This window comes from Stenotrophomonas sp. YJH_SMC_110, from assembly GCF_059369255.1.
In genome coordinates this window covers 227,463-337,303 of sequence record NZ_JCAFSM010000002.1, presented here as the reverse complement: position 1 = coordinate 337,303, position 109,841 = coordinate 227,463, and the positions used below count along the sequence as shown (strand labels likewise).

The following is a 109,841-nucleotide window of genomic DNA, read 5'->3' as shown; positions in this document are numbered from 1 at the left end:
AACGATGATGCCGGCCTGGCCGGCAGTGACACCCCCGATTCCGCCGACGCAGCCCCTGCGTCGGCCACCGATGAGCAAGCACCTTCGCCCCTCGATGATGGGCACCCCGATTCCGCGCCGGGCGAGCGCGCGGTGCCCCTGAACGAACGCGAAGACAACGCCGTCGCGATGACGACCGTGGCTGTTGACCAAGCCGATTCCGAACCAGAGGCCGACCTCGAAACCGTCGGCCGGAGCAAAACTGATGAGTGACACCCCCCGTAACAAGCTCTCGCTGAAGCGCGAAGCCACCTCCGAACAGTTCAAGCTGGAAGAACGCCTGCACAAGGTGCTCGCCCAGGCCGGCCTCGGCTCGCGCCGCGCGCTGGAACAGCGCATCGCCGAAGGCCTGGTCAAGGTCAACGGCGAAGTCGCGCAGACCGGCATGTCGGTCAAGAGCGGCGACAAGATCGAACTGGATGGCCGCGGCTTCGTCGCCACCGCCCTGGCCGAGCCGTCGCGCGTGCTGGTCTACAACAAGCCGGAAGGCGAAGTGACCACCCGCGATGATCCGGAAGGCCGCCCGACCGTGTTCGAGTCGCTGCCGCCGCTGAAGGGCGCGCGCTGGATCGCCATCGGCCGCCTGGACATCAACACCACCGGCCTGCTGCTGGCCACCACCGACGGTGAGCTGGCCAACGCCATGATGCACCCGTCGTTCGAGGTCGAGCGCGAGTACGTGGTGCGCGTGCGTGCGCCGGAAGGCGAGGAAAAGGTCTCTGACGCCATCGTCGACCGCCTCACCCGTGGCGTCGCGCTGGAAGACGGCCCGGCCAAGTTCGATGAGATCGAACGCATCGGCGGCACCGATTCGCACGACTGGTTCCGCGTCGTGGTAAAGGAAGGCCGCAACCGCGAAGTGCGCCGGCTGTGGGAGTCGCAGGGCTGCCAGGTCAGCCGCCTGAAGCGCACCCGCTATGGCAAGGTGAGCCTGCCGCGCGAACTGGCCCGTGGCCATTCGGTGGAACTGGGCACCACGCAGGTTGAAGCCCTGCGCGCCCAGCTGAAGCTGGAAGAAGGCGCACCGTCGGCACTGACGCTGCAGCCGGTGATCGGCCAGCGCCGCGCGGCCAAGACCACCGTGCGCGTGCGCGAAGGTGGCCGTGGCAACGCCTACGTCAACGGCCACAACACCGCCGACGAAGGCCGCGAGCTGCGTCGTTTCGACAACGTCCGCGAAGACCGCGGCCGTGGTCGCGGCGGCAAGGGTGGCGGCTTCAAGGGCGGCCTGACGGTCAGCGGTGAAGCGGCAGCCAAGCAGTCGCAGAAGCCGTTCAAGCAGCGCGCCCAGAAGAATGATCGTTCGCTGCCGGAAGGCAATCCGGCCGCGTTCCGCACCTGGTACGTGCCGGATGGCGTGAGCACCGGCCCGAGCGGCCATCGCAACGCCGGCCCGGGCGCACGCGGCCCCGGTGCCCGTGGTCCGGGTGCAGGCGGCCAGGGCCGTCCGTACGGCAAGCCGAAGGGCCCGGGCGCAGGCGCCGGTGGCGGCCAGGGCCGTGGCGGTTTCGGCGGCGAAGGCCGTGGCGGCGCAGGCGGCCAGGGGCGTCCGGCCGGTGGCGGCAACCGCTCGCAGGGCCAGGGCAACAAGCACCCGTACGGCCATCCGGGCAACGCCCCGAGCTTCCCGTCCGACCACGCCACGCCGGGCTTCAACCCGTATGGCAGCCCGAAGCCTGCACAGGGCGCCCGTCCGGGCGGTCGCGGTCCGGGCGGTGGCAACAACCGTGGCCCGGGTGGTAACCGTGGTCCCGGTGGTCCGGGTGGCAACCGAGGCCCGGGCGGCCCCGGTGGCAACCGCGGTCCCGGCGGCCCGCGCCGCAGCGGCCCGCGCGGCGGCTGATCGGCAGCCACGTTGAAATGCAGAACCCCGGCTCCGGCCGGGGTTTTTCTTTGAAAAGGGGACGGAGGGGATTAAGTCGTTTTCGCCACGCTGTGCGTCGAAGGGCGAAAGCGACTTAATCCCCTCCGTCCCCTTTTGCGTGGCGCTGGAACGCGGCGGGCGTGGTGCCGGTCATGCTGCGGAAAAAGGCGATGAACGGACTCTCGGCGGAAAAACCAGTGTCCTGCGCAACGTGCCCGATGCGATGGCCAAGCAGCAGCAGCTCCATGGCGCGCATCAGGCGCCATTGCTGGCGCCAGGCCTGGTAGCCCATGCCGGTGTCGCGTTGCATCAACCGGCCGACCGTGCGCATGCTCAGGCCCGCACGCGCAGCGAGCTCACCCAGTTCAGGCGGCAGCTGCTCGGCCGGCGGCAGGCAGCGCGCGATGCGTGGATCGCGTGGCAGCGGCAGGTCCATCGGCGCCACCGGTGCGGCGGCGATCTCCAGCACGCACAACGCCAATTGATGGTGCGCGCGCGGCGCCCGCCAGTCATGGTCGAACGGCGCCTGCGCGATCGGTTCCAGCAATGCCTGCAGCAGGGGGCCGACGCCGATGATCGCCGGCTGCTGCGGCAGCCGTGCCGACAACGTGGCATCGAAATACAGCGAGCGGTAGTCCACGGCCTGGCGCATCTGTGCGCGATGGCGCAGGCCGCCGGGAATCCATGCCGCGCGCGAGGGCGGCAGCAGGCTGATGCGGTCGCCGAAGGTCAGCCGCGTGCAGCCCCGCCGGGTGTACAGCAACTGCGCGCGCGCGTGCTGGTGCCAACCCGAATCATGATCGGCCAGCGACGACGCGATGCCCAGCACCGGTGCGCTCCAGGCATCCGCATCGAAGTGCGCATCCGGTTGCAGCCACGCCATGTCCGATTTCATCCATTTCCTGGCCGGACCGACAGAGTGCGCCACTACGCCGGCCACCACAATACGCGGCCCTGTTTGCGGAGCACCCGCATGTCGCGTCGCCTGTTGTTGCTCACCATCGCGCTGCTGATGTTCCCCCAGTTGGCGCAGACCCTGTACAGCCCGGCCCTGGCCGACCTCGCCGGGCGCTTCGCACTGCCCCCCGGCGCCGCCAGCCAGGCCATGAGCCTGTACCTGTTCGGTTTTGCCGCCGGTGTCCTGCTATGGGGGCGGCTGGCCGACCATGTCGGTCGTCGCCCTGCCCTGCTCTGCGGCCTGGCCGTGTTCGTACTGGCTGCCTGCGGCGGCCTGCTGGCCAGCACGTTCGGCCAGGTCCTGCTGGCCCAGGCACTGGCCGCACTGGGTGCGGCGGCGGCCTCGGTGGTAACCCAGACCGTACTGCGCGATCACCTGAAGGGTCCGGCGTTGGCGCAGGCGTTCTCGTGGATCGCCATGGCGCTGGCCTTGAGCCCGGCGATCGGGCTGGCACTGGGTGTGCTGCTGGTGGACAGCCATGGCTATGCCGGCGTGCAGGCCGGCCTGCTGCTGATGGTCAGCCTGCTGATGCTCGGATGCGCAACGGGCCTGCGCGAGAGCCGCCCTGCGGAAGTCGCGCACACCCCCATGCTGCCACTGTTGTGGCAACTGCTGCGTGATCGCTGGATGTGGTCACAGGCGCTGCTGGTGATGGCGTTCAACGTGGCGATGTACAGCTGGTACGCGCTGGGCCCGTTCGTATTCGAACGCCTGCACTGGCCGCTGGCCTGGTTCGGTGCCAGCGGCGCGCTGCTGGCGCTCGGCTCGGCGCTGGGTGCATGGGGCAATGCTCGCCTGCTGCGCGCAGGCGTTACCTCCGCCACGCGCATCCGGCTCGCCGCAGGGCTGGTGCTGGCCGGTGGCCTGTTGGCTGCCTTGCTGCACAATCAGCCGGCACTGGTCGCGGCGATGGTACCGGTGGTGGCCGGGTTCGGCCTGGCCATTCCCAATGTGCTGGGCCAGGCCCTGCGCGGATACCCGCACTGCCTGGGCAGCGCCGGCGCCCTGTTCGGCCTGCTCTACTACCTGTTGATCGGCGTGGCGATGGCCGTGGTCGGCGCACTGCAACTGCTGGCGCCGACACTCATCGTGTGCGGCGTGCTTGCCCTGTGGCTGCAGCGGCCGGCACGGCTCAGCGCCGGCTGATGGTGAAGGCGGCGCCGTCCACGCCCAGATCCCAGCCCTTGCCGGTGCCGGACAGGGCCAGCGAGATGTCGCCCTTGGTCATCACCTGCGCGTTGCTGGACTTCACGGCACCCGCATGCGCGCCAACCGAGGCGTAGGTGCCCAGCAGCTCGTCGACGCTGACGGCGCCGGTGAAGCTGCCACGGCCATTGGTGATCTTCGACTTGCCCACGGTCAGGCCGCCGCCCTTCACTTCGATACGCACCGGCAGGCTGGTGCCGTTGCTGCAGCTGACCGTGCCGTTGCCGGAAGCGGTCTTGTAGATCAGTGACCAGCCGGACAGGTTGTAGCGCAGCTGGCAATCGAGGTTGCCGGCGGCGTGCGCGGCCGGGGCCAGCGTGGCAGCGGACAGGGCCAGCAGCAGGGCGAAGGGCTTGTTCATGGCAGGACTTCCAGTTCGGTCGGACTGCCGGCGAATCTAGCAGCGCGCGCGTGCACGTTGGATGCAGGCGCGCGCGCTGCGTGGCAGGCATTCAGCCGCCGTCGTGCTGTTTCAGGCCTGCTCGTCCAGATGGAAGGCATCAGCATCGAGCATCGCCGGGAAACGCGCGCGATGTGCAGCCAGTGCTTCGGCCGAAATGGTGGTGGTCACCACCTGTTCGCGTTCGCGGATCTCCACCTGCGGCTGGCCGAGGAAGTCGATCACCGCGCTGTCGCCGGCGTAGTGCAGCTGGTTGCCGTCCACGCCGACGCGGTTCACCGCCGCCACGAAGCACAGGTTCTCGATCGCCCGCGCACGCAGCAGGGTCTTCCATGCATAGGCGCGCGCCGACGGCCAGTTGGCGACGAAGATCTGCAGGTCGAAATCCAGCTGCTGCGGGCGTTCGACGTTGTAGCGGTTGCGGCAGAACACCGGGAAGCGCAGGTCGTAGCAGACCTGCGGATTGATCCGCCAGCCCTTCCATTCCACGCTCAGGCGCTCACGGCCGGCGGCATAGCGCTCGTGCTCACCGCCGTAACGGAACAGGTGGCGCTTGTCGTAGTACTGCAGGCCGCCCTCTGGCGTTGCGAACAGCAGGCGGTTGTAGACGCCGTTGCCCTCGCGCAGCTGCACGCTGCCGATCACCGCCGCGTTCAGGGCCTGGGCCTGTTCGCGCACCCAGGCCACGGTCGGGCCGTCCATGCCTTCGGCCTGGGCAATGGCCTCGTTGGAGAAGCCACTGGTGAAGGTCTCCGGCAGGATCACCAGGTCGGTGGTGCCGGCCAGCGGTGCCAGCAGCGCGCCGTAGTAGGCGCGGTTGCCGGCCGGGTCATGCCAGCGGGTGTCGCCCTGGACGAGGGAAATGCGCAGGTCCTGCATGTCCGTGTCTCCGCTCACAGCAGGCGCAGGCGTTCGATCGCCGCGTCCATGGTCGCTTCGTTCTTGGCAAAGCACAGGCGCACCAGGCGCTGGCCGGCCGGCGGAGTCTCATAGAACGGCGACAGCGGAATGGCGGTGACGCCCTTCTCGATGGTCAGCCACTTCACGAACTCATGGTCCGGCAGGTCGCTGATCGCCGAATAGTCGACCAGCTGGAAGTAGCCACCCGGGACCGGCAGCGCTTTCAGGCGGGTGCCGGCCAGCTGCTCACGGAAGCGGTCGCGCTTGGCCTGGTAGAACGCGCCCAGTTCCAGGTGGTGTTCGGGTTCGTCGCGGATCATCGCGGCGAAGCCATGCTGCGCCGGGCCGAAGCTGGTGAAGGTGTTGTACTGGTGCACCTTGCGGAACTCGGCGGTCAGCGCCGGCGGGGCGATCGCATAGCCGATCTTCCAGCCGGTGCAGTGGTAGGTCTTGCCGAAGCTGGAGATGACGAACGCGCGCTCGCGCAGTTCCGGGTAGCGCAGCGCCGATTCATGGCGGCGGCCGTCGTAGATGATGTGTTCGTACACCTCATCGGAGATCAGGTAGATCTGCGTGCCGCGCAGCAGTTCGGCCAGCGCCTGCATGTCCTGCGCCGACAGCATCGCACCGGACGGATTGTGCGGGGTGTTGACGATCAGCATGCGGGTGCGCGGGGTGATCGCTGCGCGCACGCGGTCCCAATCGACCGCGAACGTCTGCGGATCGAGCGACACATGTACGGCCCTGGCTCCGGCCAGGTCGATCGCCGGTTCGTAGCAGTCATACGCCGGGTCCAGCACGATCACTTCCTCGCCGGCACGCACCACGGCGTGGATGGCGTTGAAGATGGCCTCGGTGCCACCGCTGGTGACGGTGATCTCGCTGTCCGCATCGACCTGCGCGCCGTAGCAGTCCAGCACCTTCTGTGCGATGGCCTGGCGCAGCGGCGCCACGCCGGTCATCGGCGGGTACTGGTTCAGCCCGGCGGCCATCGCCCTGGCGGTCTCGTCGATCAGGCGCTGCGGCGCCGAAAAGTCCGGGAAACCCTGGCCCAGGTTGACCGCGCCGTGTTCGGCGGCGAGCTGGGACATCACGGTGAAGATCGTGGTACCGACCTTGGGCAGCTTGGTGGTGGGTTGCATCGGCCTGGGCTGTGGGGGAACAGACCTGCGAGTTTACGCAATCCGCGCGTCGGTAGTGCCGGCCGCCGGCCGGCAACCTCGGCTGGCAGATGGCGAAATTGCCGGCCAGCGGCCGGCACTGCCATCGGCATTCACCGCTACAATTGCCGCCGCACTCCGGCATGAAGACCTTTGCCCCTTGAACACCCCTGCATTGCTGGCTGCCAGCGGCCTGAGCTTCTCCCGCAATGACGAGCCGGTGTTCGGCCCGCTGGACTTCCATGTGGACGCCGGCGAAGCCCTGCTGGTGCAGGGCGGCAATGGCGCCGGCAAGACCACCCTGCTGCGCGTGCTGGCCGGCCTGGCCCGGCCCGGTGCCGGCCAGGTGCGGATCGACGGCAAGCCGGCCAGCAATGCCGAGCGCGCGCGCTATGTCGCCTACCTCAGCCACCTGCCAGCGCTGAAACCGGACCTCGGCACGCTGGAAAACCTGCATTTCCTGTGCGGCCTGCACGGACGGCGTGCGCGGCAGATGCCTGGCAACGCGCTGGCCATCGTCGGCCTGGCCGGTTATGAGGACACCCTGGTACGGCATCTGTCGGCCGGACAGAAGCGGCGGCTGGCACTGGCGCGCATCTGGCTGTCGCCGGCACCGTTGTGGCTGCTGGACGAACCCTATGCCAACCTCGACCTGGAGGGCATCACCCTGGTCAACCGGATGATTTCGGCGCACCTGCGCGCCGGTGGCGCTGCGCTGGTCACCACCCACGGTGCCTATGCCGCACCGCCGGTGCGCACCCGCCAGCTCGACCTCGGCGGTGCCGCGTGATCGCGCCGGGCACCGAACCGGGCCTGTGGCAGACCGCAGGCGCCCTGCTCAGGCGCGACCTGCGCCTGCTCTGGCGCCGCCGCGGCGATGCGCTGCAACCGCTGCTGTTCGCGGTGCTGGTGGTGGTGCTGTTCGCCCTGGCCCAGGGCCGCGAACCACAGCTGTTGGCCGCCACCGCCGGTGCAGTGCTGTGGCTGGCCGTGCTGCTGGCCGGACAGCTGTCGCTGGATTCGCTGTTCCGCTCCGACGCCGAGGATGGCTCGCTGGAACAATGGCTGCTGGCGCCGGTGCCGCTGGCCTGGCTGGTGCTGGTGCGCGTGCTGCTGCATTGGGCCACCACTGCGCTGCCGCTGATCGTGGTCAGCCCGCTGCTGGCCGAAATGCTGCATCTGCCGCATGACCAGCTGCCGATGTTGCTGGCATCGTTGCTGCTGGGCACGCCGTTGCTGAGCCTGATCGGTGGCGTGGTCGCCGCGCTGACCGTAGGCATCCGACGCTCTGGTATTCTCGTGGCGCTGCTGTCGTTGCCGCTGTACGTGCCGGTGCTGGTGTTCGGCGCAGGCAGCCTGGCGGCAGCCGGACGCGGACAGGATCCGGTCGGTGCGCTGCTGATGCTGGGCGCCGGCCTGCTGGTCGCGCTGGTGCTGGCGCCGCTGGCCACTGCCGCTGCAATACGTATTTCTCTGAGTTGACCGAGCTGAGAGCCAATCCACCCCTGCTGGATAGCCGCCACGCATGAATCCGATTGTCCGCTGGTTCCACCAACTCGGTTCGCCCCCCACGTTCGACCGTTTCGCTGCCCGCTGGTCGCGGGTGTTCTACCTCGCGGCGGTGCCGGTGCTGCTGGTCGGCATGTGGCAGGCGCTGCTGGTGGTGCCACCGGAAGCCAAGCAGCTGGACAGCTTCCGCATCCTCTACATCCACGTGCCCAGTGCCTGGATGAGCCTGTTCGTCTTCGCGCTGATGGCGCTGTATGCGGCCATCGCACTGGTCTGGCGGATCAAGGTCTGCGAGATCCTGGCCATGGCCTGCGCGCCGATGGGCGCCGGCTTCACCCTGATCACCCTGTTGACCGGCAGCATCTGGGGCAAGGGCACCTGGGGCACCTGGTGGGACTGGGACCCGCGCATGACCAGCGAACTGGTACTGCTGTTCCTGTACCTGGGCGTGATCGGCCTGTACCACGCCATCGAGGACCGCCGCAGCGCCGCACGTGCGGCCGGCCTGCTGGCCATCGTCGGTGTCAGCCTGCTGCCGGTGATCCGCTACTCGGTGGACTGGTGGGGCGGCCTGCACCAGCGCCAGTCGATCAACGTATTCGGTGAATCGGCGATCAGCAGCGCGATGATCGCGCCGCTGTGGTGGATGGTGATCGGCACCAAGTTCTGGTTCGCCGGTTCGGTGCTGGCCAAGGCCCGCGCCGACAATCTCGACCGCGAGGCCGGCAAGGCCTGGGTCGGCGGCCGCGTCGATGCCGGACGCCCGGCCCGGGAGGCCCAGCCATGACCCACCTGCCCTATGTGATCGGTGCCTACGCGGTGTTCGTGCTGGTGCTCGGCGCCGATGCCATCGGTTCGTGGCTGCGCCTGCGCGTGGCGCGCCGGCTGGCACTGGCCCGCCAGCAGCGCCAGCAGACCCGCGCCGGCAGGCAAGACGCAGCGGCGCCGTTGTCGACGGAGCTGGAACGATGACCCCGGTACAGCGCCGCCGCCTGGTGTGGGTGCTGCTGGCCCTGCTCGCCTCCGGCCTGGCCACCGCACTGGTGGCGATGGCACTGGAGCGCAACATCGCCTACCTGTACACGCCCTCGGAAGTGCTGCGCGGCGATGTCGATGCACAGTCGCGCTTCCGCCTCGGTGGCATGGTGGTGAAAGGTTCCTTCAACCGACCGGTCGGCTCGCTGGAGGCGCGCTTCGAGGTGACCGACGGCGACGCGCAGCTGGCGGTGACCACGTCGCGGATCCTGCCGGACATGTTCGCCGAAGGCACGGCGGTGGTCGCCAGCGGCCGCCTGCAGGACGGCACCTTCGTCGCCGACGAGGTGCTGGCCAAGCACGATGAGAAGTACGTGCCGAAGGAAGTGGCCGACAAGATGGGCGACGCCCATCGCAAGCACGACGTGCCGATGACGGCACCCGAGGTGCGCTGAGTGCTGCCCGAACTGGGTCAGATCCTGCTGCTGTGCGCGTTGCTGGCCTCGCTGCTGCAGGCCGGCCTGCCGCTGGTCGGTGCGCAGCGCAACAATACGGCGTGGATGGCGGTGGCACGACCTGCCGCGTTCGCGCAGCTGCTGCTGGTCGCCGGCGCGTTCGCGGTACTGACCGCCGCGTTCGTGCAGCAGGACTTCTCGGTGCGCTACGTGGCCGAGAACTCCAATACGCTGCTGCCGATGGTCTACCGCTACTCGGCGGTCTGGGGCGCGCACGAGGGCTCGCTGCTGATGTGGGCGCTGGTGCTGGCGCTGTGGACCGGCGCGGTGGCGCTGTTCTCGCGGCACTTGCCGGCACCGGTGCAGGCGCGCGTGCTGGCGGTGATGGGCGTGGTCAGCGTCGGCTTCCTCGCCTTCCTGATCTTCACCTCCAACCCGTTCCTGCGCTTGAACCCGGCACCGCTGGAAGGCCGCGACCTCAATCCGCTGCTGCAGGACCCGGGGCTGATCATCCATCCGCCCATGCTGTACCTGGGCTATGTCGGCTTCGCGGTGCCGTTCGCCTTCGCGGTTGCCGCACTGCTGGAAGGCCGCGTGGACGCACGCTGGCTGCGCTGGACGCGGCCATGGACCAACGTCGCCTGGGGCTTTTTGACCCTGGGCATCGCGCTGGGCAGCTGGTGGGCCTATTACGAGCTGGGCTGGGGCGGCTGGTGGTTCTGGGACCCGGTGGAGAACGCCAGCTTCATGCCGTGGCTGGTCGGTGCGGCATTGATCCATTCGCAGGCCGTCACTGAAAAGCGCGGCACCTTCGGCAGCTGGACCCTGCTGCTGGCGATCGCCGCCTTCGCGCTGTCGCTGCTGGGCACGTTCCTGGTGCGCTCCGGCGTGCTGACCAGCGTGCATTCGTTCGCCGCCGATCCCTCGCGCGGCTTGTTCATCCTGGTGTTCCTGTCGGTGCTGGTCGGTGGCAGCCTGCTGCTGTACGCGCTGCGTGCCAGCCAGCTGAGCGTGGACGCCGAGGACCCACGCCGTGGCTTCACCGCCACCTCGCGCGAGACCCTGCTGCTGGCCAACAACCTGCTGCTGGCCACCGCCTGCGCGATGGTACTGCTCGGCACGCTGTACCCACTGCTGGCCGATGCGCTGTCGCTGGGCAAGATCTCGGTCGGCCCGCCCTACTTCGGCAGCCTGTTCCTGCTGCTGATGGCGCCGATGATCCTGTTGCTGCCGTTCGGCCCGCTGGTGAAATGGCAGCGTGACCAGCCCTCGCGCGCCTTCGCGCTGCTGGCACCGTGGCTGGGCCTGGCGCTGCTGCTGGGCGCGCTGGCCTGGTGGCAGGCGCCGCAGAACGGCTGGAAGGCCGGCATCGGCGTGGCCGCTGCGGCCTGGGTCGCGCTCGGCACCGCACGCTTCGTCTGGCAGCGCCTGCGCGGCAATGGTCGCTTCACCGCCGAAATGCTCGGCATGATCGTCGCCCACGCCGGCATTGCCGTGTTCGTGGCCGGCGCGCTGCTGGTGGAGGCGCTGAACGTGCAGCGCGAAGTGGCGCTGGCACCGGGCCAGCAGCTGGTGGTCGGTCGCCACGAAGTGCGCTTCGAAGGCGTGGACCATCGCGAAGGCCCCAACTTCATCGCCGACCGCGGCCACCTGCGCGTGTTCCGCAACGGCCGCGAGCTGGCCCTGCTGCACCCGGAGAAGCGCCAGTACGCCAGCGGCGGCCAGGTGATGACCGAGGCCGGCATCGATGCACGCTTCAATGGTGACGTCTACGTGGCATTGGGCGAGCCGCTGGGCAACAATGCATGGGCGGTCCGGGTGCACATCAAGCCTTACGTGCGCTGGATCTGGCTGGGCGCGCTGTTGATGGCCCTGGGCGGATTCATCACCGCCGCCGATCGCCGTTTCCGTCGTCCGTAGGAGTTCCCATGTCCGAGTCCCCCACCCCGCGTCCCTCCCGCCCGCTGCCGCCGGTAGCCATCGTGATCGGCGTGCTGTTCTTCTTCGGCCTGCTCGGGCTGATGATCTACGGGGTGATGAAATCAGGCGATCCGCAGCGCGACGTACTGCCGTCGGCACTTATCGACAAACCGGCGCCGGCATTCACGCTGCCGGTGCTGCACGACCCGGAAATGATCGTGCACAGCGACGACCTGCGCGGCGCGCCCTACCTGCTGAACGTGTGGGGCAGCTGGTGCGCGGCCTGCCGCGAAGAACACCCGGTGCTGACCCGGTTCGCGGAAAGCAAGCGTGTGCGCGTGATCGGCTACAACTGGAAGGACGACCCGACCGACGCGCTGCACTGGCTGGAACAGCTGGGCAACCCGTTCATGGTCGTGCTCAGCGATGTCGAGGGCCGCACCGCGATCGACTGGGGCGTGACCGCCGCACCGGAAACCTTCCTGGTCGATGGCAGCGGCATCGTGCGCTGGAAGTACAGCGGTGCGATGACCCAGCGCGTGGTCGACGAGAAGCTGATCCCGGCGCTGCAGAAGATCGAGAAGGCCCAAGGCAGTGCCGGCAACACCCTGCATACGGCGCCCTGAACCCATGCGCTGGCTGCTGGCGTTGCTGCTTCTGACGCTGCCGCTGGCCGCGCTGGCCCAGCAGCCGCTGCACGACCCGCAGCCGCTGCAGTTCCGCGATGACGCCGAGGAACGCCGCTTCCATGACCTGGCCGCGCAGCTGCGCTGCGTGCAGTGCCAGAACCAGTCGCTGGCCGATTCGAACGCGCAGATCGCCCAGGACCTGCGCCGCGAGGTGCTGCAGCTGATGCAGCAGGGGCACGACGACGCACAGATCAAGCAGTTCCTGGTCGCGCGCTACGGTGAGTTCGTGCTCTATCAACCACCGTTGCAGCCGGGCACCTGGCTGCTGTGGGGTGGCCCCCTGCTGGTGCTCGGCGCCGGTGCACTGGTGGTGCTGGGCATCGTCCGCCGACGTGGACGCACCGTCGGCGCGGCGCCGGCCGGCAAGGCCGATGAAGGAGACGAATGGTGAACCATTGGCTGCCGATGCTGGCCGGGCTGGTCGCCGCACTGATGGCAGCGCTGGTGCTGTGGCCACTGCGCCAGCGCGGTCGGCGCGGTTTCGTGGTCGGCGTGCTCGCGCTGGGCGTGGCCGGTGCCTGCCTGTATCTGCTGGTCGGTGATCCGCGTGCAGCACAGGTACAGCCGACGCCGTCGGCAGCCACCCTGCGCGATGGCGTGCAGGCACTGCAGGACGCACTGGAGCGCGACCCGCAGCGTGCCGACGGCTGGGCATTGCTCGGCCGTTCGCAGGCCGAACTGGGCAACGCCGCAGCCGCGGCGGATGCCTTCGCGAGGGCCGCCGCATTGGCACCGGATGATCCGGGCGTGCTGGTGGAAGCCGCGCAGGCGCGCGCGCAGGCTGATGCCGGCAAGCAGTTCGATGACACCGCAATGGCCTGGTTGCAGCAGGCGCGCGCACAGGCTCCCGATGCCGAGCGCGCCAGCTGGCTGCTGGGCATCGCCCTGCGCCAGCGCGGAAGGAACGCCGAGGCCGCGGATGTGTGGAGCGGCCTGCTGCCACGACTGGAGCCGGGTGCCGCGCAGGCGCTGCAGGCACAGATCGCCCTCGCGCGCGAGGCCGCTGGCCAGGCGCCCGATGCTGGCGCTGCGGCGCCACCGGCGCTGCTGCAGGTGCGCGTGCAGCTGCCGGCACTGAAGAACGCCGAGTGGCCAGCCAGCACCCAGGTGTTCGTGCTGGCCCGTGCCGTCGGCGGCCCGCCGATGCCGGTGGCGGCGCGCAAGCTGCCGCTGAGCGGATTCCCGGACACGGTCGGGCTGGGCGACGGTGACAGCCCGATGCCGACCGCACCGCTGTCGGCCCATCGCGAAGTGGAAGTGGTGGCACGCATCTCGCGCAGCGGCAGCGCCAACCGCAGCGAGGACGACCTGCAGAGCGTTCCGGTGAAGGTAAGCCTGCCCCACGACGGTGTTGTGGAGCTGCGCTTCCCTTGACCTGTAGAGCCGAGCCGATGCTCGGCTGCCCGGCGCCGGCAACTCAACCGCAGCCGAGCATGGGCTCGGCTCTACAGTAGATCCACGCCATGCGTGGATGCGACGGTCCGGTCCGCGTCCATCCATCCATGGAAACCAGCGTGTCGCCAGCTCCACATGCGGCCCCGCTAGAATGCGTGCATGACCGAATTCATCCCGCCCGGCACCCGCTTCCACGCCCTGCCCTCGCCGTTCCCGTTCAAGCGCGGTGGCGCCCTGCATGGCGCACGCGTGGCCTACGAGACCTGGGGAACGCTGGCCGCCGACGCCGGCAATGCGATCCTGATCGTGACCGGCCTGTCGCCGGATGCGCATGCGGCGGCCAACGAGGCCAATCCGGCGCCGGGCTGGTGGGAGGCGATGGTTGGCCCCGGCAAACCCATCGATACCCGCCGCTGGTTCGTGGTCTGCGTGAATTCGCTGGGCAGCTGCAAGGGATCGACCGGCCCCGCCTCGATCAACCCGGCCAGCGGTGAGCCCTACCGCCTGGACTTCCCCGAGCTGTCGATCGAAGACGGCGCTCGCGCCGCGATCGAAGTCGTGCGTGCGCTGGGCATCGCGCAGCTGGCCTGCGTGGTCGGCAATTCCATGGGCGGGATGACCGCGCTGGCCGTGCTGATGCTGCACCCAGGCATCGCGCGCAGCCACGTCAACATTTCCGGCAGTGCGCAGGCGCTGCCGTTCTCGATCGCGATCCGCTCGCTGCAGCGCGAGGCGATCCGTCTCGACCCGCGCTGGAATGGCGGCCACTACGACGATGCCGAGTACCCCGAGTCCGGCATGCGCATGGCGCGCAAGCTGGGCGTGATCACCTACCGCTCGGCACTGGAATGGGATGGCCGCTTCGGCCGCGTGCGGCTGGATTCGGACCAGGCCGACGACGATCCGTTCGGCCTGGAATTCCAGGTGGAAAGCTATCTGGAAGGCCACGCACGGCGCTTCGTGCGTTTCTTCGATCCCAACTGCTATCTGTACCTGAGCCGCTCGATGGACTGGTTCGACCTGGCCGAGTACGCCGACGGCGACGTGCTGGCCGGGCTGGCGAAGATCCGGGTGGAGAAGGCACTGGCCATCGGCGCCAACACCGACATCCTGTTCCCGGTGCAGCAGCAGCAACAGGTCGCCGACGGCCTGCGTGCCGGCGGTGCCGATGCGCGCTTCATCGGCCTGGAATCGCCACAGGGCCATGATGCCTTCCTCGTCGATTTCGAGCGTTTCGGCCCGGCCGTGCGCGGCTTCCTCGACGCGCTGTAAGTGGCGTGGCGGCGTAACCTCGCGCTGGCCGCCTTCGGCGCGCTGACCGCCTTGATGATCAGCGGTGTGCTGCCGTTGTGGCTGGGTGGCTGGTGCCTGCTGGCCAGTGCGGTGTCGTTCGGCCTCTATGGCCATGACAAGCGCGCGGCGCAGCGAAAGCGATGGCGCATTCCCGAGCGCACCCTGCAGCTGCTGGCCTTCGCCGGAGGCTGGCCCGGCGCGCTGCTGGGCCAGGCGCTGTTCCGCCACAAGCATCGCAAAGCCGCATTCCAGTGGGTGTTCTGGCTGTGCGTGCTGGCCAACGTGGCCTCGATCGCGGTGATGCTGCGCGAGTTCTCCCATTGACCGGCCTGTAGAGCCGAGCCCATGCTCGGCTGGCTTGCTTCCGGAGCCGAGCATGGGCTCGGCTCTACAGTAGATCCACGCCATGCGTGGATGTGCCGACCAAGGTCGGCATCTACCGAAGCACTTCGCGCTCCAACACCCCATCGCGCAACCGGTACTGCGCATCGACCACGCCTTCGGGCAGGTCGTCGTGGGTGATCATCAGCAGGCTGCGCCCGTCCAGCAACCCGGAAAGGTCCTGCAACAGCGCACGTGCGGTATCCACGTCCAGGCCTTCGGTGGGTTCGTCCAGCAGCAGGATCGGCGCATTGCGCAGCAGCGCGCGCGCCAGTGCCAACCGCCGCGCCTGGCCGGCCGACATCGTCGCGCCGTTCTCGCCCACCCAGGCCTGCAGGCCACCGTTGCGCTCGGCCCAGTCCCCCAGGCGCACGCGACGCAGGACCGCCCACAACGCGGCATCACGGGCGTCGGGATCCCCCAGCCGCAGGTTCTCGGCCACGGTACCGGCAAACACCGGTGCGTTCTGCGGAAGCCAGGCCAGCTGGCGGTGCCACTCGGCCTGGGCGACGTCGCGCAGGTCGCGTCCGCCATAGGTGATTCGCCCCTGTTGCGGATCCCACAACCGCAGCAGCAGGCTGGACAGCGTGGTCTTGCCACTGCCGCTGTCGCCACGGATCGCGATGCGTTCTCCCGGCGCCAGGGTCAGCTGCAGGCCGGACAACACCGGCCGTGCGGCACCTGGCCACTGGAAGTGCACGTCATCCCAATGCACGTGCGCCGCCTGGGGTACCGGCTGCGGCGTCTGCGGATCCTCCACCGTCGGCGGTTGTTCGACGATGGCCTGCAGGCGGTCAGCAGCAACGCGCCCGGACTGCAGCGACTGCCAGGCCAGGCCCATGCCGGCCCAAAGTTCGATCAGCGCCACGGTCAGGAAGACGAGGCCCGCGGCCATTTCCGGCGCGATGTGCTGCTGTTCGGTGGCGTGCAGAGCCAACGCCAGCATCGCCACCAGGCCCAGCCCCGCCACCAGGCCGTGCAGGGTCGAGGCCGCGATCAGGCGCCAACGCCGACGACGATCACGCGAGGCCAGCTGCTTGGCGGCCACGCGTACCTTCAGCTGCCAAGCCGCATCGGCATGCAGCGCAGCCAGGTCACCGGCCCCCTCCAGCCCTTCGAATGCAGCGGTGCGCAACGCCGCGCGGTGCGCGGCACGATCGGCCTCTTCGTCGTCATGGCCACGCACGCCCAGCCACGGCACGCCGAAGGCGACCAGCAGCGCCAGCACCGCCAGCAGTACCGCCGCCGAGGGCAGGATCAGCGCTGCCGAGGCAACCGCCACCAGCGACAGCGCGCCCAGCGCCACCAGCGGCCCGATCGCACGCACCAGCAGCCCATCCACTTCGCCGATGTCCCCCAGCAGCCGCGCCAGCAGCTCGCCGGTGCGCGTGGCGCCCAATCGTGCCGGCGCCAGTGGCAGCGCGCGGCGGAAGAACCACACGCGCAGGTCGCGGGCGATGCGCAGCGTGGCATCGTGGCCGACCAGCTTTTCGAAGTAGCGCGACACGATGCGCGCCATGGTCAGGCCACGGATGCCGGCCGAGGGTGAGAAGAAGTTGAAGCCCTGGCCGAGGCCGGCCGCACCGGCCAGCGCGGCCGCCGTGAGGAAACCACCGGACAGGCCCAGCAGCGCCGTGCCGGCCAGCATCGTGGTCCACAGCAGCAGCAGGGTCAGCAACAGGCGCGGCCGGTGCCGCAGGAATATCGCGCGCAGCGAATCAGGCGAACGGCTCATGCGCGCACCGCCTGTGCCGGCTCGACCAGGCGGCCTTCCGGCAACAGCAGGCAACGATCGGCCCAGGCGATCACCGCCGGGCTGTGGGTGGCGACCACTACGCTGCGCCCGCGTGCATACGCGGCCAGACTGCGCAGCAGCGCCGCCTCGGTATCGGCATCGAGGAACGCGGTGGGTTCGTCCAGCAGCAGCACCTGCGGGTCGCGCAGCAGCAGGCGGGCCAAGCCGATGCGGCGCGCTTCGCCACCGGACAGGCCGAAACCACGCTCGCCGATCACCGTATCCAGCCCCTGCGGCAGGCGCTGTGCGAACTGCAGTACCTGCGAGGCCTCGGCCACCGCGCGCAGGCGCGCATCGCTGGCGCCGGGATCGGCCAGGCGCAGGTTGTCGGCGATGCTGCCGTGGAACAGGTACGGTCGCTGGCTGGCATAGGCCACCTGCACGCCGGGGCGCAGCTGCAGCTTGCCGGCACGCGGCGGCAACCAACCGGCCAGCGCCTCCAGCAGCGTGCTTTTGCCGGACCCGCTGGGACCGACCAGGGCCAGGCGCTGGCCCGGCTCCAGCAGCAGGTCCAGATCCCGCAGCACATCCTGCGGCGCCCCCAACGGGCGCAGTACCAGTCCTTGCGCCTGCAGTGGCGGCAAGGCGGCCTCGGCCGGCTCCACCGCCAGCGGCGCAACCTCGTTCTCGATCAGGCCCTGCTCGTCCGGCAGCGACTGCAGCAGGCGTTCCACTTCGGCGGCGGCGGCCAGTGCATTGGCGCGATCGTGGTAGTGCGCAGCCAGCCGTCGCAGCGGCGCATAGAACTCCGGCGCCAGCAGCAGGCAGAACAGGCCCGCACCCAGCGTCGGCACCGCTGCATGCAGCGACATCATGCCCAGATAGCTCAGGCCCAGGTACAGCGCCACCATCGCCACGCTCACCGAGGCGAAGAATTCCAGCACGGTGGACGACAGGAAGGCGATGCGCAGCACCTTCAGGGTGCGCACGCGCACGCCTTCGGCGGCGGCCTCGATGCCGGCCAGTTCGGCTTCGCCGCGGCCATACAGGCGCAGCAGGCCCAGGCCCTTGATGCGGTCGGCGAAGTGGCCGCTCATGCGCGCCAGCTCGCCCAGCTGCGCGCGCCCAGCGGCTTCAGCACCCCAGCCCACCAGCATCATGAAGAACGGCACCAGCGGCGCGGTGAACAGCAGGATCAGCGCCACCACCCAGTCCACCCAGGCGACAGCGGCCAGGATCAGCAGCGGCACCACCACCACTTCGGTGCGCACCGGCAGGAAGCCGCTGTAATAGCTCTCGATCGCATCACCGTGATGCAGCATCAGTTCGCCCAGTTCACCGGTGCGGCGCTGCCGCAGCCAGAGCGGGCCCTGGCCCAGCAGGCGCGCGAACACGCGTTCGCGCAATGCCAGCCGGGCGGCGTCGGCCACGTCACCGGCGGCGGCCTGGGTGGCGCTGCCCAGCAGGGTGCGCAGCACCAGGATCACCGCCAATCCCGCCAGCACCGGCAGGCCAGAGGCCAGCGGCGCGCGCTCCACCAGCACCTGCTGCACCAGCCAGGCGATGGCGGCAGCCTGGCCGATCAACAGCGCGCCGGACAGGCTGATGCACAGCGCGGCCAAGCGCTGGCGGCCCCGGGCGGAGCGTGCCAGGTCGGCCAGCCAGGCCGTGCGCACACGCCGCTGGCGGGCGGTTTCAGCTTCCGGGGACAGGCCGTCAGGGGTCGTTTCGGCAGCGCTCAAGAGGTCTTCACGGGCAGCGGGGGAGACACGGCATTGTAGGCGCAGGCAATAGCCCGCCCCTGCGGCCGGCGGTCGCAGTCTTCATCAGGTTGGCATACGATCAACCGGGGCACCTGTTCATACATTGATCTGGATCAAGGCTGTTTGAAGTAGTCGGTCACATCATTCACGTCGTAGACCACCCTTCCCGCCACCTGCAACGGCACTATCCAACGAGGTAGCCAGGCCATGATTGATCAGACAGTCGTAGAACTGTCGCGGCTGCAATTCGCGCTGACCGCGATGTACCACTTCCTATTCGTACCGCTCACCCTCGGCCTGTCCTTCATGGTGGCCATCATGGAGAGCGTGTACGTGATGACCGGCAAGGAGATCTGGCGCAGGATGACCCTGTTCTGGGGCGTCCTGTTCGGCATCAACTTCGCCATGGGCGTTGCCACCGGCATCGTCATGGAATTCCAGTTCGGCATGAACTGGTCCTACTACAGCCACTACGTGGGTGACATCTTCGGTGCGCCACTGGCGATCGAAGGCCTGATGGCGTTCTTCCTGGAAGCGACCTTCGTCGGCCTGTTCTTCTTCGGCTGGAACCGCCTGAGCAAGGTCAAGCACCTGATGGTGACCTGGCTGATGGCGCTGGGGACCAACCTGTCGGCGATCTGGATCCTGGTAGCCAATGGCTGGATGCAGAACCCGACCGGTGCGGTGTTCAACCCGGAAACCATGCGTATGGAAGTGGTCGACTTCATGGCGGTGGTGTTCAACCCGGTGGCGCAGGCCAAGTTCGTGCACACCGTCAGCGCCGGCTACGTGACCGGTGCGGTGTTCGTGATGGCGATCAGCGCCCTGTTCCTGCTGCGCAACAAGCACAAGGACCTGGCCCGTCGTTCGTTTGCGGTGGCCGCGGCGTTCGGCCTGCTGTCATCGCTGTCGGTGGTCGTGCTGGGTGACGAGAGCGGTTACGCCGCCAGCGAACACCAGAAGATGAAGCTGGCCGCGATCGAGGCGATGTGGGAGACCGAGCGTGCGCCGGCCGACTTCACCGCCTTCGGCATCCCCAACCAGGAGACTCACCAGAACGACTACGCGGTGAAGATCCCCTACCTGATGGGCCTGATCGCCACCCGCTCGTTGAACCAGCCGATTCCCGGCATCCTGGAACTGGTCGAGCGCGCCGAACACCGCGTGCGTGGCGGCCAGCTGGCCTACGGTGCATTGGAACGCCTGCGCGCCAACAAGAACGACGTTGAAGCGCGCGAGATGTTCGACCGCCACTGGCAGGACCTGGGCCACGGCCTGCTGCTCAAGCGCTATCGCGATGACATCCTCAACGCCACCCCGCAGGAGATCTCGCAGGCGGCGATGGACACGGTGCCGCGCGTGATGCCGTTGTTCTGGACCTTCCGCGTGATGGCCGGCCTGGGCTTCTACCTGATCGCCTTCTTCGCACTGGCCTTCTACTACTCGTGCCGCAACAACTTCCAGGACAAGCGCTGGTTCCTCAAGCTGGCCCTGTGGACGCTGCCGGCACCGTGGATCGCGATCGAGTGCGGCTGGTTCGTGGCCGAGTATGGTCGCCAGCCGTGGGCGGTCGATGGCGTGCTGCCGACCTTCTATGCGGCGTCGGGCCTGGCCCTGCATGAAATCGTGCTGACCCTGGCCGGCTTCACTGCCATCTACACCGCGCTGATCGTGGTCGAGATCAAGCTGATGCTCAAGGCGATCCGCAAGGGTCCGGACGAGGTGCTGCCGTCGCTGCAGTCGCCCCAGCCGCATGCTTCCCACAATGCCTCGGCGCCGGCCGCCGGCCAGGCCTGAGGCAGGAGAACCAAGATGGATTTCATTCTTCTGGACTACACCACGCTGCGCGTGATCTGGTGGCTGCTGCTCGGCATCCTGCTGATCGGTTTCGCCGTGATGGATGGTTTCGACCTGGGCGTGGGCACCCTGCTGCCCTTCGTCGCCCGCAACGACGCTGAGCGCCGGCTGGTGATCAATACCATTGGTCCGGTCTGGGAAGGCAACCAGGTGTGGCTGATCCTGGGCGGCGGCGCGATCTTCGCCGCCTGGCCGCCGCTCTACGCGGTCAGCTTCTCCGGGTTCTACCTGGCGATGTTCGTGATCCTGTTCGCCCTGATCCTGCGTCCGGTCGGCTTCAAGTTCCGCGGCAAGATGCCCAGCGAGCGCTGGCGCAACACCTGGGACTGGGCGCTGTTCATCGGTGGCTTCATACCGGCGCTGATCATGGGCGTGGCGGTGGGCAACGTGGTGCTGGGCGTGCCGTTCCACTTCGATGACAGCATGCGCATCTTCTACACCGGCTCGTTCTTCGGCCTGCTGATGCCCTTCGCACTGCTGGCCGGCCTGCTCAGCGTGTCGATGCTGGTCGCCCACGGTGCCGCCATGCTGGTGCTGAAGACCGACGGCCCGGTGGCCGAGCGTGCGGCCCGCTTCGGCAGCATCGCCGCGATCATCGCTTTCGTGCTCTTTGCGGTCGGCGGCGCCTGGGTGGCCTTCGGCCTGCCGGGTTACCAGATCACCTCGCAGGTGGTCACCGACGGCGCCACCAATCCGCTGCTGAAGACCGCCGAACTCGGCGCCGCCGGTGGCTGGATGCGCAACTACAGCACGATGCCGGCCACGATCCTGGCCCCGCTGCTCGGCCTGGCCGGCCTGCTCGCCAGTGCGGTGCTGCTGCGTGCCCGCCGCGGCGGCCTGGCCTTCATTGCCTCCGGTGCGGCCATCGCCGGCATCATCCTGACCGTCGGCTTCGCCATCTTCCCGTTCCTGCTGCCGTCCTCGAGCCAGCCCACCTCCAGCCTGACCGTGTGGGATGCCTCGTCCAGCCACCTGACCCTGTGGATCATGCTGCTGGCCACGGCGGTGTTCCTGCCGATCATCCTCGCCTACACCACCTGGGTGTACCGCGTGCTGAAGGGCAAGACCACCACCGAAGAGATGGGCAACAACCCGAACGCGTATTGATTGCTTGCACGTGTGCCGACCAACGGTCGGCACCTACCCGGAATGAAGGAGACTGATCATGTGGTATTTCGCCTGGATTCTCGGTGCCGGCCTCGCCTCGACGGTGGCCATCCTCAACGGCATGTGGTTCGAAGCCCGCGAGCAGAACCGCATCGAGAAAGAAAATCGTCGCTGAGCTGTAAAAAAACCTTGCCGCCTTGGCCTTCACACGGTATCTTAGGCGGCTCCTTCGGGGTGTAGCTCAGTCTGGTAGAGCGCTACGTTCGGGACGTAGAGGTCGCAGGTTCGAATCCTGTCTCCCCGACCACTTCGGTGGTCGCATTGAAGCCTGGTGAAGTCGTCCAGGCTTTTTTGTTCCCTGAAGTGGCACTGCTTCGGCAGTGTGAAGAAAACAGCATTCACCCCTTGCCGCCATCGGGGTGAATCGCTAGAATAGGCGGCTCCCTTCGGGGTGTAGCTCAGTCTGGTAGAGCGCTACGTTCGGGACGTAGAGGTCGCAGGTTCGAATCCTGTCTCCCCGACCACTTCGGTGGTCACCAAGAAGCCTGGAAGACATCACTGTCCTCCGGGTTTTTTTGTATCAGGCACCTGCCCGCCCGCATGACGGGACCTTGCCGGAGCCCGCACGTACAATGGCCGCGCTGCCGGCCCGCCAGCAGCCCCTCCCCCACCTGCCGCTTCGGCGTAGACCGATGCCGGCGCTGCATGCCATTGCCCCGGCGTGCGACACCTGCAAGGACCACCGATGAGTTCCTCCCCTTCCGATTCGCCGTCGCTGCTGCACGGCCGCGTCCTCGCATTCGCCGCGATCCTGCTGGCAGCGATCAACCTGCGCACCGCGGTCACCTCGATCACTCCGCTGCTGGACGTGCTCGGCCAGCAGTTCGGTTTCGGTACCACCATGACCGGCGTGCTGGGCATGCTGCCGACCGCGTCGTTCGCACTGTTCGGCGTGGCCACGCCGGCACTGGCGCGGCGCCTCGGGCTGGAGCGCACCACGCTGCTGGCGATGGTGATGGCGATGGCCGGCCTGCTGCTGCGTTCCAGCGCCGGCAACGTCGGCACGCTGCTGTTGGGTTCGGTGGTGGCACTGGCCGGCATGGGCATCGGCAACGTGGTGGTGCCGCCGCTGGTGAAGCGCTATTTCGCCAACAAGGTCGGCACCATGAGCACGCTCTACATCAGCGTGCTGCAGCTGGGCACGATGCTGCCGGCGCTGCTGGCGGTGCCGGTGGCCAACGCCGCAGGCTGGCGCGTGTCGCTGGGCATGTGGGCGCTGCTGGCGCTGGCTGCCGCACTGCCGTGGCTGGTGCTGGCCACGCGCGCGCCGAAGCCGCAGTCCAACGTGTCCGATCCGACCGCGCAGCCGCATGGCAAGGTCTGGCGCACGTCACTGGGCTGGAGCATGACGCTGATGTTCGGCATGACCTCGCTGATGACCTACTCGATGTTCACCTGGCTGCCGCGCATCGTGGTCGAGGCCGGTGGCACGCCCGCGTTCGGCGGCGTGATGGTCGCCGTGTTCTCGGCGCTGGGCCTGCTGCCATCGCTGGTCATTCCGTCGATGGCGGTGCGCATGCAGAACCCGTTCCCGCTGGTGCTGATTGGCTTCTTCTCGTTCGTGATCGCCTTCACCGGCCTGCTGCTGGCACCGATGAAGGCCCCCCTGCTGTGGGCCTGCCTGCTCGGCGTCGGCCCATCCACCTTCCCGCTGGCACTGACCCTGATCAACCTGCGCACCCGCACCCCGACCGGCTCGGCGGCGCTGTCCGGCTTCATGCAGGGCGTGGGCTACAGCTTCAGCTGCCTGGGCCCGTTCCTGGTCGGCTGGCTGCACACGGTCAGCGATGGCTGGACCCTCCCGTTCAGCTTCCTGTTCGGCTGCGCCGCCCTGATGCTGTGCGCCTCGTGGGTGGCCTGCAAGCCGCGCAAGCTGGAAGATCTCTGGTAAGCCACGTGGGGCCCGCAACCGGGCCCACCTACCATTCGTCAGCCCGTCTGCGCATTTTGACGCCGGGCTGACAATTCCGGGCGGATAGTGCCCACGAATGCCCATCCTTGCCGCGTGCCGGCATCGGGCATGGGGGCGGCAGCGCCGCCCGGGCCACCACTCGGTGTGCGGGGGACTTCGTTTCAGACAAGACATCGCAGGTCGCTGTCCGGGTTGTATCCGTCTTCGCTGGGCGGGAATGCACGAAGGGAGTGACGCGGGCCACGGCCACGCCAAAAGCTGGCATGTGATGTGCGTCACATTTTTCAGGTTGTCTGGTTCGGAAGCCAAGGGGGTCCCCAATGGTTGTCCACCGCCGGCTGGCGCTCTGCGTCGGCCTTGCCTGCACCGCCCTGGCCTGGGCCAGCGGCGCTGCCCCGCCCGACCGCGAAGCAGCGTTGGCCGAGATCGGCCGCTATCGAGACCAGGCGCGTTGGCTGGACGCCCTGGGCGCGATCGAGCGCGCCAGCCAGCAGCAACCCAACGACGACCTGCTGTTCAAGCTGCGCGTATTGACGCTGGGCGACATCGGCAACGCCTGGCGTGCGTGGGAGCTGTACCAGCAGCGCCCGCAACTGTTCGACGCTGCGCAGAAACAGCGCCTGGAAGGCGACTACCTGGCCAAGCTGGTGGTCTGGAGCCTGGCCTACAGCAGCAGCGAGGACAGCCGCCTGGAAGAAGCCGAATCGACCCTGGCCCGCATGCAGCGCTACCTCGGCGGCGAAGGCACCCCGCCCTCGCAGGCACCACTGCGGATCCGCATGGACCGTCTGATCCTGCTCAACCGGCTGGGCCGCCATGCACAGGTCCGCGAGGAAGCGCGGGCACTGCAGGCCGAAGGCCACACCCTGCCCGACTACGTGCTGCCCGCAGTGGGCGATTCGTTGATGGGCACCCTGCACCCTGAAGAAGCCATCCCGGTGCTGCAGGCGGCCGTCGCTGGCGACCCGACGCGCGACGCCTCGCATTCGGAACTGGCTTACGCCTACCTGGAAAGCGAGCAGCAGGAAAAAGCCATCGACCTGCTGCAGGCATGGCGCGACAAGGAGCCGGCGTGGCGCTGGAGCAACGGCAAGTCGCCGTACGCGAACTGGTCGCGCTACGAGGCCGATCTCAACCTGGCGATGGTGCGCGCCTACAGCGGCGACCTGCACACCGCGCAGCACGACCTGGAGTCGATGGTCGAGATCGCACCCGGCAACGGCGGGCTGCAGAGTGCGCTGGGCAGCGTCTACATGATGCGCGGCTGGCCACGCCGGGCGCTGCAGCGCCAGCAGATGGCACACGCGCTCGATCCGCGGGACATCGAACCGCGGCTGGGCATGGAAGAGGCCTATGTCGCCCTGCAGCGCGACGACCTGGCGCGGCCGCTGCACGATGACCTGGTCGCACGCTACCCCACCCAGCCGGCAGTCGAACGCATGGACCAGGCCTGGCGCGCGCATCGCGGCTGGCAGCTGAAGGCATGGACCGACATCGGCCGCAGCTCCGGGGGCGGTGGTACTTCGCCCCTGGGCAACAACGACCGCCACTACGGCGTGGACGTGGAGACGCCGGTCCTTGATGACCGCTGGCGGTTGTTCGCCCTCGCCGACCGTCGCGTGACCGACTTCCAGGACCAGCGCATCGATCCCCTGTGGCTGGGTGCGGGCGTGCGTTACCGCTTCGGGCAGCTGGATGCGGAAGCGGCGGTCCTGCGCGCCAACGATCACATCGGCGACACCGGCCTGCGCGTCGGCGTCGGCTGGCAGTTCAACGATTCCTGGCACGCCGGCGTGGTGGTCGCACGCAATGACCCGGAGGCCTCGATGCAGGCGCGCGCGGCCGGCATCACCGCCGACAGCGTGAGCGCACAGGTGGACTACCGGCGCAGCGAGCTCACCCACTGGACGTTCGGCGCGAGCCGCTTCCGCTATGACGACGGCAACCACCGCGAGCTTTTCGGCACCAGCGTCCAACAGCGCCTGCTGACCCGCCCACGCTGGCTGGTCGATGGCCTGGCCAGTGCCTACACCAGTCGCGGCAGCCGCGATGATGCGCCCTACTTCAACCCGAAGCGCGACCGCATGGTCGAGATCGGCCTGCGCATCGACCAGCAGCTGTGGCGGCACTACGAGCGCCACTTCCGGCACCGGCTGACCGTCTCGCTGGGCGACTACTGGCAGGACGGCTTCGGCAGCGCGTTGGTGCCGTCGGTGTCCTACATGCACGAGTGGCAGCTGGGCCCTGGCCGCGTGTTCGAGTATGGCGTGCGGTGGTCACGACCGGTCTACGACGGCCATCGCGAGCGCCATATCGGCTTCGAAGCCGCATTGCGCTGGGGAGACTGACATGGCCCGCTTCCTGCGACTGATCGTGCTCCTGCTGCTGGCCTGCGTGCCACCGGCGTTCGCGCAGCAGCCCCTGCATCTTGATGCGATCGACAACGGCCTGCTGATCCTCAGCTACCACGACATCCGCGACAAGGTGGCCGCCAAGGGTGATGCCGATTCCTATGCGGTGAGCACGCAGAACTTCGCCGCGCACCTTGACTGGCTGGGCGCGCACGGCTACCACCCGGTTTCGCTGTCGCAGCTGATCGAGGCCTCGCAGGGCCGCGCCACGCTGCCTCCCAAGCCGGTGCTGCTGACCTTCGACGATGGCCTGCGCAGCGTCTACGACAAGGCGTTCCCGCTGCTGCAGGCCTACCACTACCCGGCCCTGGTGGCGGTGATCACCGATTACGTGGACATGGCACCGGGCCGCACCATCGACTATGGCTACCGCCCGTTCGGCCACGATGACTTCGTGACCTGGGCGCAGCTGAAGCAGATGCACGACAGTGGCCTGATCGAAGTGGCCAGCCATACCGACGACCTGCACCACGGCGTGCTTGCCAATCCGCAGGGAAACTCCACGCCCGCCGTGGTCACCCGCATCTACACCCCGGCCACGCGCAGCTACGAGAGCGGGACACAGTATGAGCAGCGCCTGCGCACTGATCTTTCGCGCAGCGTGCAGCGCATCCAGCAGCACATGGGCGTGCGCCCGCGCGCCATCGTCTGGCCATATGCCGCGTACAACCAGTTGAGCAACGACATCGCCGAGCAGCTGGGCATGCCGGTTTCGTTCGACCTGGAAGGCCGTAGCACGCCAGTGGCCAGCGACCTGCACGGGCTGGCACGATTGCTGGTGAGCAACAACCCGACCGTGGAAGGCCTGGCCTACGAACTGCGCCGAGACGTGGCGCTTGATGGCATCCGCGCCCTGCAGATCGATCTGGATGACATGTATGACCCGGATCCAGCGCAGCAGGCACGCAATCTCGATGCATTGATCGAGCGGGTCAAGCGCATCGCGCCGACCCATGTCTATCTGCAGGCCTTTGCCGACCCGGACGGCAACAACACCGCCGATGCGCTGTATTTCCCGAACCGGCACATGCCGATGCGGGCGGACCTGTTCAGCCGCGTCGCCTGGCAGCTGAAATCCCGCGCGGGCGTGAAGGTCTACGCGTGGTTGCCAGTGCTCGGCTTCGAACTGCCCGACCCGGAGCAGCGCAAGGTGCTGGCGATCCGCAATGGGGATGCCGACGGCATGTACCGGTTGGATTTCACCAACCCGAAGGCCAGGCAGATCATGCTCGACATCTACGAGGACCTGGCGGTCAATTCCTACTTTGAAGGCCTGCTGTTCCATGACGACGGCTACCTGCGCGACACCGAGCTGCCCGCCCTGGCGGCCGGCGAAGATGGCAGCGCACGTACCCAGGCACTGATCGACTTCACCCTGGCCCTGCGCAACAGCGCGCAGCGCTGGCGGCCGAAACTGGCAACGGTGCGCAACCTGTATGCCGAGCCGGTACTCCGCCCGCAGAGCGAAGCCTGGTTCGCGCAGCGCCTGGACCTGTTCAACAAGGCCTACGACCAGACGGCGCTGATGGCGATGCCGTGGATGGAAGGCAGCAGGCACCCCGAGCGCTGGCTCGACCAGTTGCTGGCCGCGGTACGCGCGCACGACCCGCAGCTTCAGCACACGCTGTTCGAGCTGCAGACCGTCGATTGGCGCAGCGGGCAGCCGATTCCCGCCGGGCGCCTGCGTGCGCAGATCCGCCAGTTGCAGGCGCAGGGCGTGCACCACTTCGCCTGGTACCCCGATGACTTCATCGCCGACCAGCCCTCCACCCGCGATGCCCGCGCGGCAATGTCCGCCGGCAACTTCCCGTACCCGGAGAAGTGACGTGGACATGCATCCGCTGCTGCAGGTCCTGTTCCAGTTCGCCTTCTACTACCCGATGGTGATGGCGTTCTTCTGGATGTCCGGTGGCCTGTACTACTACTTCCGGCGCGAGCGTCACTCACGTCCGCGCAACGATCCGCCCTTGATGATCGCCCCTCCCTTCGCGACCTTGCTGGTGCCCTGCCACAACGAAGCAGAAAACCTGGACGACACGCTCACTGCGGCGCTGGCCCAGCGCTACCCCGCCGATTACGAAGTGATCGCCATCGACGATGGCAGCAGCGATGACACCGGCGCACGGCTGGATGCGCTGGCGGCAAGGCATCCACGGCTTCGCGTGCTGCACCTGGACCGCAACCTGGGCAAGGCCAATGCGCTGCGCATGGGCGCACTGGCCGCACGCTCGGAGTACCTGGTGTGCATCGATGGCGATGCGATGCTGGAAGAGCATGCACTGCACTGGATGGTCTGGCACCTGGTCAGTGGCAACCGGGTCGGTGCGGTCACCGGCAACCCGCGCATCCGCAACCGCTCCACCCTGCTCGGACGCCTGCAGGTGGCGGAATTCTCCTCGATCATCGGCATGATCAAGCGGGCACAGCGCGTGTATGGCCGCATCTTCACCATCTCCGGCGTGATCGCCGGCTTCCGCCGCACTGCCCTGCACCAGGTCGGCTGGTGGTCGGATGACATGGTGACCGAGGACATCGACATCAGCTGGCGCCTGCAGCGCGCGCACTGGGACATCCGCTACGAACCCAATGCGCTGTGCTTCATCCTGATGCCGGAGACGCTCAAGGGCCTCTGGCGGCAGCGCCTGCGCTGGGCCCAGGGCGGCGTGGAAGTGATGCTGCGCCACGCGCGCTCGCTGCTGCACTGGAAAGAGCGGCGCATGTGGGGCGTGCTGCTGGAGTACGTGTTGAGCGTGGTCTGGGCCTACACGATGCTGTTCATCGTGCTGCTGTGGGCACTGGGCAAGTTCATCGAGCTGCCGCCGCAGCTGCATATCGCCAGCCTGCTGCCGGAGTGGCATGGCGTGATCCTGGCGCTGGTCTGCCTGCTGCAGTTCGCCAGCAGCCTGATCATCGACCGGCGTTACGAAACACAGATTGGACGCAATTACTTCTGGGTCATCTGGTACCCGATGGCGTACTGGCTGATCAGCCTTTCCACCACCCTGGTGGCGCTGCCCAAGACGCTGCTGCGCCGTCGCAGCAAGCGCGCCACCTGGACCAGCCCTGACCGGGGGATCCGATGAACGCGCAACGCCCGTCCAACCGCTTCGACTCGCGGATGATCCGCAAGCCGCATCGCCAGCCACACTTCCAGCGCACGGCCTGGGGCTTCGTCACCCTGGCGTTCTGGGGCTTCTACTTCTATCTGTGGGCCCCCCTGGTGACCCTGCTCTCGTGGCTGATCGGTGGCCAGCTGGCCTGGCGGCAGCTCTACGAACGGCAGAACCAGTTCGACCCGTACGTGCTGGTCGCGCTGCCATTGATGCTGCTGTGCGCCAGCGTGCTGCTGATCGCCTGGGCCGAGTACAACCGCGCCCGCTTCCGTGGCCGCGAACGCCGCCTGCCGCGGCCCCTGGCCAGCCTCAACGAAGTGGCCGCCGATCTGGGCGCCAGCACCGGGCTGGCCGAACGCCTGATGGGCTGCAAGGCCGCCACGCTGCACATGGATGATCACGCACGGCCGGTCGGCATCCGCCGCGAGGTGGTGTAACCCGACGACCTGGTAGCTGCCGACCTTGGTCGGCACCGGGGTTTGCCGCGAAGAGCATCCACGCGAGGCGTGGATCCACTTATGTACGCGTCTGCCCTTCGCCGCGCACGACAAATCGTTCAACGGTGAGGGCTTCCAAGCCCATCGGGCCGTAGGCGTGCAGGCGCGTGGTGGAAATACCGATCTCACTGCCCAGGCCCAGCTGGCCACCATCGGAGAAGCGCGACGAAGCGTTGACCATCACCACCGCCGAGCGCAGCGCGTTGACGAAGCGCTCGGCGTGGCCGGTGTCCTCTGTGGCGATCACTTCGGTGTGGTCGGAGGTATAGGTGCGGATGTGCGCGATGGCTGCATCAAGATCATCGACCACGCGCACCGCCAGCACCAGATCGAGGAACTCGGCGGCGTAATCCTCCTCGGTCGCCGCCGTGCTGCCCGGCAGCAACGGCTGCGCCTGCGCATCGGCGCGCAGCTGCACCCCACGCTCACCCAGCGCCTGCGCCACGCGCGGCAGGAACGCGTCAGCCACGGCGCGGTGCACCAGCAGCGTCTCCAGCGAATTGCACGCCGCCGGCCGGCTGCACTTGCCGTCCACCAGCAGGTCGATGGCCTTGCCGAGGTCGGCGCTGGCGTCCACGAACAGGTGGCACACCCCCTTGTAATGCTTGATCACCGGCACGCGCGCGTGCTCGGCCACGAAACGGATCAGGCCTTCGCCGCCACGCGGAATGGCCAGGTCGATCAGCTCATGCAGCTGCAGCAGTTCCAGCATCGCCTCGCGGCGCAGGTCGGTGAGCACGGTCACCGCCGCCGGCGGTACGCCGTTGGCCTTCAATGCACCGGCCAGCGCCTGGGCGATGGCGGTATTGGAGTGGATCGCTTCGGAACCACCGCGCAGGATCACGCCATTGCCGGCCTTCAGGCACAGCGCGGCGGCTTCGGCCGTCACGTTCGGGCGCGCCTCGTAGATCATCGCGATCACGCCCAGCGGCACGCGCACCTTCTGCACGCGGATGCCGTTGGGACGTACGTCGTCGCGCGTCACCTGGCCGACCGGGTCAGGCAGCGCGGCCACCTCGCGCACCGCCTCGGCCATCGCGAACAGCCGCGGCGGGTCCAGTGCGAGGCGGTCGAGCATGGCACTGCCAACGCCCTTGTCGCGCGCGGCGGCGAGGTCGCGTGCGTTGCCGGCCAGGATCAGTCCGGCATTTACTTCCAGGGCCTGCGCCATCGCCAGCAGCAGCGTGCGTCGCGCCGCACTGTCCAGGCCGGCAACGATCTGCGCTGCATCACGGCAGGCGCGCGCCTGGGCTTCGATTTCGCTCATCGGGGTGTCCTTCAAACCGGTCATGGCAGCACCAGGTCGTCACGATGGACGACGCTGCCGCCGTAGTTGTAGCCCAGCACGGCCTGGATGTCGCGCGAATGATGGCCGGCGATCCGGCGCACGTCGTCGGCCGCGTACTGGCTGACGCCGCGGGCGACACAGACACGCCCCTGCGGTGCGATCCAGCACACCTGCACCATGTCGCCGCGCCGGAATGCCCCCTCGGCAGCGGTGATGCCGCCGGGCAGCAGCGAGGCGCCCTTCTCCCGCATCGCCTGTGCCGCACCGGCATCGACGACGATCGCGCCCTCGGCCAGCGGCGCGTGCCGCAGCCAGTGCTTGCGGGCAGCCTCGCGGCTGCGTGCGGCGTGGATGCGGGTGCCGAACAGGCGGTCCTGCGCCAGCGCGCGCACCACATCGCTGCTGCGGCCGTTGAACAGGTAGGTCTCGATGCCGAGGCGGCCCGCCTTGGCCGCCGCCTCCAGCTTGGTACGCATGCCGCCGGTGCCGGCGCGCGAGCCGGCGCCGCCGGCCATCGCCAGCACATCGTCACTCAGTTCCGGCACGTCGTGCAGTGGCCGCGCGTCGGCCACGGTGCGCGGATCTGCGCTGTACAGGCCGTCGATGTCGGTGGCGATGAACAGTGCATCGGCATCGACCAGCGCGGCCACGGTCGCGGCCAGGTTGTCGTTGTCACCGAGCTTGAGCTCGTCCACCGATACGGTGTCGTTCTCGTTGACCACCGGCAGCGCACCCAGCCGCAGCAGTTCGCTCAGCGTGGCGCGTGCATTGAGGTAGCGGCGGCGGTTGCGCAGGTCGTCGTGGGTCAGCAGCACCTGCGCCACCGGGCACTCGAAGAAGCGTTGCCAGAGCCCGATCAGCTGCGCCTGGCCGAGCGCGGCCAGGGCCTGGCGCGCCGCCATCGCCGCACCGGGTTCATCGGCCCGCGGCAGGATCGCGCGCCCCGCCGCAACCGCGCCGGAGGAGACGATCACCACCTCGCGCCCAGCCAGTACGTTGGCGGATACAAACTGGGCCAGGCCCAGCGCGTGGCGTGGCGACAGGCCGCCACCATCGGCCGCCAGCAGGCTGCTGCCAACCTTCAGCACCGCACGCCGCCATGGCGGCAGCGCCTGTTGCGGGAACGGCGAAGCGACGGTGGCGGCGTGCAGGGTCATCGGTCAGGGCCTCAGCGGGTATTCCATTCGTGCACGGTCAGCTCGGAAGCGTGCATCGTCACCAGCGGATCGGTGGCAACGATGGCCCGCGCCTGTTCCAGGCTCTCGACATTGCACAGCACATAGGCGCCACCGCTGCCATCGGCGAAACCACCGGTCAGCTGCAGCTTTCCCTGTGCCTGCAACGCCTCGAGGAAATCGCGGTGCGGCTGCACCGCCGCATCGTTGAAGTCCGGCCGGCGCATCGCCATCACCAGATAGACAGTGCCCGCCATCAGGACAGCGCCTGCCAGCGTGCGCGCAGTTCGTCCAGGCGCAGATCGGCAGCCGAGCCCGGCGATACACGCGCAGCCAGGCTGCCTTCCGGGGTACGTCCCTGCCCTGCGCTGTCGGCACCGGCTGCAGCGGCCTTGTAGGCCTCGCGGAACGGCACACCGGCCACCGCCGCTTCCACGGCGACGTCGGTGGCATACATGCCCGAATCGATCGCTGCGCGCAGCCTGTCGTCACGCCACTCCAGATTGGCCAGCAGCGCCGGCAGCAGTTCCAGCGCGGCCAGGCCACGGCCGAAGCCGTGGAAGATGGCGCCCTTGGACGACTGCAGGTCACGGTGATAACCCGAAGGCAGCGACAGCAGCTGCTCGATCTCGGTGCGCGCGGCGGCGACGCTGGCGTGGGTCGCACGCATCAGCTCGATCACGTCCGGGTTGCGCTTGTTGGGCATGATCGAACTGCCGGTGGTGTACTGCGCCGGCAGCGCGACGAAGCCGAACTCGGCGCTGGTGAACAGCGACAGGTCCCAGGCGATGCGGCGCAGGTCCAGCGTAGCGCCACCGAGTGCTTCCAGCGCGGCCAGCTCGAACTTGCCGCGCGACAGCTGTGCGTAGATCGGCGAGATCTGCATGCGCGCGAAACCGAGCGCGGCCGTGGTGTGCTCGCGGTCCAGCGGCAGGTTCACCCCGTAGCCGGCGGCGGTGCCGAGCGGATTGGCGTCGACCAGCGCATGGGTGTCACGGGCGCGGATGGCGTTGTCGATGAAGGCCTCGGCCCATCCGGCCCACCACATGCCGGCCGAAGAGACCACGGCGCGCTGGATATGGGTATAGCCGGGAATCGGCAGGTCCTTCTCGGCCTGCGCACGGTCCAGCGCGATCTTGGCCACGTCGGTGCTGAGCCCGGCCACGCGCAGCAGCTTCTCCTTCAGCCACAGGCGGGTGGCGACCAGGATCTGGTCATTGCGGCTGCGGCCGGTGTGGATCTTGCGGCCAGCGTCGCCGAGGCGTTCGGTCAAACGCGCTTCGATTGCTGAGTGACCGTCTTCGTACTGCGTATCCAGCACGAAGCGGCCTTCACGGAAATCCTGCGCCAGCACGTCGAGCTCGCGCAGCAGGCCTGCCAGCTCGTCGGCGCTGAGGATGCCGATGTGCTGCAGGCCCTGCGCATGCGCGGCGCTGGCAGCGATGTCATGCAGGAAGAACTCGCGGTCGAGGATCACGTCGTCGCCGGCGAGGAAGGTCTGGATCTGGGCGTCGACAGCGACGCCGGGCTTCTGCCAAAGAAGGTCTGCCATGGGGGCTCCGGAAGGCGTGTTCAGTGCGGGATCGACGTCAGTTCGTCGATGCCCAGCGCAAGGTTGAGGTTCTGCATGGCCTGGGTGGCCGCGCCCTTGAGCAGGTTGTCCAGGGTCGCCACCACCACCACCCGCTTGCCGCCAGGGGCCAGGGTGAAGCCACCGACCTGGGCACCGTGGCGGCCGGCGATGCGGCTGACCCACGGCGCTTCATCCACCACTTCGATCAGGGGTTCGCCGGCATAGGCCTGCTGGAAGCGCTCGACGATCTGTTCGCGGGTCTGCACGCGGTTCAGCCACAGGTTGGCGGTCAGCGTGATGCCGCGGAAATGCGGCGCGACGTGCGGCATGAACTCGACGGCCACGCCCAGCTGCACCGACACCTCGCGCTCGTGCACGTGGTTGGTCAGCGCATACGGCATCAGGTTGTCGGCCAGCAGTTCGACGTTGTTCTTGTCCGACGGCGTGGTACCGGCACCGGAGTAGCCGGAGACACCGAAGCACTGCGGCGGGCCGGCCAGCAGGTCCAGCAGCGGATGCACCGCCAGCTGCATCGCCGTGGCATAGCAGCCCGGGTTGCTGATGTGCTTCTGGCCGTTGTAGCGGCCGCGGGTCAGCTCCGGCAGGCCGTAATACCAGCTGTTGTCGAAGCGGTAGTCGGCCGAGAGATCGACGATGACGGTGTCCGGCTTGGCGGCTTCAAGCGCGGCCACGAACGGTGCGGCCAGGCCGTTGGGCAGGGCCAGGATCACCGCGTCCACGCCTTTGGCGGCCACCGCGTCGGCATCCAGGTTCTCGTACTGCAGCTCGCCCTGGAACTCCGGGTGGTGGTCGGACAGGCGCTGCCCGGCGCGCTCGCGCGAGGAGACGAAGGCCAGTTCCAGGCGCGGATGGGCGGCCACCAGCTTGATCAGCTCGGCGCCGGTATGGCCGCGGGCCCCGACGATGCCCAGGGTGAAAGTCGAATCGTTCATGCGTGGCTGTCCAGGCGGTACTGCAGGTGGCGCTTCACGCCCTGCCATTCCGCATCGATGATGGAGAAGATGACGGTGTCGCGCGGCGTGCCGTCGGCGTGCCGCTTGTGGTTGCGCAGCACGCCATCCTGCTTGGCGCCGAGGCGTGCGATGGCGGTGCGCGAGGTGAAGTTGAACCAGCTGGTCTCGAACACGACGCTCAGGCACTGCAACCGCTCGAACGCGTGGCTGAGCAGCATCAGCTTGGTCTCGGTGTTGACCCCGGTGCGTTGCGCAGACTCGCCATACCAGGTGTAACCGATACTCAGGCGCGGCACGTCCGCTTGCAGATCGTAGTAGCGGGTGGTGCCGACAATCTGGTCGTTGGCATCGAACACCACGAACGGCAGCACCCTGCCTTCGGCCTGCGCCTGCAGCGCTGCCTGCACGTAGCCGGCCATGGTCTTCGCATCGGGCACCTGGGTGTACCAGAGCCTGGACAACGCGCCATCGCCAAGCGCGCCGCGCAGGCCATCGATATGCCCCATCTGCAGCGGCTCCAGCCGCGCATGGGTGCCCGCCAGCGTAGGGACCTTGGTCCAGTCGGCATGGTTCATGTGTTCAGCCCTGCAGGCTCGGCGCGCGCCGGGCGCAATGGTCGACATAGGTCTTGATCCGGTCGATGCCGTCGGCGCCGAACCAGAACACCTTCCAGTGGTCCTGCTTGTAGCAGCCGTCGGATTCAGCGTAATAGAAGTGGTTGATCGGATTGCCATGGCGCGAACGCCAGAACAGCTGCGGGGTTTCCTCCAGCATCACGTTCCAGACCGCGCGGCCCAGGCCCTCGCCCTGCGCATCGTCGAGCACGGCGAACTTGTCCAGGTACACGCCCTCGGCCTCGTCGGTGAGGATCACCGCGGTGCGGTAGTTCTCGCTGACGTAGGCGCGCAGCAGCTTCGTCTTTTCGAAGTACTCCGGCACCAGGGTGCGGCCGAAGCTGGATTCGATCAGGCCCTTCAGGCGCGGCAGGTCCAGCGCGTTCCAGGCGGTGGCGCGCAGCACCTTCTCGCCCTTGCGCACCAGCGTGCCCGAACCCTTGTGGGTGAACAGTTCCTTGGCCAGGTCGGCCGGGCGCGTGATCGACACCGACGATTCCAGCGGCAGGCGATCGAGCAGATCCTTGATCTGTTCGATCTTCACCTTCATGCCGCCGTGGATCCACGGCTGCGCGATCAGGTGGTCGTACTCGGTGGACAGGTTGATCGAATCGATCACGTTGCCCTGCTCGTCCAGCAGGCCGCCAGTGCCGGTCAGGAAGATGATCTTGTATGGCTGCAGTTCCTGCACCAGCTCGTTGGCGGCGAAGTCGGCGTTGACGTTGAGGATCTGGCCGCCAGCGGTCTCGCCCAGGCTGGTGATGACCGGGATCGACCCGGCACGCAGGCTGGCCTCGATCGGTGCCAGGTTGACCTTCTTCACCTCGCCGACCAGGCCGTAGGTGTCCACGTCCAGGTACTGGGCCTCGAACACGCCGCCGGTGATCGAGGTGGCGCGCGCGCCGTTCTGCTGCAGCGCCTCGACCAGGCGCAGGTTGGACTGCTGGAACACCCGGCGCACGATCGCCAGCGCTTCCGGCGACGTCACGCGCAGGCCGTTGACGGTCTGCTTCTCGATGCCGGCGGCCGACAGTTCGGCATCCAGCTGCGGGCCGGCACCGTGCAGTACGATCGGGGTCAGCCCGACTTCCTGCAGGAACGACAGCGAAGAGGTCAGCGCGTCGAGGTCGTCGCGCAGCACCGCGCCGCCGACCTTGACCACGGCGAAGCGCTTGGCGTCCAGCTGCGAGAAGCGCTTGAGGTACTGGCTGATCTCCTTCGCGCTGGCCATGCTGGAAAGCAGGCGCACGATGGTCTGGCGGGTCTGGCGGTGGGGCTGGAGGGCAGGAGACATTTCGGTTTCGTCACAGGCGGCGGTCGCCGCGTTGCAGTTCCACCCGGCCAGGGCCGGGCGGCGTTGTAGGGTCGATCAGGCGCCGGCGGCGATGATGCGATGCACGGCGTCGGTGTAGCGCTGCAGCTGCTCCAGCGTCACGAACTCATCGGCGGTGTGGGCCTGGGCGATGTCGCCCGGGCCGAACACCAGCGTGGTGTAGCCACCGGCGGAGAACAGCGAGGCCTCGGTCCAGAAGTCCACCGCGTTGCCGATCGGCAGCTCCAGCGCATCGGCCACATCGCGCGCCAGCAGGCGGCGGTTCTCGGCCTCGGCGATGTCACCGGCCGGCAGGCTGGGGCCACGGAACGTTTCGGTGAAAACGGCGGCTTCCGGTTCGGCGAAACCGGCGAAGGTCGCCAGCAGGCCATCGATGTCCATCGACGGCAGCGGGCGGAACCCGAAGCGCACCTCAGCAGCCGGTGCGATCATGTTGGCCTTGATCCCGCCTTCGACGCGACCGATGTTGAAGCGCAGCCCGGTCAGCCCGCCGAAGCGGGCCGAGGCCAGCGATTCCACATGGTCCAGTGCACGGTTGCCCCAGCGCATGGCCTGGTGCAGCGCGCTGGCGGCCGCGTCCTGCTTGCCGGACGCATGGCCGGCGCGGCCGGCGAACTGCATCAGCACCGAGCTGATGCCACGATGCGCCAGCACCGCTTCACTCATGGTCGGCTCGGCCACCAGCACCGCTTCATACGGCAGGCCACGGGCCAGGAACGCGGCGATACAGCGCGGATCGTTGGCTTCCTCGTCGCTGGAGAACAGGAAGGCGGCATCGCCATCGCTGGCATTGGCCGCCGCCACCAGCGCAGCGGCGGCGCCCTTGATGTCACACACGCCCAGGCCGACCACGCGGTCGTCCAGGCGGCGCATCACATGCGGGTCGGCACTCCAGTGCGGCGAGTCCGGCACGGTGTCCAGGTGCACGTTGAACAGGTACTTCGGCGTCCCGCGCACGGCGTACAGGCTGACTGCGCCCGCGCCATGGTCGATCACCTCGACGTTGAAGCCGGGCAGGTTGTCGCGCAGGTAATCGAAGATGCCACCGGTGGTGATCGCACGCGGCGGGTTGCGGGTGTCGAAGGACACCAGGGCCTGCAGGTGATCGAGCGTCTGTTCAAGCATGTGTCTGAATATCCGTAGGGTTCGAAATCGGTAGTGCCGGCCGCTGGCCGGCTCCGCAATGATCCAGCCGTGCCACGAGCCGGCCAGCGGCCGGCACTACCCTCCATCGACGTTGCGAGGCGCCGGCCAGCGGCCGGCACCCCGTCACAGGTCAACCGCGATTGACCTGCGCATAGACAGTGGAGCTCATCCCGAACAGCTTGATGAAGCCTTCAGCCTCCTCCACGCCCCAGTCGGCCGACTGCGCGTAGGTGGCGCCCTTGGTGTTGAGCAGGTGCGGCGACTTCACGGCCACCGCATCGACGCGGCCACCACGGGTTTCCAGCACCACTTCGCCGTTGACCTTGGCCTGCGAGGACTTCAGGAAGGCTTCGATGTCGGTCTTCAGCGGGTCGTGGTAGAAGCCTTCGTACACCAGCTCCACCCACTTGCGCGCCACGTCCGGCTTGAAGCGGTTCTGCTGCTTGGTCAGCACCGCATCTTCCAGCGCACGGTGTGCGGCCAGCAGCGAAACCAGGCCCGGGGCCTCGAACACGATGCGGCCCTTCAGGCCGATCACGGTGTCGCCGGTGTAGACGCCGCGGCCCACGCCGTACGGGGCGAACAGCTTGTTGAGCTGGGCCAGGATCTGGTCGCCCGGCAGCGCCTTGCCGTCCAGTTCGACGGCTTCGCCTTCAACGAACTTCAGGGTCACGGTCAGGGCCTGCTCCGGCCACTCGCTGCGCGGTGCGCACCAGCCACGCGCGCCCTCGCCCGGAGCTTCCCACCGGTCGATCTCGCCGCCGGACATGGTCAGGCCCAGCAGGTTCTCGTTGATGGTGTAGGCCTGCTGCTTGGCGCGCACGCCGAAGCCACGCTCTTCCAGGTACTTCTGCTCGTAGGCGCGGGTCTGGGTGTGTTCCTTCTGGATCTCGCGGATCGGCGCGATGATCTGGTAGTCGCCCAGCGCCTTCACGGCCAGGTCGAAGCGGACCTGGTCGTTGCCCATGCCGGTGCAACCGTGGGCGATGATGTTGGTGCCCAGCTCGGCAGCACGCTTCAGCGCGGCATCGACGATCAGGTAGCGGTCCGAGACCAGCAGCGGGTACTGGCCCTGGTAGCCTTCGCCGGCCCACACGAACGGCTTGACGAAGCCTTCCCAGATGGCCGGGCCACCGTTGACGGTGAGGTGGCTCGCCACGCCCAGTTCGGCGGCGCGCTTCTCGATGAAGTCACGCTCTTCATCATCGACGCCGCCGGTGTCGGCGAACACGGTGTGCACGTTGTAGCCGCGCTCCTGCAGGTACGGCACGCAGAAGCTGGTATCCAGGCCGCCGGAGAAGGCGAGAACGACGTCTTTGTTGCTCATGGGGGTCAGGTCCACTTGGGGGATGGGAATTCGGTAGAGCCGACCGTTGGTCGGCTGGAATATTGGATGCGCCGCTACGGGAGCAGCCGACCAACGGTCGGCTCTACCCCTTGTTCGATCTAGCGCCCGGCAACCGCCGCCATGATCGCCTTCTGCACGTGCAGGCGGTTCTCGGCTTCGTTGATGGCGATGCACTGCGGCGAATCCATCACCGCGTCGGTGGCCTTCACGTTGCGGCGCAGCGGCAGGCAGTGGCTGAACACACCATTGTTGGTCAGCGCCATCTTCCGCTCGTCCACGATGAAGTGCTTGAACTGGTCGCGGATCGGCTTCTCCGGTTCCCAGTTGCCGAAGAACGGCAGCGCGCCCCAGCTCTTGGCGTAGACCACGTCGGCGCCGGCGTAGGCGCTGTCGATGTCATGGCTGATCTTCAGCGAGCCGCCGCTCTCGGCCACGTTCTGCTCGGCCCAGCCCATGTAACGCTCGTCGAGGATGTAGTCGGCGGTCGGGCACAGCAGGGTCACGTCCATGCCCATGCGGGTGGCGATGGTCAGCGCCGAATTGGCAACGGCGGTGTTCAGCGGCTTGGGGTGGTAGGTCCAGGTCAGCACGTACTTCTTGCCACGCAGGTCCTGGGTGCCGAAGTGCTCCTGCAGGGCCATGATGTGGGCCAGCTCCTGGCACGGGTGGGTGATGGTCTCCATGTTGATGACCGGCACCGGCGAGTACCTGGCGAAGCTGTTGAGGACGATGTCCTGGCGGTCGTAGGCCCAGTCGATGAACTTGGGGAACGCACGCACGGCGATGATGTCGCAGTAACGACCCAGCACCTTGGCCACTTCAGCGATGTGCTCTTCGGTATCGCCGTCCATCACCGTGCCGAGGTTGAACTCGATCGGCCACGCATCCTTGCCCGGCTGCAGCACCACCGCGTGGGCACCGAGCTGGAACGCGCCCAGTTCGAAGCTGGTGCGGGTGCGCATGGACGGGTTGAAGAACACCAGCGCGATCGACTTGCCCTTGAGCTGGTCGCCGAGCTTGTTGCGCTTGAACAGCGCCGCCTGGGTCAACAGCGCGTCGAGATCGCTGCGGCTCCAGTCCTGGGTGTTCAGGAAGTGCTTGGGGGACATCATCTTTCCTTGCGTAGCGGCGCCGGTTTCGACGCGGTGGAAGGGAAAACAGGAATCAAAGGTGGAGCGGGAAGGTTGCAGTTGCAGCTTTCAGAAGATGCATATTTGAAGCGCGGAAACGAAAAAACCCAGCCGGCGGGCTGGGTTTTTTCGGACGAACAGCAAAAAGCTCCGGTTACCCAGCGAGGATGTGGGGTTCCGGTCGACGCGCACGCGAGGTCATGCCCGACGCCTGTCGGGCTGCGCTGCTGTCGTGCTGGAAGTCGGTGAGCTTCATGGTCAACCATCTTTGCATGCGGCCGAGGCCGGCGCAAGGGCCGGGGTCCCAGAATCAGGGATTGCTGGCCGTGCCCTGCTCCGGGCCGACCCAGGGCGTGATCGACACCCGGATCTTGAGCCGGTTGCCGGGGTCTTCCGGCAGCCGCGAACGGTACTTGGTGCCCTTGTAGACGTAATCCACGTCGTAGGCGATGGGCCGGCGGAATTCACGCCCCACCGGCACGATGCGGCAGTCGCGGGTCAGCATCGGGCCAGTGTTGGCCGGTGCCGGGGCCGGCGTCTCGGCTCCGGGCTCCTCAACGGCCTCTTCGTCGCTGCGCTTGAACATCGAGCGCACCGAGTCCCAGAAGCGGCTGATCCGGCCCTTGTCCTCGACCGGCTCCTCGCCGGTCACGTTCACCGGGGCCAGGGTCCGGGTCGACACCGGCTCGCAGTGCTCCTCGGTGCGGGTCGCGCGCAGGGTCTGGAACACCGGCTCCACGTTCAGCACCTGGGCGTAGTCGAACTTCACGTTCTCAACGATCACCACCCGGTTGCGGGGCTCGGCCTCCTGCGCCAGCACCACGGCGGGCAGCGCCGACAGGCAGGCCAGGGTCAGCAACGCGGTGGATTTCATTGGCGACGGGAGCAAGGACACGGCAATAGTGTAGGCAGTGGCGAGCGCAAGGGGCTGAACATTACCCGTCCACGCCGCTCCTGCCCACCCCACCCCGGGTGGCCCCGGCGTCCACCGGTGGCAACGGGTGCCCCCAAAGGGGGCCGACACGTTCTAAAATCACAGGCTTGTCCCCCAGCCACAGCCCCATGACCCTGCGCCTGCACAACAACCTGACTCGCCAGCTCGAACCGTTCACCCCGCTCGATCCGGCCTGTCCGACCCTGTATGTGTGCGGCCCGACGGTCTACAACTACGTGCACATCGGCAACGCCCGTGGCCCGGTGGTGTTCGGGGTGCTGGCCGACCTGCTGCGGCGCCGTTTCGGTGGCCTGCGCTACGCGCGCAACATCACCGACGTGGACGACAAGATCAACACCGCCGCGCGCGAGCAGGGCGTACCGATCAGCACCATCACCGACAGGTTCGCCGCCGCCTACCGTGAGGACATGGCCGCGCTGGGCGTGGTGCCGCCGGACATCGAGCCGGAGGTGACCGCGCACATTCCGCAGATCATCACCATGATCGAGCAGCTGATCGCCAACGGGCATGCCTACGCTGCCGAAGGCCACGTGCTGTTCGCGGTGGCCAGCTTCGATGGCTACGGCAAGCTCTCGCGCCGCGATCCGGACGAAATGCTGGCCGGCGCCCGTGTCGACGTGGCCCCGTACAAGCGTGATCCGGGTGATTTCGTGCTGTGGAAGCCGTCCAGCGACGACCTGCCCGGCTGGGCGTCGCCCTGGGGCCGTGGCCGCCCGGGCTGGCACATCGAGTGCTCGGCAATGGCCGCCGCCCACCTGGGCGAGACCATCGACATCCATGCCGGCGGCGTCGACCTGCAGTTCCCGCACCACGAGAACGAGCTTGCGCAGAGCGAGTGCGCCCACGGCGGCAAGATCTTCGCCCGCTTCTGGCTGCACAACGGCATGCTCAACTTCGGCGGCGCCAAGATGAGCAAGTCGCTGGGTAACATCGAGCGCGTGCACGACCTGGTGCGCCAGCACCCGCCGGAAGCACTGCGCCTGGCCCTGCTGTCGGCCCACTACCGGCAACCGCTGGACTGGTCCGATGGCCTGATCGAACAGTCGGTGCGCACCCTGGACCGCCTGTACGGCACCTTGCGCGAACTGGCTCCAGTCGAGGCGGTCGTTGCGATCCCGGCCACGGTCGAAGCGACCCTGGATGACGATCTGAACACCCCGCAGGCACTGGCCGAAGTGGCCCGCATCGCCGCCGATGCGCGTCGTGCCACCGATCCGGCCGAGCAGGCGCGCCTGAAGGGTGAACTGCTCGGCGCCGGACTGGCACTGGGCCTGCTGCAGGCCGATCCAGCGCAGTGGTTCGGCACTGCGGCCAGCGACGGCGGCGACGATGCCCGCATCCAGGGCCTGATCGATGAGCGTGCCGCTGCCAAGAAGGCGCGCGACTTCGCCCGTTCCGACGCCATCCGCGACCAGCTGGCCGCCGAAGGCATCGTGCTGGAAGACACCCCGCAGGGCGTGCGCTGGTCGCGCAAGCGCGGCTGACCCGCCCTGCCCCGTGGCCGGTACGCCGGCCACGCCCCCACCGTAGAGACTGTTGTGATCGACTCCCCGTTCCCGCTTGAACCCACCGCCGCCGAGGCACAGGCCGCCATCGCCGAGGAATTCGGCTTCTTCGGCGACTGGTCCGAGCGTTACCAGTACCTGATCGACCTCGGCCGCAAGCTGCCGGCCTTCCCGGAAGAATGGAAGACCGAAGAGCATCGCCTGCTCGGCTGCCAGTCGATGGTCTGGATCGTGCCCGAAGGCAACGCGCAGTCGCTGCGCTTCCATGCCATCAGTGATTCGGCGATTGTCTCCGGCCTGATCTTCCTGGCCCTGCGTGTGTACTCCGGGCGCTCGGCGCAGGAGATCCTGGCTACCGAGCCGAGCTACATCCAGGACATCGGCCTGGCCCGCCACCTCTCGCCGACCCGCAGCAACGGCGTGGCGGCGATGCTGGCCTTCATCCGCGAGACCGCGCAGGCCCAGCTGCAGCGCGACCCGTCGTGAGCGAGCCTGCCACAGCCGAAGACAGCGCGCTGGGCCTGCTGTCCCGGCCCGGTTTCGCCAGGCTGCTGGCGTACCGCATCTTCGCGATGCTGTCCTACCAGGTGGTCGCGGTCACCGTCGGCTGGCACATCTACGAAGTCACCCGCAATCCGTTCTCGCTGGGCCTGATCGGCCTGGCCGAGGTGCTGCCGTTCTTCTGCGTGGCGCCGTTCGCCGGTTACCTGGTGGATCACCTGCCGCGCCGCCGCCTGGGCATGGTCGCCTGTTGCGGACTGATCGCCACCGCACTGGTATTGACCAGCGTGGCCATGGGCTGGCTGCCGATCGGCGTGTGGCCGATCTACGCAGCCATTGCGCTGACCGGCATGGTCCGCGCCTTCCTGTCGCCGATCTACAACGCCCTGTTCGCCCGCGTACTGGCCCGTGACCAGTTCGCGCGTGGCGCCGGCCTGGGCGCGGTGGTATTCCAAGCCGGCATGATCGCCGGCCCGGCACTGGGCGGCGTGCTGGTCGGCTTCGGTGGCAAGGGCCTGTCCTACGCGGTGGCCACCGCCTTCGCGCTGGTGGCGATGGCCTGTCTGGCCACGCTGAAAGTGGAGGAGCCGGTGCACACCGGCCCTGCCGCGCCGATCTTCAAGAGCATCGCCGAAGGCGCGCGCTTCGTGGTCGGCAACCGGATCATGGTCGGCGCGATGGCGCTGGACATGTTCTCGGTGCTGCTGGGCGGCGTGGTGGCGATGCTGCCGGCGTTCCTGCACGAAATCCTGCACCACGGCCCGGAAGGCCTGGGCATCCTGCGCGCGATGCCGGCGCTGGGCTCGGTGTGCGTGGGCCTGTGGCTGGCCCGCCACCCGCTGCACCGCAATGCCGGCCGCGTGCTGCTGTTCGCGGTGGCCGGCTTCGGCCTGTGCGTGATCAGCTTCGGGCTGTCGCAGCACTTCTGGCTGTCGGCGCTGATCCTGCTGTTCTACGGCGCGTTCGATGGCGTCTCGGTGGTGATCCGCTCGACCATCCTGCAGCTGGCCACGCCGGAAGAAATGCGCGGTCGCGTATCGTCGATCAACGGCATCTTCATCAGTTCGTCCAACGAGCTGGGCGCGTTCTATGCCGGCACGATGGCGAAGCTGCTCGGCCTGGTACCGGCCGTGGTGCTGGGCGGGTTCGCGGTGCTGAGCGTGGCCGGGATCACCGCGTGGAAGAACCCGACGCTGCGGAAGTTGAATCTTCGCGACCTGCAGTGAGCCTGTAGAGCCGAGCCCATGCTCGGCTGCGTATTTCCGTGCGCCCACGCGCCGGGCCATGCCCGGCGGGCTCTTTCCGCGACCGCGGTGGGGTGTCACGTTTCTTTTCGCGCGAAAAGAAAAGTAACCAAAGAAACACGCCGCCATCCGCGAGCCGGCGCTGCGCGCCGGTGCCCTGTGCTCCTCGGTGAATCAGGGGACGACGCAGAGAGCCAGCCGACCAGCAGTCGGCTCTACAGGATAGAGCCGCCTCTTCGCCCCTGATTCCCCTGCGGTGCTCGGCTCGCTACAAGGCGGACTCAACAGCCGCGAGCGCACGCATGACCGCTCCTGATAGAGCCAAGCCATGCTTGGCTGCCTTTGCTTTTGCTTTTGCTCTTCCTTGCCCTCCGGCTTCGGCCTGAGCCGAGCGTGGGCTCGGCTCTACATCGGACCCACCCGCAGGCTCCACCCGATACCCGGAAGGCGCTCTACACAGCCAACTCGAACCCAACAAAAAACCCGGCCGAAGCCGGGTTTTCTGCATGACCAGACAACGATCAGGAATCAGTCGCCCTGCTGCTTCTGCAGATGCTCCCAACGCTCCTGGGCATCGATGGTGCGCTCGGCGGTCAGGCGCGCCTCCAGGCGCTCCAGGCCGATTTCTTCGCCGGTGTCGACGCAGTAACCGTAGTCGCCCGCTTCCAGGCGCTTCAGGGTGCTGTCGATCTTGCCGATCAGCTTGCGGTAGCGGTCGCGGGTACGCAGTTCCAGCGAGTTCTCGGTTTCGCGGGTCGCGCGCTCGGCTTCGTCGCCGATGTCACGCACTTCCTCGCGCAGGTTCTCGATGGTCTGCTTGGACTCTTCCACCAGGTCCGCGCGCCAGTTCTGCAGGCGCTGGCGGAAATACTCCTGCTGCAGCGGGCTCATGTATTCCTCTTCCGAGGACGGCTTGTAGCCAGCCGGCAGGATCGGGCGGCCGGTGGCCTCGTCGGTCTTGTATTCGACCACCTTGTACTTGCTGCGCGGGGCCGGTGCTGCCGAGCGGGCGGCGACGGCCACGGCAACCTTGCCGACAGGGCGCGACACGGTCTTCGGGGCGGAATCGGATTTCACGGCGGTTTTGGCAGGCGATTTCGAAACGGGCACGGGATTCTTGGATTGCGGGGCCTTCGAAGCGGCAGGAGCGGCGGCCGGGGCCGGCTTGGGGGCCGGTTGGGCTGCTGCCACTGCCACGGTCTTGGCCGGGACAGGCTTGGCCGGAGCCGGCTTGGCAGCAGGCTTCGGTGCGGACTTCACTACTGGGGCCGGGGCCGGCTTTACGGCCGGTGCGGCAACATTCTTGGCAACCTTCTTTGCAGCGGCAGGCGTGGCGACCGGCTTGGCCGCAGCGACCTTCTTTGCCGCCGGCTTGGCGACCGGCTTGGCTGCAGCCTTCTTCACCACCGCCTTCGGCGCCGGCTTGGCTGCTGCCTTCTTGACCACCGGCTTGGCGACGGTCTTCTTCACCGGCGCAGCCTTGCTGACGGCCTTTTTCACCGGCGCCTTCTTGCTGGCAGCGGCTGGCTTGGCCTTGGCGGGCGCAGCGGCTTTCTTCGCCACCGGCTTGGTTGCCTTGACCGGCGTTTTCTTTGCGGTGGCCTTCCTGACCGCCGGTTGCGAGGACGCTGCCTTGGTCGCCGGCTTGCTCGCCGGCTTCTTGGCAACGGGCTTTGCCGCCAACTTCTTCACAACAGGCTTGGCGGTTTTCTTGGCGGCCGTTGCGGCCTTCTTTGCAGTTTTTTTAGCAGCCACGAAACGCTCTTCCTTGGATTCCCCGGGGCCCGGGAAAGCGGGCCTTTATAGCCTACCCGACCCGCAGCAGCAACCTCGGCACCCTGCTCCATTCAGTCCTGGAGCCAAGGCGCCCAATGGGCAGTCCGACGAACACGGACCGCCTTGCGCGGTACGGAACCTGGCCAGCACCCGACGGTGCTGGTACCGGTCGCAGGCCATCGGCGACATGCGACCAACGGCCCATCCTGCACAAATGCGGCCTTCATGCCAACTGGCATAAGATGACTGGGTGATCTCGCGCCTGCTCATCGCCCTGCTGCGCTTCTACAAGCGCTTCATCAGCCCCTTGCTGGGGCCCCGCTGCCGTTTCGTGCCGAGCTGTTCTGAATACGCGATGGACGCGATCTCGCGGCACGGCCCGCTGCGCGGCAGCTGGCTGGCTGCGCGCAGGCTGGGCCGCTGCCACCCGTTCCATCCCGGCGGCTTCGACCCCGTGCCCGAGTCCCCCAACGCCCCCTCTTGCCGTTGCACAGGAAAACATTGACATGTCCTCCACCCTCATCACCAATGCCCGCATGGTCAACGAAGGCCGCACCTTCGACGGCGACCTGCGCATCGAGAACGGCCGCATCGCGCAGATCGGCAACGGGCTGGCGCCGCGCGACGGCGAGCAGGTGGTGGACGCGGCCGGGCGCTGGCTGCTCCCGGGCATGATCGATGACCAGGTGCACTTCCGCGAACCGGGCCTGACCCACAAGGGCGACATCGCCAGCGAATCGGCGGCGGCCGTGGCCGGTGGCCTGACCAGCTTCATGGACATGCCCAACACCAACCCGCCGACGCTGGATTCGACCATCCTGGAAGCCAAGTACGAACTCGCGCGCGGCCGCGCCTGGGCCAACTACGGCTTCTACCACGGCGCCAGCAATGACAACCTGGACGCCATCCGTGCGCTGGACCCGAAGAAGGCGCCGGGCGTGAAGGTGTTCATGGGTGCTTCGACCGGCAACATGCTGGTCGACAACCCCGAAACGCTGGACGCGATCTTCCGCGAATGCCCGACCCCGATCATCACGCACTGCGAAGACACGCCGATGATCGATGCCAACCTGAAGGCCTTCCAGGAAAAGTACGGCGATGCGCTGACCCCGGACATGCACCCGGACATCCGCTCGCGCGAAGCCTGCATCAAGTCGACCCGCCTGGCGATGTCGCTGGCGCGCAAACACGGCACCCGCCTGCACGTGCTGCACATCTCCACCGCCGATGAACTGGCGCTGTTCGAGAAGGGCCCGCTGATCCGCGCCGATGGCAGCCGCAAGCAGATCACCGCTGAAACCTGCGTGCACTTCCTGCACTTCGCGCGCCCGGACTATGCGACCAAGGGCAACCTGATCAAGTGCAACCCGGCCATCAAGGAAGTGTCCGACCGCGAGGCGATCACCGCTGCGCTGGCCGACGACGTGCTGGACGTGCTGGCTACCGACCACGCGCCGCACACCTGGGAAGAGAAGCAGAAGCCCTACGCGCAGGCCCCCTCCGGCCTGCCACTGGTGCAGTACGCGCTGGTGGCCGCGCTGGAGCGCGTGCACGAAGGCAAGCTGACCCGCGAGCAGGTGGTGCAGAAGTTCGCCCACGCCCCGGCGCAGCTGTTCGACGTGGAAGAACGTGGTTTCCTGCGCGAAGGCTACTTCGCCGATCTGGTCCTGGTCGAAGACGTGCCGTTCACGGTCAAGCGCGAGGACGTGCTGTCCAAGTGCGGCTGGTCGCCGTTTGAGGGCACCACCTTCCGTTCGCGCGTCGCCTCCACCTGGGTCAACGGCCAGCTGGTGTGGGACGGCAGCAACCTGGTGGGCGAACCCGCCGGCCAGCGCATGACCTACGACCGCTGATGCGCTCGGCACTTCTGATCGGGTCGCTGCTGGCCGCGCCCCTGTTTTCCGTACCCGCGGCGCAGGCGCAGGATGGCATTGGCAGCCTGATCGACAGCCGCGTGGTGTTCCCGACCAGTGCATCGCAGGGCGCACTGGTGATCGGCAAGGTTCCCGCCGGCAGCCGCGTGCAGTACGCCGGTCGCCAGCTGCGGGTGAGCGGCTACGGCAGCGTGGTGTTCGGCATCGGCCGTGACGAGAAGGGCCCGCTGCGCGTGCAGGTGCAGCGCCCCGATGGTGGCAGCGAGACCGCGACCATTGCGGTGACGCCGCGCGACTGGCCCACAGAGCGGGTCAATGGTGTGCCGCCGAAGACGGTCAACCCGCCGCCGGCAATTGCCGAGCGGATCAAGCGCGAGCAGGCGCAGGTGACTGCCGCGCGTGCCCGCGATGACGACCGTACCGACTTCACCCAGACCTTCATCTGGCCGGTGCAGGGCCGCATCAGCGGCCGCTTCGGCAATGCGCGCGTGTACAACGGCCAGCCCGGTGCCGGTCATTCCGGCATGGACATCGCGGTGCCGACCGGCACGCCGGTGAAAGCACCGGCCGCCGGCATCGTCACCTTCGCCGGCCCGGACCTGTACCTGACCGGCGGCACGTTGCTGCTCGACCACGGCTTCGGGGTCAGCTCCAACTTCCTGCACCTCTCGCGCATCGACGTAAAGGTCGGCGACCGGGTTGAACAGGGCCAGGTGATCGCTGCGGTCGGCGCCACCGGCCGTGCCACCGGCCCGCACCTGCACTGGGGCATGAACTGGTTCGAGACCCGTATCGACCCGCTGCTGGTGCTGGAGCGCAAGTAACGGTAGTGCCGGCCGCTGGCCGGCAACCTCATCCTCTTCCGCGCCCTGCTGGATGCCGGCCAGCGGCCGGCACTACCAGGTACGTTGGATCAACCGCGCGCGGCCCACCACACGCGCAGCAGGGTGCGCACCGGGGTGGCCTCGATCGGCTTGCCTGCGGCCTGTGCCGCCACCCGCGCACGCGCCAGGCTGGACCACACACGGCGCGGGCGCGGGCCGGGCACGCGGGTGCCCCACCCCTTCAACAGATGCTGCGCCCAGCGCTGTGCGGCATTGCTGGCGTCCTCGTCCAGCAGGCTGCGCGGCACACCCGCCACGCCAGCGTCCTGCAGGCGCTGCGCCAGGGTCTGCAGCTGCACCGCACGACCGGCGCCGGTGCGCGGCTTGTCAGCGAACAAGGCCGCCTCCACCGCGGCTACGGCCTCGGCGTAGTTCGCCAGCGCGCGCCCGGCGCCGGCCGCATCCAGCGCGACCGTGCGCGCTTCAACCAGATCTGGAAGTGCTTCGGCCAACTGGGCCCACGGTGCACGCACCGGCTCCAGCAGCCTGCCCAGCGGATGGCGCGAGCGATGTCCCGCCCAGCTGCGCAGCTCCTCGCCCCACCACGCCAGCTTGGCGTCGGCCGGCAGCGGATCGCCGCTGGTGTTGAGCATGTCGTCGAACTCCTGCAGCAGCGCGAACCACGCCACTGCAAGCTCGCGTTGCGATTCGGCCACGAACGGGGCGGCCACTGACCATTCCGGCCAACGGCTGCGCCACTTGTCGAGGAAACTGTCCAGCGCGGTACTGCTCACTACACCATTCCTTACGGCTGGGCCGGGGCTGCCGGCCGGGTCGGCCAGAGACTGGCCAGTTGCAGAAGTTCAGCGTTCTCGACCAGCACGTCGGCCTGCCAGGCCAGCGGATCGTCGTTGTGCAGGCGGTAGCCCCACAGGGCTGCCACCGACGGCATGGCCGCGGCCCGCGCGGCGATGATGTCGCGCTCGTCGTCACCCAGGTACACACAGTCTTCGGCGGCAACGCCAATGGCCTGCGCAGCGTGCAGCAGCGGCAGCGGGTGAGGTTTGCGCTCGGCCAGGCTGTCACCGCCGACCAGCACTGCACAGCGCTGCTGCCAGCCGTGCTGCGGCAGGATCAGCCGCGCCAGGTACTCGGGCTTGTTGGTGACGATGCCCCACACGGTGCCGGCGTCATCCAGCGCGGCAAGCATGCCGGCCACGCCATCGAACAGCACCGCGTGCTGGCCGATCAGCGCTTCGTAGCGCTGCAGGAATTCCGGAATCAGTGCATCTCGCGCAGCGGCATCCAGGTCCGGGAAAGCGGCCCCGACCATCGCGCGCGAGCCCTTGGAGACCACCGGGCGCAGCACCGCCGGATCGATGGGCGCACGACCACGCTCGGCCAGCATCGCGTTGCAGGTGGCGACGAAGTCCGGCGCGCTGTCCAGCAGGGTGCCGTCCAGGTCGAACAGCACCGCACGCGGGAAGCGGGCGGCGGTCATGCCGGCTTGACCGCGTAGGCCAGGTAGTTGATGTCGGTGCGGCTGCTCAGGCGGGCATGGTTGCGCCACGGCTCGTAGGCCATGCCGCTGACATCCACCAGCTGCAGGTCGGCCTCGCGCAGCCAGCGCGCCAGCTCGGCCGGCTTGATGAATTCCTGGTAGTGGTGCGTGCCCTTGGGCAGCAGGCGCGCCACGTACTCGGCGCCGACGATCGCCACCGCGAACGCGGCGGCGGTGCGGTTGATGGTCGACAGGAACAGGTGGCCGCCCGGCTTCAGCAGGCGCTTGCAGGCCTCGATGATCGCGCCCGGGTCCGGCACGTGCTCCAGCATTTCCATGCAGGTGACCACGTCGAAGCTGCCCGGCTGCTCGGCGGCCAGATCCTCGGCCGCCTGCACCCGGTAATCGACCTGGGCGCCGCTTTCCAGCGCATGCAGGCGCGCGACCTTGACCAGCTCCGGGGCCAGGTCGATGGCGGTGACGTCAGCACCGGCCTGGGCCAGCGCTTCGCTCAACAGGCCGCCACCGCAGCCGATGTCGAGCACGCGGGCGCCGCGCAGCGGCACGCGGTCAGCCACGTACTGCAGGCGCACCGGATTCAGCGCATGCAGCGGCTTCTGCGGGCCGTCAGCGTCCCACCAGCGGTTGGCCAGCGCAGCGAACTTGTCCAGCTCGGCCTGATCGAAATTTGAGGAAGCGTGGGGGGCAGTCATGGGGGATGTCCTTGCGGCGCCAGGGTTCAGGCGCGGATATGGCGGATGCGCTCGCGCCACTGGCGCGCGTTGGCGATGATGCCCGGCAGGTCCATGCCGACCAGCTCGCGCTGCACCAGCTTCGGCTTGCCGGCGATCCAGACATCGCTGACCTGCTGGCGGCCGGTGGCGTACACCAGCTGCGACAGCACGTTGTGCAGCGGCTGTGTTTCCAGCGCGGACAGATCAACGCAGACCAGGTCGGCCTGCTTGCCGACTTCGATCGAGCCGATGCGGTCGCCGAAGCCCAGCGCGCGTGCGCCACCCAGCGTGGACGCGCGCAGCGTGGTTGCCGCGTCCAGTGCAGTGGCGTCGTCGGCCACGGCCTTGGCCAGGATCGCCGCGGTGCGGTTCTCGCTGAACATGTCCAGGTCGTTGTTGCTGGCGCAGCCATCGGTACCGATTGCCAGGTTCACGCCTGCGCGCTGCAGGGCGCAGGCCGGGCAGAAACCGGAGGCCAGCTTCAGGTTGGATTCCGGGCAATGCACCACGCTGACGCCACGTTCGGCGCACAGGTGGATTTCCGCATCGGTCAGCTGGGTCATGTGCACCGCGATCAGGCGGTCGTTGACCAGGCCGAGCCGATCCAGCCGCGCCAGCGGGCGCTGGCCGTGCAGCCTGATCGAATCGTTGATTTCCTGCGCGGTCTCGTGGGTGTGCAGGTGCACCTGCATGTCGAGCTGGTCGGACAGCATCCGTACCCGCTCGAAGTTGGCATCATTGACCGTGTAAGGCGCATGCGGCGCGAACGCGGTGCCGATCAGCGGATCGGTGCGCCACTGGTCGTGCAGTTCGCCGGCCTTGGCGAAGTACTCGTCGTCGGTCTTGGCCCAGGCGGTGGGGAAATCGATGATGACCGCGCCCACCAGCGCGCGGAAACCGTGTTTCTTGTAGACCGCGGCCTGCACGTCGCCGAAGAAGTAGTTCTCGTTGGCGCAGGTGGTGCCGCCGCGCAGCATCTCGGCGATGGCCAGGGTGGTACCGTCGGCAACGAATTCGGGGCCGATCACCGCCGCTTCCACCGGCCAGATGTGCTGCTGCAGCCAGGTCATCAGCGGCAGGTCGTCGGCAACGCCGCGCAGCAGGGTCATCGGGTTGTGCGTGTGCGCGTTGACCAGGCCCGGCATCAGCGCAGCCTCGGGTCGGCTCACCACCTGGGTGGCGCGGAAGCGTGCGCGCGCCTCGGCACGCGGCAGGATGGCCACGATCTCGCTGCCACGCACGGCAACGGCATGGTCTTCCAGCACCACCGCATGCGGCTCGATCGGAACGACGTAACCGGCTTCGATGAGCAGGTCGCAGGCTTCGGGGAGGTGCGGGCTATCGCTCATGCGGGCTCACTGGCTGTGGGGGCGGCGAGATACTTCTGGGGACACGCCCCTGAGTCAGGGGCTGCCGCGAAGCGGCGGGGTCTGGAGACCCGTGAAGCGGGGCCCATGATCTGCCGAAGCAGATCATGGGAGCGCCAGCGCGAATGTGCTGGCGCGTACCCGGCCAGCGGCCGGCACTACCGCAAGGTCGGCCTATGGCCGGAACCTTACTTGACGCGTGCGGAGTATTCGCCCGAACGGGTGTCGACGCGGATCACTTCGTCCTGGTTGACGAACAGCGGCACGCGGACCACGGCGCCGGTTTCCAGGGTGGCCGGCTTGCCGCCGCCGCCCGAGGTGTCGCCACGGACGCCCGGATCGGTTTCGGTGATCTTCAGTTCGACGAAGTTCGGCGGCTGCACGAAGATCGGCTCACCGTTCCACAGGGTGACCACGCAGGACTCTTCGCCCTTCAGCCACTTTTCGGCGCCGCCCATGCCGGCCTTGGTGGCCTGGACCTGCTCGAAGGATTCCGGGTCCATGAAGTGCCAGTACTCACCGTCGCTGTACATGAAGTTCATGTCGGTATCGACGACGTCGGCTGCATCCAGCGAGTCGGTCGACTTCATGGTCACTTCCTGGGTACGGCCGTCCTTGATCAGGCGGTACTTCACGCGGGTGAAGGCCTGGCCCTTGCCCGGCTTGACGTATTCGGTGTCGATGATGACGGCCGGTTGGTTGTTGACCAGGATCTTCATCCCGTTCTTGACGTCGTTCATGCCGTAGCTGGCCATGCGTAAACTCCTGAGTGGCAAAAACGCCGCGGGTGCGGCGAGCCGTTAGAATGGAAAGCCCACCGGGTGCCGGTGGGCGACTGTTTTTCTGCCCCCATGATAACCGCAGGCCCCCTCTCCATGCAGCTTTCCGCCTTCCCCCGGCCCCAGTCGCCAGGCGCGCCCGCGCGCTGGCAGCAGCTCTGGCGCCAGGCGCTGCGCGACCCGCACGCCCTGCTGGCCCGGCTGCAGCTGGACCCGGCCGCGCTGGGTGTCTCGGAGGCGGCCATTGCCCAGTTCGCGCTGCGCGTGCCGGAGGGCTTCGTGGCGCGCATGCGCGTGGGCGACGCGGCCGACCCGCTGCTGCGCCAGGTGCTGCCCGTCGACGAGGAAATGCGCCCGGCACCCGGGTTCAGTTTCGATGCGGTGGGTGATGGTGCCGCCAGGAAGGCCACCGGCGTCATCCAGAAGTACCGTGGACGCGCCCTGCTGGTCGCCACCGGCAGTTGCGCGATCAACTGCCGCTACTGCTTCCGCCGCCACTTCGACTATGCCGCGGAAAACGCCGCCAAGGGCGGCTGGCAGGAGGCCGTAGCGGCCATCGCGGCCGACCCGGACATCGACGAGGTCATCCTGTCCGGCGGCGACCCGCTGTCACTGGCCACGCACAAGCTGGCCGAGCTGACCGATGCGCTGCGCGCGATCCCGCACATCCGCCGCCTGCGCATCCATACCCGGCTGCCGATCGTGCTGCCGGAGCGCGTGGACGAGGAGCTGCTGGCCTGGCTGGGCAGCCTGCCGTGGCCGCTGGCGATCGTGGTCCACGCCAACCATGCCAATGAGTTCGACGCCAGCGTGGACGCTGCGATGAGCCGCCTGCGCGGCGTCGGCGCCCAGCTGCTGAACCAGGCCGTCCTGCTGCGCGGGGTCAACGACAGCGTGCAGGCCCTGCAGGACCTGAGCGAGCGCAGCTTCGCCGCCGGCGTGCTGCCCTATTACCTGCACCAACTGGACCGGGTCGAGGGCGTGGCCCACTTCGAAGTGGACGACAGCCAGGCCAAGGCGCTGATTGCCGGCCTGACCGCACGCCTGTCCGGCTACCTGATCCCCAAGCTGGTGCGCGAACTGCCCGGCGACCCGAGCAAGCGCCCGCTGTAATTCCGCAGGGGGTCAGATCCCTTTTTCCTGCGGAAAAGGGATCTGACCCCGACACAACAACCGTCGGTCAGAGACCCGATTCGATCATCCGCACCACTTCGGTGGCGGTCACCGGGTGGCTCAGCCAGTAGCCCTGGCCAAGATCGCAGCCGCGCTGCACCAGCAGTTCGAACTGCGCCTGCTGCTCGATGCCTTCGGCCACCACCGTGATGCCCAGCGCGTGGGCCATGGCGATGATGGCCGTGGTCAGTGCCAGATCGTCGGGATCGCGCTGCATGTCGGCCACGAAACTCTTGTCGATCTTCACGCCGTCCACCGGCACCTGGCGCAGGTGGCTGAGACCGGAGAAGCCCGTTCCGAAATCATCCAGCCAGACCTTCACGCCGGTGCGGTGCAGCTTGTCCAGCAGCTGCGCGGCAACCATCTCGTCGCCGATCACTGCGGTTTCGGTCAGCTCCAGGTGCAGGCGCGAGGCCGGTAGCCCGGACTCATGCAGGCACTGTGCAACCAGCGCCGGCAGCTCGCCGCCGCGCAGCTGCCGCGGTGATACGTTCACCGACACGAACAGATCGTCGCCGCCCGCACCCCGTGGCCACTGCGAGGCTTCCATGCAGGCCGCACGCAGCACCTTCGGGCCGATGATCTCGATCAGCCCGCTCTGCTCGGCCACTTCGATGAACACCGACGGCGGAATCGTACCCAGGGTCGGATGCTGCCAGCGCAGCAGCACTTCGACGCCGACCATGCGGCGGTCGCGCATGCGGAAGATCGGCTGGTAGGCCAGGCGCAGCTCGCCGCGCTCCCAGGCCCCGCGCAGTTCCTGCTCCATGTGCACGCGGCGCTCGACCGCATGGTCCATCGCCCGGCTGTAATGGCGGTAGCAGTTCTTGCCGGCCATCTTCGCCTGGTACATGGCGATGTCGCCGTTCTTCAGCAGCGTGGTCGCATCGGCGGCATCGTCCGGGAACAGGGTCACGCCGATCGAGGTCCCCAGGAACAGCTCCCTGCCCTGTACCACCAGCGGCTTGCCCAGTTCGCGCACCAGCACCTCGGCCAGCAGCCGGGCGTTCGCGGCCACGTCGCCATCGCCGACCAGGATCACGAACTCGTCGCCGCCGAAGCGGGCCAGCAGCGCCTCATCGCCTCCCGCTTCGGCAACCGCGCGCCCGATGCGCTGTGCGAACTGCAACAGCGCTTCGTCACCGGCCTCATGGCCAAGGGTATCGTTGACGCGCTTGAAGTCGTCGATATCGGCGAACAGCAGGCCCAGCCGATGATTGGATGCGCGCGCCGCCATCAGGCGATGGTCCAGTGCTTCCCGGAACGCCAGCCGGTTGGTCAACCCGGTCAGCGCATCGGTATAGGCCATGCGCCGCACCTCGCGGTCATGGCGGGCGATGGAATCGCGCATCCGGGCAAAGCCGCGCACCAGCTCGCCGACCTCGTCATTGCGGGTGTTCTCGGCCAGCGGCGCCTGGTAGTCGCCAGCCTCGATGCGGCGTGCCGCAGCGGCCAGGTCCCGGATCGGCGCCACCAGGGTGCGCTGCACGTACAGGATCACCACCACGCCGATCACCACCAGCAGGCCCAGCATCAGCAGCAGCCAGCCCAGGTGGCGGCTGCCGACCTGCTGCAGGCGCTCGCCGAGCGTGGCATTGGCTGCCTGTTCGCGCTGCTGCACCTCGTCCAGCGCCATGCCGACGCGGACGCCGCCGATGCGCTGGTTGCCGACCATGATCGGCATGGTGTTGTCGAGCACCTTGGGCGATTCCTGCACCACCAGCGCCTGCGCCACCGCGGCCTTGGGAGCGAGCGGGTCGGCCATCGGCTGGCCGAAGCCGGACACCTCGATCGAGCCGTCATGCACCAGCCGGCCACGGTCGTCGAACACCAGCACATAGCGCACGACCGGCTGCCGTGCGGTGCTGCGCACCAGCGCACCGACCTGGTCCAGGTCGCGGTAGTACAACGGGTTGGCCAGCGCGTCGGACAGCTCGCGCGCCATCGCTTCGCCGCGGCTGCGCACGCTGCGGTCGAACAGTTCATGGATGACGCCACCACTGAGGTTGCGCACCTCGCCCTGCATCGCCGCCTGCCGCCCCAGCAACACTGCCAGGATCGCCACCACCACGACCATCGCCCCGCCCATCGCGAGCAGGAACCGGGCCTGCATTCCCGAGCCGAGCCACTTCATTCCACTTCCATCCGCACGCGCGTCAATCCTTGTTTCAATTCATCCAGCCGCTGCTGCGCATGCGCATCGACGCGGTGGAAACCGGAAGTACCGAAAAACCGATGCAACGCCCCCTGCGCCTGCGGGTCACTGGCCGCCTGCAGCAGGACGTCCTGCAGCCGGTCACGCACCCGCGGGTCGAGGTCGGCGCGCACCATCTCCACCGCCCGCGGGTAGGGCCTGGTGCGCAGCAGCTCGCGGAAGTCGCGCCGGAATGCCGCCGGCATCCGTCGCTCGTCGTTCCAGTCCACGCTGCTCACCGCCCCCACGTCAACCACGCCCTTGTGCACGAACGTAGCGATGTTCAACTCGCTGCGCGCGAACACATACCCCACACTGTCCCGGCCCGGCATGTCCCATACGCCGGCCAGGATCTGCGGCGCCAGCCCCTCCTGCAGCAGCGTCATCACCGGCACCAGGTAGGCACTGGTGGACGACGTGTTCTGCAACGCCAGGCGATGCCCACGCATATCCTGGATGCGCTGGACCGGACTGTCGCGGCGCACGAAGAACACGGTCTGGTACTCACGCACACCATTGCGCTCGGTCAGCAACAACGGCCGCGCGCCACTGCGCTGGCCGAGTGCCATTGCCGTACCCGACGTTTCCGTGACCCAGTCGACCCGCCCCCGCCGCAGATAGCTGGCCATCTGCTGCGGGTCGCGCGCCATCAGGATCCGCCCCTCCTTGATGCCGACGTCATGCATGCGTGCCACCACATAGTCCAGCAACGGCTGCAGCTGCTCGTAATGGGCCTTGGGATCATCGCTGATCCGGCCCAGCACCAGCACCGGGTCCGGTGCTGCATGCACCGTCCCGGCCAGCAGGATCATGACCAGGCTCAGCAGTCCCCTCTGCACTGCCCTTCGCAGACCCGACACAGGCTTCATCCCCCCTGGGTATCCGGACAGACTACCCGAAAAAATGAGAACGTCGTCAGCTGTCCTTGTTGCCCGCTTGTGCCAGTCGCGCCATGCGCTGGGTGTCGGCCAGGATGCCGCGCAACAGGCGCACTTCCTGCTCGCTCGGCTCGCTGCGCAGGAACAGGCGGCGCAGCTTGCGCATCGCTGATTCCGGTGCGCGGCCCTTGTGGAAATCGATCTCGTCCAAGGTGTCGCCGAGCTGGGCGAAGAAGCTCTCCATCTGCTCATGGCTGGCGGCCTGTTCGCGGAAACCCGGCTCGGCGTCGGCGGCCGGCTGCGCGCCCAGCAGCTGCATGCGCGTTTCATAGGCCAGCACCTGCACCGCAGCTGCCAGGTTGAGCGAGCTGAACGCCGGGTCGGATGGAATATGCACCGCCGCATGGCAGAGCTGCAGTTCCTCGTTGGTCAGCCCGGTGCGCTCGCGACCGAACACCAGCGCCACCTCGGCGCCCTCGCCCGCCTTGGCCACCGCACGGGCGGCGGCATCGGCCGGCAGGTACTCCTCCAGCTGGACGCGGCGGGCACGGGCGGTGCAGCCCAGCACCAGTCGGCAATCGGCCACGGCCTCGGCCAGGGTGGCCACCACCGGGGCGTCCCCCAGCACGTCTTCGGCACCGGCCGAGCGGCGGAAAGCCTCCTCGTCCAGCGGTTTTTCGGGGGCGACCAGCACCAGGCGGGCCAGGCCCATGGTCTTCAGGGCACGGGCGGCAGCGCCCATGTTGCCGGGGTGCTGGGTACCGACCAGGACGAATCGGAGGCGGGTGGCGGCGGGAAACTGGGACATGAACAGGGAAAAGGTCGAGCTGGACGATGACCAATGGTAAACTGTGCGGCCGGCCACTGCGCCGGACCCGCTCTTTTCCCCCGCCAGTCCATCTCTTCTGCCTTTCCGGGAGCCCACGCCATGCAGAAACCCGCCGTCACCGTCATGGTCAAGGCCGCCCGCCTCGCCGGCAACGTCCTGTTGCGCAACATCAACAAGCTCGAGGCACTGAACGTGGTGCAGAAGGGCCGGATGGACTACGCCAGCGAAGTGGATGCGGACGCGGAAAAGGTCATCGTCAAGGAACTCAAGCGCGCTTACCCGGACTACGGCATCTTCGGCGAAGAAGGTGGCGTGCAGGGCGAGCGCCGCCAGATGTGGGTCATCGACCCGCTGGACGGCACCAGCAATTACCTGCGCGGCGTGCCGCACTACTGCGTGTCGATCGCCCTGGTCGAGAATGGCGAACCGACCGATGCGGTCATCTTCGACCCGCTGCGCAATGAACTGTTCACCGCAAGCCGTGGCGCTGGCGCCGTGCTGAACGACCGCCGCATCCGCGTGGCCGATCGCAAGGACCTGGAAGGCACGATGATCCACACCGGCTTCGCACCGCGCGAGCGCAGCCGTGCCAGCGCCCAGCTGAAGGCGGTTGACGCCCTGCTGGTGCACGGCGAGGACATCCGCCGCACCGGTTCGGCCGCACTGGACCTGGCCTACGTGGCCTGCGGCCGCGCCGACGCCTACTTCGAAGCCGGCGTGAAGGCGTGGGACATCGCCGCCGGCCTGCTGCTGGTCCGCGAGGCGGGTGGCAAGGTCTGCGACTTCAAGGGCGCGACCCTGGGCCGCATGGACAACCGTGGCCCGGAGACCCACCAGATCGTGGCCGGCAACCTGAAGGTGGCCGAGTCGCTGCAGAAGGTGCTGGTCAACACCGGCTATGCGGCGGAGTTCGACGCGAAGTTCTGAGGTTTCGCGTAATGCGGTTCATGGAGACGGCACCTGCGAGGGTGCCGTTTTCGTTTGCGCGCACGGAGAGTCGTTTCCGCGACCGCGGAGGGGTATCACTTTCTTTGCGCGCAAAGAAAGTAACCAAAGAAACGCTCCGCCGGCCGCGAGCCGTCGCTACGCGAAGGTTCCCTGCGCTTCTCGGAGAATCAGGGGACGGCGCCGAACTCGCTGCGCTCAGACACCGGCGCCTCTTCGCCCCTGATTCCCCTGCGATGCTCGGCTCGCTCAAGGCGGGCTGGAAGGTCAAGATCAAGAACAACAGCATCCACGCGTCGCGAAGATGTACTGGGTGCAGCTGTGGCATTTGACCTTGGGTCCGCCTTGAGCGAGCCGAGCACCGCAGGTCCGGCGAGGGCGAAGAGGTGCGGGTGTCTGAGCGCAGCGAGTTCCCGCACCGTCCCTCGACGGGCCGAGGAGCGCAGGGTACCGGCGTGCGCAGCACGTCGGCTCGCGCCCCGGCGGCGTGTTTCTTTGGTTACTTTCTTTGCACGAGCAAAGAAAGTGGCACCTCCCCGCAGGCGCGGAAACGATCCGCCGGGCACGATCCGGCATCAGCAATGCATCGCGCAAACAAAAACGCCCGGCGCGGGGCCAGGCGTTCCTGCACTACCGTGGAGCGGTGGCTTACGCCGCCGTCGACGCCCGCAGCGCGGCGATGCGCTCTTCCAGCGGCGGGTGGCTCATGAACAGCTTCTTGGCCGTCGAACCGGAAATGCCGAAGGCGGCAATCTGGGTCGGCAGCGTGCTCTGGCCGTGGTTGAGCTGCAGGCGCTCCAGCGCGGCGATCATCTTCTGGCGGCCCGCCAGCGAGGCACCACCCGCATCGGCACGGAACTCGCGATGGCGCGAGAACCACATCGAGATCATCGTGGCGAACAGGCCGAACACCATCTCCAGCACGAACACGATGATGTAGTAGGCGAAGCCGCGGCCGCCGCCTTCGCGGTTGCCCGACAGCGCGCTGTCGATGATGCCGCCGACCACGCGGGCCAGCACGATCACGAAGGTGTTCAACACGCCCTGCAGCAGTGCCATGGTGATCATGTCACCGTTGGCGACGTGGGCGATCTCGTGGCCCAGCACCGCTTCGGCCTCGTCTTCACTCATGTTGTGCAGCAGGCCGGTGGACACCGCCACCAGCGCGTTGTTGCGGTTGGCACCGGTGGCGAAGGCATTGATCTCCGGGCCGTCATAGACCGCCACCTCGGGCATGCCGATGCCGGCCGCCTTGGCCTGCCGCTCGACGGTGGCCAGCAGCCAGCGCTCGGTCTGGTTGCGCGGCTCGGTGATCACCACCGCACCGGTGGAGCGCTTGGCCATCCACTTGGACAGCAGCAGCGAGATGAAGGAGCCACCGAAGCCGAAGATCGCGGCCATGACCAGCAGGCCACTCATCTGGCTCGGATTGACCCCCAGCAACGACATCACGATGCTGGCGAGGATCAGGACCGCGAAGTTGGTCGCCAGGAACAGGGCAATGCGGGTAAACATGGGAAAATCCGGCTCGGAAGGGGTCGATACCAGTCAATTTGCGGTGTGGTCAGCTTGAATTCAAGCGCCAACCTGACCGACGATTCAGCCAGCATGACCTCCCCCATTTCCTGCGGCCGCTTCGCGCCCTCGCCGACCGGCCTGCTCCACCCCGGATCCCTGCTTGCCGCCTTCGGCAGCTGGCTGCTCGCCCGCCATCACGGCGGCCTGTGGCGGCTGCGCATTGAAGACGTCGATCCGCCGCGCACGGTGCCTGGCGCCGCGGAGGCACAACTGCAGGCGCTGGCCGCCTTCGGCCTCACCCATGACGGCCCGGTCCTGTGGCAGAGCGCGCGCGGCGAGGCCTACCAGGCCGCGCTCGACGTGCTGCTGGCCAGCGATCTGGCCTTTGTCTGCCACTGCAGCCGCAGCGAACTGGCCGCCAGCGGCGGCATCCACCACCGCTGCGTTGCGCGACAGCCACGACCGGACCCTGCCGTCCGCTTCCGCGTGCCACGCGGCAGCATCGTGCACTTCAATGATGGCCTGCGCGGGCCGCAGCACCAGGACGTGCATGCCGAGGTTGGCGACTTCGTGCTGCGCCGTGCAGATGGCTGCTGGGCCTACCAGTTGGCCGTGGTGGTCGATGACGCCGAACAGGGCGTGACCGAAGTGGTGCGCGGCGCCGACCTGCTCGATTCCACCGCGCGGCAGATCCTGCTGCAGCAGGCGCTGGGCCTGGCCGTGCCACGCTACTGGCACCTGCCGCTGCTGCTCGATGCACCGGGGCACAAACTGTCCAAGTCGCTGGCGTCGCTGCCGGTGGACAGCACGCGGCCGGTGCCGGTATTGCGCGCGCTCTGGCAGCTGCTGGGCCAGGCGCCTGCCGCACTGGACGGCGCCGATGAGCGGGATGCGCTGCTGGAGGCTGCGCAACGGGCGTTCGACCCGGCGCGGCTGCCGCGGACCGACATCCTGTTGCCGGCCGGCGCACTTTCCGCGCCGATGTTGCAGAATCCCCCTTCCCCCACCTGATACCCGGACAGCACTCCATGACATCTCGCGTCGCACTGGTCACCGGCGGAACCGGCGGCATCGGTACCGCCATCTGCCAACGCCTGGCCGACCAGGGCCACCGGGTCGCCACCAACTACCGCGACGAGGCCAAGGCCCGCGCCTGGCAGCAGGCGATGACCGAGCGCGGCTACCACGTGGCGATCTTCCCGGGCGATGTCTCCGATCCGGACAGCGCCGAAGCACTCGTGCGCGCCGTCGAGGCCGAGCTGGGCCCGGTCGAGATCCTGGTCAACAACGCCGGCATCACCCGTGACACCACCTTCCACCGCATGCGCGCGGACCAGTGGCACGATGTGATCAACACCAATCTCAACTCGGTGTTCAACGTCACCCGGCCGGTCATCGAGGGCATGCGCCGCCGCGGCTGGGGCCGGGTCATCCAGATCAGCTCGATCAACGGCCTGAAGGGCCAGTACGGCCAGGCCAACTACGCTGCGGCCAAGGCCGGCATGCACGGCTTCACCATCTCGCTGGCCCGCGAGAACGCCGGCTTCGGCATCACTGTCAACACCATTTCGCCCGGCTACGTCGCCACCGACATGGTGATGGCGGTTCCGGAGGACGTGCGCGCCAAGATCATCGCCGACATCCCGACCGGACGCCTCGGCAAGCCGGAAGAAATCGCCTATGGCGTGTCCTTCCTGGTGGCCGAGGAAGCCTCGTGGATCACCGGCAGCAACCTGGACATCAACGGCGGACACCACATGGGCTGGTGAGCCGCGCAGGGCGCGCCGCGGCATGCACCGGCGGCCCCTGCCGATGGTCATGCTGCGCAGCACGCAAACCCTTGTTGCGCAACATGATCGCCCCTGAAAGCCAAGCCTGGCGGGGGCTGGGGCGGTTGCAACCGCTGCTGCACTGCGCCATGCTGCGCGTCTACTGTGACGAGTACCGCTTCATGGCTGCGACCCGCATCATCAAGAAGTATCCGAACCGCCGTCTCTACGACACCGAGATCTCCAGCTACATCACCATCGAGGACGTGCGCCAGCTGATCCTGGACGGTGAAGACTTCGAAGTCCGCGACGCCAAGAGCGGCGACGACCTCACTCGATCGGTCCTGCTGCAGATCATCGCCGACCAGGAACAGGACGGCGAGCCGATGCTGTCCACCCAGCTGCTGAGCCAGCTGATCCGCTTCTACGGCGATTCCCTGCAGGGCTTCATGGGCAACTATCTGGAGCGCAGCATGCAGGTCTTCCTCGACCAGCAGCAGCAGTTCCGCCAGCAGATGGGCAACCTGCTGGGCCAGACCCCGTGGGCGATGATGAACCAGCTGACCGAGCGCAACCTGGAGTTGTGGCAGGAATTCCAGCGCAGCATGGGCAGCGGTTTCGGTGGCCCGCGCCCCGGCGGTACCGGAACGGGAACCGGCACCGGCAACAAGCCCGGCGAACCGGGCACCGGCACCGGCGGCAAGACCCGCCGCTGAACGGCAGCTACGGCTGATACGAAAACGGCGCGCCCCTGGCGCGCCGTTCTGTTTGGCATCGCGCCAACGATGCGTCAGCGTTTCGCCTTGCACCCCGTGCACACGCGCTCGACCTTGTAGCCCTTGGCCTTCAGCTTCTCGACCACGCCATCACTGCCCAGCAGGTGCAGCGTGCCGACCACCACCAGCGTACCGCCCTGCCCGGCCTGCAGGTACGGCTGCAGCTTCGGCACCCAGGCATCGTTGCGCCCGGTGTTGATGCGCTGGTACAGCTGCGGATACTGCTGGCGCATCTCCGCCGCCATCTTGGTCCACAGCAGGCGCTCGTCGCCGCGACGCCATGCATCATGCAGCAGCCGCGCCTGCTCATCGGCCTTGCCGGCCTGGTCCAGCGCTTCGGCCAGCATCTGCCGCTGCTCCTGCACCGTCATCCCGTCAAGCATGCCGATCTGGGTATCGATGTCCTCCAGGCCCGCCGTCTTGCGGCCGGTCTTCTGCGCACGCTCCATGAAGTGGCGGTCCAGGCCCAGCGCCGGGTCCAGGCCCAGTTTCTGCATCTGCCCGACCGAAATGCTCAGGCCGACAAACCAGGCCTTCATGCCCTGCATCTGCGCCAGCGGCAGCTGGTTCTGGGCAGCAAAGGCCTGCAGCTTCTGCCAGGTCGGCGCATCCAGATCACGCTTCAGCTCGCTGCCATCGGTGCGGGTCGCGGCCTGCACCATGCGGCTGGCCAGCTGCGGCGACTGCATGTCTTCCGGCGACAGCTCGAACACCACCCGCTGCGAGGCCTCGAACGCCTGCTCGACATCGGGCGACAGCGGGTAGTCCTGCGGCTTCAGCAGGTGGAACGACCCCAGCAGGTACACGCGTGCATCGCCCGGGCCGGTGACTTTCCACAACAGCGGTACGGGCGGCTTGGCCGCCGCCGCGGTCGCGGCCGCAGCCGTGGTGCCCGGCGCATCGCGGGCAGTGGCCAGGGGTGCCATCGCGCACGCCGCCATCAGCAGCGCGGCACGGAACAGGTGTTTGATCGGCATGGTCAGCCTTCTCCTTCAGGCAGGTGGTACGCCTTCTCGCCCGCTTCCACGTGCAGGTCCAGCCGGTTTTCCGGTGGCGCCAGCGGACAGGTGGCGTAGGCGGTGAACGCGCACGGCGGGTTGTAGGCATGGTTGAAATCGATGCGCACGGTGCCGTCTGCGGCGGGCGCATCGGTATCCAGGTAGCGACCGGCCGGATAGCTGCCGCGGCCGCTGGTGCGGTCGGCGAAGATCAGGAACAGCGGCTGCCCGGGCGCACCGATCGCTTCCAGCCGCCAGCTGCGACCATCGCGTTCGAACTCGACCGCGCCGGCATTGGGCATCTCGGTGGTCAGGCCGGTGATGTCGACGATCGGCAGGGTCTTGCCCGGCGGGTGCGCGATGAAGCGCGCCTGCACCTGCCAGTCCACGCCGCCCGGCCAGTACTGCAGGCCGGCAAACTCACGCCGCGCAGGCGCATCGGCATGCTTGACCCGCAGCGCGTCCCGCGGCCCCCGGCGGATGATGCTGAGCTGGCCCTTGCCGCCATCGAAGGCCAGCAGCGTCGGTTGCGCGTCCTTGTCGGTGTCAACGCGGATGCGGCCGCGCACCGGCAGGCCATCATGACTGACATCGACACCGGCTTCAGGCGTGAACCACCACTGCGTCCCTTCGCGACGCAGCAGGCCCAGCTTGTCCGGGCCAACCGTCAGGCGGATGCCGTTGGTAGCGCCGCTGCCAACGAAATGCGATTTGTTCTGCAGCCAGTGCAGGCCCACCAGCGCCGTCCAGCCATCGGGCCGGGTCAGGTCCTGGTAGCGCGCTACACGCCATTGTTGCTGCGCGGCCGCGTAGGCCGGATCTTCAGCGGCCGTCGGCACCGGCGGTGTTGCCGGGCTGCAGGCGGCCAACACCACGGCGGCCAGCAGGCCCGCCATTCCCCGATAACGCATCGATGCTCCCCTCAACGTCCGCGCAGGAACCAGCGGTCGATCTCCGCCAGCGAAAAACGGGCCCAGGTCGGTCGGCCGTGGTTGCACTGGCCGGACCGTTCGGTGATTTCCATGTCGCGCAGCAGCGCGTTCATTTCCGGCAGGGTCAAGCGCCGGTTGGCACGCACCGCGCCGTGGCAGGCCATGGTCGAAAGCAGTTCGTCGCGTGCACTGGCCACGCGGCGGCTCTGGCCATGCTCGCGCAGGTCGGTCAGCACGTCGCGCAGCAGCCCTTCCGGTTCGGCATGCGCCAACAATGCCGGAATACTGCGCACGTGCAGCGAACCGGGGCCGGCACGGGTCACCTCGAAGCCGAGCGCCGCCAGGGTTTCAGCTTCGCTCTCGGCGGTGTCGGCCTCGCGCTCGCCCACTGCCAGCGTGATCGGCACCAGCAACGGCTGCGACTGCAGGCCGATGCCATCGTGCGCGTTCTTCAGGCGCTCGTAGCCGATGCGTTCGTGGGCCGCATGCATGTCGACCACGATCAGGCCTTCGGCGTTCTCGGCCAGGATGTAGATGCCATGCAGCTGCGCGATCGCATAGCCCAGCGGCGGCACGCCTGCGTCGGCACTGGTGACCGGCAGTCCGTTCTCGGTCGGCATCGGCGGCAGCGCAGCACCGCGCTCGGCGCCGGCCGGTGCGGCATACAGCGCGGCATAGGCAGCCGGTGCATCGGCCACCTGCAGGCCCAGCGGCTGCTGCGGGCGCCATCCGGAGAATCCGCCACCACCACCTCCCGAGCCGGCACCCGGCGCGGGCCCACGCACCAGCCCGAATCCCGACGCGCCTGCGCTCGATGCCATCGGCATGGCCGTGGCATCCACCGGCTGCGCAGCACCGGCACCGATCTCCTGCGCCGACATGCCGGCGCGGGTATCGGCCAGCGCATCCTTCAGCGTGCGGTAGACGAAATCATGGACCAGCCGCGAATCACGGAAGCGCACTTCGTGCTTGGCAGGGTGCACGTTGACGTCGACGCGGGTCGGATCCAGTTCCAGGAACAGCACATAGGCCGGCTGGCGGCCGTGGTACAGCACATCGCCGTAGGCCATCTTCACTGCGTGGGCGACGCTGCGGTCACGCACCGAGCGACCGTTGACGTACAGGTACTGCTGGTCGGCGCTCGCGCGCGAATAATGCGGCTGCGCGATCCAGCCATGCAGGCGCAGTCCGGCACCGCTGTGGTCCACGCGCACGGCCTGGTTGGCGAAATCCTCGCCCAGCGTTTCGGCAAGGCGTGTATCGGAATACAGATCGCCCGGCTTGTAACGACGCGAGGCCTTGCCGTTGTGCGACACGCGCAGCTCGACATCCGGCCGTGCCAGCGCCAGCGAACGCAGCCACTCTTCGATATGGCCCAGTTCGGTGCGCTCGGCGCGCAGGAACTTGCGCCGCGCCGGCACGTTGTAGAACAGCTCGCGCACTTCCACCGTGGTGCCCGGCGCGTGCGCGCGCGGGGTCACCTCGCCGATCTTGCCGCCTTCGATCTGCAACGCCGAACCGTGCTCGTCATGCGCGCGGCGCGAGGCCAGGGTGAAGCGGCTGACCGAGGCGATCGAAGGCAGCGCTTCACCGCGGAACCCCAGCGTTGCCACCGATTCCAGATCGTCCAGGTCGGCGATCTTGCTGGTGGCGTGGCGCGATACCGCCAGCGGCAGCTGCTCCGGTGCGATGCCGCTGCCATTGTCACGGATGCGGATCAGGCGCACACCGCCCTCTTCCAGATCGATGTCGACGCGGCTGGCGCCGGCATCGATCGCGTTCTCGACCAGTTCCTTGACCACCGACGCGGGCCGTTCGACCACTTCGCCAGCGGCGATCTGGTTGATGAGGATCTCCGGCAACGGCCGGATCGGGCGCGGACCGGGCGCGCTCATGGGAGGTGATGGGCAGCAGACTTCATGGGTCGATGATAGCGGAGCTGCCGAGGATAGAGTCGAGCCATGCTCGACTGCGGGCTACCGACAAGGCCCAGTCGAGCGCGGCTCGACTCTACGGAAAGCAGCAACCCGCCTTCGGCGGCTTACTTGCTGCCGCCGGCCATGGTGCCGGCCGCGTCGATCTCGGCCTGGGCGCGGGCCGCATACAACGTCCCCGGCGGCGGCTGGCGGCTGAAGAAGGTGTGCACGCCGTCCAGCACGGCGCCAGCGATCTTGCGCTGGTACGCCGGGTCCATCAGGCGGCGTTCTTCATCCGGATTGGAGATGAACGCGGTTTCCACCAGCATCGCCGGCATGTCCGAGGTGCGCAGCACCGCGAAGTTGGCGCGCTCGATGTTCGGCTTGTGGTTGTTGCCGATCCGCTTCAGGCCGCCCAGCACGTGGCCGGCCGCGTCTTCGGACGCCTTCATGTAGCCGCTCTGCGCCAGGTCCAGCAGCACGTTGGCCAGGGTGCCTTCGGTCTGCTGCAGGCGCACGCCACCGACCAGGTCGGCCGCGTTTTCCTTGTCCGCCAGCCAGCGGGCGCGCTGCGAAGAGGCGCCCTTGGTCGACAGCACGTAGACCGATGAGCCCGTGGCCGAGCGGTTTTCGGCCGCGTCGGCATGGATCGAGATGAAGATGTCCGCCTTGTTCGCACGCGCCTTCTGCGCACGCATCGGCAGCGGAATGAACACGTCGCTGTCGCGCGTCAGGTAGGCCTTCAGGCCCGGCGTGGCGTTGACCTGGCGGGCCAGCTCGCGCGCCACTGCCAGAGTGACATCCTTCTCGCGCTTGCCGGTCGGGCCGATCGCACCCGGGTCCTGGCCGCCGTGTCCGGGATCGATCGCCACCACCAAGTGGCGCATGCCGGCCTGCATGCGGATACGCGACGCATCGCTGGGCATGACAGGACGCGGCGGTTCCACCGGCGTCGGTGCCGGTGTAGGCACGGTGGCCGGCGGCGTGGTCACCACCGCTGCGGTGCGCTGGCCGGCGAGGATCGCGGCCGGCGAGGACGACGGCGTGCTGCTGGCGGTGACACCGGCCGCAGCAACCTGGGCCGGCGCGGTGGTCGGTGCCGGGGTCGGCGTGGCCGGTGCGGCGGCAGTGGCGCTGGCCTGCTGCTGTACCTGTGCGGTCAGCAGGGCCGTGGCACGCGCGGCATCGGTGCGCGACTGCGCGCTCTCGGCCGGAGTCGGTACAGGTGCAGCTCCCGCCGCGGGCGCCTGCGGCTGCACGGCTGGCGTCGCCGCCGGGCGGCTGCTGGCCAAGGCCGGGCCATCGCCCGGCCATTCGATCACCAGCTTGGATTCATTGCCCTCGCGCTGCATCTGCGGGCGGAACGGCGCCACCGATTCGGCGAGGTCGAAAACGACGCGGAACGTGCCCGGGACCGGCTGCCCGGTACGCACCGCCGTGACCACGCCCTGCGCGGCCGGCATCTTCAGGTTGCGTATGGCGCTGGAGTCGGGGAAATCGACCACCAGGCGGTTCGGGCCGGCCAGCGACAGGGTTTTGTAGCCGCCACTGCCGACCAGCGAGATCTCGGCACGGGTGCCGGTAGCGCCGGTGTTCAGCAGGACCTGTCGGACTTCACCCGCCCACGTACTGACGCTCGCCAGACCCAGTCCGACGGCGGCACAGATGGCGATGAGACGGTTCCCCGGGCGCATGGCTCAGGATTCAATCACCGCGCTGAACGGAATGCAACACTTTTTTCCTTAATAATCCGTAACCTGCCGGTCTTTGTTCTCGTCAGCCGACAGAAATGGCCTGCAAGTCGCCCCCTTGCGGCAACCGTTCCAGCCATTCATGTCCTACGTCGCTGGCCCCAGTGAGACGGACGCGTCGTCCCTGCCCGTCGATCTCCAGCGCCACCACCAGGTCGGTCGGCGGCAGCGCGCCGGCGCCCCGTTCCGGCCATTCGACCAGCCACAGCACCGCGCTGCCCTCGTCCAGGCCGAGGAAATCCAGCTCACCGGCCTGGCCGATGCGATACAGGTCCAGGTGCCACGCCTCGCCGCCACTGGCCAGCGGATAGCGCTCGACCAGGGTGTAGGTGGGGCTGCGGATCGCGCCCTGCACGCCCAGCGCGCGCAGCAGCGCGCGGGCCGTGGTGGACTTGCCGGCACCCAGGTCGCCGCGCAGTTCGATCAGCGCCTGCGGCGGCCGGGTGGCCGCCAGCCACTGCCCGAGCAGTTCGGTGGCGTCGCTGTCGGCAAGGAAGAATTCGGTCATGGGGAGAGGTCCGGGTTGGCCAGTCGCCGCAGCGGCGCCAGCAGATCAGTAGGAAGCAGGCCGCGCGCGCCATCGGCGGCAGCTGCATCGCCCGCCAGCGCATGCAGCAGCGCGCCCGCGGCCGCGGCATCGAAGGCCGCAAGGCCCTGCGCACGCAGGCTGGCGATGATGCCGGTGAGCAGGTCGCCCATGCCTCCCACGGCCATCCCTGGGTTACCGGCAGCGATCAACCGGGGCGTTTGCCCAGGCGCTGCCACGATGCTGCCAGCGCCCTTCAGCACCACCACGGCATGGAAGCGCTCGGCCAGCATGTGCGCACAGGTGTAGCGGTCGGCCTGGATTTCAGCCGTGCTGCAGCCGAGCAGGCGCGCGGCCTCGCCCGGGTGCGGTGTGAGAATGGCATCGGGCAACGCGCGCGGATCCTGCGCCAGCAGGTTCAGGGCATCGGCATCGACCACCAATGGCTTGTTGCTGGCCAGCACCCGCGCAAACAAGGCGCGTGCCCATTCGTCCTGGCCCAGACCGGGCCCGATCGCCACCACCTTCGCCTTGTCCAGCAGCGCCGGCAGCACATCGCCATCTTCCAGTGCATGGGTCATGGCCTCGGGCAACCGGGCCAGCAGTGGACCGACGTGGTCGCGGCGGGTGCCCAGGCTCAACAGCCCCGCACCCGCGCGCAAGGCGGCTTCGGCCGCCATCGCGATGGCACCGCCGCTGCCATGGTTGCCGCCGACGCACAGCACGTGCCCGGATTCGCCCTTGTGGGTATTGGCGCGGCGCGGTGGCAACAGGGCCCGCAACCTCACCTGCGTCCAGTGCTCCGCAGCGGGCACCACGCCTTGCCAGGCCGCCGCGGGCAACAGCAGGGGCGCCAGGACCTTGTGCCCGCAATGATCCAGCGCATCGCCGGAATACAGCCCGCGATGCGCCACGATGAACTGCAGGGTCAGTGCAGCGCGCACTGCTACGCCCGGCACCGCCCCACGGTCGGCATCGACGCCACTGGGAACATCCAGCGCCAGCACCGGCGCAGTCTGCGCGTTGAGCGCGGTAATCAACGCCTGCGCCGTACCCTCCGGCGCGCGATCAAAGCCCAGCCCGAACAGGGCATCGACCCAGACGTCGGCCTCGGGCAGCATGCCGTCGAAATCGGTGATGGTGCCGCCGCCGGACCTGAATTCAGATGCTGCACGCTGTGCCAGCGCGGTCGAGGGCGGCCTGCCCGGCAGGGCGATCACTGTCACCTCGCGCCCGGCCTGCAGCGCGTGACGGGCCAGCACCTGGCCATCGCCCCCATTGTTGCCAGCGCCGACCACCACGCCGATCCGCCGCGCCTGGGGCCAATGCTGCAGCAGGCACTGCCAGGCGGCCTGGCCGGCCTGCGCCATCAGGCCCCAGCCGCCGTCGGCGGCCAACGCCGAGGCCTGCGCATCAAGCGCACGCGCGGCAGCGGAATCGAACAGATCGGCAAGGTTGGCCATGCAGGGATTTTATACTGGTGCACATGTCCCCCGCCCCCACCCCTGTCGATCCGGTCCAGGCCGTGCAGCGCATCCGCGAACTGGCGCGTGCGCATGGCTTCCAGCGCTGCGGCATCGCTGGTATCGAACTGGGCGAGGATGAAGCGCACCTGGCCGACTGGCTGGGCCAGGGCCTGTACGGCACGATGGACTGGATGGCGCGCCACGGCACCTTGCGCGCGCGACCGGCCGAGCTGCTGCCCGGCACCGTGCGCGTGATTTCAGTGGGCATGGACTACAGCCACAAGGACGACACCGAAGCCTGGGCGACCCTGGCCGACCCGGGCCGCGCCTACGTGGCGCGCTACGCGCTGGGCCGCGACTATCACAAGCTGATGCGCAACCGCCTGCAGAAGCTGGCGACGCAGATCAACGATGAAGTAGCGCCACTGGGCTACCGCGTGTTCGTCGATTCCGCCCCCGTGCTGGAACGCGCACTGGCGCGCAACGCCGGCCTCGGCTGGATCGGAAAGCACACGTGCCTGATCGACCGCCATGGCGGTTCATGGTTCTTCATCGGCGAGATCTACATCGACATCCCGTTGCCGATCGACACGCCGGCCACGGCGCACTGCGGCACCTGCACGCGTTGCATCGATGTCTGCCCGACCCAGGCCATCACCGGCCCGCAGCGGCTGGACGCGCGGCGCTGCATTTCCTACCTCACCATCGAGCACGACGGCGCCATTCCCGAAGACATGCGTCCGTTGATCGGCAACCGCATCTACGGCTGCGACGACTGCCAGCTGGTCTGCCCCTGGAACAAGTTCGCCAAGCGCACCGACGAAGCCGATTTCCGCGCGCGCAACAACCTCGATACCGCGCGCCTGGACCAGCTGTTCGCCTGGGACGAGGCCGAGTTCCTGCGCCGCACCGAGGGCAGCCCGATCCGCCGCAGCGGGCACGAGCGCTGGCTGCGCAACATCGCCGTGGCACTGGGCAACGCACCGTCCTCGGCCGAAGCATTGGCCGCGTTGCAGACCCGCGTCGATGATCCCTCGCCGCTGGTGCGTGAACACGTGCAGTGGGCGCTGGGCCAGCACACGGCGCGCTGACGTGCGATCCTGAGCCCCCGCTCCACCCGCAGCACGCCGTTCCCATGCAGCCACGCAACAACGACATTTTCACCCCCAGCCAGCTCAACACCCTGGCCCGCGACCTGCTGGAAGGCAGTTTCCCGGCGATCTGGGTCGAGGCCGAACTGGGCAGCGTGGCGCGTCCTGCCTCCGGTCACCTGTATTTCACCCTGAAGGACGCGCGTGCGCAGCTGCGCGCCGCAATGTTCCGGATGAAGGCGCAGTACCTGAAGTTCGTGCCGCGCGAAGGCATGCGCGTGCTGGTGCGCGGCAAGGTGACCCTGTACGACGCCCGTGGCGAGTACCAGATGGTGCTGGACCACATGGAGGAGGCGGGCGAAGGCGCACTGCGCCGCGCCTTCGAGGAACTGAAGGCACGGCTGGAGGCCGAGGGCCTGTTCGACCCGGCGCGCAAACGGCCACTGCCGGCGCATGTACAACGTCTGGCAGTGATCACCTCGCCGACCGGCGCCGCCGTGCGCGATGTGCTGAGCGTGCTCGGCCGCCGTTTCCCGCTGCTGGAAGTCGACCTGCTGCCGACCCTGGTGCAGGGCAGCAGCGCCGCCGCGCAGATCACCCGCCTGCTGCAGGCGGCCGATGCCAGTGGTCGCTACGACGTGATCCTGCTGACCCGCGGCGGCGGTTCGCTGGAAGACCTGTGGGCCTTCAATGACGAAGCCCTGGCCCGTGCGATCGCCGCCAGCCACACCCCAGTGGTTTCGGCGGTCGGCCACGAAACCGACTTCAGCCTCAGCGACTTCGCCGCCGACCTGCGTGCGCCGACGCCTTCGGTGGCAGCTGAACTGCTGGTACCCGACCAGCGCGAACTGGCCCTGCGCCTGCGCCGCACGGCCGCGCGCATGGTGCAGCTGCAACGGCATGCGATGCAGCAGGCGATGCAGCGCGCCGACCGCGCCCTGTTGCGCCTGAACGCCCAGAGCCCGCAGGCGCGGCTGGACTTGTTGCGCCGACGCCAGCTGGATCTGGGCCGGCGCCTGCATGCGGCGTTCAACCAGCAGCAGGAGCGTCGCGCCGCGCGCCTGCGTCATGCGGCGGCAGTGCTGCGCGGGCACCATCCGCAGCGCCAGCTCGATGCGATGCAGCGCCGTCTGGCTGCCCTGCGCGGGCGGCCGCAGGCCGCGATGCAGCGCCTGCTGGAGCGCGATGCACTGCGACTGCGCGGACTGGCGCGTTCACTTGAAGCAGTCAGCCCGCTGGCGACCGTGGCGCGTGGCTACAGCATCCTGACCCGCAGCGATGACGGTACGCTGGTGCGAAAGCTTGATCAGGTACAGTCCGGTGACGCCCTGCAGGCCCGCGTCGGCGACGGCGTGATCGACGTACAGGTCAAGTAAGGGGCGTTCGGCAGGGCTGCGCCCTGCACCTGCGGTAGTGCCGGCCGCTGGCCGGCAACCTCAACAGCAACAGCAAAAGCGGCTCTGGATTGCTGATGGTTTGGTGGGGCGGTGTGGCTGTGCAGGACACGCCGTAAACCCCGCTGCGCGGTCCGGCCCAGCCGCCGGCGGCTGTGCGTTCGGGCGCTTGCGAAGCAGTGCTTCGCAAGCAAAGCGCCCTCACCCTTGGGGGCTCGATGGCGCCAACGGTCCTGCACAGCCACACCGCCCCACCTCTGACAGATTCCGATGACTGTTGGTAGGTGTCGAGCTTGGTCGACACGGTAGATCCACGCCATGCGTGAATGCATCTCTGCCAGATGGCGAATCAATTCGGGGTCAGATCCGATTTCCTACGGAAAACGGATCTGACCCCAAGAGCATTTCCGACAGACCGCAGCAAACTGTCGAAGGCGGGGTGGGTCCGGTTGCGGGAGTGTCCGCGGCATGGATGCCGCGGCCAAGCCCCCATGGAAGGGTTTACGGCGTCTCCCGCAACCGGACCCACCCCGCCATCCCTCAGGAAACCCGCTTCCGCTGTTGCTGCTGCCGGCCAGCGGCCGGCACTACCTACCGCGGGTGCAGGGCTGCAAGCCCTGCCGCCCCTCCCCCTACTTTGCCTGCTCGCAGAACTTCTGCCGGTACTCGAGCGCCTTCGGCATCAGCGCCTGCAGGTTCTGGATGCGGGTACCCGGGTTCGGGTGGGTGGAGGCGAACTCCGGCGGCGCCTGGCCGCCACTGGCCTGGCCCATGCGCTGCCACAGCGGCACCGCCTCGCGGGGATCGAAGCAGGCCGCTGCGGCCAGCATCAGCCCCACTTCATCGGCCTGCGTCTCGTGGCTGCGCGCATAGGGCAGCAGGTAGCCGTAGCCCATCGCCGACATCATCATCTGTTGCTGCTGCGCATCCATGCCGCTGGCGGCACCAGCCATCTGCCCGATCTGGGTCAGCTTCTGCTGCGCCATCCGCTGTGCACCATGGCGTAGAAGCGCATGGGCGATCTCATGGCCCATCACCACCGCCATCGCGTCACGCGTACGCGCCACCGGCACCAGGCCGGTGTAGACCGCCATCTTGCCACCCGGCAGGCAGAACGCATTGGCCTGCTCGGACGGGATCACATTCACTTCCCACTGGAAATCCCGCGCGAAATGCGCCGGCTGCACGCCGTGCTCCTGTGCCAGCGCGGTCTCCACCACGTCCACCTTGGCGATCAGGCGCTGGGCGATGTCGCGCACATCACGCGCGATCGGCGCATTCGGATCCATCGGCCGTTCCTGCGACAGGATCTGCTGGTAGGCCTGCAGCCCGAGCGCGGTCTCCTGGCGCGCATCCAGGCTGCTGTCGATCATCACCTTCTCGCCGGTGTAGGGATCGACCGTGCGATTGGAGAACCAGTAGAACACCGCATAGCCCGCCGCCAGCAGCAGCACCCACCAGCGGATGTTGCCGAACAGGCCGCGCCGCTGCGGGCCTTGCGGCGAGCGGGAAAAGGGATCGTTGCGCATCGGTGTCTTCCAGCAGGCCCCGCCGGCCGGCGGGCACGGCGCAATCTTAGTGCGCGGACGCCAGCAGCGGGTGAAGCCCGATGCTCAGATGCCCCGCACCAGACGGAAGCCGATGCGCGCGTTGGTGGTGTCCGAGTCCTGCGATTGCCGCCAGGCCGCACGGGTCTGCTCGGGCGCATTGGCCCAGTTGCCGCCACGGATCACCCGCGACCGGCAGCCCGGGTTGAACCAGGCGACACCATCGGACGGCGCACGCCGGTAGCTGGCATGCCAGCAGTCGGCCACCCACTCGCTGAGATTGCCGGCCATGTCGTGCAGGCCGAAGGCATTGGCTTGGAAACTGGCCACCGGCGCGGGCCCCCACCAGCCATCGCCATAGCCGACGAAGGCGTTGTGCCAGTGCCGCCCCGAGGGCGAGACATCCTTGCTGCCGGTGAAGTTGCCAGCGCCGGGCGGCGGCGTGCCGGCGTCGCCCCACGGATAACGGCCACTGCTGCCGGCACGCAGCGCGTACTCGAATTCGGCCTCGCTGGGCAGCCGGTAGCTGCGTCCTGTCTGCTCGGACAGCCACGCCGCGTAGTTTTCGGCATCACGCACGCTCACATGCATCACCGGCGAATTGCCCAGTGCGCGCGCGCCATCGTAATCGGAACGCCAGTCCACACCGCTGCGGCGGATGAAATTGCCGCTGCGCTCGTCATAGACCACCGAGTGGCCGCGCCGGGTCGCACGCGGCCGCGCATTGGTCGACTTCACATAGCGCTCGAAATCACTGACCGTGATCTCGGTGATCGCCATCGCAAACCCGCGGTCGAAGCGCACATAATGCGAGGGCCGCTCGGCATCACTGGCACCGGGCTCGGCATCACCCGCGCCCATCTGGAAGCCACCATGCGGCACCACGATCATCTGCGGGCCGCGCCCGCCATCGCGCATGGCGTCGCTGAACACCTGCCCGGGACGGAAGCTGCCGTAATGGGTGGCCAGGTCGATGCGTTCGCGCAACTGGGCCACCACCGCATCCCCTGGCAAGGCGATGCGCAGGGCCTCGGCCAGCTTCTCGCGCGCCGGCTTCAGGCCCTGTGGCGTCGCCAGTTCGCGAAGGCCATCATCGCGCAGCTGCAGCAGTGCCGCCGCGCGGATCTGTTCGATACGTTCGAAGGCATCGGCAATGGCCGGTGATGAGTCACGGACCTTGCTGGCTTCGGCCAGCCAGGTGCCGGCGCTGGCAAAGTCACGCACCCGCGCCGCGTCCTCGGCACGGCGGATCAGGCCACTCTCGGCCGCCGCCAGGCCCTGCCGTGCCCGGCTGTTGTGTTCATCCAGGGCCAGCGCTTCACGGAAGTTGCCGATCGCTCCGTCACCGTCCTCACCGATCCGCCCCGAACGCAGGTCTTCCTCGCCGGCACGGTTGTAGGCCACCACGCGCTGGGCGAGCTCCACCCGTCCCTGCAGCGCGCGAACCTTCTCATCCTTCGGCGCCAGGGTCAGCAGCACCAGTGCCTGGCGGCTGGCCTCGGCCAGCGCCTCGCGCTGCTGCAGCGGCCGGACCAGCAGGGCATCGGCCTGCTGCTGAAGGCGCTGGCGGGCGCGCTGCAGGCCGTTGCGGGCCTGGCGGTCATCCGGGTCTTCTTCCTGCACCGCCAGCCACAGCGGAACCGCCGCGTCGGCGTCCTCGTACAGGCGCCCTTCGGCGAACGCCTTCTCGGCCGCGCGACGCAGCTGGGCCAGGCTGCGCCCCTGCCGATCGACCCGCGGTGGCGTCCACCGCTGCACATCCTCGGCGGCATCCTCACCGGCGATGGTGACGCTGCCCTGCGCCGCCTCCGGCGTCGCGTCCGCCTGCATGCCTTGCTGCGGCCGTGCGTCTTCGCCAGCAGCCGGTCCCGGCTCCGGTGTCGCCGAGGGCGACGGCGTGCAGCCGGCCAGGGCCAGGGCGGTGCACAGCACGGACGACAGCGGAAAACGCAAGCAGGATCTCCTTCGGCACGGATGCGGACCGACGTTAGGCTATTCTCCCCTGCCTGAGCAAACCCGAGTAGTAGGCCCTGACCCGTGGCAATCTGGATCACCACCCCCGCCGAGCTGGATCCGTACTTCCAGCAGCGTCCGGCCCGCATCGGCCTGGACACCGAATTCATCCGTGAACGCACCTTCTGGCCGCAGTTGGCCCTGGTGCAGATGGCGGTCGGGCAGGACATCCTGCTGATCGACCCCCTGATTCCCGGCATGACCGAAGCGCTGGCGCCGTGGCTGGCCGATGAATCGATCGTCAAGGTGATGCACAGCGCCAGCGAAGACCTGGTCGCCTTCAAGTGGGCCTGCGGCGTGTTGCCACGTCCGCTGTTCGACACCCAGATCGGCGCCTCGCTGGCCGGCATCGGTGGCGGTATGGGCTACCAGAAGCTGGTCGCGGAAATCACCGGCGTGGCGCTGGCCAAGGGCGAGACCCGTTCGGACTGGATGCGCCGCCCGTTGTCCGACTCGCAGCTGCAGTACGCCGCCGACGATGTCGAGCACCTGTTCGCGCTGCATGACGCCATCGATGCCAGGTTGCAGGCGCTGGGCCGCCAGCAGTGGCTGCACGACGACGGCGAGCGCCTGCTGGCCAGCGTCGCCAATGACGAAGACCGTTGGCCGCACCTGGCGATGCGCTCGGCGCAGTTCCTCGACACGGCCGCACAGCATCGGCTGCTGCGTCTGCTGCGCTGGCGCGATGTGCAGGCACGCAGCAGCGACCGCCCGCGCAGCTGGATCCTGGACAACGAACTGGCCGCCACGCTGGCACGCACGCCACCGGCCGATGCCGCCGCACTGGGCAAGCTGTTCGAACAGTTCCCGAAGGCACCGCGCAAGCTCGCGGGCGCTGTGTGGCAGGCGCTGGATACGCCGCTGGCCGATGAGGCCGAAGCACCGCTGGCGCTGCCGGCCAACGACAGCAACAAGCAGGCACTGAAGAAGCTGCAGGACGCGGTTGCCGAGCGCAGCCGCGAACTGGGCCTGCCGGATGGCGTATTGGCCTCACGCAAGCACCTGGAAAGCTATCTGGAACGCCGCCAGTGGCCGGCCGCACTGGCCGGCTGGCGCCAGCAAGAGCTGGAAGCGCGGCTGCAGGCGCTGCTGCCGGCACGCTGAAGCACCGGGCGCCGGACCACGCCGGCGCCATGCACCTTGAGCCTGCAGGGGCCGTGCTAGGGTTTACCGGTACTGACAAGGAGACGTCGATGCAGACCCTCAAGATCGCGACCGCCTGCGCACTGCTGCTAACCACGTTGGGCCTGGCATGCTCTGGGCAGGCCGCACCGCTTTCCTATGCACAGGAAAAGGAGAACACAGCCAAGCTGGTGGACATCATTGACGGCGCCACCCGCGACGGTCTGGTTGCCGTGCTGGTGCCGGCCCCGTATGTCGTGCACAACGGCGGGCCAGGCATCGGCTCTCCGGTCCCCGGCTTTCATCTGGGCAAGCGCTCGACCGACCTGCCCGGGTTCTCGACGCGGGTGTCCTTCCAGCACAAGGACATTCCCTCCCAGGGCTATGTGCAGCTGTTCAACACCAACGAACTGGAAACCGGCCCGCAGCGGACGGTGTTGATGGACGTGTTCGAGGTGCATCTGATTCCGCCGGGCACCTATCTGCTGAACGGTGCGGAGAACTACCGCCTGAACACCCGCGTGGCCAAGCTGAAGCCGCTGGGGGCTACGGACGAAGTATCGAAGGACATCGGCGCCACCCGCCTGGCCGACGTCGATTACCGTTTCTATTCCTGGAAGAAGGTCTGGGTACCACCCGGCGTCCTGACCGATCAGCACTCCCAGCAGGTCTGCATCTCGGTGCATGTGGCCTCCGGCAACTGCGTGGCATGGGGCACCCAGAACTACGAAACCTCGCGCCCGACCGAAGGCTACTGGGATGACAGGATCGTCCCTGAAGACATCCCTGCCGTACGCATCCAGGCGGTCATTGCCAAGGCCCACGCGCCACTGGCCTTCACTGCCCGCGAAGGGCAGATCCTGCTCAGCCCCTTCATTGTTGCCGCCGACGGCGATATCGATTTCAACGCGAACGACTGCGCACCGGTCGACAAGCTGACGGGATGCGCCCTGCGCCGCTTCACGGTGCACTACCAACCCGCGCCGCTGGACGCTGCACGCAAGCACATCGCAATCACCTCGCGCGGCCTCAACGGCAAGCAGCGCAAGGTACTGGAGCGGATGGAGGCGATGCAGCTGCAGGTGCTGGGCCCCAGTGCGCCGTCCGATGCAGCGCTGGGCAAGGGCGTCAGCGCCACGCCGTGAGCACGGATGATGCCGAGCAACGAAAAACGGCGCTCGATGAGCGCCGTTTCCGTTACACGACGGGGTAAGCCTTACCAGTTCATGTTCAACGAGACACCGACGGTGCGCGGTTCGTTGTAGACCGCGGCCATGTAGTTCTCGATCACACCCTTGAGGTTCTTCTCGTTGGTGATGTTGCGCGCGAACAGCGCCACTTCATAGGCACCGTAGTTGCCCGAGTAGCCGATCTTCAGGCCGCCCTCGAAATCACCCTTGGAGTTGAACTCCTTGCTGTCGTACAGCACGAAGCTGGTGTAGCCCTGCTTGTTCCAGTCGGTGGACACGAACATGGTGCCCGCGTCGCTGACCGGGAAGTCGTAGCGGGCGGCCAGGTTGACGTTGTACCTCGGCGCGTTCGGCAGCGGGTTGCCGTCGATCTGCGCGAAGGTGTTGGCACCGACCTTGATGGTCGGGTCATTCACCGTGCACACCACCTTGCCGTTGAGGCCGCAGACCTGCGCGTAGACGCGCTTGTCCTTGATCTCGCTGTGCAGCAGGCTGACGCCGGCGCTCAGGGTCAGGTTCGGGATCGGGCGCAGCTCCATGTCCGCTTCGAAACCGTAGGCCTTGGCCTTGTCGGCATTGAACAGCACGCCGTTGCCGTCCGAATCGTTGCCGTTGAGCTGGATGTCATTGACGGTGTAGGTGAACGCAGTGGCGTTCAGGCGCAGGCGATTGTCCCACAGGCTGCTCTTCACGCCGGCTTCCCAGGACAGGATGGTCTCGGAATCGGCGGTGGTGAAGTCGGCATTGAACACCGCCGAACGGCCCTGGATGGTCGGGCCGCGGAAGCCGCGTGCGACCTTCGCATAGACGCTCACGTCCGGCGTGATCTGGTACATCGCGCTCAGATCCCAGCTCGGGGTGGTGTCGGACATCTTGACGTCGGTGCGGCCCTTGTAGGTCACCAAGCCGGCGGCGGTGTCAGCGGTCTTCAGCAGGCGGGTGTGCTTCTCGTCCTTGGTCTGGCGCAGGCCGGCCGTGACGGTGAACTTGTCGGTGAAGGCGTAGCTCAGCTGGCCGAAACCGGCCCACGAGGTGTTCTTGTTGCGCAGGCGCACCCAGTTGTTCGGGTTGCGGGCCGCACCCTGCAGGAACCACGCACGCTGGTAGAAGTCGGTGGTGTCGCTGCCGTTGAAGTAGAACGCACCGGCCTGCCACTGCAGGGCGCTGTCGTCATGGCTGGCCAGGCGGAATTCCTGGGTCCACTGGTCCAGGTCGCGGATGCGGCCCATCGACTGGCCGTAGCCGTTCGGCACGCCGTTGACCGGGAAGTTCACCGCAGCGCCGCCGTCGGTATCACCACGGCTGTAGCCGGAGGTGGTCTCATAGGCGGTGATCGAGGTGAAGTCGATCGCGCCGAAGTCGTAGCGTGCCTTCACCGAGCCGCCGTAGGTCTTGTAGGCCTGCGGGTTGTTGCCGGCTTCGTCGTAGGCGACCTGGTCGCGCGGCACGTCGGTCTTGTTCGAGCCCTTGGTCAGCGCACCACGCAGGAACAGGGTCGAGGTGCCTTCGTAATCACGGGCGTGGGCCGAGGCCAGGATCGAGAACTGGTCGCTCGGGGTCAGCAGCAGCTGCGCGCGCACGTTGCGGTCATCGAAGCCGCCCATGGCGTTCTTCTTCGGGCTGACCGTGCCGTCAGCGCTCGGGCCCTTGTAGGTGTTGTCGACGTAGTCGTCGCGGTGCTGGTACAGCGCCGACACGCGGAACGAGGCGATGTCGTTGATCGGGCCGCCAAAGCCGCCGTCGATCGACACGCTGTTGTAGGTCGCATAGCTGGCGCTGACGCGGCCGGTGTAGTCCTGGGTCGGCTTCAGCGTGTCGAACTTGATGATGCCGGCGGTGGTGTTGCGGCCGAACAGCGAGCCCTGCGGGCCGCGCAGCACTTCCACCTGGTCCACGTCATAGACCGGGTTGGACTTCAGCACCACGTGCTCCAGCACCACATCGTCCTGGATGATCGACACCGGCTGCGAGGCACCCAGGTAGAAGTCGATGTTGCCCAGGCCGCGGATATAGAAGCGCGGGAAGATGCGGCCGGTGGTGGTTTCCGCATACAGGCTCGGCACGCGGCCGGACAGCGCCAGCAGGGTGTCGTCGCCGCCGGCGGTGAAGTCGCGCATGCGCTCGCCCTGCACCACGCCCACCGAGACCGGCACTTCCTGCAGGTTCTGCTCGCGGTGCTCGGCGGTCACGGTGATCGTGTCCAGGCCCGTCGGGGTCGGCGCGCTGTCCTGCGCGGCGGCACCAAAGCTGCCGACCAGGGCCAGGCCGGCACAGGCCAGGGCCAGCGGATGGCGGCGGAAGGAAACGAAGGAAGACGACATACCCGACAGGCGGCGGGAATCGGAATGGGAGGGCATGGAATGCTCTGAGGAGGCGTCCGTGCGGCCTGCGCGAGCCGGGCGGCAAAAAGGAGGAGAACTGCGCAAGCCGCCATTATCCCCCAAATTGTTACGATTTCGTTGCGCGGCATCCGGCCCCGACAAACCGGACGGTTTCGGCACAGTGCACGCCTTCATGCCACGCCGTCCGGCACATCCCGGATCGGCTTGGCAAGGCGCAGCCAGTTGGCTACACTGAAGCCCTGCCGTGGGGCCATAGCTCAGCTGGGAGAGCGCGTCGTTCGCAATGACGAGGTCAGGAGTTCGATCCTCCTTGGCTCCACCACTCATTAAGAAGACCCGCCGATCGTCGCGATCTGCGGGTTTTTTCTTGCATCGATCACGGGTCAGGCAGGTTCCTGATCCCCGTCCTTGCGGCGTGGACCACGCGAATGCGTATCACGCACCTGCTGATCGCGCTGCCCCGGCCGCTGCTTTGCCACGTCCTCCTGCGCCCTGTCCTGACGGCTTTCCTGTACGCCCTGTTTCGGATCGCCAGGGTCTTTGTCGCGCTCGCTCATCGAAGTCTCCTGTGCCGGCGAAGGCCGATCAGGACTTCACGCTAGAGGCTGCGCAGTGATCCGCAGGTCAGGCCCGCGCGAACAGCGTGTGCAGTTCCGCTTGCCGCCGCAGCTCACGGCTCTGCAGAATCCGGACCAACATGCCCAGCCAGTCCGCGATGTCACCTCCTGCCCAGCACGCCGCGCGTACGCTGCCAATGCGCCTCGATCCAGCGGACGGCAGCATCCAGCTCGGCCACCTGACGACGTTGATCTGCCCCACCCTGTCACTGGAGGAGGCGCGCATCGCCTTCGCCATGCTGATGCATGGCGAGCGCGATGCCGGCACCGGCTATCACTGGCTCAGCCTGCACCGGCTCAGTCTGGGCGGTGCGCCCGCCGGCATCAGCCTGTGCTTCCACGGGCAACAGCTGGACATGGTGAAGATCAGCGTCGACCTGCCGGGTGCGACACTGGAAGACGGCTGGCCGACCCAGGTCGCGATCGATGCCGAAGTCGCTTTCATGCGTCGCACCTTGGCCACGGCTCTGGGGCGCAAACTGGCAGGTGGCCGCGCCCGGTTCGAGTGGGGCGAGGCATGGGCCCGGTTCGACCCGAAAGGCTTCATGGCCAGCAGCGGTATCCGCTACACGCCGCGCTCATGACGCCGCTCAGGTACGGGTGATCGACACTCCACCTTCAACACGCATCGCGGTACCGGTAACGAAACTGCTTTCATCGCTGGCCAGGAACAGCGCCGCGTTGGCGATCTCCTCCGGCTCGGCCATGCGCTTGAGTGCGTGCAGCGAGCGCACGAAGTCGCGGGCATCGCCGGTGGGTGCGGCCTGCCGGCCCATCTCGGTATCGGTACCGCCAGGCAGCAGCACGTTGCTGCGTACGCCACGCGCGCCGTACTCGGCGGCGATCACCTGGCTCAGGCCGATCAGTCCGGCCTTGCTCGACGCGTAGGCGGCCATACCCGGGAAGCCCACGGTATGGCCGACAAAGGTACCGACAAACACCAGCGAGCCACCCCCGCGTGCCAGCAATGCCGGCAACTGCGCGCGTGCGGCATGGAAGGCGGCGTCGAGATTGGTGGCCATCACCTCGCGCCACGCATCCGCCGGGAACTCTGCTGCCGGCACGCCGGGGCCGAGCATCCCGGCATTGTTGAGCGCGATGTCCAGGCCTCCGAATGACTGCTGGGCCAGATCGACCAACGCCTGCGCCGTGCCCGGCTCGGCCACGTCGGCGGCATGCACCACCACCTCGCCGCCGCCGGCACGGATCTGCTCGGCCAGTGCGTGCAGCGGTTGCGGCCGACGCGCATTGAGCACCAGCTTTGCCCCTTCGGCGGCGAAGCGCAGCGCACTGGCGCGGCCAATGCCGGCGCTGGCACCGGTGATGAGGGCGATCTTGTTGTTCAGGCGCATGAGAGTGGTACCGGTTGTGGAGTGGCCGCCACGATGCCGCGCCTCCGGCCCACCAACACTCCGTTTCCGGGCCTCGCGGCCAGGTGCAGGAACCGGAGTTTCCGCAGAACCGGCACGTGCCAGAATCCGCCCATGGACAGCACCGCCACCACCGCCCTCGACGCCCGCGTCGAACGGGTCTGCCGCCATCTGCAGGCCAGCCTCGACGAGCCCTCGCTGCAGGAGCTGGCCGACATCGCCGGCTGCAGCCCGACGCGCCTGCATCGCCTGTTCAAACAGGCCACCGGGCTGACCCCCAAGCAGTACGCTGCCGCGCTGCGCGCCGACCGCCTGCGCACCGGGCTCGAACAGCAGGAGCGCATCACCGATGCCTTCCACGATGCCGGCTTCGGCTCCAGCGGGCGCTTCTACGAGAACGCACCGAAGTTGCTGGGCATGACTCCCAAGCAATGGCGCGCAGGTGGTCGCGGCGAAGTCATCCACTTCGCGCTTGCCGAAAGCTCACTGGGCAGCGTGCTGGTGGCCAGCAGCGCCACCGGCGTGGTCGCGATCCTGCTCGGCGACGATCCGGAGGCGCTGCTGCAGTCACTGCAGCAACGCTTCCGCCAGGCCGAACTGGTCGGTGCCGACCACGGCTATGAGCAACTGGTGGCACAGGTGGTGGGCCTGGTCGAGGATCCCTCGCGAGGCGCCACACTGCCGCTGGATATCCGCGGCACCGCCTTCCAGCAGCGGGTATGGCAGGCACTGCAGCAGATTCCGCGCGGCCAGACCGCGTCGTATGCGGATATTGCCGCGCATATCGGTGCACCACGCTCGAGTCGTGCGGTGGCACGTGCCTGCGCGAGCAATCCATTGGCGGTAGCCGTGCCCTGCCACCGCGTGGTGCGCCGCGACGGTGACCTGTCCGGCTATGCCTGGGGCGTTGCGCGCAAGCGCGAACTGCTGCGCCGGGAAAAGGTCGCCAACGGCTGACGCCACCCGATAGCCGCCGACCTTGGTCGGCACGCCCAGCTTCCCGTAGGTGCCGACCTTGGTCGGCACGCCCAGCTTCCCGTAGGTGCCGACCTTGGTCGGCACACCCACCAAGCACTCAATCCAGCTTCACCACCAGCTTGCCGAAGTTGCGCCCCTGCAACAGCCCGAAGAACGCCTCCGGCGCCTTCTCCAGACCTTCCACCACATCCTCGCGGTACTGGATGCGGCCCTCGCGCAGCCACTGCAGCATCTCGCGTTCGAAGTCCGGCCACAGGTGGTTGAAGTCGTGCACGATGAAACCACGCACGGTCAGGCGCTGGCACAGGATCTGGCTGAACAGTGACGGCAGCCGATCCGGGCCAGGCTGCTCGACGCCCCGCTCGTTGTAGGTAGCGATGGTGCCGCAGACCGGAATGCGGGCGAAGTCGTTGAGCAGCGGCAGCACCGCATCCAGCACATGGCCGCCGACATTCTCGAAGTACACGTCGATGCCCGCAGGTACTGCCGCGCGCAGCTGGTCCGCAAAATCAGCCACGCGATGATCCAGCGCCACGTCCACGCCCAGCGTCTGCAGATAGGCACGCTTGGCCTCGCCACCGGCGATGGCGACCACGCGCGCGCCCTGCAGCTTGGCCAGCTGCGCCACGGTCGCGCCCACCGGCCCGGTCGCGGCGGCTACCACCAACGTCTCGCCCGGCTTCAGACGGGCGATTTCATGCAGGCTGGAATAGGCGGTGAAACCGGGCATGCCATATACCCCCAGCGCCGTACTGAGCGGCAGCCCGGCCGGATCCAGACGACGCCCCAGCGCCTTGGCCGGCAGCACCGCGTGGGTCTGCCAGCCACCCGGCGCCAGCACCAGCTCGCCTGCGGTTACGCCCTCGGCCTTGGATTGCAGCACCTCGGCCACGGTCTGGCCTTCCATCACCGCCCCTACCGCCACCGGCGCGGCATACGACGGGCCCTCGTCCATGCGTCCTCGCATGTACGGGTCCAACGAAAGGTAGCGGTTGCGCAGCAGCACTTCGCCATCGGCCAGTGCCGGCAGCGCAACCTGTTCCAGGCGGAAATTGGCTGCACTTGGCGCCCCCTGCGGACGCGAGGCAAGCACGATGCGGGACGCGGTGGAGGAATCGGACATGGCCAGGTCTCTGCTGTTGCCAGCATCGGGAAAGGACTACCGACACTACGCTGCGGCGATCCCCGATGGCGGCCACGAAAACAGCGTTCCATTGCCCGGACCCGCGCGGGTCCGGCGCACCCCTTGCCCTTGCAGCTTTGGCGAACGCGGCGACCTGCTGATTTCCACCGCAGACGACAATCGATGGGCCACGCCCCGCTCCACAACGGAGGATCAAGCACTTGCGAGCGCGCAGAGGGCAATGTGAAGAAATCTTGGCAAAACGCTTGCCGAAGGCAGCCGACCTCCGTAATATACGCGTCCTTGGCAGCGACCTCGCTGCAACGAAACATGTGGCCGAGTAGCTCAGTTGGTAGAGCAGGGGATTGAAAATCCCCGTGTCGGCGGTTCGATTCCGTCTTCGGCCACCACTTTCGAAGGCCTGCAGAAATGCGGGTCTTTTTTTTCCGGAAACCGCACTCACCGCGGTAGCCACACAATTTGGCCGAGTAGCTCAGTTGGTAGAGCAGGGGATTGAAAATCCCCGTGTCGGCGGTTCGATTCCGTCTTCGGCCACCATCTTCAGAGACCTGCAGAAATGCAGGTCTTTTTTTATTCGCGCTTCGCGCAAGCGGCGACCACCGTGGCTCGGTTGACGAAACATTTACACCGGCATGCGCGGCGGCACCTACGCTCCAGACTCCTGCCTGGAGCCCGCCGATGCCTCTGCGCCCCGCCCTGCTCACCTGCCTGCTGCTGGCCGCCTTCCCGGTGATCGCCACTGAACCGGTGCGCGCGGTCGAGCACCTGGACATTGATCGCTACGCGGGCCAATGGCACGAGATCGCGCATCTTCCAGTCTCGTTCCAGAAGCAGTGCGTGGGCGACATCACCGCCAACTATGGCCTGCGCCGCGACGGCCGCATCAGCGTCACCAATGCCTGCCGCAAGGGTGACGGCGAGCGCGTGGTCGCCGAAGGCGTGGCACGCCCGGTGGCCGGCCATCCCGGGCAACTGCAGGTGCGCTTCGTCCCCGACTGGCTGAGCTGGGCGCCCCTGGTCTGGGCCGACTACTGGGTGCTGGCGCTGGACCCGGACTATCAATGGGCCCTGGTCGGCGAACCCGGCCGCAAGTATCTGTGGATCCTCTCGCGCCTGCCGGAGATGGAGCGCGATCGGTTCGAACAGTTGAAAGCCAAGGCCGAGTCGATGGGGTACGACCTCGGGCCACTGCGCCTGATGGCCCCGCTGCGCGATCCCGCGGCCGACTGAACCGCTTCGCATCCGGCGCATCGTGCGCGCGCCATCCGGCGTTGTGCATGCCCGACCGCCATCTTCACGCGCTACCCTCTGCGGACGGGTCGCTCCGGGCGATCCATAAAACCATACGCCGTAGTATGCTTACCCCAACGCACCCCCTCCAGAGGACTTGCGCCCATGCTCCACCGCTTCCGTACCGCCTTGATCGTCCTGTGCACCCTCGCCCTTGTTGCCTGCAGCAACGGCATTGTCAAGCGTGTTTCGGAACCGGCGGCCAGCCTGCAGCAGCTGACCGTGCGTGCCGACGGCAACTGGACCGTGGCCCTGCGCCTGCAGAACTTCAGCTCGATGCCGATGACCTTCGATGATGTCTCACTGGCGCTGACCGTCGGCGACAGCGATGCCGGCACCCTGCAGGTCAAGCCCGGCATCTCCATCGGCGGCACCTCCGCCGACGTCATCAATGTCGACCTCGTGCCCAGCTCGACCGCGCGCCTGGTGGTGGCCGACGCGCTGGCCAGCAACCGCACCCTGGCCTACGCCCTGAAGGGAACGGTGGCGGCCACGCCGCAGGAAAAGAAGCAGCGCAGCTTCGACATCAGCAGCCGCAGCACCCTCAACCAGGCCCCCGGCCTGCCCGGCGTGCTGCGCTGAACCCGCCTTTCGTCGCGGCGCCCGGCGCCGCTCCCCTCTGCCCTGATCAAATCGAGACGTACCGATGAGCAGCTACACCGCCCCGCTTTCCGACCTCCGTTTCGCCCTGCACGACGTGCTCAAGGTCGAACCCCTGTTCGCCCGCCTGGGCTTCACCGACGCCACCACCGACGTGGTCGATGCCGTGCTGGAGGAAGCCGGCCGCTTCAGCGCCACCGTGCTGGCCCCGCTCAACAGCGTCGGCGACGAGATCGGCTGCGTACTCGACCAGGCCACCGGTGAAGTGACCACCCCGCCCGGCTTCAAGCAGGCCTACGACCAGTTCGTCGATGGCGGCTGGACCGGCCTGACCGCCTCGCCGGAGCTGGGCGGCCAGGGCCTGCCGCACACCCTGGGGGTGCCGCTCAACGAAATGATCAACGCCGCCAACCTGGCGTGGGGCAACTTCCCGCTGCTCTCGCACGGCGCCATTGAAGCGCTGAAGCAGCACGGCGAGGCGTGGCAGCACGACGCCTTCCTCAAGCCGCTGATCGAAGGCCGCTGGACCGGCACGATGTGCCTGACCGAGCCGCACTGCGGCACCGACCTGGGCCTGCTCAAGACCAAGGCCGAGCCGAACGCCGACGGCAGCTACTCGATCACCGGCACCAAGATCTTCATCACCGCCGGGGAGCACGACCTGACCGGGAACATCGTGCACCTGGTGCTGGCCAAGCTGCCCGACGCCCCTTCGGGCGCCAAGGGCATCTCGCTGTTCGTCACCCCGAAGTTCAAGGTCGACCGCGATGGCAACGTCGGCGAGCGCAATGCACTGCGCTGTGGCTCGATCGAACACAAGATGGGCATCAAGGGGTCGGTCACCTGCGTGATGAACTTCGATGGTGCGCAGGGTTACCTGGTCGGCCAGCCGCACAAGGGCCTGCAGGCCATGTTCACCATGATGAACACCGCGCGCCTGGGTGTCGGCCTGCAGGGCATCGGCCTGTCCGAGCGCGCCTACCAGAACGCACTGAAGTACAGCCGTGAGCGCCTGCAGTCGCGCGCCCTGAGCGGCGCCAGGTTCCCGGAGAAGCCGGCCGACCCGATCCTGGTCCACCCGGACGTGCGTCGCATGCTGCTGACCGTGAAGTCGCTGGTCGAAGGCAGCCGCCTGCTGGCGCTGCATGCCGCCACCCTGATCGACATCGCCCACCACGCCCAGGATGCCGCCGAGCGCGAGCGCGCCGACACCCTGGTGAGCTTCCTGACCCCGATCTCCAAGGCCTGCCAGACCGAATGGGGCATCGAGAACACCTACAACGCCCTGCAGTGCTTCGGTGGCCACGGCTACATCCGCGAGCACGGCATGGAGCAGCTGGCCCGCGATGCACGCATCACCACGCTGTATGAAGGCACCACCGGCATCCAGGCGCTGGACCTGATCGGCCGCAAGACCGCATCCAGCCAGGGCGCCGGCCTGAAGCTGATGCTGGCCGAGATCGAAGCCTTCGCCAAGGAACACGAGGGCAACGAAGCGCTGGCCGAGTTCATCGGCCCGCTGCGCGCCAAGGCCGCCGAATGGGGCAAGCTGACGATGGACGTGCTGCAGCGCGCGGCCGCCAATCCCGACGAACTGGGCGCGGCCAGCTACGACTACCTGTTCTATTCGGGTTACGTGGTGCTGGCCTACTGGTGGGCCCGCAGCGTCGCCGCCGCCGATGCCAGCGCGCACGGCGCCGCCTTCGCCCAAGGCAAGCGCGAGACCGCACGGTTCTACTTCGCCCGCGTGCTGCCGCGCACCCTCAGCCACGCCGCCGCGATCCAGGCCGGCGCCGCGCCGCTGATGGCCATGGACGACGAGCGCTTCGGCGCCTGAGCCGGGCTTCGCCCGGCACCCGCGGTAGTGCCGGCCGCTGGCCGGCAACCGCAATAGCAACAGCTGGATCCCGGTGGATGGCGGGGCGGTGTGGGCTGGCAGGACACGCCGTAAACCCCGCTCCGCGGTCCGGCCCAGCCGCTGGCGACTGTGCGTTCAGGCGCTTGCGAAGCAGTGCTTCGCAAGCAAAGCGCCCTCACCCCTGGGGGCTCGATGGCGCCCTCCATGGCGCCAACGGTCCTGCCAACCCACACCGCCCCGCCTCTGACAGTTCCCCGCGATCTGCGTAGATCCACGCCACGCGTGGATGGAAACCACCGAAATCCATCTGGGGAAAAGCCCCCCTTTGTTAAGGGGGGCGCACCGACAGGTGCGGGGGATAGGAGGAATGCGCGGACCTGAATCATTGCGATTTGGGTTTCGCCCTCCGGGCGATACCCAAATCGCAATGATTCAGGTATAAGCTGTTCTCCCGATGGAGACAGACACTACACGCTTGGGTCTGATCGAAGCCGGAGCTCCGTTTTCTGCTCCGGGCGCCGAAGCATCGCCCAACGCCACGACGCTGCATCGCCCCGGTTCGGTCCGGCTGCTCTCGCTTGATGCCCACGGACGCGTACTGGACTGGATCACCTGGCAGGATGCGGCCTGCCTCTACGCCCGCGAGGCGGTGGCCTGGACGCTCGGCGACCCCTGCCTGCACATCCACGGCGGCACCAACCGCTTCAGCGGCCTGCAGAGCGGCATGGACCTGCACCCGATCATCGCCGCCCGCGGCCACGCCCGCTCCCGTGCGATCGACCCGACGCCGAACCTGACCAACCAGGCCCTTTTCGCCCGCGACGCCCATCTGTGCATGTACTGCGGCCAGCAGTTCAGCCGCCCCACGCTCACCCGCGATCACGTCATGCCGCTGTCCAAGGGCGGCCTGGACTGCTGGGAAAACGTGGTCACCGCCTGCTTCCACTGCAATTCGCGCAAGAGCGACCGCACCCCGCAGCAGGCCGGCATGCCCCTGCTGGCAGTGCCCTACCGGCCCAGCTGGATCGAGCACCTGATCCTGTCCAACCGCAACATCCTGGCCGACCAGATGGCCTTCCTGAAGGCGCAATTGCCCAAGCGCTCGAAACTGAGCACCTGAACGCCTGAGAATGCAACCCTCACCGTCCTGTCACGGACGGCGGCGTTTGCTTGCCCCACCCCCGTTTGAGGGCGAAAATGGGCGTTCAGAAAAAGTGCGAACATGATGATCGACTCTGCCCGCTATCCCCGCCTCGCGCGCATCCAGACGCCGGATGACCTGCGCACATTCGACGAATCCGAATTGAGGGCGGTTGCCGACGAACTGCGCGCCTACCTCATTGAATCGGTGGGCAAGAGTGGCGGCCACTTCGCCGCCGGCCTGGGCGTGATCGAGCTCACCGTGGCCCTGCACTACCTGTACCAGACACCGCACGACCAGCTGGTCTGGGACGTCGGCCATCAGACTTACCCGCACAAGATCCTGACCGGCCGCCGCGACGAGATCCACACCGTCAAGCAGAAGGACGGCATCGCGCCGTTCCCGAAGCGCGAGGAAAGCGAGTACGACACTTTTGGTGTCGGCCACTCCTCGACCTCGATCTCGGCCGCACTGGGCATGGCCATCGCCCGCCAGTCCGAAGGCGACGACCGCAAGATCGTGGCGGTGATCGGTGACGGCGCGATGACCGCCGGCATGGCGTTCGAAGCGCTGATGCACGCTGGCGGCATGGAGCCGGAGCCGAACCTGCTGGTGATCCTCAACGACAACAACATGTCGATCTCCGAGGCCGTGGGCGGCCTGACCAAGATGCTGGGCCGCGCCACCGGCAGCCGCACGCTCAACGCGCTGCGCGAAGGCGGCAAGAAGATTCTCGGTGACAAGAAGAACAATCCGGCACGCTTCGTGAAACGCTGGGAAGAACACTGGAAGGGCATGTTCGTGCCTTCCACGATGTTCGAGGAAATGGGCTTCCACTACACCGGCCCGATCGACGGCCACGACATGCCCGCCCTGCTGTCCACGCTGAAGACGCTGCGCGCCTCCAAGGGCCCGAAGCTGCTGCATGTGATGACCACCAAGGGCAAGGGTTACGAGCCGGCCGAGGGCGACCAGATCGGTTACCACGCCGTGGGCCCGTTCGATCCGGACAAGGGCCTGGTGGCCAAGGCCGGGGCCAAGAAGCCGACCTACACCGATGTATTCAGCGACTGGCTGTGCGATGCCGCCGCCGCCGAGCCGCGCCTGTACGGCATCACCCCGGCGATGCGCGAAGGCTCCGGCCTGGTGCGTTTCAGCAAGGAATACCCGCAGCGCTATTTCGACGTGGCGATTGCCGAACAGCATGCGGTCACCCTCGCCGCCGGCATGGCCACACAGGGTGGCAAGCCGGTGGTGGCGATCTACTCGACCTTCCTGCAGCGCGCGTACGACCAGCTGGTACATGACGTGGCCATCCAGGACCTGGACGTGCTGTTCGCGATTGACCGCGCCGGCGTGGTCGGCCCGGACGGTGCGACCCATGCCGGCAACCTCGACCTGAGCTTCCTGCGCTGCGTGCCGAACCTGGTGGTGATGGCACCGTCCAACGAAGCCGAGTGCCGGCAGATGCTCAGCACCGGCCTGCAGTACCCGGGCCCGGCCGCCGTGCGCTACCCGCGCGGTACCGGCACCGGCGTTGCAGCCGGCACCGACCTGTCGACCCTGCCGATCGGCAAGGGCGAACTGCGCCTGCAGGGCAGCCGCATTGCCCTGCTCGCCTTCGGCAGCACCGTGGCCGCCGCCGAGCAGGTCGGCCGCGAACTGGGCCTGAGCGTGGTCAACATGCGTTTCATCAAGCCGCTGGACCGCGAGCTGGTGCTGGCTGTCGCCGCCCAGCACGAGGGCCTGGTGACGATCGAAGACAACGTGGTGGCCGGTGGCGCCGGCTCCGGTGTTGGTGAACTGCTCAATGCCGAAGGCGTGCTGCGTCCGATCCTGCACCTGGGGCTGCCCGACAGCTACCAGCACCATGCCAGCCGCGAAGACCTGCTGGCCGAAGCCGGCATCGACGCCGCCGGCATCCGCGCTGCTGTGCTCAAGCGCTGGCCGCAGCTCGCCGCAGGTACCCCGCCGCTCAGCGCGGCAGGCTGAGGCCGATCACCACCCGGTAGATCCACACAGGGCGCAATGGGCGCGGACAGCGTCCGCACCCTCCAGGCTCGAAACCCGTAGATCCACGCCATGCGTGGATGATGGAATTCCGGGTGCCTGCCTTGGCAGGCACCCGCGCTCAGCCGTAACTGACCGCTTCGACGAATGCGCCGCTGGCTTCCACGCGCACGGCCGCACGCTGACCGGTGTCGACAAAGTGCAGGCGGGCCAGGGTCTCGGCGAAGTCGTAGGCGCGGGCGCCATCGCGGAACTCGATCGGCTCCGGCCGGTCCGGATGCAGCACGCGCCACTGGCGCTGTTCGCATTGCAGGCGGATCAACATGCAGCTCACTCCTTGAGACAGCGTATCGACGGCGGCGGGATGCCCATGCCGGTTATGGCACACGGCACCGCTGGAATTCAGGGCACGCAACGTGCCCTGATCGCAGACAATACGGCGTTCAAAATGTGAGCTGTATCAGATTATTCTGATTTTCATGGGCTGAACCCGTAAAGGTCAGTTCACCTGGAACTGCGCCCGGCAGCCATCACTCACCCAGATGCCGCGGCGATCCCAGCCCCAGCTCTGGCCTTCGATGCAGGCGCTGCGCGAGTCCTGGCGGATCAGCCGCACACCCCGGCGGATGCGCGCATCGCAGTACTCCTGCCGATGTCCATTGGAATGGCAGGTGACCACATCGCCGCCGCCCCATCCGTTGCCATTGCCATTGCCCCAGCCGCCACCATTGCCACCCCAGCCGCCACCGCGGCGATATTCACCGACGAATTCGGCACGGCACCCCTGTGTGACCCAGACGCCGTTGCGCGACTGGCCCCAGGTCTCACCTTCCACACAGGGCGAACCGGACAACTGGCGGATCAACCGCGCGCGGCCGTCCAGGCGGCACTCATTGCTGCGGTTCTTGACCGACTCGCAGCGCACGATGCCGCTGCCATCGCGGCCGCCATAGCGGTCGTCGTCATAGCCGTAGCCATAACTCTGCGCCTGGGCGCCGCCGGCAGCCGCCAGCATCGGCAACAGGGTGCAGGCCAGGGTGCGCCAGGTGAGTGCCTTGCCCATCGAGATCTCCAGATGAATACGATGGCGCAAGCATCCGGGATTCACGGCCCGACGCACAGAGGGATGCGTGATGGCAGTTTTTCCCCCATTCAAACAACTCAACCGTGGCTGACCGGACCGCCGTGAGCTCATGGGCTTCCGTTCGCTGCCCCACTGGCCATGCCACCGGCATTGCCAAGGCGTTCCTCGAACGCATAGGCGAACAGCTCGGCATCATTGCTGATGCCCAGTTTCCTCATCGCCGAAATGCGTTGCCGGCTGATGGTACTGACGGTGCGCCGCAGCTGCCCGGCGATCTCTGTGATCGAAGGCCCCGACACATACAGCCGCAGAACTTCCAGCTCCTTGGGCGACAGTACTGAAAGCGATCGCTCACGCCCGGAGTCCTGCAGGCAGGGCGCCAGCTCGGGGTCCAGGTAGATCCCGCCACTCAGCACGGCATCGACCGCCTTGCGAACGCCATCCACGCCACTGCTTTTGCACACCAGTCCCCGCACACCCGTGCGCATGGCCATGTTCAAGGTCGTGGCATTGGTGACCATCGTGACCAAGATCACCGGCACCTTGGGGTAATTGCGACTCAACGCCTGCAGCATCGACTGGCCATCCGAGCGCCCCCCAGTGGGCATCGAGAAATCAGTCACCACCAGATCAACGACTTCTTCGGCCAGGATCGACATAAGGCTTTCTGCACACCGCGCCTCTGCCACCACGCGATGGCGCCCACCAGCCTCGATCACGATGCGCGTACCAAGCAGGATCAGAGGATGGTCGTCCGCGATGGCAATTCGAGTGAGCATGCTGATTACCCGTAAATAGTCACGCCGCAATGCGCAGCGAAAACCCTAGTAATCATTCCGGGCAACGTCAACTTAACAATGATCCACTGCAATTGATTTCATTCAAGCAGAATCGCCAGCCCGTTTCCATTATTTGCATTCGCGATCATAAACAAACGCCGCGCGTGAACTTTCCCAATAGTTTCATTCCAGAAATCCGGAAAGGCCGCTTACATATCCATCTCCGATTACTCGCTGCGCTGGACACCCCATGGTCCGATTCCGTCGTCAATCGTTTGAGGATCTGCAAGGACCACTTGAACCAACGCCGCTGGCACCGGCAACACTGCCGACGGCAGCATTGCCGTTCGTACAGCAGTTGCGCCTGCACCTAGCAAGCGACAGCACGCCGTCACGGCGGCCGGCCCATGCCGCGATCATCCACGGCGAGGCCACGGTGTGCTGGCTGGATGCCAGGAACGACCGGATGATGACCACTGCGCCAGCGCCGATCACCCTGACGCTGCTGCAGAGGCTGTTGCGCGATGAGGATCCCCCGCTGAGTCTGGTGCCGGTGACCCAGGATGTGTTCATGCAGCGCGCGACAGTGTCCAGCAACATCCCGCTACGCCCGACCTTGTGGAACGTCGGCCTGTCCACGGCTGATCACAACGCGCCGATGCCTACCCTGCACGGGAGCGCGAAGCTGCGCCTTCGTCGCTGGCCGGATTTCCGCATCCTGGCCCATCGGCCGGATCATTTCCGGCTGTGCGCGCTGCTGATCAAGCAAGGCGCATCCGTGCAGGCGTGCTGCGACCTCCTCGACCTGCCGCGCCGTACCGTGCAGTCGTTCTTCAATGCGGCGTTTCTCACCGCCTATGCCTTTCCCGTCGTAGGCGAGGACGCACCCGTGCGCCCCTCGCCCACCGATGGCCTCGTCAACCTGTGGCGACAACTTCGCATCCGCTGGAGTGCATGACCGTGCGTGAGCACAAGATCGTAGTGATGGGCCCACTTGGCGCGGGCAAGTCCACCCTCGTGCAGACCCTGACCCGGGGCAAGGCCGTAGTGACCGAGGCCCGCAATACCGACCCTGCCGTGGGCAAGCAGTACACCACCGTAGCCATGGACTATGGCGACATCGACCTGCCGGGTGGTGACCGCCTGCGCCTGTATGGATCGCCCGGACAGGAGCGCTTCTCGTACATCTGGCCGATCCTGCTGGCCGGTGCCGAAGGCGCCATCGTCCTGATCGATGGCAGCGCCAGCAAGGACAGTACGCTGGCGGGGCAGCACCTGAAGGCCATCGCAGACAACGCGCCGGGCCTGCCCGTGGTCATCGGTTTCACCCGGTGCGGCAGCACCGATGACCCGGTACAGCCGCACTGGCAGGACTGGTTGCAGGACCACGCACCGCACCTGCCGGCGTTGCCGCTGGACCCACGCGACATGGCGCAGGCCATCACCACGATGGATCTGCTGATGAGCCAGATCGAATGCAATGCCATGGCGGTCACCCATGAATGACATCGGCCACGCTTCGGCACTGGATGCCCTGGCACGCGACGTCACCGGCATCCAGGCCCTCGTCGTTGCCAGCACCGATGGTTTTGCACTGGCCCAGGCCGGCCCGCAAGGCCATGTCGCCGATCGTCTGGCCGCGATGACCAGTTCGATGCTCGGCCTGGCCAGCGCGCTGGGCCACGAACTGCACTTTGGCGAACTCGACACACTCATCCTCGATGCCGCCAACGGCAAAGTACTCATGCTCGCCATTCCAGGAAAGCAACCGCGCCTGCTGATGACCGCATGCGACCACAGCTGCGTCATCGGCAACGTGCTGTGGCATGCCAAGCAGTGCGTGCGTGCCCTGGCCGACAACCCGAACTGATGCATGCCTCTCTCACTGATCAGACGGCTCTTCAACTCCTCACACCCGCAACGGACCACTGAAATGAATATCGCCATCAACAAATGCCTGGACACGCTCATGCAGATCAACGGCGCACAAGCCGTTGCCCTGGTCGATTACGAAAGCGGCATGCTGCTGGGTGAAGCCGGCTCAGGCGTGGACATGGAACTGGCGGCCGCTGGAAACACCGAGGTGCTCCGCGCCAAGATGAAAACGGCCGAAGCGCTGAAACTCAACGACAACATCGAAGACATGCTGATCACCCTGGGTCGTGCGTACCACGTGCTGCGCCCGGTGTCGGCCAAGAAGGGCCTGTTCTTCTATGTGGTGCTGGATCGGCAGAAGGCCAATCTTGCTCTCGCCCGGCGCATGGTGCTGGACGTGGAAAGCTCGCTGGCGCTGTAGCGCACGACAACGATAGCCAGGGGATGCGAATGCCGGGGCCGCTCTGGGGAGAGCGGCCCCGGCCTGCAGTTGCACCGCGCGCCCTTCTCGACAACGGGAGCTGCCCTCCATGCGCCCTCGAGCAACCACACAGGCGGCACGTCGCCCACGCCACTACCGGCCTTGGGCGTCGGTCTGCATCGTCGCCGGACTGACCGCCATCTACGCGCTACTGTTGTGTGCGCCCTCGGCAGATGACGCTACCGGCTGCACCCGGCCGTGCGACGCGGCCAGCGTGCTGGGCGCCGCCATCGCCGCCGTGGAAAACAGTTACGCCGAAGGTGATCTCACCTTGACCGACCATCACCTTGGCCTGCCTGCCAGCGCTGCGCATTGCGCTCACCTGCGCGCCTCGCTCCCCGACACCGGCCGCGCAGTGCTGACCTGTGATCTGCGCCAGGACGGCCGCCTGCAATGGTGGCGAACCCCTGCCGGAGAATGGCGATGCAATGCAGGCATGGCCGATGTGGTTGCAGTGCCTGCGCCATGCCCCGCGGAATTGCGGCGCACTTTCTGATTATTCGTAAAACAATCGCGCAACCATTCAATAGATTCGATTTTACCAATTCTTGAATATACCCACTGCCGTGCACGTGATTTCCTATGACTGCGCCACGAATACTTGTTTCGGGGCCAGACCAACGAAACCACCACGCTACAGAGGATTATCATGAATACCGCAATCGACCGCACACGCCACGCAGGCAAAAGCGCATCCCGGCAGAAGGGCTTTTCCCTTATTGAACTCATGGTGGTGGTGGCGATCATCGGGATTCTGGGGATGATTGCCCTGCCGCAGTATCAGCGGTTCTCGGCCAAGGCAAAGCTGGCCGCTGCCCTCGCTGAAGTCGCTGGTGGAAAAGTCGGCGTTGAATCACTCCTCGCCGAAGGCAGCGAGATCACCACGCCGGCATCGATTGGCCTGCCCGAGTCAAGCTCCCGCTGTGACGGGATTACGGTGACGAGCAATGTCACGAACGGAGAAACGAGCATTGGCTGCTTCCTCAAGAGCGATGCCACGTTTGGCACTGGCTGGCTGAAGTTGGATCGCGGCTGGGAAGGCAACTGGGTCTGCAGCAGCGACATACCGGACCAGAGCCTGCTTCCCCAAGGCTGCCAGGCCTGATCGCTGACGCAAGTCACTGCGCGGACTGCCCAACCTGCCACAGTCGCATGCGCCTTTCCATTGCGTGCGCCAGCCACGATTCAAAGTTGATTTCCTCATGGAGGAACCTATGAAAAATAAAATCTCAAGGGCCGGCCACGCGGGGAGGCGTACACATCGGCAACGAGGGTTTTCTCTGGTCGAACTCATGGCGGTCGTAGCCATCATTGCAGTTCTTTCCCTGATAGCGGTCCCGCAATACAAGAAGTTCTCTACCAAAGCCAAGCTGGCGGCGGCGTTGGCCGAGCTGGCCGGCGGGAAGGCAGGAGTAGAGGCGTGGCTGGCCGAACGCGGTGATCTACATGGCTCGGACAATCGCAAGCTGGGACTGCCGGAGAGCAGTGAGCGCTGTGAAACCATTACAACAATGATTGCTCCGGACGGCGACCTGGAAATCAATTGCCTGCTGCGATCCGATGCTGGCTACAACCTGGGCACATGGCGTGGCAACCTGACGCTGATCAGGGATTCGGACAACCATGAATGGCGCTGCTGGACTGCCATCCCCTACTACGACCTCCTGCCCAAAGGCTGTGGCCCCGACAATCCATAGCCTGCTATGCAGATACTTCAAGCTGTTCACGCTTTCCCGCTCCAGTCAGGCAGTGCCGCCTGCGAAAGCCGGCCATCTCCCCTCCCCTCCCTCGTCATCGCCGATGCAAACCCCTGGATCCGACGCGAACTGATACGCAGACTCCAGTCTCATCTGGACGGCAAAACCCTCGGCGAAGCGCGCTCGCCCGCAGACGTTCTGACCCAGATCGCCAGCCCGCGCTGCAACGTACTGATCATCGATCCCTGCATGCCGACTGTGGGCCAGGCCGACGGCATGCCACTGCTGCGCCGCATCTGCTGCCTGCGCAGGGATCTGCTCATCCTCGTGCTGGCCCAACAGCCCTTGCGCGTACTGCAGGATCGCGCCCTGCCGGCACAGATCGGTCATGTCTATGCCAAGACGGTGAATCCGTGGTGGCTGTGCCATGTCGTAAGCCAGGCACTGCGCGGGGGATCCTCCGGCGTTACGCCACCGGCGCAGAACGCAGGCCGGTAACCGGCCCCGAGGCGGTTGCCATCGCCTCGAAATGCACGGCATCCACGCTGCTGCCCAGCGCCTCCACGCGCACCGTGCTGCCCTGGCCGGTCCGGCGATGGTGGGCGCTGGCCAGGCCAACCGCGGCATCGAACGCTGCGGCCCCGGAGTTGAATGCTTCGGCGACGCCTGCGGCCGGGTCCAACAGGGACCACTGCGCGGCACTGCACTTGACGGTAATGACCATGGGACGCTCCTTCTGGGATAGGCGCAGGGGGCACCAGAGCCTCTGCTGATGCCGTCACCCTAGCCATGCCATCAGGGTGGTCCCATCAGAAAAGTACGAAAAGTCCGCGCCAGTGCGTCAGAACCCCACCCTCATCACATCCCTGAGTCCGTTTAGCTCGTTCATTCCGTGATCCTTGTCACGGAGTCAGCTGGGCTTCACACTACCATCATCAACAGGGGCCCCTTCCACATGCGCACCTTCTTCTCGCACCAGCGTTCGACGTTGCTGAAGTTCTATTTCGTGGCCAGCTATCTGATTCTGATCGAAGAGTTGGTCCGCGCCGCCGTGCATTGAGCGCTTGCTGACGGGCTATTTGCGACAGAAAATGTTGCTTTACGCACGGAGCTCGCGCATGAAGGTGCTTCTTCTGATTCCAGCGCTGCTGGTTCTGGTCGCATGCGCGAGCCCGGACAATGCAGCCCCGCGTGCCGACGGCAAGCCTTCGACCACCATGCCCAAGGTAGGCGGCGATCGCGACGCGCACGGCTGCATCGGCTCGGCCGGCTACCAGTGGTGCGAGCACAGCCAGCGCTGCGAGCGGCCCTGGGAGCTGGCACAGGCACACGGCCTGGCCAACAGCGCCGAGGCGATCGACGCGTACTGCGCCACGCCCGCCAGCCCGGCGCGCAAGTGAGCACGACCCGTCATGGCTGAGCTGAGTCCCCTGCCCGACCTCGCCCGTGGCCGGTATCGCCACTTCAAGGGCGGCGAATACGAAGTGATCGACATCGTCCGCAGCAGCGAGACGCTGGAACCATTGGTGCTGTACCGCGCACTCTACGGCGAAGGTGGCCTGTGGGTACGCCCCTACCCGATGTTCGTCGAGCAGGTCCCAGGCAAACACGGCCCGCAGGCGCGTTTCGCACGCATCGACGATTGATCCGGCTCCCACCGGGCGGTGGCCGATGGTCGCGCCGGTGACGCGATCCGGCTGCGCTACAATCATACCGTCCAGTCGGTTTCTTCCCATCATGTCCCCGCCCCCTCCCCGCTCGCGGCGCAAAGCGCCCGACAGCGTGCGCCAGTCATTGCTGCACGCCACCATTGCCGTGATTGGCCAGCACGGGCTGGCGGCACTGACCGTGCAGGATGTCGCGCGCGTGGCCGGGGTCAGCAAGGGCGCGTTGTTCCACCATTTCAGCAGCAAGCAGGCACTGGTCGATGAAGCCATCGGCGCACTCATCGGCGAATTCGAGGCGCGTGTGCGCGCGCTCCTGCAGGACGGCACGCCCGGCCACGGCTGCTTCAGCCGCGCCTATGTGCGGGCCAACTTCGAGCACCTGCTGCAGCAGGAACAGGACAACGACGTCGGCCTGACCCTGGGCAACCTGATGGAGCCGGCCCTGCTGGCGCACTGGCGCGACTGGAAGCGCGCGATGCTGGCCGAGTTCCCCGGCGAAGCCGGCGATCCGCGCCTGTACGCGGCACGCTGCGCGGCCGATGGCTATTGGGCCGCCGCCTATGGTCGGCCGCTGGACGAAGCAGAGCGCCTCAATGCGCTGGCGATGGCCGAGCAGGCCCTCAAGCTGTGCGACCCGCAGTGACCCGGAGCCCGCGATGAACCCCTATATCTACCTGGCCGCCGCCATCGTGCTGGAAGTGATTGCCACGTCGCTGCTGAAGGCCTCGGACGGCATGAGCCGGCTGTGGCCGACACTGGGCGCGCTGGTCGGCTACGGGCTGTGCTTCTACCTGCTGTCGGTCACCATGAAGTCGGTGCCGACCGGCATCGCCTATGCGATCTGGTCCGGCGTCGGCATCGTGCTGATCTCGCTGATCGGCCTGGTGGTGTTCAAGCAGCGGCTGGATGCAGCTGCGCTGGCCGGCATCGCGCTGATCTGCGCCGGCGTGCTGGTGATCAACCTGTTCTCGCGCAGCAGCGCGCACTGAACACGCTGCTGCGCGACAGGTGCTAGCTGACCTTCTTCGCCACGCTCATGCCGATCAGGAACAGCACCACGGCAATGATGATGCCGGCCCAGAACAGGAACTTGGCGATGCCCACAGCGGCACCGGCGATGCCGCCGAAGCCCAGCACGCCGGCGATGATGCCGATGATGGCGAAAATGATGGCCCACTTGATCATGTCAGTCCTTACCCCGCAGGGAACGCAAACGGTGTGATCAGGCTAGGCCGCAGCCGATGCGGCAATCGTGAAAAGGCCGCGTGTGCGGCGTGAATCAGCGCGGCCGGAAGCGCAGCAGCGCCACCGCGAAGGCCAGGAACACGCTTCCCACCAGCCGCTCGAACCAGCGCCGTGCGAACGGCTTTGCAAGCCAACGGCGCAGACCGTGGCCACCGGCGGCGTACATCACGTACCAGAACAGTTCGCAGGCCGCGAAGGTCGCCACCAGCACGCTGTACTGCACGGCCTGGCTACGCGACGGATCAACGAACTGCGGCAGGAACGCCGCGGCGAACAACAACAGCTTGGGGTTGCTCAGGCCAACCCACAGGCCGCCACGGAATACCGTCGCTGCGCCATGTACCGGCGCCAGTGTGACCTCTGCAGCATCGGCCACCGCGGGTGCCGGGCGGCAGCTGTCACGCCACGCCTTGATGCCAAGCCAGGCCAGGTAGGCCACACCGAGATAGCGCAGCACTTCGAACAGCATCGGCGAGGAGTGCAGCAACGCGCTCAGGCCCGCAGCGGATGCGGCCAGCACCAGCAGCATCGCCAGCAGGCAGCCGGCCATGGCCGGCACGCTGCCACGGAACCCCAGCCCGACGCTGCGCCCGAGGATGTGCAGCATGTTCGGCCCGGGCGTCCCGCACAGCACGAAGACCGTGGCCAGGAACCACCACCAGGTATGCAGGGCCATTGCCGGTTTCCACTTCAGAAGACGGCACCAGCATAGGGCACCCATGCAGGACGCGGCACATACAGCGGGCGGTGGATGCGACGGTTACAGATGCCGGCGCCCGTGCACGGCAGCGCCACTGCCATCTGTGCTGCAATGGCCGTCTCTGGCTTGGAGCAGTGCATGAAGACCCTTGGCCTGATCGGCGGCATGAGCTGGGAAAGCTCGGCGCAGTACTACCGGCTCATCAACGAGGCGGTGCGGCATCGCCTCGGTGGCGCGCATTCGGCGCAACTGCTGCTGTGGTCGGTGGATTTCGCCGGCATCAAGCAGCTGCAGCACGACGGCCAATGGGATCTGCTGGGCAACCACATGCTCGATGCTGCACGGCGGCTGCAGGCCGGTGGCGCCGAGCTGCTGGTGATCTGCACCAACACCATGCACACGCTGGCCGGCCGGATCGAAGCCGGATGCCCGCTGCCCCTGCTGCATATCGCGGACCCGACCGCCGCGGCGATCCTGCAGGCCGGCATCCGCAAGGTGGGACTGCTCGGCACCGCCTTCACCATGGAGCAGGCGTTCTACCGCGACCGGCTGCAGGACCGCTTCGGGCTGGAGGTACTGGTTCCGGAGGCCGATGATCGCCGCAGCGTGCACGACATCATCTACCAGGAGCTGATCTGCGGCGTGGTCAGCGAGCATTCGCGGCAGGCGTACGCCGGCGTGATCGCGCGCCTGGTTGCACGCGGCGCCGAAGCGATCATCCTCGGCTGTACCGAAATCATGTTGCTGGTCCGCGCCGAGGACAGCCCGGTGCCGCTGTTCGACACCACCACCCTGCACGCCCTGGCGGCGGTGGATGCGGCACTGGCCTGACCCTGCGCGCTGTCAGTCTTCGCCCTGCACTTCCAGTGCGGTGATCAACCAGTCGACCACGGCCTGCGAATCACACAGGAAGAAGATGGCATCGCCCGAACGCGCCTCGGTCAGCAGCCGATAGACGGTAATCGCCACTGCCGACTGGTTGGCGATGAACACCTCCGGGCTGCGCGGTCCCTCGCTGTGGCCGGCCACGGCATGCAGCGCCTTGCGCGCAGCCACGGTGGCGGGCGGGTCCGCGCTGCGGGCCAGTTCCGGCCCGCGCAGGCCCCACGCAATGAACACATGCTTGCCCTTGAACGTGGTGTCCAGGACACGCACCTGCCCGGCCTCTGCGCCAGCCGAGCGATGAATGACGGTACTGCTGATCAACGCAACCCCCTGTGGTCGTCGTGGTCCGCGCATCCTCCTCCACACGCCGGCTGCACGCCAGTGACGGCAGCCACAGGCTGGGCCGGCAAGCGTGGGAGAGATGTAAGAAGGTGTAAGCCGATGCGATCGGATGTGCCGCGATGATAAGGGATGTAAGGCTCTGCATGGGCCGGTGCACACTACTAAATCCCCACTGAGCCAACGCCGGAACGATCCGTTCCGATGGCCCCGGGCTGGTCCATTCTTGCGGCCCGTTCCCCTGCCGAGGCCCCCCCATGACCCATCGCCTGCTGCTGCCGATTGCCCTCCCCACCCTGGCCCTGCTGCTGGCCGCCACCACGGTGGCCGCCCAGGATTACGACAGCGATCCCATTGCGCCGCTGCGCTGCGAATCGCAGTTCAACAAGACCCAGCAGTGCCCGATCGAAGGCCGCATGCGCCTGGCCAGGCAGCTGTCGGTCACCCGCTGCGTAGAGGACCAGAACTGGGGCCAGAGCCGCCGCATGCTCTGGGTCACCGACGGCTGTCGCGCCGAGTTCGTGGCCGACGGACAGGGACGCGGCCGCTGGCCGGGGCGCGGCCGGGACCGTGACCGCGATGACGATGGCGAGCGCCTGGTCTGCGAGTCCTACGAGCAGAAGGACAAGGAATGCCGCATCCGTGTGCGCCACGAGGTACGCCTGGTCAAGCAGAAGTCGGTGACACCGTGCGTCGAGGATCGCAACTGGGGCTGGGACCGCCGCGGCGTGTGGGTCAGCGACGGCTGCCGTGCCGAGTTCCGTGTGTATTGACTGCCGACCACACGCTGGCTGTGGCGGATGCGCAGACACGGCCGACGCGATCGATAGACTGGGCGCACCCAGCCCAGGAGCCTTCGATGGTGCCGCCCGATCCCTCCTCGACGATGTTGCACATCCGCGAGGCAATGCCCGCCGACGTTTCCGCGTTGATCGCGCTCGACAGCGTTGCGGTCCACGATCCGCAACGCGCACGGCAGATCAGCGACTGGCAGGCCCGTGGTGGCATGCACGTGGCCGAATGGGCCGGTCAGCTGGCCGGTTACCTGGTCATCCACCATCACTTCTTCGGCGAAGCCTTCGTCGAGATGCTGATGGTGGCGCGCGAACAACGCAGCCAGGGCGTCGGCGCCGCCCTGCTGCGCCATGCCATCGCGCTGCACGGCCACGGCAGGCTGTTCACTTCGACCAATGCTTCCAATACCGGCATGCAACGCCTGCTCGCCGCTTCGGGTTTCATCGACAGCGGCATCGTGCACGGATTGGACGAAGGCGATCCGGAGCTGCTCTACCGCTTTGCCGGCAGCTGATCGAGATACGTGGTCACCTTTGCATCCAGCAGGTCCATCAACAGCGGATCCATGCAGCGATAGTCGTCGGGGATATCCAGGCAATGCAGGCGCTTGTATTCCAGCAGGCGCGCATAGGCGGCCTGCAGGCGATGCTGGTGCTTGGCCTCCATCACGAAGATGACATCGGCCCAGCGGATGTCCGCCGGGCCGATGGGGCGTCGTGCGTGCGGGCTGGTGCCGGCCGACAGCGCAGCGAAGCCGGGTCGCCGTCGCCACATGGCTTCGGCGGTCGGGCTGCGCAGCTTGTTGCGGCTGCAGACGAACAGCAGGTTGATCATTCCTGTTCCTGCAGTTGGCGGGCGCTGAGGACCGGATAGGTGAAGCCCAGCTGGCGTGCGCGCGCGAGCTTGGCATCGCGCGTATACAGCAGCTTCCAGTTCTTCTCGGGCTTGTAGCTGTAGGCGGTCGTGGCGCGGTCGCCACCACGGTTGCGAGCCTGGCTGCGACGCCAGGCACGGTTTCTTGCAGAATCCATGATGTGTTCTCGTGAGTACCGGGTTCAGCAGCCGCGGTAGTACGAGTGGCGCGCAGCATACACCGCACGCACAAAAAAGCCCACGCATCGCTGCGCGGGCTTCTTGATTCATCACAGTGGTCGGGACGGCCGGATTCGAACCGACGACCCTCTGCCCCCCAGGCAGATGCGCTACCAGGCTGCGCTACGCCCCGACTGATGCTGCGATGTGCCCGCCACTGCGGCGGGCCGTGAAGTATAGCGGATTACGATGGAAATGGGATCAGCGGCGCAGCAACTGCAGCACTTCTTCCAGCTCCATGCGCACCTGCTTGATTATCTGGTTGCTCAGCGCCGATTCCTCGCGGGCATCGGGGCCGTCCAGACGCAGGCGTGCACCACCGATCGTGTAGCCCTGTTCGTACAGCAGGCTGCGGATCTGCCGCACCATCAGCACGTCGTGGCGCTGGTAGTAGCGGCGGTTGCCTCGGCGCTTGGCCGGCTCAAGGCTGGGAAACTCGGTTTCCCAGTAGCGCAGGACATGCGGCTTGACGTCGCACAGCTCGCTGACTTCACCGATGGTGAAGTAGCGCTTGGCCGGGATCGGCGGTAGTTCGCGGTTACTGCCCGGATCCAGCATAAGCTTCCACCCTCTCCTTGAGCTTCTGGCCCGGACGGAAGGTGACCACCGTACGGGCGGAAATCGGAATTTCCTCGCCGGTCTTGGGGTTGCGACCCGGGCGCTGGTTCTTGCGCCGCAGATCGAAATTGCCGAAGCCCGACAGCTTCACCTGACGTCCCTGTTCCAATGCTTCACGCAGCACATCGAAAAACGCGTCGACGAATTCCTTGGCTTCCCGCTTGTTCAGACCGACTTCGTCGAACAGCTTTTCCGCCATCTCCGCCTTGGTCAATGCCATTGCCTGCTACCCCCGAGTGCTGCCCGCTCAGCCGCGGATCCGGGCGTGGTGTTCACGCTCGATGGCAGTGACCGCCTCGGCCACCACCGCATCCACGTCGCGGTCCGTCAGAGTGCGCGACTTGTCCTGCAAAATCAAGCCCATAGCGAGACTCTTGAATCCCGGCTCGACGCCCTGGCCGACGTAACGGTCGAACAGGTTCAGGTCGCGCAGCAGCGGGCCGGCGGCCTGGCGGACGGTGGCCGCCAGATCGGCCCAGGCCACCTGTTCAGGCAGCAGGAACGCCAGGTCGCGACGCACCGCCGGGAAGCGCGACAGCTCGCCGGCGCGCGGCAGTCGGCGGGCGGTCAGCGGCTCCAGGTCCAGCTCGAAGGCGTAGACGTCGGCTTCGATATCCATCGCCCGGGTCAGGCGCGGGTGGATCTGGCCGATCCAGCCGATCGCCACGCCATCGCGGAACACCTCGGCCGAACGCGCCGGGTGGCCGTAGGCGCGGACGGACGGGCGGAACTCCAGTTGCGCGCCACTGGCGGCCGCCAGCGATTCCAGGTCGCCCTTCAGGTCATGGAAGTCGACCTTGCGGGTCGGCAGGCCCCACTGCACCGCCTGCGCCTCACCGCAGACCGCAGCGGCCACGCGCGGGGTTTCCAGCGGTGCCGGCTGGCCGTCTCCGGCCTGCTGGGCGAACACGCGGCCGAGTTCGAACAGGCGCACACGGCCCAACTGGCGGGCGGCGTTGCGGCCCAACGTGGCGACCAGGCCCGGCAGCAGCGACGGGCGCATCACCGCCAGTTCGGCCGACAGCGGGTTGGCCAGCGGCACCAGGCCGTCGCGCAGCTGCCACTGGGTCAGCAGCGCGTCGTCGACGAAGGCGAAATTGACGGTTTCCTGCTGGTCACGGGCGATCAGCTGGCGGCGCACGCTCAGCGCGTCCAGCTGGGTCTCGCTCGGCATCGCCACGCGCGAGGCACCGCCCGGCAGCGTGGTCGGGATCTGCTCGTAACCGTGGATGCGGGCCAGCTCTTCGATCAGGTCTTCTTCGATGGCGATGTCGAAGCGGCGGCTCGGCGCGACCACCTGCCAGCCGTCGGCGGCGGCGACCACGTCCATGCCCAGCGCGCGCAGGATGCGCTCGACTTCCGCATCGTCGATGGTGATGCCGAGCACGCGGGTGATGCGGGCGCGGCGCAGCACGATGGTCGCCGGCTGCGGCAGATCGGCTTCACGCACGGCCTCGGTGACCGGTGCCGGGGTACCGCCGGCCAGGTCCAGCACCAGGCGGGTGGCGTACTCGATCGCGGTGCGCGGCAGCGCCGGATCGACGCCGCGCTCGAAGCGATGGCCGGCATCGGTGTGCAGGCCCAGCTTGCGGCCACGGCCCATGATGGCGGCCGGCGCGAAGTGCGCGGCTTCCAGGAACACGGCGGTGGTCGCGTCGGTGACGCGGGTGTCGAAGCCGCCCATCAGGCCGGCCAGGCCGACCGCGCGGTCAGCGTCGGTGACCACCAGGAAGCTGTCGTCCAGCGCAGCATCGCGGCCGTCCAGCAGCTTCAGCGTCTCGCCCGCGCGCGAACGGCGCACGGCGATGCTGCCCTGCAGGGTGCCCAGGTCGTAGGCGTGCATCGGCTGGCCCAGCTCCAGCATCACATACTGGGTGATGTCGACCAGCAGCGAGACTGGACGCACGCCACTGCGGCGCAGGCGCTCGGCCATCCACAACGGGGTCTTGGCGGCAGCATTGACGCCTTCGATGACACGGCCCAGGTAACGCGGCGCTTCGGCGCCGGCGTCGAGCTGGATGCCCAGCTCACGGCTGCCGACTGCCGGAATGGCGTCGGCAGCGAAGTCCAGCACTTCACTGCGGGTGGCGGCGGCGACGTCGTAGGCGATGCCGCGCAGGCTGAAGCAGTCGGCGCGGTTCGGGGTCAGCTTGATCTCGATGCTGGCATCCGGCAGGCCCAGGTACTCGACCAGGGTCTGGCCGACCGGTGCGTCGTCGGGCAGTTCCAGCAGGCCGGAAGCATCGTTGTCCAGGCCCAGTTCCTTGGCCGAGCACAGCATGCCGTTGGACTCGACGCCACGCAGCTTGGCCGGCTTGATTTTCAGCTCGCCGATCTGCGCACCGACCATCGCCAGCGGCGCGACCAGGCCCGGGCGCGCGTTCGGGGCGCCGCACACGATCTGCAGCAGTTCGCCCTGCCCGGCATCAACCCTGCACACCTGCAGGCGATCTGCTTCCGGATGGCGCACCGCATCGACGATGCGTGCCACGACCACGTGGTCGAGGCCTTCGCCCAGCGCGGTCACGTCTTCCACTTCCAGGCCGATGGCGGTCAGCACTGCACTCAGTTCATCGCGCGAAGCGCCGGTCGGGACGTGGCTGCGCAGCCAGTTTTCGGAGAATTTCATGGTGTCATCCTGGTGGGCCCGGCGCATGCGCCTGGGCCTGCGAATTTGGGAGCAGCCGAGCATGGCTCGGCCCTACACGGTTGCGGCTTACGCGAACTGTTTCAGGAACCGCACGTCGTTCTCGAAGAACGCACGCAGGTCGTTGACGCCGTAGCGCAGCATTGCAAAGCGCTCCACGCCCATGCCGAAGGCGAAGCCGGTGTAGCGCTCCGGATCGATGCCGACGTTGCGCAGCACGTTCGGATGGACCATGCCGCAGCCCAGCACTTCCAGCCAGCGGGTGCTGCCATCGGGCTGCTGCCAGGCGATGTCCACTTCCGCGCCCGGCTCAACGAACGGGAAATAGCTGGGGCGGAAGCGCATTTCGAAATCGCGCTCGAAGAAGGCGCGCACGAACTCGGCCAGCGTGCCCTTCAGGTCGGCGAAGGTCGAATGCTCGTCCACCAGCAGGCCTTCCACCTGATGGAACATCGGCGAATGGGTCTGGTCGCTGTCGCTGCGGTACACCTTGCCGGCGGCGATCATGCGCAGCGGCGGCGCGTGGTCACCCATGTAGCGCACCTGCACGCCGGAGGTGTGCGTGCGCAGCAGGCGGCCGTCGCCGAAGTAGAAGGTGTCGTGCATGGCGCGCGCCGGATGGTGCGGCGGGAAGTTCAGCGCCTCGAAGTTGTGCCAGTCGTCCTCGATCTCCGGCCCTTCCGACAGCTCGTAGCCCAGCCGGCCGAAGATGCCGGTGATGCGCTCCAGGGTGCGGGTGATCGGATGCAGGCCGGCGCGGTCGCCGTTGCGACCCGGCAGGGTGATGTCGATGGCTTCGGCGGCCAGGCGTGCATCCAGTGCCGCATCTTCCAGCAGCGCCTTGCGCTCGCCGAGCGCGCGGGTCAGCGCGTCGCGGGCCTGGTTGATCGCTTCACCGGCGGCCTTGCGCTCGTCGGCCGGCAGGGCGCCGAGCTGCTTGAGCTGCGAGGTGATGCTGCCACTCTTGCCAAGCAGGGCCACGCGCAGCTGTTCCAGCACGTCGGGGCTCTGTGCGGCGGCCACATCGGCCAGCGCCTGGGTGGTGAGGGATTGGATGTCGCTCATGGGGGGCCGGAACTCCAGTCGATCTGCCATCGCGATGCGCGAAGGGCCGACCCCTGTCGCCACCGCCGTCCCCGCGCTGCCGCCATGGCCTCGCCGGGACCCAAAAAAGAATGGGGAAGGACTTGCGCCCTTCCCCATGCATTGCCTTGACCTGACACCGTTCCGGATGAACGGTTACGGCATCGGGAAGGACTTATGCCGCCAGCGCGCCCTTGGCCTTTTCGGCCAGCGCAGCAAAACCGGCTGCGTCGTGC

General features: G+C 67.5%; 112 protein-coding genes and 6 tRNA genes (2 of these 118 cut by a window edge). 64 read left to right on the top strand and 54 right to left on the bottom strand.

Annotation, left to right across the window (positions count from 1 at the left end; translation table 11 throughout):
- Nucleotides 1–252: the 3' end of an SMC-Scp complex subunit ScpB gene (gene scpB, locus AC5P6H_RS06220; RefSeq protein ID WP_053495349.1), read on the top strand. It extends 624 nt beyond the left edge of the window; 252 of the gene's 876 nt are visible here — the last part of the coding sequence; its start codon lies off the left edge, out of view; its stop codon occupies nucleotides 250–252.
- Complete coding sequence (locus AC5P6H_RS06215; RefSeq protein ID WP_495202396.1) at nucleotides 245–1,882, top strand: pseudouridine synthase; 1,638 nt, start codon at nucleotides 245–247, stop codon at nucleotides 1,880–1,882. The genes scpB and AC5P6H_RS06215 overlap by 8 nt, the downstream gene beginning before the upstream one ends.
- 115 nt (nucleotides 1,883–1,997) lie before the next feature.
- On the opposite strand, the gene AC5P6H_RS06210 is transcribed toward AC5P6H_RS06215, so the two are convergent.
- Nucleotides 1,998–2,786, bottom strand: a complete 789-nt coding sequence (locus AC5P6H_RS06210; RefSeq protein WP_049442508.1) for an AraC family transcriptional regulator — start codon at nucleotides 2,784–2,786, stop codon at nucleotides 1,998–2,000.
- Between the two features lie 90 nt (nucleotides 2,787–2,876).
- On the opposite strand from AC5P6H_RS06210, the gene AC5P6H_RS06205 reads away from it, so the two are divergent.
- Entirely contained in the window at nucleotides 2,877–4,007 is a 1,131-nt protein-coding gene (locus AC5P6H_RS06205; RefSeq protein WP_495202395.1) for an MFS transporter, read from the top strand.
- On the opposite strand, the gene AC5P6H_RS06200 is transcribed toward AC5P6H_RS06205, so the two are convergent.
- The 3 genes from AC5P6H_RS06200 to AC5P6H_RS06190 form a co-directional block, all read right to left on the bottom strand.
- Entirely contained in the window at nucleotides 3,994–4,428 is a 435-nt protein-coding gene (locus tag AC5P6H_RS06200; RefSeq protein WP_241887528.1) for a hypothetical protein, read from the bottom strand. The genes AC5P6H_RS06205 and AC5P6H_RS06200 overlap by 14 nt on opposite strands.
- 111 nt (nucleotides 4,429–4,539) lie before the next feature.
- A complete protein-coding gene (locus AC5P6H_RS06195) occupies nucleotides 4,540–5,346 on the bottom strand; it encodes an amidohydrolase (protein WP_241887527.1) in 807 nt (268 codons plus the stop codon).
- A gap of 14 nt (nucleotides 5,347–5,360) precedes the next feature.
- Nucleotides 5,361–6,509 (bottom strand): pyridoxal phosphate-dependent aminotransferase, encoded by a 1,149-nt coding sequence (locus AC5P6H_RS06190; RefSeq protein ID WP_032960092.1) that lies wholly within the window; start codon nucleotides 6,507–6,509, stop codon nucleotides 5,361–5,363.
- On the opposite strand from AC5P6H_RS06190, the gene ccmA reads away from it, so the two are divergent.
- From ccmA to AC5P6H_RS06135, 11 genes are all read left to right on the top strand, one after another.
- Entirely contained in the window at nucleotides 6,463–7,317 is an 855-nt protein-coding gene (ccmA, locus tag AC5P6H_RS06185) for a heme ABC exporter ATP-binding protein CcmA (RefSeq protein WP_495202394.1), read from the top strand. The genes AC5P6H_RS06190 and ccmA overlap by 47 nt on opposite strands.
- Nucleotides 7,314–8,009 (top strand): heme exporter protein CcmB, encoded by a 696-nt coding sequence (gene ccmB / locus AC5P6H_RS06180; protein WP_014647762.1) that lies wholly within the window; start codon nucleotides 7,314–7,316, stop codon nucleotides 8,007–8,009. Before ccmA ends, ccmB begins: the two co-directional genes overlap by 4 nt.
- Before the next feature lie 43 nt (nucleotides 8,010–8,052).
- Entirely contained in the window at nucleotides 8,053–8,823 is a 771-nt protein-coding gene (ccmC, locus tag AC5P6H_RS06175; protein ID WP_032960090.1) for a heme ABC transporter permease CcmC, read from the top strand.
- Entirely contained in the window at nucleotides 8,820–9,008 is a 189-nt protein-coding gene (gene ccmD / locus AC5P6H_RS06170) for a heme exporter protein CcmD (protein ID WP_005410342.1), read from the top strand. Before ccmC ends, ccmD begins: the two co-directional genes overlap by 4 nt.
- Nucleotides 9,005–9,466, top strand: coding sequence for a cytochrome c maturation protein CcmE (ccmE, locus tag AC5P6H_RS06165; RefSeq protein WP_075076334.1), 462 nt, complete (start codon nucleotides 9,005–9,007; stop codon nucleotides 9,464–9,466). Before ccmD ends, ccmE begins: the two co-directional genes overlap by 4 nt.
- Nucleotides 9,467–11,386, top strand: coding sequence for a heme lyase CcmF/NrfE family subunit (locus AC5P6H_RS06160; RefSeq protein ID WP_495202393.1), 1,920 nt, complete (start codon nucleotides 9,467–9,469; stop codon nucleotides 11,384–11,386).
- A gap of 8 nt (nucleotides 11,387–11,394) precedes the next feature.
- The gene (locus tag AC5P6H_RS06155; protein WP_495202392.1) at nucleotides 11,395–12,012 is read left to right on the top strand and encodes a DsbE family thiol:disulfide interchange protein; all 618 of its coding nucleotides are present in this window, start codon (nucleotides 11,395–11,397) and stop codon (nucleotides 12,010–12,012) included.
- Nucleotides 12,013–12,016: 4 nt separating this feature from the next.
- A complete protein-coding gene (locus AC5P6H_RS06150; RefSeq protein WP_049405998.1) occupies nucleotides 12,017–12,466 on the top strand; it encodes a cytochrome c-type biogenesis protein in 450 nt (149 codons plus the stop codon).
- Nucleotides 12,460–13,449: a tetratricopeptide repeat protein gene (locus tag AC5P6H_RS06145; protein ID WP_495202391.1), complete on the top strand. Its 990-nt coding sequence runs from the start codon at nucleotides 12,460–12,462 to the stop codon at nucleotides 13,447–13,449. Before AC5P6H_RS06150 ends, AC5P6H_RS06145 begins: the two co-directional genes overlap by 7 nt.
- Before the next feature lie 180 nt (nucleotides 13,450–13,629).
- Nucleotides 13,630–14,742: a homoserine O-acetyltransferase MetX gene (gene metX, locus AC5P6H_RS06140; protein ID WP_046431707.1), complete on the top strand. Its 1,113-nt coding sequence runs from the start codon at nucleotides 13,630–13,632 to the stop codon at nucleotides 14,740–14,742.
- Nucleotides 14,743–15,087, top strand: coding sequence for a DUF1294 domain-containing protein (locus tag AC5P6H_RS06135; protein WP_014647770.1), 345 nt, complete (start codon nucleotides 14,743–14,745; stop codon nucleotides 15,085–15,087). It begins immediately after the preceding gene.
- A gap of 112 nt (nucleotides 15,088–15,199) precedes the next feature.
- Here the strand turns inward: AC5P6H_RS06135 and cydC are convergent, their stop codons facing one another.
- Together cydC and cydD are read right to left on the bottom strand one after the other, a co-directional pair.
- On the bottom strand, nucleotides 15,200–16,879 hold the full coding sequence (cydC, locus tag AC5P6H_RS06130; protein WP_495202390.1) for a thiol reductant ABC exporter subunit CydC: 1,680 nt from the start codon (nucleotides 16,877–16,879) through the stop codon (nucleotides 15,200–15,202).
- Nucleotides 16,876–18,621: a thiol reductant ABC exporter subunit CydD gene (gene cydD, locus AC5P6H_RS06125; RefSeq protein WP_197605032.1), complete on the bottom strand. Its 1,746-nt coding sequence runs from the start codon at nucleotides 18,619–18,621 to the stop codon at nucleotides 16,876–16,878. Before cydD ends, cydC begins: the two co-directional genes overlap by 4 nt.
- A gap of 228 nt (nucleotides 18,622–18,849) precedes the next feature.
- Between cydD and AC5P6H_RS06120 the strand changes: the two genes are divergently transcribed.
- From AC5P6H_RS06120 to pgaD, 10 genes are all read left to right on the top strand, one after another.
- Nucleotides 18,850–20,439 carry a cytochrome ubiquinol oxidase subunit I gene (locus AC5P6H_RS06120; protein ID WP_005410352.1) on the top strand — a complete coding sequence of 530 codons (1,590 nt, stop codon included), beginning with the start codon at nucleotides 18,850–18,852 and terminating at the stop codon, nucleotides 20,437–20,439.
- Nucleotides 20,440–20,454: 15 nt separating this feature from the next.
- Entirely contained in the window at nucleotides 20,455–21,606 is a 1,152-nt protein-coding gene (gene cydB / locus AC5P6H_RS06115; RefSeq protein ID WP_481440698.1) for a cytochrome d ubiquinol oxidase subunit II, read from the top strand.
- Nucleotides 21,607–21,664: 58 nt separating this feature from the next.
- The gene (gene cydX / locus AC5P6H_RS06110) at nucleotides 21,665–21,781 is read left to right on the top strand and encodes a cytochrome bd-I oxidase subunit CydX (RefSeq protein ID WP_005410354.1); all 117 of its coding nucleotides are present in this window, start codon (nucleotides 21,665–21,667) and stop codon (nucleotides 21,779–21,781) included.
- A 55-nt stretch (nucleotides 21,782–21,836) separates the two neighbouring features.
- Nucleotides 21,837–21,913, top strand: a tRNA-Pro gene (locus AC5P6H_RS06105).
- 140 nt (nucleotides 21,914–22,053) lie between these two features.
- Nucleotides 22,054–22,130: transfer RNA gene (locus AC5P6H_RS06100), tRNA-Pro, on the top strand.
- A gap of 221 nt (nucleotides 22,131–22,351) precedes the next feature.
- Entirely contained in the window at nucleotides 22,352–23,557 is a 1,206-nt protein-coding gene (locus AC5P6H_RS06095) for a CynX/NimT family MFS transporter (RefSeq protein ID WP_014647774.1), read from the top strand.
- Between the two features lie 341 nt (nucleotides 23,558–23,898).
- Nucleotides 23,899–25,926, top strand: a complete 2,028-nt coding sequence (pgaA, locus tag AC5P6H_RS06090; protein WP_197621058.1) for a poly-beta-1,6 N-acetyl-D-glucosamine export porin PgaA — start codon at nucleotides 23,899–23,901, stop codon at nucleotides 25,924–25,926.
- 1 nt (nucleotide 25,927) lies between these two features.
- Nucleotides 25,928–27,814 carry a poly-beta-1,6-N-acetyl-D-glucosamine N-deacetylase PgaB gene (pgaB, locus tag AC5P6H_RS06085; protein ID WP_495202389.1) on the top strand — a complete coding sequence of 629 codons (1,887 nt, stop codon included), beginning with the start codon at nucleotides 25,928–25,930 and terminating at the stop codon, nucleotides 27,812–27,814.
- 7 nt (nucleotides 27,815–27,821) lie between these two features.
- On the top strand, nucleotides 27,822–29,072 hold the full coding sequence (gene pgaC / locus AC5P6H_RS06080; protein ID WP_172412062.1) for a poly-beta-1,6-N-acetyl-D-glucosamine synthase: 1,251 nt from the start codon (nucleotides 27,822–27,824) through the stop codon (nucleotides 29,070–29,072).
- The gene (gene pgaD, locus AC5P6H_RS06075) at nucleotides 29,069–29,539 is read left to right on the top strand and encodes a poly-beta-1,6-N-acetyl-D-glucosamine biosynthesis protein PgaD (RefSeq protein WP_014647778.1); all 471 of its coding nucleotides are present in this window, start codon (nucleotides 29,069–29,071) and stop codon (nucleotides 29,537–29,539) included. The genes pgaC and pgaD overlap by 4 nt, the downstream gene beginning before the upstream one ends.
- A 79-nt stretch (nucleotides 29,540–29,618) precedes the next feature.
- Here the strand turns inward: pgaD and AC5P6H_RS06070 are convergent, their stop codons facing one another.
- From AC5P6H_RS06070 to AC5P6H_RS06020, 11 genes are all read right to left on the bottom strand, one after another.
- Complete coding sequence (locus AC5P6H_RS06070) at nucleotides 29,619–30,890, bottom strand: glutamate-5-semialdehyde dehydrogenase (RefSeq protein ID WP_014647779.1); 1,272 nt, start codon at nucleotides 30,888–30,890, stop codon at nucleotides 29,619–29,621.
- Nucleotides 30,887–32,044 (bottom strand): glutamate 5-kinase, encoded by a 1,158-nt coding sequence (proB, locus tag AC5P6H_RS06065; RefSeq protein WP_495202388.1) that lies wholly within the window; start codon nucleotides 32,042–32,044, stop codon nucleotides 30,887–30,889. The genes AC5P6H_RS06070 and proB overlap by 4 nt, the downstream gene beginning before the upstream one ends.
- 11 nt (nucleotides 32,045–32,055) lie before the next feature.
- The gene (locus AC5P6H_RS06060) at nucleotides 32,056–32,319 is read right to left on the bottom strand and encodes a YciI family protein (protein ID WP_014647781.1); all 264 of its coding nucleotides are present in this window, start codon (nucleotides 32,317–32,319) and stop codon (nucleotides 32,056–32,058) included.
- Nucleotides 32,319–33,614, bottom strand: coding sequence for an argininosuccinate lyase (gene argH, locus AC5P6H_RS06055; protein ID WP_014647782.1), 1,296 nt, complete (start codon nucleotides 33,612–33,614; stop codon nucleotides 32,319–32,321). Before argH ends, AC5P6H_RS06060 begins: the two co-directional genes overlap by 1 nt.
- A 20-nt stretch (nucleotides 33,615–33,634) precedes the next feature.
- Nucleotides 33,635–34,588, bottom strand: coding sequence for an N-acetyl-gamma-glutamyl-phosphate reductase (argC, locus tag AC5P6H_RS06050; RefSeq protein WP_014647783.1), 954 nt, complete (start codon nucleotides 34,586–34,588; stop codon nucleotides 33,635–33,637).
- Nucleotides 34,585–35,184 carry a GNAT family N-acetyltransferase gene (locus AC5P6H_RS06045; RefSeq protein WP_014647784.1) on the bottom strand — a complete coding sequence of 200 codons (600 nt, stop codon included), beginning with the start codon at nucleotides 35,182–35,184 and terminating at the stop codon, nucleotides 34,585–34,587. The genes argC and AC5P6H_RS06045 overlap by 4 nt, the downstream gene beginning before the upstream one ends.
- A 4-nt stretch (nucleotides 35,185–35,188) precedes the next feature.
- A complete protein-coding gene (locus tag AC5P6H_RS06040) occupies nucleotides 35,189–36,517 on the bottom strand; it encodes an acetylglutamate kinase (RefSeq protein ID WP_046431735.1) in 1,329 nt (442 codons plus the stop codon).
- A 75-nt stretch (nucleotides 36,518–36,592) separates the two neighbouring features.
- Nucleotides 36,593–37,681 (bottom strand): acetylornithine deacetylase, encoded by a 1,089-nt coding sequence (locus AC5P6H_RS06035; RefSeq protein ID WP_014647786.1) that lies wholly within the window; start codon nucleotides 37,679–37,681, stop codon nucleotides 36,593–36,595.
- A gap of 151 nt (nucleotides 37,682–37,832) precedes the next feature.
- Entirely contained in the window at nucleotides 37,833–39,029 is a 1,197-nt protein-coding gene (locus AC5P6H_RS06030; protein ID WP_014647787.1) for an argininosuccinate synthase, read from the bottom strand.
- 119 nt (nucleotides 39,030–39,148) lie between these two features.
- On the bottom strand, nucleotides 39,149–40,159 hold the full coding sequence (locus AC5P6H_RS06025; RefSeq protein WP_014647788.1) for an N-acetylornithine carbamoyltransferase: 1,011 nt from the start codon (nucleotides 40,157–40,159) through the stop codon (nucleotides 39,149–39,151).
- Between the two features lie 331 nt (nucleotides 40,160–40,490).
- Nucleotides 40,491–41,054 (bottom strand): glycine zipper 2TM domain-containing protein, encoded by a 564-nt coding sequence (locus tag AC5P6H_RS06020; protein WP_014647790.1) that lies wholly within the window; start codon nucleotides 41,052–41,054, stop codon nucleotides 40,491–40,493.
- A gap of 188 nt (nucleotides 41,055–41,242) precedes the next feature.
- Here AC5P6H_RS06020 and cysS point away from each other — a divergent pair, with 188 nt between their 5' ends.
- The 3 genes from cysS to AC5P6H_RS06005 are packed head-to-tail and all read left to right on the top strand — an operon-like array spanning nucleotide 41,243 to nucleotide 44,367.
- On the top strand, nucleotides 41,243–42,619 hold the full coding sequence (gene cysS / locus AC5P6H_RS06015) for a cysteine--tRNA ligase (protein WP_495202387.1): 1,377 nt from the start codon (nucleotides 41,243–41,245) through the stop codon (nucleotides 42,617–42,619).
- 54 nt (nucleotides 42,620–42,673) lie between these two features.
- Entirely contained in the window at nucleotides 42,674–43,126 is a 453-nt protein-coding gene (locus AC5P6H_RS06010; RefSeq protein ID WP_032956126.1) for a SufE family protein, read from the top strand.
- Entirely contained in the window at nucleotides 43,123–44,367 is a 1,245-nt protein-coding gene (locus tag AC5P6H_RS06005; RefSeq protein WP_197605040.1) for an MFS transporter, read from the top strand. The genes AC5P6H_RS06010 and AC5P6H_RS06005 overlap by 4 nt, the downstream gene beginning before the upstream one ends.
- A 546-nt stretch (nucleotides 44,368–44,913) precedes the next feature.
- Here AC5P6H_RS06005 and dksA read toward each other — a convergent pair.
- Nucleotides 44,914–46,140 (bottom strand): RNA polymerase-binding protein DksA, encoded by a 1,227-nt coding sequence (dksA, locus tag AC5P6H_RS06000; RefSeq protein WP_346601302.1) that lies wholly within the window; start codon nucleotides 46,138–46,140, stop codon nucleotides 44,914–44,916.
- Between the two features lie 271 nt (nucleotides 46,141–46,411).
- Here dksA and yidD point away from each other — a divergent pair, with 271 nt between their 5' ends.
- The 3 genes from yidD to AC5P6H_RS05985 are packed head-to-tail and all read left to right on the top strand — an operon-like array spanning nucleotide 46,412 to nucleotide 48,859.
- A complete protein-coding gene (gene yidD / locus AC5P6H_RS05995; protein ID WP_014037867.1) occupies nucleotides 46,412–46,666 on the top strand; it encodes a membrane protein insertion efficiency factor YidD in 255 nt (84 codons plus the stop codon).
- Nucleotide 46,667: 1 nt separating this feature from the next.
- Nucleotides 46,668–48,014 carry a dihydroorotase gene (locus AC5P6H_RS05990; RefSeq protein WP_014647796.1) on the top strand — a complete coding sequence of 449 codons (1,347 nt, stop codon included), beginning with the start codon at nucleotides 46,668–46,670 and terminating at the stop codon, nucleotides 48,012–48,014.
- Nucleotides 48,014–48,859 carry a M23 family metallopeptidase gene (locus AC5P6H_RS05985; protein WP_153643659.1) on the top strand — a complete coding sequence of 282 codons (846 nt, stop codon included), beginning with the start codon at nucleotides 48,014–48,016 and terminating at the stop codon, nucleotides 48,857–48,859. Before AC5P6H_RS05990 ends, AC5P6H_RS05985 begins: the two co-directional genes overlap by 1 nt.
- An 89-nt stretch (nucleotides 48,860–48,948) precedes the next feature.
- Here AC5P6H_RS05985 and AC5P6H_RS05980 read toward each other — a convergent pair whose 3' ends face one another.
- The 5 genes from AC5P6H_RS05980 to efp form a co-directional block, all read right to left on the bottom strand.
- Nucleotides 48,949–49,653, bottom strand: a complete 705-nt coding sequence (locus AC5P6H_RS05980) for a squalene/phytoene synthase family protein (RefSeq protein WP_014647798.1) — start codon at nucleotides 49,651–49,653, stop codon at nucleotides 48,949–48,951.
- Between the two features lie 11 nt (nucleotides 49,654–49,664).
- Nucleotides 49,665–50,360, bottom strand: coding sequence for a phosphoglycolate phosphatase (locus AC5P6H_RS05975; protein ID WP_346601303.1), 696 nt, complete (start codon nucleotides 50,358–50,360; stop codon nucleotides 49,665–49,667).
- Complete coding sequence (gene ubiG, locus AC5P6H_RS05970) at nucleotides 50,357–51,073, bottom strand: bifunctional 2-polyprenyl-6-hydroxyphenol methylase/3-demethylubiquinol 3-O-methyltransferase UbiG (RefSeq protein ID WP_014647800.1); 717 nt, start codon at nucleotides 51,071–51,073, stop codon at nucleotides 50,357–50,359. Before ubiG ends, AC5P6H_RS05975 begins: the two co-directional genes overlap by 4 nt.
- A gap of 26 nt (nucleotides 51,074–51,099) precedes the next feature.
- Complete coding sequence (locus tag AC5P6H_RS05965) at nucleotides 51,100–52,443, bottom strand: TRZ/ATZ family hydrolase (protein ID WP_014647801.1); 1,344 nt, start codon at nucleotides 52,441–52,443, stop codon at nucleotides 51,100–51,102.
- A 206-nt stretch (nucleotides 52,444–52,649) separates the two neighbouring features.
- On the bottom strand, nucleotides 52,650–53,216 hold the full coding sequence (efp, locus tag AC5P6H_RS05960; RefSeq protein ID WP_005410381.1) for an elongation factor P: 567 nt from the start codon (nucleotides 53,214–53,216) through the stop codon (nucleotides 52,650–52,652).
- A gap of 96 nt (nucleotides 53,217–53,312) precedes the next feature.
- On the opposite strand from efp, the gene epmB reads away from it, so the two are divergent.
- Nucleotides 53,313–54,353 carry an EF-P beta-lysylation protein EpmB gene (gene epmB, locus AC5P6H_RS05955; RefSeq protein WP_087948696.1) on the top strand — a complete coding sequence of 347 codons (1,041 nt, stop codon included), beginning with the start codon at nucleotides 53,313–53,315 and terminating at the stop codon, nucleotides 54,351–54,353.
- A gap of 67 nt (nucleotides 54,354–54,420) precedes the next feature.
- Here epmB and AC5P6H_RS05950 read toward each other — a convergent pair whose 3' ends face one another.
- The 3 genes from AC5P6H_RS05950 to AC5P6H_RS05940 all read right to left on the bottom strand — a co-directional run bounded on the left by AC5P6H_RS05950 (nucleotide 54,421) and on the right by AC5P6H_RS05940 (nucleotide 58,293).
- Complete coding sequence (locus AC5P6H_RS05950) at nucleotides 54,421–56,547, bottom strand: putative bifunctional diguanylate cyclase/phosphodiesterase (protein ID WP_346601304.1); 2,127 nt, start codon at nucleotides 56,545–56,547, stop codon at nucleotides 54,421–54,423.
- The gene (locus AC5P6H_RS05945) at nucleotides 56,544–57,419 is read right to left on the bottom strand and encodes a phosphate/phosphite/phosphonate ABC transporter substrate-binding protein (protein WP_346601305.1); all 876 of its coding nucleotides are present in this window, start codon (nucleotides 57,417–57,419) and stop codon (nucleotides 56,544–56,546) included. The genes AC5P6H_RS05950 and AC5P6H_RS05945 overlap by 4 nt, the downstream gene beginning before the upstream one ends.
- Nucleotides 57,420–57,522: 103 nt before the next feature.
- Nucleotides 57,523–58,293: an RNA methyltransferase gene (locus AC5P6H_RS05940; RefSeq protein WP_032956141.1), complete on the bottom strand. Its 771-nt coding sequence runs from the start codon at nucleotides 58,291–58,293 to the stop codon at nucleotides 57,523–57,525.
- Nucleotides 58,294–58,413: 120 nt separating this feature from the next.
- Here AC5P6H_RS05940 and AC5P6H_RS05935 point away from each other — a divergent pair, with 120 nt between their 5' ends.
- Nucleotides 58,414–59,241: an inositol monophosphatase family protein gene (locus AC5P6H_RS05935; protein WP_005417749.1), complete on the top strand. Its 828-nt coding sequence runs from the start codon at nucleotides 58,414–58,416 to the stop codon at nucleotides 59,239–59,241.
- 666 nt (nucleotides 59,242–59,907) lie between these two features.
- Here the strand turns inward: AC5P6H_RS05935 and htpX are convergent.
- Complete coding sequence (gene htpX, locus AC5P6H_RS05930) at nucleotides 59,908–60,774, bottom strand: protease HtpX (protein ID WP_014647806.1); 867 nt, start codon at nucleotides 60,772–60,774, stop codon at nucleotides 59,908–59,910.
- 93 nt (nucleotides 60,775–60,867) lie between these two features.
- Here htpX and gluQRS point away from each other — a divergent pair, with 93 nt between their 5' ends.
- The 3 genes from gluQRS (at nucleotide 60,868) to phaR (ending at nucleotide 63,262) form a co-directional block, all read left to right on the top strand.
- Entirely contained in the window at nucleotides 60,868–61,788 is a 921-nt protein-coding gene (gene gluQRS, locus AC5P6H_RS05925) for a tRNA glutamyl-Q(34) synthetase GluQRS (protein ID WP_111205989.1), read from the top strand.
- 17 nt (nucleotides 61,789–61,805) lie between these two features.
- Nucleotides 61,806–62,546 carry a beta-ketoacyl-ACP reductase gene (locus tag AC5P6H_RS05920; RefSeq protein ID WP_014647808.1) on the top strand — a complete coding sequence of 247 codons (741 nt, stop codon included), beginning with the start codon at nucleotides 61,806–61,808 and terminating at the stop codon, nucleotides 62,544–62,546.
- Nucleotides 62,547–62,728: 182 nt separating this feature from the next.
- Nucleotides 62,729–63,262, top strand: a complete 534-nt coding sequence (gene phaR, locus AC5P6H_RS05915; RefSeq protein ID WP_041864232.1) for a polyhydroxyalkanoate synthesis repressor PhaR — start codon at nucleotides 62,729–62,731, stop codon at nucleotides 63,260–63,262.
- A 74-nt stretch (nucleotides 63,263–63,336) separates the two neighbouring features.
- Here the strand turns inward: phaR and AC5P6H_RS05910 are convergent, their stop codons facing one another.
- The 6 genes from AC5P6H_RS05910 to AC5P6H_RS05885 all read right to left on the bottom strand — a co-directional run bounded on the left by AC5P6H_RS05910 (nucleotide 63,337) and on the right by AC5P6H_RS05885 (nucleotide 70,908).
- A complete protein-coding gene (locus AC5P6H_RS05910; protein ID WP_049405938.1) occupies nucleotides 63,337–64,299 on the bottom strand; it encodes a TraB/GumN family protein in 963 nt (320 codons plus the stop codon).
- Between the two features lie 2 nt (nucleotides 64,300–64,301).
- On the bottom strand, nucleotides 64,302–65,231 hold the full coding sequence (locus AC5P6H_RS05905; RefSeq protein WP_495202386.1) for a DUF1684 domain-containing protein: 930 nt from the start codon (nucleotides 65,229–65,231) through the stop codon (nucleotides 64,302–64,304).
- Between the two features lie 11 nt (nucleotides 65,232–65,242).
- The gene (gene mutL, locus AC5P6H_RS05900; protein WP_049442405.1) at nucleotides 65,243–67,147 is read right to left on the bottom strand and encodes a DNA mismatch repair endonuclease MutL; all 1,905 of its coding nucleotides are present in this window, start codon (nucleotides 67,145–67,147) and stop codon (nucleotides 65,243–65,245) included.
- A gap of 146 nt (nucleotides 67,148–67,293) precedes the next feature.
- The gene (locus AC5P6H_RS05895; protein WP_241887702.1) at nucleotides 67,294–68,862 is read right to left on the bottom strand and encodes an N-acetylmuramoyl-L-alanine amidase; all 1,569 of its coding nucleotides are present in this window, start codon (nucleotides 68,860–68,862) and stop codon (nucleotides 67,294–67,296) included.
- A gap of 82 nt (nucleotides 68,863–68,944) precedes the next feature.
- Entirely contained in the window at nucleotides 68,945–69,427 is a 483-nt protein-coding gene (gene tsaE / locus AC5P6H_RS05890; protein WP_049442404.1) for a tRNA (adenosine(37)-N6)-threonylcarbamoyltransferase complex ATPase subunit type 1 TsaE, read from the bottom strand.
- Nucleotides 69,424–70,908 (bottom strand): NAD(P)H-hydrate dehydratase, encoded by a 1,485-nt coding sequence (locus AC5P6H_RS05885; protein WP_049442403.1) that lies wholly within the window; start codon nucleotides 70,906–70,908, stop codon nucleotides 69,424–69,426. Before AC5P6H_RS05885 ends, tsaE begins: the two co-directional genes overlap by 4 nt.
- A 23-nt stretch (nucleotides 70,909–70,931) precedes the next feature.
- On the opposite strand from AC5P6H_RS05885, the gene queG reads away from it, so the two are divergent.
- Entirely contained in the window at nucleotides 70,932–72,002 is a 1,071-nt protein-coding gene (gene queG / locus AC5P6H_RS05880) for a tRNA epoxyqueuosine(34) reductase QueG (RefSeq protein WP_032956157.1), read from the top strand.
- Between the two features lie 44 nt (nucleotides 72,003–72,046).
- Nucleotides 72,047–73,378: an exodeoxyribonuclease VII large subunit gene (gene xseA / locus AC5P6H_RS05875; protein ID WP_046431756.1), complete on the top strand. Its 1,332-nt coding sequence runs from the start codon at nucleotides 72,047–72,049 to the stop codon at nucleotides 73,376–73,378.
- A gap of 650 nt (nucleotides 73,379–74,028) precedes the next feature.
- Here xseA and AC5P6H_RS05870 read toward each other — a convergent pair.
- Nucleotides 74,029–74,925: a M48 family metallopeptidase gene (locus tag AC5P6H_RS05870; protein ID WP_005417787.1), complete on the bottom strand. Its 897-nt coding sequence runs from the start codon at nucleotides 74,923–74,925 to the stop codon at nucleotides 74,029–74,031.
- 84 nt (nucleotides 74,926–75,009) lie between these two features.
- The gene (locus AC5P6H_RS05865; RefSeq protein ID WP_014647818.1) at nucleotides 75,010–76,896 is read right to left on the bottom strand and encodes a formylglycine-generating enzyme family protein; all 1,887 of its coding nucleotides are present in this window, start codon (nucleotides 76,894–76,896) and stop codon (nucleotides 75,010–75,012) included.
- Nucleotides 76,897–76,980: 84 nt separating this feature from the next.
- Between AC5P6H_RS05865 and rnd the strand changes: the two genes are divergently transcribed.
- Both rnd and AC5P6H_RS05855 read left to right on the top strand, forming a co-directional pair.
- Nucleotides 76,981–78,060, top strand: a complete 1,080-nt coding sequence (rnd, locus tag AC5P6H_RS05860) for a ribonuclease D (RefSeq protein WP_134809115.1) — start codon at nucleotides 76,981–76,983, stop codon at nucleotides 78,058–78,060.
- Nucleotides 78,061–78,149: 89 nt separating this feature from the next.
- Nucleotides 78,150–79,223 carry a hypothetical protein gene (locus AC5P6H_RS05855; protein WP_445978807.1) on the top strand — a complete coding sequence of 358 codons (1,074 nt, stop codon included), beginning with the start codon at nucleotides 78,150–78,152 and terminating at the stop codon, nucleotides 79,221–79,223.
- A gap of 71 nt (nucleotides 79,224–79,294) precedes the next feature.
- On the opposite strand, the gene AC5P6H_RS05850 is transcribed toward AC5P6H_RS05855, so the two are convergent.
- Nucleotides 79,295–81,625, bottom strand: coding sequence for a TonB-dependent receptor (locus tag AC5P6H_RS05850; protein ID WP_478409047.1), 2,331 nt, complete (start codon nucleotides 81,623–81,625; stop codon nucleotides 79,295–79,297).
- Nucleotides 81,626–81,856: 231 nt separating this feature from the next.
- Between AC5P6H_RS05850 and AC5P6H_RS05845 the strand changes: the two genes are divergently transcribed.
- Nucleotides 81,857–81,932: transfer RNA gene (locus AC5P6H_RS05845), tRNA-Ala, on the top strand.
- 61 nt (nucleotides 81,933–81,993) lie between these two features.
- Here the strand turns inward: AC5P6H_RS05845 and AC5P6H_RS05840 are convergent.
- Entirely contained in the window at nucleotides 81,994–82,167 is a 174-nt protein-coding gene (locus AC5P6H_RS05840) for a hypothetical protein (RefSeq protein ID WP_006457496.1), read from the bottom strand.
- Between the two features lie 158 nt (nucleotides 82,168–82,325).
- Here AC5P6H_RS05840 and AC5P6H_RS05835 point away from each other — a divergent pair, with 158 nt between their 5' ends.
- Complete coding sequence (locus AC5P6H_RS05835) at nucleotides 82,326–82,811, top strand: hypothetical protein (RefSeq protein WP_126412540.1); 486 nt, start codon at nucleotides 82,326–82,328, stop codon at nucleotides 82,809–82,811.
- Nucleotides 82,812–82,817: 6 nt separating this feature from the next.
- Here the strand turns inward: AC5P6H_RS05835 and AC5P6H_RS05830 are convergent, their stop codons facing one another.
- Nucleotides 82,818–83,579: an SDR family oxidoreductase gene (locus tag AC5P6H_RS05830; RefSeq protein ID WP_049442395.1), complete on the bottom strand. Its 762-nt coding sequence runs from the start codon at nucleotides 83,577–83,579 to the stop codon at nucleotides 82,818–82,820.
- A 132-nt stretch (nucleotides 83,580–83,711) separates the two neighbouring features.
- Between AC5P6H_RS05830 and AC5P6H_RS05825 the strand changes: the two genes are divergently transcribed.
- Nucleotides 83,712–84,554 (top strand): bifunctional transcriptional activator/DNA repair enzyme AdaA, encoded by an 843-nt coding sequence (locus tag AC5P6H_RS05825; protein WP_126411190.1) that lies wholly within the window; start codon nucleotides 83,712–83,714, stop codon nucleotides 84,552–84,554.
- Between the two features lie 118 nt (nucleotides 84,555–84,672).
- On the opposite strand, the gene curA is transcribed toward AC5P6H_RS05825, so the two are convergent.
- Entirely contained in the window at nucleotides 84,673–85,698 is a 1,026-nt protein-coding gene (curA, locus tag AC5P6H_RS05820) for an NADPH-dependent curcumin/dihydrocurcumin reductase (RefSeq protein ID WP_495202385.1), read from the bottom strand.
- A gap of 334 nt (nucleotides 85,699–86,032) precedes the next feature.
- On the opposite strand from curA, the gene AC5P6H_RS05815 reads away from it, so the two are divergent.
- The 7 genes from AC5P6H_RS05815 to dxs all read left to right on the top strand — a co-directional run bounded on the left by AC5P6H_RS05815 (nucleotide 86,033) and on the right by dxs (nucleotide 92,600).
- Nucleotides 86,033–86,108 (top strand) — tRNA-Phe (locus tag AC5P6H_RS05815).
- Nucleotides 86,109–86,180: 72 nt separating this feature from the next.
- Nucleotides 86,181–86,256 (top strand) — tRNA-Phe (locus AC5P6H_RS05810).
- 141 nt (nucleotides 86,257–86,397) lie between these two features.
- Nucleotides 86,398–86,949: a lipocalin family protein gene (locus AC5P6H_RS05805; RefSeq protein WP_495202384.1), complete on the top strand. Its 552-nt coding sequence runs from the start codon at nucleotides 86,398–86,400 to the stop codon at nucleotides 86,947–86,949.
- 165 nt (nucleotides 86,950–87,114) lie between these two features.
- Nucleotides 87,115–87,591 (top strand): LEA/WHy family protein, encoded by a 477-nt coding sequence (locus AC5P6H_RS05800; protein WP_014647826.1) that lies wholly within the window; start codon nucleotides 87,115–87,117, stop codon nucleotides 87,589–87,591.
- Nucleotides 87,592–87,655: 64 nt separating this feature from the next.
- Nucleotides 87,656–89,446 (top strand): acyl-CoA dehydrogenase C-terminal domain-containing protein, encoded by a 1,791-nt coding sequence (locus AC5P6H_RS05795; protein ID WP_495202383.1) that lies wholly within the window; start codon nucleotides 87,656–87,658, stop codon nucleotides 89,444–89,446.
- 475 nt (nucleotides 89,447–89,921) lie between these two features.
- Nucleotides 89,922–90,587, top strand: a complete 666-nt coding sequence (locus AC5P6H_RS05790; protein ID WP_032956174.1) for an HNH endonuclease — start codon at nucleotides 89,922–89,924, stop codon at nucleotides 90,585–90,587.
- A 105-nt stretch (nucleotides 90,588–90,692) separates the two neighbouring features.
- Nucleotides 90,693–92,600: a 1-deoxy-D-xylulose-5-phosphate synthase gene (gene dxs / locus AC5P6H_RS05785; RefSeq protein WP_495202428.1), complete on the top strand. Its 1,908-nt coding sequence runs from the start codon at nucleotides 90,693–90,695 to the stop codon at nucleotides 92,598–92,600.
- Nucleotides 92,601–92,739: 139 nt separating this feature from the next.
- On the opposite strand, the gene AC5P6H_RS05780 is transcribed toward dxs, so the two are convergent.
- The 3 genes from AC5P6H_RS05780 to AC5P6H_RS05770 all read right to left on the bottom strand — a co-directional run bounded on the left by AC5P6H_RS05780 (nucleotide 92,740) and on the right by AC5P6H_RS05770 (nucleotide 94,481).
- Nucleotides 92,740–92,943: a hypothetical protein gene (locus AC5P6H_RS05780; RefSeq protein WP_005417823.1), complete on the bottom strand. Its 204-nt coding sequence runs from the start codon at nucleotides 92,941–92,943 to the stop codon at nucleotides 92,740–92,742.
- Nucleotides 92,944–93,117: 174 nt separating this feature from the next.
- A complete protein-coding gene (locus tag AC5P6H_RS05775) occupies nucleotides 93,118–93,681 on the bottom strand; it encodes a DUF3011 domain-containing protein (protein ID WP_032956176.1) in 564 nt (187 codons plus the stop codon).
- Between the two features lie 128 nt (nucleotides 93,682–93,809).
- Nucleotides 93,810–94,481 (bottom strand): response regulator transcription factor, encoded by a 672-nt coding sequence (locus AC5P6H_RS05770; RefSeq protein WP_241887700.1) that lies wholly within the window; start codon nucleotides 94,479–94,481, stop codon nucleotides 93,810–93,812.
- A 250-nt stretch (nucleotides 94,482–94,731) separates the two neighbouring features.
- Between AC5P6H_RS05770 and AC5P6H_RS05765 the strand changes: the two genes are divergently transcribed.
- The 8 genes from AC5P6H_RS05765 to AC5P6H_RS05730 all read left to right on the top strand — a co-directional run bounded on the left by AC5P6H_RS05765 (nucleotide 94,732) and on the right by AC5P6H_RS05730 (nucleotide 99,032).
- Entirely contained in the window at nucleotides 94,732–95,439 is a 708-nt protein-coding gene (locus AC5P6H_RS05765; RefSeq protein WP_495202382.1) for a hypothetical protein, read from the top strand.
- Nucleotides 95,436–95,987, top strand: a complete 552-nt coding sequence (locus tag AC5P6H_RS05760; RefSeq protein ID WP_014647833.1) for a GTP-binding protein — start codon at nucleotides 95,436–95,438, stop codon at nucleotides 95,985–95,987. The genes AC5P6H_RS05765 and AC5P6H_RS05760 overlap by 4 nt, the downstream gene beginning before the upstream one ends.
- Nucleotides 95,980–96,351, top strand: coding sequence for a roadblock/LC7 domain-containing protein (locus AC5P6H_RS05755; RefSeq protein ID WP_126411194.1), 372 nt, complete (start codon nucleotides 95,980–95,982; stop codon nucleotides 96,349–96,351). Before AC5P6H_RS05760 ends, AC5P6H_RS05755 begins: the two co-directional genes overlap by 8 nt.
- A 63-nt stretch (nucleotides 96,352–96,414) precedes the next feature.
- Nucleotides 96,415–96,777, top strand: a complete 363-nt coding sequence (locus AC5P6H_RS05750) for a hypothetical protein (RefSeq protein ID WP_041863646.1) — start codon at nucleotides 96,415–96,417, stop codon at nucleotides 96,775–96,777.
- Between the two features lie 109 nt (nucleotides 96,778–96,886).
- Nucleotides 96,887–97,333: a pilin gene (locus AC5P6H_RS05745; protein ID WP_126411195.1), complete on the top strand. Its 447-nt coding sequence runs from the start codon at nucleotides 96,887–96,889 to the stop codon at nucleotides 97,331–97,333.
- Between the two features lie 153 nt (nucleotides 97,334–97,486).
- On the top strand, nucleotides 97,487–97,942 hold the full coding sequence (locus AC5P6H_RS05740; protein ID WP_126411196.1) for a pilin: 456 nt from the start codon (nucleotides 97,487–97,489) through the stop codon (nucleotides 97,940–97,942).
- Between the two features lie 109 nt (nucleotides 97,943–98,051).
- Complete coding sequence (locus tag AC5P6H_RS05735) at nucleotides 98,052–98,534, top strand: pilin (RefSeq protein WP_126411197.1); 483 nt, start codon at nucleotides 98,052–98,054, stop codon at nucleotides 98,532–98,534.
- Between the two features lie 6 nt (nucleotides 98,535–98,540).
- The gene (locus AC5P6H_RS05730) at nucleotides 98,541–99,032 is read left to right on the top strand and encodes a response regulator (protein ID WP_495202381.1); all 492 of its coding nucleotides are present in this window, start codon (nucleotides 98,541–98,543) and stop codon (nucleotides 99,030–99,032) included.
- Here AC5P6H_RS05730 and AC5P6H_RS05725 read toward each other — a convergent pair.
- Nucleotides 99,001–99,258 carry a hypothetical protein gene (locus AC5P6H_RS05725; protein WP_495202380.1) on the bottom strand — a complete coding sequence of 86 codons (258 nt, stop codon included), beginning with the start codon at nucleotides 99,256–99,258 and terminating at the stop codon, nucleotides 99,001–99,003. The two genes, AC5P6H_RS05730 and AC5P6H_RS05725, sit on opposite strands and share 32 nt — an antisense overlap.
- Nucleotides 99,259–99,652: 394 nt before the next feature.
- On the opposite strand from AC5P6H_RS05725, the gene AC5P6H_RS05720 reads away from it, so the two are divergent.
- From AC5P6H_RS05720 to AC5P6H_RS05705, 4 genes are all read left to right on the top strand, one after another.
- Nucleotides 99,653–99,934: a hypothetical protein gene (locus AC5P6H_RS05720; RefSeq protein WP_180834955.1), complete on the top strand. Its 282-nt coding sequence runs from the start codon at nucleotides 99,653–99,655 to the stop codon at nucleotides 99,932–99,934.
- 12 nt (nucleotides 99,935–99,946) lie between these two features.
- Nucleotides 99,947–100,180, top strand: coding sequence for a DUF1653 domain-containing protein (locus AC5P6H_RS05715; protein ID WP_014647839.1), 234 nt, complete (start codon nucleotides 99,947–99,949; stop codon nucleotides 100,178–100,180).
- A gap of 91 nt (nucleotides 100,181–100,271) precedes the next feature.
- Nucleotides 100,272–100,844 (top strand): TetR/AcrR family transcriptional regulator, encoded by a 573-nt coding sequence (locus tag AC5P6H_RS05710; protein ID WP_495202379.1) that lies wholly within the window; start codon nucleotides 100,272–100,274, stop codon nucleotides 100,842–100,844.
- A 13-nt stretch (nucleotides 100,845–100,857) separates the two neighbouring features.
- Nucleotides 100,858–101,190 carry an SMR family transporter gene (locus AC5P6H_RS05705; protein WP_014647841.1) on the top strand — a complete coding sequence of 111 codons (333 nt, stop codon included), beginning with the start codon at nucleotides 100,858–100,860 and terminating at the stop codon, nucleotides 101,188–101,190.
- Nucleotides 101,191–101,212: 22 nt separating this feature from the next.
- On the opposite strand, the gene AC5P6H_RS05700 is transcribed toward AC5P6H_RS05705, so the two are convergent.
- Nucleotides 101,213–101,386 (bottom strand): DUF1328 domain-containing protein, encoded by a 174-nt coding sequence (locus AC5P6H_RS05700; protein WP_005417836.1) that lies wholly within the window; start codon nucleotides 101,384–101,386, stop codon nucleotides 101,213–101,215.
- Nucleotides 101,387–101,480: 94 nt separating this feature from the next.
- Nucleotides 101,481–102,122, bottom strand: a complete 642-nt coding sequence (locus AC5P6H_RS05695) for a LysE family translocator (protein ID WP_014647842.1) — start codon at nucleotides 102,120–102,122, stop codon at nucleotides 101,481–101,483.
- Between the two features lie 162 nt (nucleotides 102,123–102,284).
- On the opposite strand from AC5P6H_RS05695, the gene AC5P6H_RS05690 reads away from it, so the two are divergent.
- Nucleotides 102,285–102,977 carry an aspartate/glutamate racemase family protein gene (locus AC5P6H_RS05690; RefSeq protein ID WP_032956186.1) on the top strand — a complete coding sequence of 231 codons (693 nt, stop codon included), beginning with the start codon at nucleotides 102,285–102,287 and terminating at the stop codon, nucleotides 102,975–102,977.
- Nucleotides 102,978–102,989: 12 nt separating this feature from the next.
- Here the strand turns inward: AC5P6H_RS05690 and AC5P6H_RS05685 are convergent, their stop codons facing one another.
- On the bottom strand, nucleotides 102,990–103,385 hold the full coding sequence (locus AC5P6H_RS05685; RefSeq protein WP_032956187.1) for a hypothetical protein: 396 nt from the start codon (nucleotides 103,383–103,385) through the stop codon (nucleotides 102,990–102,992).
- 242 nt (nucleotides 103,386–103,627) lie between these two features.
- Between AC5P6H_RS05685 and AC5P6H_RS05680 the strand changes: the two genes are divergently transcribed.
- Both AC5P6H_RS05680 and AC5P6H_RS05675 read left to right on the top strand, forming a co-directional pair.
- Nucleotides 103,628–104,143, top strand: a complete 516-nt coding sequence (locus AC5P6H_RS05680) for a DUF3011 domain-containing protein (RefSeq protein ID WP_046431780.1) — start codon at nucleotides 103,628–103,630, stop codon at nucleotides 104,141–104,143.
- Between the two features lie 86 nt (nucleotides 104,144–104,229).
- Nucleotides 104,230–104,679, top strand: a complete 450-nt coding sequence (locus tag AC5P6H_RS05675; protein WP_032957620.1) for a GNAT family N-acetyltransferase — start codon at nucleotides 104,230–104,232, stop codon at nucleotides 104,677–104,679.
- Here the strand turns inward: AC5P6H_RS05675 and AC5P6H_RS05670 are convergent.
- The 8 genes from AC5P6H_RS05670 to rplT form a co-directional block, all read right to left on the bottom strand.
- Nucleotides 104,658–104,999, bottom strand: a complete 342-nt coding sequence (locus AC5P6H_RS05670) for a low molecular weight protein tyrosine phosphatase family protein (RefSeq protein WP_495202378.1) — start codon at nucleotides 104,997–104,999, stop codon at nucleotides 104,658–104,660. The two genes, AC5P6H_RS05675 and AC5P6H_RS05670, sit on opposite strands and share 22 nt — an antisense overlap.
- Nucleotides 104,996–105,196 (bottom strand): hypothetical protein, encoded by a 201-nt coding sequence (locus tag AC5P6H_RS05665; RefSeq protein WP_014647847.1) that lies wholly within the window; start codon nucleotides 105,194–105,196, stop codon nucleotides 104,996–104,998. The genes AC5P6H_RS05670 and AC5P6H_RS05665 overlap by 4 nt, the downstream gene beginning before the upstream one ends.
- Before the next feature lie 117 nt (nucleotides 105,197–105,313).
- A tRNA-Pro gene (locus AC5P6H_RS05660) sits at nucleotides 105,314–105,390 on the bottom strand.
- 68 nt (nucleotides 105,391–105,458) lie between these two features.
- The gene (locus AC5P6H_RS05655) at nucleotides 105,459–105,815 is read right to left on the bottom strand and encodes a MerR family transcriptional regulator (protein ID WP_005410431.1); all 357 of its coding nucleotides are present in this window, start codon (nucleotides 105,813–105,815) and stop codon (nucleotides 105,459–105,461) included.
- Nucleotides 105,796–106,095, bottom strand: a complete 300-nt coding sequence (locus AC5P6H_RS05650; RefSeq protein ID WP_005410432.1) for an integration host factor subunit alpha — start codon at nucleotides 106,093–106,095, stop codon at nucleotides 105,796–105,798. The genes AC5P6H_RS05655 and AC5P6H_RS05650 overlap by 20 nt, the downstream gene beginning before the upstream one ends.
- A gap of 27 nt (nucleotides 106,096–106,122) precedes the next feature.
- A complete protein-coding gene (pheT, locus tag AC5P6H_RS05645; protein ID WP_495202377.1) occupies nucleotides 106,123–108,504 on the bottom strand; it encodes a phenylalanine--tRNA ligase subunit beta in 2,382 nt (793 codons plus the stop codon).
- An 87-nt stretch (nucleotides 108,505–108,591) separates the two neighbouring features.
- Nucleotides 108,592–109,587, bottom strand: a complete 996-nt coding sequence (locus AC5P6H_RS05640) for a phenylalanine--tRNA ligase subunit alpha (RefSeq protein ID WP_005417865.1) — start codon at nucleotides 109,585–109,587, stop codon at nucleotides 108,592–108,594.
- Nucleotides 109,588–109,780: 193 nt separating this feature from the next.
- Nucleotides 109,781–109,841: the final stretch of a 50S ribosomal protein L20 gene (gene rplT / locus AC5P6H_RS05635; protein ID WP_005410435.1), read on the bottom strand. The gene runs 299 nt beyond the window's last position; 61 of the gene's 360 nt are visible here — the last part of the coding sequence; the start codon falls outside the window, past its right edge; the stop codon is at nucleotides 109,781–109,783.

Coding starts and splice junctions, on each gene's coding strand:
- AC5P6H_RS06215 (WP_495202396.1), top strand. CDS start 245: ATGAGTGACACCCCCCGTAACAAGCTCTCGCTGAAGCGCGAAGCCACC.
- AC5P6H_RS06210 (WP_049442508.1), bottom strand. CDS start 2,786: ATGGCGTGGCTGCAACCGGATGCGCACTTCGATGCGGATGCCTGGAGC.
- AC5P6H_RS06205 (WP_495202395.1), top strand. CDS start 2,877: ATGTCGCGTCGCCTGTTGTTGCTCACCATCGCGCTGCTGATGTTCCCC.
- AC5P6H_RS06200 (WP_241887528.1), bottom strand. CDS start 4,428: ATGAACAAGCCCTTCGCCCTGCTGCTGGCCCTGTCCGCTGCCACGCTG.
- AC5P6H_RS06195 (WP_241887527.1), bottom strand. CDS start 5,346: ATGCAGGACCTGCGCATTTCCCTCGTCCAGGGCGACACCCGCTGGCAT.
- AC5P6H_RS06190 (WP_032960092.1), bottom strand. CDS start 6,509: ATGCAACCCACCACCAAGCTGCCCAAGGTCGGTACCACGATCTTCACC.
- ccmC (WP_032960090.1), top strand. CDS start 8,053: ATGAATCCGATTGTCCGCTGGTTCCACCAACTCGGTTCGCCCCCCACG.
- ccmD (WP_005410342.1), top strand. CDS start 8,820: ATGACCCACCTGCCCTATGTGATCGGTGCCTACGCGGTGTTCGTGCTG.
- ccmE (WP_075076334.1), top strand. CDS start 9,005: ATGACCCCGGTACAGCGCCGCCGCCTGGTGTGGGTGCTGCTGGCCCTG.
- AC5P6H_RS06155 (WP_495202392.1), top strand. CDS start 11,395: ATGTCCGAGTCCCCCACCCCGCGTCCCTCCCGCCCGCTGCCGCCGGTA.
- AC5P6H_RS06150 (WP_049405998.1), top strand. CDS start 12,017: ATGCGCTGGCTGCTGGCGTTGCTGCTTCTGACGCTGCCGCTGGCCGCG.
- AC5P6H_RS06145 (WP_495202391.1), top strand. CDS start 12,460: ATGGTGAACCATTGGCTGCCGATGCTGGCCGGGCTGGTCGCCGCACTG.
- metX (WP_046431707.1), top strand. CDS start 13,630: ATGACCGAATTCATCCCGCCCGGCACCCGCTTCCACGCCCTGCCCTCG.
- cydC (WP_495202390.1), bottom strand. CDS start 16,879: ATGAGCCGTTCGCCTGATTCGCTGCGCGCGATATTCCTGCGGCACCGG.
- AC5P6H_RS06120 (WP_005410352.1), top strand. CDS start 18,850: ATGATTGATCAGACAGTCGTAGAACTGTCGCGGCTGCAATTCGCGCTG.
- cydB (WP_481440698.1), top strand. CDS start 20,455: ATGGATTTCATTCTTCTGGACTACACCACGCTGCGCGTGATCTGGTGG.
- cydX (WP_005410354.1), top strand. CDS start 21,665: ATGTGGTATTTCGCCTGGATTCTCGGTGCCGGCCTCGCCTCGACGGTG.
- AC5P6H_RS06095 (WP_014647774.1), top strand. CDS start 22,352: ATGAGTTCCTCCCCTTCCGATTCGCCGTCGCTGCTGCACGGCCGCGTC.
- pgaA (WP_197621058.1), top strand. CDS start 23,899: ATGGTTGTCCACCGCCGGCTGGCGCTCTGCGTCGGCCTTGCCTGCACC.
- pgaB (WP_495202389.1), top strand. CDS start 25,928: ATGGCCCGCTTCCTGCGACTGATCGTGCTCCTGCTGCTGGCCTGCGTG.
- pgaC (WP_172412062.1), top strand. CDS start 27,822: ATGCATCCGCTGCTGCAGGTCCTGTTCCAGTTCGCCTTCTACTACCCG.
- pgaD (WP_014647778.1), top strand. CDS start 29,069: ATGAACGCGCAACGCCCGTCCAACCGCTTCGACTCGCGGATGATCCGC.
- AC5P6H_RS06070 (WP_014647779.1), bottom strand. CDS start 30,890: ATGACCGGTTTGAAGGACACCCCGATGAGCGAAATCGAAGCCCAGGCG.
- proB (WP_495202388.1), bottom strand. CDS start 32,044: ATGACCCTGCACGCCGCCACCGTCGCTTCGCCGTTCCCGCAACAGGCG.
- AC5P6H_RS06060 (WP_014647781.1), bottom strand. CDS start 32,319: ATGGCGGGCACTGTCTATCTGGTGATGGCGATGCGCCGGCCGGACTTC.
- argH (WP_014647782.1), bottom strand. CDS start 33,614: ATGGCAGACCTTCTTTGGCAGAAGCCCGGCGTCGCTGTCGACGCCCAG.
- argC (WP_014647783.1), bottom strand. CDS start 34,588: ATGAACGATTCGACTTTCACCCTGGGCATCGTCGGGGCCCGCGGCCAT.
- AC5P6H_RS06045 (WP_014647784.1), bottom strand. CDS start 35,184: ATGAACCATGCCGACTGGACCAAGGTCCCTACGCTGGCGGGCACCCAT.
- AC5P6H_RS06040 (WP_046431735.1), bottom strand. CDS start 36,517: ATGTCTCCTGCCCTCCAGCCCCACCGCCAGACCCGCCAGACCATCGTG.
- AC5P6H_RS06035 (WP_014647786.1), bottom strand. CDS start 37,681: ATGCTTGAACAGACGCTCGATCACCTGCAGGCCCTGGTGTCCTTCGAC.
- AC5P6H_RS06030 (WP_014647787.1), bottom strand. CDS start 39,029: ATGAGCAACAAAGACGTCGTTCTCGCCTTCTCCGGCGGCCTGGATACC.
- AC5P6H_RS06025 (WP_014647788.1), bottom strand. CDS start 40,159: ATGTCCCCCAAGCACTTCCTGAACACCCAGGACTGGAGCCGCAGCGAT.
- AC5P6H_RS06020 (WP_014647790.1), bottom strand. CDS start 41,054: ATGAAATCCACCGCGTTGCTGACCCTGGCCTGCCTGTCGGCGCTGCCC.
- cysS (WP_495202387.1), top strand. CDS start 41,243: ATGACCCTGCGCCTGCACAACAACCTGACTCGCCAGCTCGAACCGTTC.
- AC5P6H_RS05990 (WP_014647796.1), top strand. CDS start 46,668: ATGTCCTCCACCCTCATCACCAATGCCCGCATGGTCAACGAAGGCCGC.
- AC5P6H_RS05985 (WP_153643659.1), top strand. CDS start 48,014: ATGCGCTCGGCACTTCTGATCGGGTCGCTGCTGGCCGCGCCCCTGTTT.
- AC5P6H_RS05975 (WP_346601303.1), bottom strand. CDS start 50,360: ATGACCGCCGCCCGCTTCCCGCGTGCGGTGCTGTTCGACCTGGACGGC.
- ubiG (WP_014647800.1), bottom strand. CDS start 51,073: ATGACTGCCCCCCACGCTTCCTCAAATTTCGATCAGGCCGAGCTGGAC.
- AC5P6H_RS05965 (WP_014647801.1), bottom strand. CDS start 52,443: ATGAGCGATAGCCCGCACCTCCCCGAAGCCTGCGACCTGCTCATCGAA.
- efp (WP_005410381.1), bottom strand. CDS start 53,216: ATGGCCAGCTACGGCATGAACGACGTCAAGAACGGGATGAAGATCCTG.
- epmB (WP_087948696.1), top strand. CDS start 53,313: ATGATAACCGCAGGCCCCCTCTCCATGCAGCTTTCCGCCTTCCCCCGG.
- AC5P6H_RS05950 (WP_346601304.1), bottom strand. CDS start 56,547: ATGAAGTGGCTCGGCTCGGGAATGCAGGCCCGGTTCCTGCTCGCGATG.
- AC5P6H_RS05945 (WP_346601305.1), bottom strand. CDS start 57,419: ATGATCCTGCTGGCCGGGACGGTGCATGCAGCACCGGACCCGGTGCTG.
- AC5P6H_RS05940 (WP_032956141.1), bottom strand. CDS start 58,293: ATGTCCCAGTTTCCCGCCGCCACCCGCCTCCGATTCGTCCTGGTCGGT.
- AC5P6H_RS05935 (WP_005417749.1), top strand. CDS start 58,414: ATGCAGAAACCCGCCGTCACCGTCATGGTCAAGGCCGCCCGCCTCGCC.
- htpX (WP_014647806.1), bottom strand. CDS start 60,774: ATGTTTACCCGCATTGCCCTGTTCCTGGCGACCAACTTCGCGGTCCTG.
- gluQRS (WP_111205989.1), top strand. CDS start 60,868: ATGACCTCCCCCATTTCCTGCGGCCGCTTCGCGCCCTCGCCGACCGGC.
- AC5P6H_RS05920 (WP_014647808.1), top strand. CDS start 61,806: ATGACATCTCGCGTCGCACTGGTCACCGGCGGAACCGGCGGCATCGGT.
- phaR (WP_041864232.1), top strand. CDS start 62,729: ATGGCTGCGACCCGCATCATCAAGAAGTATCCGAACCGCCGTCTCTAC.
- AC5P6H_RS05910 (WP_049405938.1), bottom strand. CDS start 64,299: ATGCCGATCAAACACCTGTTCCGTGCCGCGCTGCTGATGGCGGCGTGC.
- AC5P6H_RS05905 (WP_495202386.1), bottom strand. CDS start 65,231: ATGCGTTATCGGGGAATGGCGGGCCTGCTGGCCGCCGTGGTGTTGGCC.
- mutL (WP_049442405.1), bottom strand. CDS start 67,147: ATGAGCGCGCCCGGTCCGCGCCCGATCCGGCCGTTGCCGGAGATCCTC.
- AC5P6H_RS05895 (WP_241887702.1), bottom strand. CDS start 68,862: ATGCGCCCGGGGAACCGTCTCATCGCCATCTGTGCCGCCGTCGGACTG.
- tsaE (WP_049442404.1), bottom strand. CDS start 69,427: ATGACCGAATTCTTCCTTGCCGACAGCGACGCCACCGAACTGCTCGGG.
- AC5P6H_RS05885 (WP_049442403.1), bottom strand. CDS start 70,908: ATGGCCAACCTTGCCGATCTGTTCGATTCCGCTGCCGCGCGTGCGCTT.
- queG (WP_032956157.1), top strand. CDS start 70,932: ATGTCCCCCGCCCCCACCCCTGTCGATCCGGTCCAGGCCGTGCAGCGC.
- xseA (WP_046431756.1), top strand. CDS start 72,047: ATGCAGCCACGCAACAACGACATTTTCACCCCCAGCCAGCTCAACACC.
- AC5P6H_RS05870 (WP_005417787.1), bottom strand. CDS start 74,925: ATGCGCAACGATCCCTTTTCCCGCTCGCCGCAAGGCCCGCAGCGGCGC.
- AC5P6H_RS05855 (WP_445978807.1), top strand. CDS start 78,150: ATGCAGACCCTCAAGATCGCGACCGCCTGCGCACTGCTGCTAACCACG.
- AC5P6H_RS05850 (WP_478409047.1), bottom strand. CDS start 81,625: ATGCCCTCCCATTCCGATTCCCGCCGCCTGTCGGGTATGTCGTCTTCC.
- AC5P6H_RS05840 (WP_006457496.1), bottom strand. CDS start 82,167: ATGAGCGAGCGCGACAAAGACCCTGGCGATCCGAAACAGGGCGTACAG.
- AC5P6H_RS05835 (WP_126412540.1), top strand. CDS start 82,326: ATGTCACCTCCTGCCCAGCACGCCGCGCGTACGCTGCCAATGCGCCTC.
- AC5P6H_RS05830 (WP_049442395.1), bottom strand. CDS start 83,579: ATGCGCCTGAACAACAAGATCGCCCTCATCACCGGTGCCAGCGCCGGC.
- AC5P6H_RS05825 (WP_126411190.1), top strand. CDS start 83,712: ATGGACAGCACCGCCACCACCGCCCTCGACGCCCGCGTCGAACGGGTC.
- curA (WP_495202385.1), bottom strand. CDS start 85,698: ATGTCCGATTCCTCCACCGCGTCCCGCATCGTGCTTGCCTCGCGTCCG.
- AC5P6H_RS05805 (WP_495202384.1), top strand. CDS start 86,398: ATGCCTCTGCGCCCCGCCCTGCTCACCTGCCTGCTGCTGGCCGCCTTC.
- AC5P6H_RS05800 (WP_014647826.1), top strand. CDS start 87,115: ATGCTCCACCGCTTCCGTACCGCCTTGATCGTCCTGTGCACCCTCGCC.
- AC5P6H_RS05795 (WP_495202383.1), top strand. CDS start 87,656: ATGAGCAGCTACACCGCCCCGCTTTCCGACCTCCGTTTCGCCCTGCAC.
- AC5P6H_RS05790 (WP_032956174.1), top strand. CDS start 89,922: ATGGAGACAGACACTACACGCTTGGGTCTGATCGAAGCCGGAGCTCCG.
- dxs (WP_495202428.1), top strand. CDS start 90,693: ATGATCGACTCTGCCCGCTATCCCCGCCTCGCGCGCATCCAGACGCCG.
- AC5P6H_RS05780 (WP_005417823.1), bottom strand. CDS start 92,943: ATGTTGATCCGCCTGCAATGCGAACAGCGCCAGTGGCGCGTGCTGCAT.
- AC5P6H_RS05775 (WP_032956176.1), bottom strand. CDS start 93,681: ATGGGCAAGGCACTCACCTGGCGCACCCTGGCCTGCACCCTGTTGCCG.
- AC5P6H_RS05770 (WP_241887700.1), bottom strand. CDS start 94,481: ATGCTCACTCGAATTGCCATCGCGGACGACCATCCTCTGATCCTGCTT.
- AC5P6H_RS05765 (WP_495202382.1), top strand. CDS start 94,732: ATGGTCCGATTCCGTCGTCAATCGTTTGAGGATCTGCAAGGACCACTT.
- AC5P6H_RS05760 (WP_014647833.1), top strand. CDS start 95,436: ATGACCGTGCGTGAGCACAAGATCGTAGTGATGGGCCCACTTGGCGCG.
- AC5P6H_RS05755 (WP_126411194.1), top strand. CDS start 95,980: ATGAATGACATCGGCCACGCTTCGGCACTGGATGCCCTGGCACGCGAC.
- AC5P6H_RS05750 (WP_041863646.1), top strand. CDS start 96,415: ATGAATATCGCCATCAACAAATGCCTGGACACGCTCATGCAGATCAAC.
- AC5P6H_RS05745 (WP_126411195.1), top strand. CDS start 96,887: ATGCGCCCTCGAGCAACCACACAGGCGGCACGTCGCCCACGCCACTAC.
- AC5P6H_RS05740 (WP_126411196.1), top strand. CDS start 97,487: ATGAATACCGCAATCGACCGCACACGCCACGCAGGCAAAAGCGCATCC.
- AC5P6H_RS05735 (WP_126411197.1), top strand. CDS start 98,052: ATGAAAAATAAAATCTCAAGGGCCGGCCACGCGGGGAGGCGTACACAT.
- AC5P6H_RS05730 (WP_495202381.1), top strand. CDS start 98,541: ATGCAGATACTTCAAGCTGTTCACGCTTTCCCGCTCCAGTCAGGCAGT.
- AC5P6H_RS05725 (WP_495202380.1), bottom strand. CDS start 99,258: ATGGTCATTACCGTCAAGTGCAGTGCCGCGCAGTGGTCCCTGTTGGAC.
- AC5P6H_RS05720 (WP_180834955.1), top strand. CDS start 99,653: ATGAAGGTGCTTCTTCTGATTCCAGCGCTGCTGGTTCTGGTCGCATGC.
- AC5P6H_RS05715 (WP_014647839.1), top strand. CDS start 99,947: ATGGCTGAGCTGAGTCCCCTGCCCGACCTCGCCCGTGGCCGGTATCGC.
- AC5P6H_RS05710 (WP_495202379.1), top strand. CDS start 100,272: ATGTCCCCGCCCCCTCCCCGCTCGCGGCGCAAAGCGCCCGACAGCGTG.
- AC5P6H_RS05705 (WP_014647841.1), top strand. CDS start 100,858: ATGAACCCCTATATCTACCTGGCCGCCGCCATCGTGCTGGAAGTGATT.
- AC5P6H_RS05700 (WP_005417836.1), bottom strand. CDS start 101,386: ATGATCAAGTGGGCCATCATTTTCGCCATCATCGGCATCATCGCCGGC.
- AC5P6H_RS05695 (WP_014647842.1), bottom strand. CDS start 102,122: ATGGCCCTGCATACCTGGTGGTGGTTCCTGGCCACGGTCTTCGTGCTG.
- AC5P6H_RS05690 (WP_032956186.1), top strand. CDS start 102,285: ATGAAGACCCTTGGCCTGATCGGCGGCATGAGCTGGGAAAGCTCGGCG.
- AC5P6H_RS05685 (WP_032956187.1), bottom strand. CDS start 103,385: ATGCGCGGACCACGACGACCACAGGGGGTTGCGTTGATCAGCAGTACC.
- AC5P6H_RS05680 (WP_046431780.1), top strand. CDS start 103,628: ATGACCCATCGCCTGCTGCTGCCGATTGCCCTCCCCACCCTGGCCCTG.
- AC5P6H_RS05675 (WP_032957620.1), top strand. CDS start 104,230: ATGGTGCCGCCCGATCCCTCCTCGACGATGTTGCACATCCGCGAGGCA.
- AC5P6H_RS05670 (WP_495202378.1), bottom strand. CDS start 104,999: ATGATCAACCTGCTGTTCGTCTGCAGCCGCAACAAGCTGCGCAGCCCG.
- AC5P6H_RS05665 (WP_014647847.1), bottom strand. CDS start 105,196: ATGGATTCTGCAAGAAACCGTGCCTGGCGTCGCAGCCAGGCTCGCAAC.
- AC5P6H_RS05655 (WP_005410431.1), bottom strand. CDS start 105,815: ATGCTGGATCCGGGCAGTAACCGCGAACTACCGCCGATCCCGGCCAAG.
- AC5P6H_RS05650 (WP_005410432.1), bottom strand. CDS start 106,095: ATGGCATTGACCAAGGCGGAGATGGCGGAAAAGCTGTTCGACGAAGTC.
- pheT (WP_495202377.1), bottom strand. CDS start 108,504: ATGAAATTCTCCGAAAACTGGCTGCGCAGCCACGTCCCGACCGGCGCT.
- AC5P6H_RS05640 (WP_005417865.1), bottom strand. CDS start 109,587: ATGAGCGACATCCAATCCCTCACCACCCAGGCGCTGGCCGATGTGGCC.